The organism is Streptomyces sp. NPDC020801 (genome assembly GCF_044334385.1).
In the GTDB taxonomy this organism is placed as follows: domain Bacteria; phylum Actinomycetota; class Actinomycetes; order Streptomycetales; family Streptomycetaceae; genus Streptomyces.
The window spans coordinates 290,653-403,278 of record NZ_JBIRST010000006.1; the positions used below are offsets into that span (position 1 = coordinate 290,653).

Here is a 112,626-nt window from a genome sequence, read left to right on the forward strand (position 1 = left end):
GTGCTGCGGTGCTGGGGTCGGGCCGGTCCGTGCCGCCGGTGCCAGGGGGCCGGCCGGCGTCCGGCAGGTGGTGCGGCCGGTGGGGTTCAAGGTTTGCCGAGTGGCCCGGCGCGCAGTGTGTTCAGACGGCGCCGGTAGTCGTCCTCGTCGATCTCCCCGCGGGCCAGCCGCTCCCGGAGGATGTCCTCGGCCGAGGGTGGGGCCGGGGTGTGGGTGTGCTCCTGCGGCCGGTTGAGGGCGCGGAAGAGCAACACGGCGACGGTGATGATCAGGGCCCAGAACAGGATCATGCCGATCGACATCGTCAACCAGCCCCATCCACCGACGTTGTGGCCGTACCAGAACATCATCGCCACTCACCTGCTTCGGTTCCGATTTTGTGGCCGGGTGCGGATGGGCACCCGGGGTCTGTCGTCTCCACCTGCATCGTCCCGCGGCCCGGCGCGGGGGTCCGGGGCCGGATGGTCCAAGCCGCAGGACCATTGCGCCCGTACCGTGCAGGCGGAGTGGCGCGCAGGCTGGAGGTGCACGGGCAAGGGAGGCGAGTTGGCCATGGGTGCCCTTGAGATCGTTGTCGTCCTGGCGGCCGCCGTGCTGATCGCCGCCCTGGGGCGGTACTTCTTCGGCCCGCGCCGCGTCGGTGCCGCCCGGCTGGAGGGCGGTGTGCAGCGGGTGGAGGTGACGGTACGGGGCGGCTACACCCCCGACCTGATCAAAGTCCGCCAGGGCACGCCGGTGGAGCTGGTCTTCGACCGGCAGGAGGCCGGGGAATGCACCTCCCGTGTCGTCTTCCCCGACCTCGGGGTCGGTGCGGGGCTGCCCGCCCACACCCGCACCACCGTGCGGCTGAACCCGGACCGACCGGGTTCCTTCGGCTTCGCCTGCGGCATGAACATGATCCACGGCACGCTGCTGGTCGAACCGGCCGTCGAACCGGCCGTCGAACCGGCCGTCGAACCGGCCGAGGGGCCTGCACCACCGGCCCCGGAGGGCCATGACCTCGTGCCGGCCGCACCTGCCTCCACTGCTCCCGGGGCCGGCGGGCCGCCGGCCGGAGCGGAACGGACGGCCGCCGAGTCCGAGGCCGCGGACGCCGCCGAACGACAGGCGGAGATCAAGGACCTCACCCGCAGGGTGGTGGTGGGCGCGGTGCTCACCGCCCCGGTGCTGTCCGCCGTGATGGCGCACGAACTCTTCGGCGCCGACTGGGTGCCTGCCTGGATGCTCAACCACTGGCTGCAGCTGGCGCTGATCACCCCGGTGATGTTCTACACCGGATGGCCGATCCACGTGACGGGCTGGCTGACCCTGCGCCACCGGGCCGCGGACATGAACAGCCTCATCACCCTCGGCACGAGCGCCGCCTACGGCTACAGCCTGCTGGTCATCCTGGCCCCCGCGCTGCTGCCGGAAGACGTACGCGAGGTCTACTTCGAGGCCGTCGGCGTCATCCTGACCCTGATCCTGCTCGGACGGCTGCTGGAGGCCCGCGCGAAGGCCGGCACCGGCGAGGCGATCCGCGCTCTGCTGGGCCTGCAGGCCCGCACCGCCCGCGTGGTACGCGACGGAACCGAGACTCAGATCCCGGTCGAGGACGTGCGCGTGGGCGACGAAATCGTCATCCGGCCCGGAGAGAAGATCCCGGTCGACGCCGAGGTGCTCTCCGGCTCCTCCGCGGTGGACGAGTCCATGGTCACCGGCGAGCCGATGCCCGCCACCAAGCACACCGGCGACACGGTCGTCGGCGCCACCGTCAACGGCACCGGGTCCCTGCGCGTGCGGGCGGCCAAGGTGGGCGCCGACACGATGCTCGCCCAGATCATCCGCCTGGTGCAGCAGGCCCAGGCGTCCAAGGCCCCCATCCAGCGGCTCGCGGACACCGTGTCGGCGTACTTCGTGCCCGCGGTCATCGCCATCGCGATCGGCACCTTCGCCGTCTGGTTCGCCCTCGGGCCGCCCCCGGCACTGACCCTGGCCCTGGTCTCCGCGGTTGCCGTGCTGATCATCGCCTGCCCGTGCGCCCTCGGGCTGGCGACCCCGCTGTCGGTGATGGTCGGCACGGGCAAGGGTGCCCAGGCGGGCATCCTCATCCGCTCCGCCGAAGCCCTGGAGACGGCCCACAAGCTGGACACCGTGGTCCTGGACAAGACCGGCACCGTGACCGCCGGCAAACCCGTCCTGACCGACGTCCGTCCCGTCGGCGGGTTCGACGGGACCGGGCTGTTGCGTCTGGTGGCTGCGGCCGAGGCCGACAGCGAACACCCCCTCGCCCAGGCCATCGTGACGGGTGCCCGCGGGCGCGGCCTGGAGTGGCCGGCCGCGACCCGCTTCGACTCGGTCACCGGCAAGGGCGTCCGGGCCACCGTGGACGGCCGCGCCGTGCTGGTCGGCACCGACCGTCTCCTCGCCGACGTCGGCATGGACACGGCAGCGCTCACCTCCGTCGCGGCGCACTTCTCGGCCGAGGGCAGGACCCCGGTCCTCGCCGCGGTCGACGGACGGCCCGCCGGGGTGCTCGCCGTCGCCGACACCGTCAAGGACGATTCGGCCGCCGCCATCGCCGCCCTGCAGCGTCTCGGCGTCGACGTCGTCATGCTCACCGGGGACAACGCCCGCACCGCCGCTGCCATCGCCGCTTCTGTCGGCGTCACACGGGTGCTCGCCGAAGTGCTGCCCGAGCACAAGGCGGACGAGATCCGCCGCCTGCAGGGCGAGGGCCGCACCGTCGGCATGGTCGGCGACGGCATCAACGACGCCCCCGCCCTGGCCGCCGCCGACGTCGGCCTGGCCATCGGCACCGGGACCGACGTCGCCATCGAGGCCGCCGACATCACCCTGATCTCCGGCTCCCTCAGTGGCGTCGTCACCGCGATCCGGCTGTCGCGGGCCACGATGCGCAACATCCGGCAGAACCTGTTCTTCGCGCTCGTCTACAACGCCGTCGGCATCCCCCTCGCCGCCGGCGCCCTGTACCCGCTGTGGGGCATCCGGCTCAGCCCGATCATCGCCGCCGGCGCCATGGCCCTCAGCTCCCTGTCGGTCGTGACCAACGCCTCCCGGCTCCGCCGCTGGCGGCCCCAGCCGCTTCCCGGCGCCCGGCCCGCCCGCGTACAGCCTCGTGTGGAGTCTGCGGCCGACCGGGCCATGACCAGTGACGACCGGGCCATGACCAGTGACGACCGGGCCATGGCCAGTGACATGACAGCCGGAAACAGGGTGGTGGACCCCGTCTGCGGCATGAGCATCGACAAGGCTTCCGCTCCCGGGACGCGGCACACCGCCGCAGGCGCCTACCACTTCTGCTCCGCCCGGTGCGCCGCCGCATTCGACGCCGACCCGCTCCGCTACACCGCGACCGCGTCCGGCGGCACCCGCGAGGGAGGCGAACCACGGTGACCGCCACCCCTGCTCCCCACCACACCCGCGGGCCGCACACCCGGAATCCCGGATACGCCGGGCGCAGGGCCGGCCACCCGGCGCGCCTGCACAAGGTCGAAGGCCAGGTCCGCGGGGTCTCCCGCATTGCCGGCGCCACGAGGAAGGCCCGGTGCTGTCGAAGCTCGTGAAGACTTCGACGTCACGGCGGGTGGCCGGTCCTCGTTGTGCTGCGGGCGACAACGGTCCGCGGCCACCGCCGTCCAGGAGCGAGTACGTTGAACATGATCGATGCCGCTTGCGTACAGTCGCAGGACAGCGATTCCTGGGCGGAGGTCCCACGGTGACCATGAGCCGGCACCAACGGACAGGAGGCGCCTTCGGGCACCTGCTGCTCGTCGTCGTGCTCGCACTCGGTGTCCTCCTCATGCACACGCTGGGCCATCCGGACTGCTCTTCGGCATCGGCCGTCGGCTCGCCGTCGCACGCGGCGCCCATGGCGATGGAGACCGCCCCTCGCGCGGACGCGGACGCCCACGCCGGGGCATCGGCGTTCATGGAGCCGGCCCACGGGGACGCCTCCGGACAGTGGGGAACGCCACACACGCCCCTTGTGCCGATGGACATTCTGTCGCTGTGCGTGGCGGTGCTGCTCAGCGCCTGGGTGCTCACCGCGCTGGTGCGCTCCGCGCTGGCCCGCTGCGCCGACCGGACGGCGACCTCGCTTCTCGGCGGACCTGTGGTGGTGCGCCCCAACCCGCCGCCCCGCCCACCTGATCTCGCTCAGCTGTCGGTTCTCCGTCTTTAGGCCGCCGCGCCTGGCGGATTCGCCCTGCGCGAGTCCGCGCGCCCGACGTGCCCCGAACAGACCGAGAACCGAACCATCACGAGGTGAGATCGAACATGACTGCCTTCACGCGCGCCCTGCGCGGGACGTCCGCCCGCCGTATCGCTGCCGCGAGCGTCGTCGCGGCGGGAGCCCTGCTGCTCGCCGCCTGCGGCGACAACAAGGACGACGGTATGAGCGGCGCGGACCACGGCAGCGGCGCCGGCTCGGCGACAGCGACCGCCCAGGCCGGCAACACCGCTTCCGCCGCGGACCACAACGACGCGGACGTCACCTTCTCGCAGATGATGATCCCGCATCACAAGCAGGCGGTGGAGATGGCCGAGCTGGCGGACGGCCGCGCTTCCGACCCCGACCTCAAGAACATCGCAGCGAAGATCAAGAAGGCCCAGGGCCCCGAGATCAACACGATGACCGGCTGGCTGCGCTCCTGGGGCAAGCCCACCGCCTTGGGTGACATGCCCGGAATGCACATGGGCAACGACGGCATGATGTCCGACAAGGACATGAAGGCACTCAAGTCCATGAAGGGCGCCGGGTTCGACAAGATGTTCGCGCAGATGATGATCCAGCACCACAAGGGTGCGATCACCATGGCCAAGGACGAGCAGAAGAAGGGCAGGAACGCCGGCGCCACGAAGATGGCCGGCGCCATCGCCACGAGCCAGTCGGCCGAGGTCAAGCAGCTCCAGAGCATCCTCGACCGGCTCTGAGCCGCGTCACCCGCTGACCGCCCGGGCGGAGAGGCTCTCGCCGCCGCGCCCGGGCGGTCCTGCGCGGGGCCCGGCCGTACTGTGTCGGGACTGGGCGGTCGTGTGCCGGGACTGGGTGGTCGTGTGCCGGGACCGGGTGGTCGTGTGCCGGGACCGGGTGGTCGTGTGCTGGGCCACGCCGGCCGCATCCGGCGTCCGCCGCGGCCGGCGTCCAGCCGGCCACCCAATCCGTGACCGGGCGGGTTCCGAACACCGGTAACAGAGGGCCGCGGCTTCTTGCGTATGATTTGCAGCTGGAGTGCAGACGCATTAAGGCATGGTCACGTCGTGGCGAGGGAAGGCTGCCCATGAGCACAAAGGCCGCTGTCACCCGGTCGAACCGCCGGTTCGACCGAGGCGAGATCCGCCGTCTTGTCGCGATGTACGGCTTCATCGCGGTACTGCACGTCGCGGGCTTCGGCCTGTTCGCGTACTACAACGCCCGCTACCAGGACCTCGCCGACAGCCAGGGCACCCTCCTGTACGCCGGGGCGGCCGGACTGGCGTACACGCTCGGCATGCGGCACGCCTTCGACGCCGACCACATCTCGGCCATCGACGACACCACCCGCTACCTGCTGCAGAAGGGCAGGCGTCCGCTCGGCCTCGGCCTGGCCTTCTCGCTCGGCCACTCCTCCGTCGTCTTCGGCCTGTCCGTCGCCATCGCCTTCGCCGCCCAGGCCGCCAACCGCTTCCAGGCGGGATTCGCCGACATCGGCGGCGTCATCGGCACCCTGGTCTCAGGGGTCTTCCTCTACGCGATCGCCGCGCTCAACCTCAAGGTCCTGGGCGGGATCTTCCGAACCTGGCGTGAGGCGAAGGAAGGCCGCCACCAGCCCGAGGAACTCGAGCAGCTCCTCTCCGACCGCGGTCTGATGAACCGCGTCTTCAGGGGCCGCTACAACAAGTTCATCGAGCACAGCTGGCAGCTGTACTTCGTGGGTCTGCTCTTCGGGCTCGGCTTCGACACGGCGACCCAGGTCGGTGCACTGGGGCTGGCGGCCGGCTCGGCGGCGGACGGTACGCTGCCGCCGCTCGCCATCATCGCGCTGCCGTTGATCTTCGCGGCCGGCATGAGCCTGATGGACACCACCGACGGGGTGTTCATGGCGAAGGCGTACGAGTGGTCCTTCTCCAACCCGGTCCGCAAGATCTACTACAACCTCACCATGACCGGCCTGTCGATCTTCGTGGCGTTCGTGGTCGGTACGGTCGAGCTGGCCACACTGCTCGCCGAACAGCTGGGCGCCGCCGACCGGGCGCCCTGGTCGTGGCTGGCCGGGATCGACCTCAACACCATCGGCGTCGTCATCGTCGTCACCTTCCTGATGACCTGGATCGGTTCCGTCGTGGTCTGGAAACTGCGCCGCTACGACGAGCGGTACCCCTCCCGCGCCGAATCGGCGCCCCTGTCCAGTACGACTTCGTAGCGCGTGATCAGCGCATTCCGCCGGTTCCCCACGGCGGGAAGCCCCGTGGGTCCCGGACCTGCGGGGCTTCGTCGTGTGTGGCGAACGTCCCGGGTGAGGACCTTCGTATGGGTTGTCCACAGGGCCTGACGCGTCTTCGCCGCCGGCTGTACGGTCGGCTCGAGTTGATGTTCGTTCATGCGCGGGGGAGGCGGTCGGGATGACCGGGGTCACGGTGGATGCGGGTGCGGCGGTGGGGGCCGGGCAGAGCGCGGGGAGCGGTGGGCGGGTACCGGTGGTGCCCGGGTTCGCGCGGTGGCCCGTGGACGGTTCGCCGAAGGCGGAGGGCAAGGCGCTGCGGCAGCGCGTCGCACGGTCCGCGCACGCGGGGTTCGAGGCGGACGCCGGCCGTCCCGGCGCGGTGGCGGCCGTCGAGGAGTCCAACCTCGGCCGGATCCCGGAGCTCACCCCGATCCGGGTGGGCCGGATGGCGGCGACGCCGTTCGCGTTCATGCGCGGTTCGGCCGGGCTCATGGCCCACGACCTGGCCCGCACGCCCATGACCGGCGTCCGGGCCCAGATATGCGGAGACGCCCACGCGGCCAACTTCGGCCTGTACGGCGATGCGCGCGGCGGCCTGGTCATCGACCTCAACGACTTCGACGAGACGGCCCCGGGCCCCTGGGAGTGGGACCTCAAGCGGCTCGCCGCCTCGCTCGTCCTCGCGGGCCGGGAGGCGGGCTGTGACGAGGACAGCTGTCGCGATGCCGCCCGGGACGCGGTGGGCGCCTACCGGCGCACCATGCGGCTGCTGGCCGGGCTCCCGGTCCTGGACGCGTGGAACGCCATCGCGGACGAGGAGCTCGTCTCCCACACCGACGCCCACGACCTGCTCGGCACGCTGGAGCGGGTCTCGGAGAAGGCCCGGGCCAACACCAGCGGGCGCTTCGCGGCCAAGTCGACCGAGCCGGGCGAGGAAGGCGGGCGCCGTTTCGTGGACGCGCCGCCGGTGCTGCGGCGGGTGCCGGACGCGGAGGCCGCGGCGGTGGCTGCGTCGCTGGAGCAGTACCTGGCCACGCTCTCGGAGGACCGCCTCCCGCTGCTGGCCCGCCACGCGGTGCACGACGTGGCGTTCCGGGTGGTCGGCACGGGCAGCGTGGGCACCCGGTCGTACGTGGTGCTGCTGCTGGACCACCGCGGCGAACCGCTGGTGCTGCAGGTGAAGGAGGCAAGACCGTCGGCGCTGGTGCCGCACCTGGTGGAGGCCGGTTTCCAGGCGCCCGAGGCGGAGCACGAGGGGCGGCGGGTGGTGCTCGGCCAAAAGCGCATGCAGGTGGTGAGCGACATCCTGCTGGGCTGGACGACGGTCGCCGGACTGCCCTTCCAGGTACGGCAGTTCCGCAACCGCAAGGGCAGCGTCGACCCGGCGGCACTCGCCGCCGACCAGATGGACGACTACGGCCGGATGACCGGCGCCCTGCTCGCCCGTGCCCACGCCCACAGCGCCGACCCCCGGCTGATCGCCGGCTACTGCGGCAAGAACGAGGAACTGGACGAGGCCGTCGCCGCGTTCGCCGTCGCCTATGCCGACCGCACGGAAGCGGACCACGCGGAGCTGGTGGCCGCGGTGCGAGCGGGGCGGATCGCGGCGGAGATGGGGGTGTAGGGAGGTGTGCCGAGCGCCTGGGCGGCTTGCCGGGTGGTGAGTGGGTCCGGCGGGAGTCCTGTGCCGGAGGTCCCGCCGCGGGGGGCGCGGGCCCTGGCGGGTGCGGCGCTAGTCTGGTCGGGTGACGACCCCGGAAGCTGAGCAGGGTGACGTCGCCGGAGCGGCTCCGGCGGCGTCCGAAGGTGCTGCGGCGCGGCCCGAGGAGCGGTTGGAGCGGGCCGTGCGGGCCGCCGAGCAGGCGCTCATCGAGTACGAGATCGCGGTGGAGACCTTCCGGGTGGAGGTCGAGAACTTCTCCCGGCTGCACCACCAGAGGCTCGGCCCGCTCTACGCCCGGCTCGAGGAGCTGGAGGCGCGGATCGCCGAGGTGAGGGCCGCGCGCACCGGCGACCCCGAGGACCTGCGCAAGGCGCAGGAGGCGAGGGCCGGGCTGCTGCCGATTCCCGGTGTCGAGGAGCTGCTGCACGGCTGGATGGACGGGGACGGGCTGTTTCCGGAGGCCGCCGCGATGCTCACGGACCAGCCGGTACGGCCCCCGCAGCGGGTGCGGCCCAGCGAGGAGGCCCGCCGCCTCTACCGCGAGCTGGTCCGCAAGGCCCACCCCGATCTGGCGCAGGAGGACGACGAGCGCAAGCGGCGTGAGGGGTTCATCACCCGGGTCAACGCCGCCTACGCCCGTGGCGACGAGGCCGAGCTGCGTGAGCTCGCCGAGGAGTGGGCCGCCGGCCCGAAGCCCGAGGAGCAGCCCCCGAGCCGCGCCGAGGAGCTCTACGCCCGCCTGGAGTGGCTCACCCGGCGCAAGGAGATGCTCACGCTCGTCGCCAGGGAGCTGGAGGACAGCGCGATCGCCGCGATGCTCCGGCTGGCCCCCGAGGACCCCGACCGCCTTCTCGGCGAGATCGCCGAGCAGCTGCGCAACGAGGTCGCGGAGCGGGAGTCGGAACTGACGGTGCTGCTGGACGAGGAGTGACCTCCTTCACCCGCGCCCACCCGTGCGGCGACTTCTCCGCGAGTTCCTTCGGGTAGCGTCGGACCATGCATTTCGGAGCTGGTGTGCCCACGGTCGAGGTGACGGACCTCAAGGACGGCGACTTCCTGCTGGACGTCCGAGAGGACGACGAGTGGCAGGCCGGTCACGCCCAGGGGGCGCTGCACATTCCCATCAGTGAGTTCGTGGCCCGGTACGGTGAGCTGACCGAGGCGGTTCCCCAGGACGGCCGGATCCATGTGATCTGCCGATCCGGCGGGCGCTCGGCGCAGGTCGCGATGTACCTGGTGCAGCAGGGCATCGACGCGGTGAACGTCGACGGCGGCATGCAGGTGTGGGCGGCCGCGGGCCGGCCCGTCGTGACCGAGGAGGGGCAGCCCGGCCACGTCCTGTGAGGCCGGGGGGCGGCCGCGCTCCCGACCGGACCCCGGGGGTGTGCCCGGGTCAGCCCAGCGGATGCGCCGCCAGCAGGTCTCCCAGTGCCTCCTCGTGCGCTGCCGCCGGGCCGAGCGACAGCTCGAGGTGCTTGGCCCAGGCGTGGTAGCGGTGCAGGGGGTAGTCGGTGTCGGCGCCGAACCCCCCGTGCAGGTGCTGCGCGGTCTGCACGACCCGGCGCACGCCCTCCGCGGCCCAGATCTTGGCCACGGCGACGTCTCCCGTGGCGGGCAGCGCGCCCTGCGCGCCCGAGGCGATCCGCCATGCTGCCTGCCAGAGCGTGGCCTCCATGGCGCGCAGGTCGATGTAACGGTCCGCGGCCTGCACGGCGACGGCCTGGAAGGTCGCGATCGGATACCCGAACTGTTCCCGCTTGCCGGTGTAGTCGCTGGTCATGCGCAGCACCCGCTCGCCGAGCCCGAGTGCCAGCGCACAGGTCCCGGTGGCCAGCAGCGCGCGCAGCCACTCCCAGGCGCCGTCGGCCTCGATCACGTGGTGGGCCGGGATCCGCGCGGATTCCAGCCGCAGCTCGCCGAGTCGTTCGCCGGTGGTGGAGAACTGCTCGGCGAGTACGGCGCCCCCGTGGTCTCGGGGGACAAGCGCGAGCACGCTGCGCTCCGCACGGTCGTCACCGGTGTGCGCGGGGACGAGGACCGCGTCGGCGCCGTGGGCCCACGGCACCGCGGTCTGCACACCGTCCAGCTCCCACATCTCACCGTCCCGCCGTGCGGTGACGGCGAGTTCGGCCGGGTCGTGGCCGGTGCGGCCGTGCGCGGCGACGGTGAGCACCGTCTCGCCCCGGCCGGCCCGGGGGAGCAGGGCGGACGCCAACTCCTCACCGCCGTAGGCCTGTACGGCCGCCGCGGCCGCGGTGTGCTCCAGGAGCGGCACCCGGGCCAGTACCTTCGCCGACTCGCGCAGCACCAGGCACAGCGCGATGGCGTCCAGGCCCGCGCCGCCGAACTCCTCGGCGAGCAGCAGACTCAGCAGGTCCGCCTCGGCGAGGCGGACCCACAGCGCACGGTCGAAGTCGTCGGCGACGGCGCCGGTGGTCAGCGCCGGACTGGGCACGCTGTCCGGTGCGACCCCGGCGAACACCCCCTTCGCCGCCTCGGCCGCTGCCTGCTGCTCCTCGGTGAAGGTGAAGTCCACGGTCCTGCCCTCCCGCGCCTCCGCTGAACTGACGGGGCGTCAAGATAGAACAGGTTCTAGAAGAAGGGAACGGCCCGGACGTCGCTCAGCGGTCGAAGTCCAGCTCCACCTTCTCCGTGGCCGGGTGCGACTGGCACGCCAGCACGTACCCCGCCTCGGTCTCCTCGGGCTCCAGCGCGAAGTTGCGCTCCATCCGCACCTCGCCCGCCACCAGGAAGGCCCGGCACGTTCCGCACACGCCGCCCTTGCAGGCGTAGGGCGCGTCGGGGCGGTTGCGCAGCACCGTCTCCAGCAGCGTCTCCCCCTCCGCGACCGGCCAGGTCCCGCCGCGGCCGTCCAGGCGGACCGTCACCGTGCTGTGCGCGGGGGCCGCGACCACCGTTCCGGAGGCCGTACCGGCGTCGACGTGGAAGATCTCCTCGTGGATCCGGGACCGGGCCACACCCAGTCCCCGCAGGGCCCGCTCGGCCTCCTGCACCAGTCCGTACGGCCCGCACAGGAACCACCCCGCCACCTCCGGCACCGGCAGCAGCGCCGGAAGCAGCCCGGTGAGCCGCTCCTGGTCGAGCCGCCCGGAGGGCAGCCCCGCCTGCTGCTCCTCCCGGGACAGCACCGTCACCAGCTGCAGCCGCTCGGGATAGCGGTCCTTCAGGTCCGCGACCTCCTCCAGGAACATCGTCGAGGCGGCCGTCCGGTCGCTGCGTATCAGACAGAAGCGGGCCGCCGGCTCGCGGGCCAGCAAGGTGGAGGCGATGGACAGCACCGGGGTGATGCCGCTGCCGCCGACGACCGCGGCGTACAGTCCGGGCGCGGGCGGCAGTGTGAAGCGGCCCGCGGGGGTCATCACCTCCAGCTCGTCGCCGACGTTGATCTCCTTCAGCGCGAACGTGGAGAAGGCGCCGCCGTCCACCAGCCGCACCCCGACCCGCAGGGTCCGCGGTCCCTCGCCGTCCGGCTCCGGCGCAGGCGAGCAGATCGAGTACGTCCGCCGGATCTCGGCCCCGTCGGTCACCCGGCGCAGCGCGAGGTGCTGGCCCGGCGCGTGCCGGTACTCCTCGCGCAGCTCGGGCGGCACCGCGAAGGTGAGCGCCACGGAGTCGTCGGTGAGCCGGTCGACCGCAGTCACGGCGAGCGGGTGGAAGCGGGCCATCACACCTCCTTGAAGTGGTCGAACGGTTCGCGGCAGGCCAGGCAGCGCCGCAGCGACTTGCACGCGGTGGAGGAGAACCGGCTGAGCAGCTCGGTGTCGGCCGATCCGCAGTGCGGGCAGTGGACGGGGTCCGGGCCGGCCGTGCCGGACCGCTGCGGCTCCTGGGCGAGTGTGCGGGTGCGGCCCAGCTCCAGCGGGACTGCTCCCGCGGCAGCCCGCGTGCGGGGCGGCGCAATGCCGAACTCCCGCAGCTTGCGCCGCCCTTCGGCCGTAATGTCGTCCGTAGACCATGCGGGGGAGAGCACCGTGCGGACGGTGACCTCCCCTACGCCGTGCTCGCGCAGCACCCGCTCGATGTCCAGGGACATCGCCTCGATCGCCGGGCAGCCGGTGTAGGTCGGGGTCATCTCCACCTCGACCGCGTCCTCGCCGAGCATCCGCACCGCGCGGACCACGCCCAGTTCGTGCAGCGTGAGCACGGGCAGCTCCGGGTCGGGCACCGAGCCCGCGAGCCGCAGCAGCTCCGTCTCCAGAGGGGTCGTGGAGGTCACCATGACGCCCCCGGGTGGCTGCGGTGCAGATGCTGCATCTCGGCGAGCAGCCGGCCGAAGGGTTCGGTGTGCAGGCCCTGCCGGCCCGCGCCCGCCGACCACGCCCCGGACCGGGGACCCTCGGGCAGGGTCAGGGTGGCCCGGCGCAGCACGTCCCCCACGGACTCCAGCCAGGCCGCCTCCATTCCCGGCCGGTCGACGTCCAGGCCGGGCACCGGCTGGAACATCTCCCCGGTGAACCGCCACAGCGCGCCGCAGGCCCGCTGCATCCGCTCGTGGCTGACGTCCGTGCCGTCGCCGAGCCGCAGCGTCCACTGCTCGGCGTGGTCGCGGTGGTAGGCGACCTCCTTGACGGCCTTCCCGGCGAGCGGGGCGAACTCGCTGTCCTGGGCGGCAAGTTCGGCGTACAGCAGGTGCTGGTAGGTGGAGAAGTACAGCTGGCGGGCGATCGTGTGCGCGAAGTCGCCGTTGGGCTGCTCCACGAGCTGGAGGTTGGTGAAGGCGCGCTCCTCGCGCAGATACGCCAGTTCGTCCTCGTCCCCGGCCATCGACAGCAGCACGCGGGCCTGGCCCAGCAGGTCTAGGGCGATGTTGGCGAGGGCGACCTCCTCCTCCAGGACGGGCGCGTGACCCGCCCACTCCCCCAGCCGGTGGGAGAGCACCAGGGCGTCGTCGCCCAGGGCGAGGGCGGCCGTCGTGGCGACAGTGGCGGTCACAGGTGCTTCACCCCCTCCGGGATCTCGTAGAAGGTCGGGTGCCGGTAGGGCTTGTCGGCGGACGGTTCGAAGAACGGGTCCTTCTCGTCCGGTGAGGAGGCCGTGATCGCCGCGGACGGGACGACCCAGATCGAGACGCCCTCGCCGCGCCGGGTGTACAAGTCACGCGCGTTGCGCAGGGCCAGCTCCGCGTCCGGGGCGTGCAGGCTGCCGGCGTGGGTGTGGGACAGGCCGCGCCGGGAGCGCACGAAGACCTCCCACAGTGGCCACTCGGTGTTGGTCATGCCTGCTTCACTCCCGTCCGACCGGTGTGCTTGCCGGTATCAGTGCCGTGGTGGCGGGCCGCGGCCGCATCCCGTACCCAGGCGCCCTCGTCGTGCGCCCGCCGGCGCTGGGCGATGCGCTGTTCGTTGCACGGGCCGTTGCCCTTGAGGACGTCCCAGAACTCCGTCCAGTCGATGGCGCCGAAGTCGTGGTGACCCCGCTCCTCGTTCCACTTCAGGTCCGGGTCGGGGAGGGTGAGGCCAAGGCTCTCGGCCTGGGGGACGCAGATGTCGACGAAGCGCTGGCGCAGCTCGTCGTTCGAATGGCGCTTGATCTTCCAGGCCATCGACTGCTCGGAGTGCTGGGAGGCGTCGTCGGGCGGGCCGAACATCATCAGCGACGGCCACCACCAGCGGTCCACCGCGTCCTGGGCCATCGCGTGCTGCTCGGGGGTGCCGCGGCTGAGCGCCAGCAGCAGCTCGTAGCCCTGCCGCTGGTGGAAGGACTCCTCCTTGCAGATGCGGACCATCGCGCGCGCGTACGGACCGTAGGAGCAGCGGCACAGAGGCACCTGGTTGGTGATCGCGGCGCCGTCCACCAGCCAGCCGATCGCGCCGACGTCCGCCCAGGTCAGCGTCGGGTAGTTGAAGATCGAGGAGTACTTCTGGCGGCCGCTGTGCAGCTTGTCGAGCAGCTCGTCCCGGCTGGTGCCGAGGGTCTCGGCCGCGCTGTAGAGGTACAGGCCGTGGCCCGCCTCGTCCTGGACCTTGGCCATGAGGATGGCCTTGCGGCGCAGGGACGGAGCGCGCGTGATCCAGTTGGCCTCCGGCTGCATGCCGATGATCTCGGAGTGGGCGTGCTGGGCGATCTGCCGGACCAGCGTCGCGCGGTAGGCGTCGGGCATCCAGTCCCGCGGCTCGATGCGCTCGTCGGCGGCCACGGCCGCGTCGAAGGCGCGCTGGTGGGCGTCGCTGCCCGTGGCGCCGTCCGAGGCGCCGTACGCCGGGGTGCCGGCCGTCCGGTGCGCGGCTGCTGTCGCCATGCGGTCCCCCTCGACCTCGACTTCTCCGATTCTCCCGACCGATCGTTCGGTCCGGGCGGATTCAATGGTGCGGTCCGCCGCCGTAGGGTGTCAACCGCTGTGGACAACTGCGGGCGCCCCTGTGGACAACCTGCGGGACGTCTGCCGAGGGCCCGCTCGCGGAGCGCGCGCCGGCTGCCCGGACGCGGCGGTGCGCCGCCGCGGTGCCGTACGGGTGACGGCCGGCCGGGTGGCGCCGCGAGCGGCGCTCGCCGGGGCTGCCGGAGGGAGCCGGAAGGGGCCGGGGGGTGTGCCCGGCGGGCGGGCCTGAGTACCGTTCCGGTGCGGCGCCGGGGAGCGGTGCGCGTGGGGCTGCGCCGCCCTGCGGCCGGGCGGCGGCCGGAAGACGGACCGGAATCGAAAGACGGGGCGGAATGGACGCGCACGACGAGGACTCGAACGCCCCGGACGGGCGGCACGGGCCGGGAGGGACCGGCGGGCCGGGCCTGCCGGGCCTGCCGGACCGGCCCCCGGCTGATCCCGACGACGCCTCGTCCGCCGGACTCGCATCCACATCCACATCCACAACCACGCCCGCATCCGCCTCCGCAGCACCGTCGGCAGTACCTGCCCCTGCCCCTGCCCCTGCCCACGGCCCTACTCCTGGCCCTGGTGCTCCCCCCTGCGCAGCCGGCGCTTCCCATCCTGTGCCCGACGCCGCTCCCGTGCCCGAGCCCGCCTTCCCGCCCGACGCCGCTCCCGGGCCGCGCACCGGGTCGCGGGGTGGGATCGCCGCGCTGTCGCCTCCCTACCAGGTCGGCGCGGCGCTGGCGCTCGCGGTGGTCGCGGTGGCCGCCTGTGTGCACCTCGGCATGGTGTTCCTGCACGTCGCGCCCCCGAACACGGTGACCAGGCAGCACGGCAAGGCCGTCGACGAGTGGGTCTATCCGGAGTTCGAGCAGAACTGGAAGCTGTTCGCGCCGAACCCGTTGCAGCAGGACATAGCGGTCCAGGTGCGCGCCGAGGTCCGTACGACGGGTGGCGAGACCCGCACCACGGGCTGGTACGACCTGTCCGCCCAGGACGGCCGGGCCATCGACGGCAATGTGCTGCCCAGCCACACCCAGCAGAACGAACTGCGCCGGGCCTTCGACTTCTACGGGGCCACGCACGACAGCGACGACCGGCCGATGGGTCTGCGCGGCGCGCTGGCGGAGCAGTATCTGCGCCGCATCGTCGTGCTGCGCCTGGACCGCGACCACGCGGCCGGTGCGGGTGGCGTCGTCGAACGCGTCCAGGTCCGCGGCCGTACCACTGACGTGCCCCCGCCCAAGTGGAGCAAGGAGAAGGTGTCGCAGACGCCCGCGTACCACCTGCTGCCCTGGTGGGTGGTCCCGGCCGCCGAGGCCCGGGGAGGTGTGCGGTGAACCGGCTCGCGCTCTCGGTCTCCCGGGGCATCGGGCGGGTCACCGAAGCGGCCCTCGGCCCGTACCAGACGGCCGTGATACGCATCGGCTTCTCCGCCACCTGGCTGCTCTTCCTGCTGCGCGAGTTCCCCCACCGCCAGGAGCTGTACGGCCCCGACGGCCCGTGGAGCTGGTCCCTCGCCCAGCAGCTGATCTCCGAGAACGGCGCCTTCTCGGCCCTGATGTGGTCCCGGGGCCAGTTCTGGTTCGAGACCGTCTACGCGCTGGCCGTGCTGTCGAGCCTGCTGCTCATGCTGGGCTGGCGCACCCGCACGATGTCCGTGCTGTTCATGCTCGGTGTGCTCTCGCTGCAGAACCGCAGCGTGTTCGTGGGCGACGGCGGCGACAACGTCCTGCATCTGATGGCGCTCTACCTGCTCTTCACCCGCTGTGGTCAGGTCTGGTCGCTGGACGCACGGCGAGCCCGGCGCACGCGGGCGGCACGCGCGCGGGGGGAGCGGACCCCCGACCGGGCCGGTCCCGCTCTGTGGAGCGTGCTCGGGCTGGTCCTGGCCGTGGTGACCGCGGCGGGAAGGACGGAGGGCGAGTGGTTCGTGCCCGCGCTCCTGTGGGCCGTGTGGCTGGGCCAGGCCCTGTGGTGGGTCGTCGGGCGCCGTGGAGGGCGGGCCGAGCCGCGGATCCTGCTCGACGTCGTCGCCGACATCGTGCACAACGGCGCCCTGTTCGTGATCATGGCTGAGGCGTGCCTGATCTACGCGACGGCCGGCTGGTACAAGATCCAGGGTTCGAGGTGGCAGGACGGCACCGCCGTGTACTACCCGCTCCACCTGGACTACTTCTCGCCCTGGCCCGCACTCGCCGACCTGCTGTCCGCCAACGGCACGCTCGTGATGCTCGTGACCTACGGGACGGTGATCGTGCAGGTCGCCTTCCCGTTCACACTGTTCAACCGGCGGGTCAAGAACGTCCTGCTGGCGGCCATGATGACCGAGCACGCCGTGATCGCGGTCGTCCTGGGGCTGCCGTTCTTCTCGCTGGCGATGATCGCGACGGACGCGGTGTTCCTGCCGACGCCGTTCCTGCTCCGGCTGGGCGACCGGGTGGCACGCGCGCGTGCGCGACTGCCGCGGCGCGCCCGTGCGCTGCCCGGTCAGTCGCGCTCGCCGCAGGACAGCGAGCCGGCCCACGTAGGCTTCCCGGTATGAACGACCCCGTACGGACCTGGCGCCGGCTCGCCGGCACCTCCGTGCTGCTCGACGGCTTCCACGCCCTCAAGCACGCGGTGCGCTTCGGGGCCGAGGTGCCGGTGGCGGTCGCCGTCGACCGGCGGGCGGCACTCGCCCTTGCCGGCGAACTGGCCCCCGACGTACGGGAGGCGCTGGACGACCTGCTGGCCGAGGTGCCGCCCGAGACGTACGCCTGCCTCGTGCCGCGGCCACATCCCACCGCAGTGGCCGCCCTGGCCGTTCGGCCCCCGCGGGAGGCGAATCTGCGGGCACTGGCGCAAACGCCCCGCAGCGCGCCGGTCGTGGTGCTGGACCAGCCGCGCAACCTGGGCAACGCGGGGGCGGTGATCCGGCTGGCCGCCGGTTTCGGGGCGACCGGAGTGGTCACCACGGGCACTTTGGACCCCTGGCATCCGACGGTGGTGCGCGGTGGGGCGGGGCTGCACTTCGCGACCGCCGTGGAGCGGCTGACCGTGGAGGAGCTGCCGCGCGGGCCGCTGTTCGCGCTCGACCCGGAGGGCGAGGACATCCGCGGGCTGAGGCTGCCCGACGACGCGGTGCTCGCCTTCGGTTCCGAACGCAGCGGGCTGTCCGACGAACTCCGTGCCCGGGCCGACCACTTGGTGGCCCTGCCGATGCGCCCCCAGGTCTCCAGTTACAACCTCGCCACCAGTGTGGCGATGACGCTGTACCACTGGAGCGCCACCGGGGGCGCACTCTGACGGGCCGTTCCCGCGGCTACGCCTCCCGGCGGATCTCCACCACCCGGAAGCGGTTCGCCACGAACGCCCCGTCGCACAGGGCCGCGTTGGCCGCCGGGTTGCCGCCCGAGCCGTGGAAGTCGGAGAAGGCGGCGGTCTGATTGACGTACACCCCGCCGGTGAGGTTCAGCGACAGCTGGGCGGCCTCCTCCAGGCACACCTCCCGCACCGACTGCTCGACCTCCTCGTCGATGGTGTAGGCACCCACCGTCATCGCGCCCTTCTCGCGGATCGTACGGCGCAGGAGCTCCACCGCGTCGGCGGCCGAGTCGACGGCGACGGCGAAGGAGACGGGGCCGAAGCACTCGCTCATGTAGGCGGCCTCGGCGTCCGGCTTGGCACCGTCCAGCTTCACGATCACCGGCGTACGGACGACCGCGCCCGGGAAGTCCGGGTTGGCCACCTCGCGGGAGGCGAGGGCGACCTCCCCGAGAGCCGACGCGGCCTCCAGGCGGGCCTTGACGTCCGGGTTGACGATCGCGCCGAGCAGAGCGTTCGCCCGGGCGTCGTCGCCGAGCAGGGCGTCCACCGACTTGGCGAGATCCGCGGCCACTTCGTCGAAGGACTTGGGGCCCTCGTCGGTGCGGATTCCGTCGCGCGGGATCAGCAGGTTCTGCGGGGTGGTGCACATCTGGCCGCTGTACAGGGACAGCGAGAAGGCCAGGTTGGACAGCATCCCCTTGTAGTTGTCGGTCGACTCCACGACGACCGAGTTGACGCCGGCCTTCTCGGTGTAGACCTGCGCCTGGCGGGCGTTGGCCTCCAGCCAGTCACCGAAGGACGTCGAGCCGGTGTAGTCGATGATGCGGATCTCGGGGCGGGTGGCCAGGGTCTTGGCGATGCCCTCGCCGAGTGGGGTCTCCCCTGCCCGAGCGGAGCCGGGAGCCTGGGGACGTTCGGCGGCCAGCGCCACCAGGTTCGGGTCGAAGCCGGTCTCGGTGAGCACCTCGCGGGCGGTCTGCACCGTGAGGGCGAGCGGCAGCACCGCGCGCGGATGGGGCTTGACCAGGACCGCGTTGCCGGTGGCGAGGGAGGCGAACAGGCCCGGGTAGCCGTTCCACGTCGGGAAGGTGTTGCAGCCGATGAGCAGCGCGACACCGCGCGGGACCGGCGTGAAGTCCTTGGTGAGGGCGAGCGGGTCGCGCTTGCCCTGCGGCTTGGTCCACTCGGCGGTGGCGGGGGTGCGGACCTGCTCCATGTACGCGTAGGCCACCGCCTCCAGACCTCGGTCCTGGGCGTGGGGGCCGCCCGCCTGGAACGCCATCATGAAGGCCTGGCCGGAGGTGTGCATGACCGCGTGCGCGAACTCGTGCGTCCGGTCGCTGATCCGCTTCAGGATCTCCAGGCACACCACGGCGCGCGCCTCCGCGCCCGCGTCCCGCCACGCGCGCTGGCCGGCCTTCATGGCGGGCAGCAGCACGTCGACGTCCGCGTGCGGGTAGGTCACGCCCAGTTCGATGCCGTACGGCGAGACCTCGCCGCCGACCCAGCCGTCCGTGCCGGGCTGGCCGAGGTCGATGCGGGTGCCCAGGAGGGCGTCGAAGGCGGCCTTGCCCGCGGCCGCGTCCAGGCTGCCGTGCTCCCCGTAGGCCTTGGGGTGCTCGGGGTGGGGCGACCAGTACGCGCGTGTGCGGATCGCCTCCAGCGCCTGGTCCAGGGTGGGCCGGTGCCTGGCGATCAGCTCGTGCGCGGTCAGTTCGGCGGGCATGCGGGACCAACTCCTCGTCTCAAGAGCTCCTCGTCGAGCTCATGACCTGGGCAGAGCCATGGTCGTGACCATGGGCAGGAACAGGCGGACAGGGTTAGAGTAACCGAACGATCGGTCGGGACAAGGGGGTCCGCCGCGTCTGTGGAAAACGCCGTGCGGGAGGATCGCGCTCATGACAGCACTGGACCTCAGCAGCCCCGTGGCCGTCGTCGGCACCGGCACCATGGGCCAGGGCATAGCCCAGGTCGCGCTGGTCGCGGGCCATCCCGTACGCCTGTACGACACCGTGCCCGGGCGGGCGCGGGAGGCGGCCGCCGCGATCGGCGCCCGGCTCGACCGGCTGGTGGCGAAGGACCGGCTCACCGGCGCCGACCGGGACGCGGCGCGCGCCCGGCTGAATCCCGCCACACGTCTCGCCGAGCTCGCGGACTGCTCCCTGGTCGTCGAGGCCGTCCTGGAGCGGCTGGACGCCAAGCAGGAGCTGCTGAGGGAGCTCGAGGGCATCGTCGGCGAGGACTGCCTGCTCGCCACCAACACCTCCTCCCTTTCGGTGACCGCCATCGGCGGTGCGCTGCGCAACCCGGGCCGCTTCGTGGGCCTGCACTTCTTCAACCCGGCCCCGCTGATGCCGCTGGTGGAGGTCGTCTCCGGCTTCGCCACCGACGTCACGTCGGCCACGCGCGCGTACGAGACGGCCCGCGCCTGGGGCAAGACGCCGGTCGCCTGCGCGGACACTCCCGGCTTCATCGTCAACCGCATCGCTCGCCCCTTCTACGCCGAGGCCTTCGCCGTCTACGAGGCCCAGGCCGCCGACCCCACCACCATCGACGCCGTCCTGCGCGAGTGCGGCGGGTTCAGGATGGGCGCCTTCGAGCTGACCGACCTGATCGGCCAGGACGTCAACGAGTCCGTCACGCACTCCGTGTGGCAGTCCTTCTTCCAGGACGTCCGCTTCACGCCCTCGCTCGCCCAGCGGCGCCTGGTCGAGTCCGGCCGGCTCGGCCGCAAGAGCGGGCACGGGTGGTACGACTACGGCGACGCCGCCGAGCGCCCCGAGCCGCACACCGCGGAGCGGTGCCAGGCGCCCGCGTACGTCGTCACCGAGGGCGACCTGGGCCCGGCGTCCGAGCTGCCGGCACTGATCCGCGAGGCGGGCATCCCCGTGCGCGAGGAGGACGAGGACCAGGGCGACCGGCTGGTGCTGCCCAGCGGCGGCCATCTGGTCCTCGCCGACGGGCAGACCTCGGTGGAGTTCCGGGACGTCGTCTACTTCGACCTGGCGCTCGACTACCGCCGCGCCACCCGGGTCGCCCTGTCCGCCTCCCAGGACACCTCCCAGCAGACCCTCGCGGAGGCCGTCGGCCTCTTCCAGGCGCTCGGCAAGGACGTCAGCGTCATCGGTGACGTCCCCGGCATGATCGTCGCCCGGACGGTCGCCCGGATCGTGGACCTGGCGCTCGACGCCGTCGCCAAGGGCGTGGCCACCGAGGAGGACATCGACACCGCGATGCGCCTGGGCGTCAACTACCCCCTCGGACCCTTCGAATGGGGCCGCCGGCTCGGCCGGACCTGGGCCTACGGCCTCCTGGACGACCTGCACCTGCGCGACCCGTCCGGACGCTACGCCCCGTCGCTCGCGCTGTACCGCCACGCGTACGCCTCCGAGAAGCGGGAGGGCACCTCATGACCACCGCCAAACGCGACACGTACACCCCCGAGACGCTGCTGTCCGTGGCCGTGCAGGTCTTCAACGAGCGCGGCTACGACGGCACTTCCATGGAGCATCTGTCCAGGGCGGCCGGCATCTCCAAGTCGTCGATCTACCACCACGTGGCCGGCAAGGAGGAGCTGCTGCGCCGGGCGGTCAGCCGGGCACTGGACGGGCTCTTCGCGATCCTCGCCGAGGAACCCGCGCGCGTGGGGCTCGCCGCCGAGCGGCTGGAGTACGTCGTGCGCCGCATGGTCGAGGTGCTCATCGACGAACTGCCCTACGTGACGCTGCTGCTGCGGGTGCGCGGCAACACCGCGACCGAGCGGTGGGCGCTGGAGCGGCGCCGTGAGTTCGACCACCGGGTGGCCGAGCTGCTCAAGGCGGCGGCCGCGGACGGGGACGTACGCGGTGACGTGGAGGTGCGCCTGGCCACCCGGCTCGTCTTCGGGATGATCAACTCGATCGTTGAGTGGTACCGGCCCGACGGGCGCGGTTCGGGCCAGCGCGAAGTGGCCGACGCGGTGGCGCGGCTGGTCTTCGGCGGGCTGCGCAAGGACGGCTGAGACCCGTGCGGGTCACCCCTGCGGCTCCAGGTCCTCCTCCTCGAAAACCAGCAGCGTACGGGTGCTGAGCACTTCGGGGATCGCCTGGAGCCGGGTCAGCACCACCTCGCGCAGCGCCCGGTTGTCCGGGGTGTGCACCAGGAGCAGCACGTCGAAGTCGCCGCCCACCAGCGCGATGTGGGATGCGCCGGGGAGCTGCCTGAGCTGTTCGCGCACCGTGCGCCATGAGTTCTGCACGATCTTCAGCGTGATGTACGCCGACGTGCCCTGCCCCGCGCGTTCGTGGTCGACCCGGGCCCCGAAGCCCCGGATGACGCCGTCCTCGATCAGACGGTTGATACGGGCGTAGGCGTTGGCGCGCGAGACGTGGACCCGTTCGGCGACCGACCGTATCGAGGCGCGGCCGTCCGTCTGGAGCATTTGCAGGATGTCCTGATCAATGGCGTCCAGCGGGCGCGGCGGCAGGACCGCGCCGTCCGGGCTCTCGGCCATTTGTTCAGGTGCCATGTCCCCCCGCCTCTCCGCCATGGACGTACTGCGTCCATCCCATGCTGTGGAGAACCGTTTGTCCACAGCCTGGGGCTGCCTGTAGCCAAAATGTGCCGGCGACCGAACAATCGGTAGGTGAGGCGGGTCACAGCCGACGCGCCTCCCGTAGCCGCTCCCACGAGGAGGTGCCGTCATGACGGTCATGGAGCAGCGGGGTGCGTACCGGCCCTCGCCGCCGCCCGCCTGGCAGCCCCGTACCGACCCCGCGCCGCTGCTGCCCGACGCGGAGCCCTACCGCGTCCTCGGGACGGAGGCGGCCGCGAAGGCCGACCCGGAGCTGCTGCGCCGTCTGCACGCGCAGCTGGTGCTCGGCCGCCGGTACAACACCCAGGCCACCGCCCTCACCAAGCAGGGCCGCCTCGCCGTCTACCCCTCCAGCACCGGTCAGGAGGCCTGCGAGGTCGCCTCCGCGCTGGCCCTCGAGGAGCGCGACTGGCTCTTCCCCAGCTACCGCGACACGCTCGCCGCCGTGGCCCGCGGCGTGGACCCCGTCGAGGCCCTCACGCTGCTGCGCGGCGACTGGCACACCGGCTACGACCCCTACGAGCACCGGGTCGCCCCGCTGTCCACTCCGCTCGCCACCCAGCTGCCGCACGCCGTCGGCCTCGCGCACGCCGCCCGTCTCAAGGGCGACGACGTGGTCGCGCTGGCCATGGTCGGCGACGGCGGCACCAGCGAGGGCGACTTCCACGAGGCGCTGAACTTCGCCGCCGTCTGGCAGGCTCCGGTCGTCTTCCTGGTACAGAACAACGGCTTCGCCATCTCCGTCCCGCTGGCCAAGCAGACCGCCGCACCCTCCCTGGCCCACAAGGCCGTCGGGTACGGCATACCGGGCCGCCTGGTCGACGGCAACGACGCCGTCGCCGTGCACGAGGTGCTCACCGACGCCGTACGGCACGCACGCGCGGGAGGCGGTCCGACCCTCGTCGAGGCCGTGACCTACCGCATCGACGCGCATACCAACGCCGACGACGCCACCCGCTACCGCGGCGACGCCGAGGTCGAGGCCTGGCGCGGACACGACCCGATCGCCCTGCTGGAGCGGGAGATGACCGGGCGCGGTCTGCTCGACGAGGACGGCATCGCGGCCGCCCGCGAGGAGGCCGAGACGATGGCCGCGCGGCTGCGCGAGCGCATGAACCAGGACCCGGCGCTCGACCCCGCGGACCTGTTCGCCCACGTCTACGCCGAGCCCACCCCGCAACTGCGTGAGCAGCAGGCCCTGTTGCGCGCCGAACTCGCGGCCGAGGCCGAGTCCGAGGAGGGTACGGCCCGATGACCACCGTCGCGCTCAAGCCGGCCACCATGGCCCAGGCCCTCACGCGCGCGATGCGCGACGCGATGGCCGCCGACCCCACCGTGCACGTCATGGGGGAGGACGTCGGCACCCTCGGCGGTGTCTTCCGGGTCACCGACGGACTCGCCAGGGAGTTCGGCGAGGACCGCTGCACGGACACACCGCTGGCCGAGGCCGGCATCCTCGGCACCGCCGTCGGCATGGCCATGTACGGCCTGCGCCCGGTCGTCGAGATGCAGTTCGACGCCTTCGCCTACCCCGCGTTCGAACAGCTCCTCAGCCATGTGGCGAAGATGCGCAACCGCACCCGCGGGAGGATGCCCCTGCCGATCACGATCCGCGTGCCCTACGGCGGCGGCATCGGCGGCGTCGAGCACCACAGCGACTCCTCCGAGGCGTACTACATGGCGACTCCGGGGCTCCATGTCGTCACGCCCGCGACCGTGGCCGACGCCTACGGGCTGCTGCGCGCCGCCATCGCCTCCGACGACCCGGTCGTCCTCCTCGAACCCAAGCGGCTGTACTGGTCGAAGGACTCCTGGAACCCCGACGACCCGCAGACCGTTGAACCGATAGGCCGGGCGGTGGTGCGGCGCACCGGCGGGAGCGCCACGCTGATCACCTACGGCCCGTCCCTGCCCGTCTGCCTCGAAGCCGCCGAGGCGGCCCGGGCCGAGGGCTGGGACCTGGAGGTCGTCGACCTGCGCTCGCTGGTGCCGTTCGACGACGAGACGGTGTGCGCGTCGGTACGGCGCACCGGGCGCGCCGTCGTCGTGCACGAGTCCGGCTCCTTCGGCGGCCCGGGCGGGGAGATCGCCGCCCGTGTCACGGAGCGCTGCTTCCACCACCTGGAGGCACCGGTCCTGCGCGTGGCGGGGTTCGACATCCCCTACCCGCCGCCGATGCTGGAGCGGCACCATCTGCCCGGCGTCGACCGCATCCTGGACGCCGTCGCGCGTCTGCAGTGGGAGGCCGAGAGCTGATGGCACAGGTGCTGGAGTTCAAGCTCCCCGACCTCGGGGAGGGGCTCACCGAGGCGGAGATCGTCCGCTGGCTGATCGAGGTGGGCGACGTCGTCGCCGTCGACCAGCCGGTCGTCGAGGTCGAGACGGCCAAGGCGATGGTCGAGGTGCCCTGCCCCTACGGCGGTGTGGTCACCGCCCGTTTCGGCGAGGAGGGCACGGAACTTCCCGTCGGAGCGCCCCTGCTGACCGTGGCGGTCGGGGAGCCGGCCGCCGGTGGCGAGACCGAGGGCTCCGGCAACGTCCTGGTCGGCTACGGCACGGGCGCCCCGCCGGCACGACGCCGCAGGGTGCGCCCGGCACCGGCCAAGCCGGCGGCGCGGAACACAGCGACGAGGGCGAACGGGAGCCCGGCGCCCACGGTCGGCAGCGTGGGCCCGGCGCCCACGGTCGGCAACCGGGCGTCGCGCGCGGGTGCCGTCCGGGCGGCGGTGGCCGAGCGGAGCGCCGACGGCCCCGTCCCCGTGATCTCGCCGCTCGTGCGCAGGCTCGCGCGGGAGCACGGCGTGGACCTGCGGCAGCTGTCCGGCTCCGGGCCGGACGGGCTGATCCTGCGCGCGGACGTCGAGGACGCCCTCAGGGCCGGCACGGCGCTCGGCCGGACGGCCGCGGCCCCGGCCCACGCGCCCGTGGCAGAGACGTCCGCGGCGGACATGGCCGGGGCGGCCACTCGTGCGGGCCTGGCCCAGGCACCGGCCCGGGCGGCGTCCGGCACCCGCGTCCCCCTCAAGGGCGTCCGCGGTGCCGTCGCCGACAAGCTCTCCCGCAGTCGTCGTGAGATACCGGACGCGACCTGCTGGGTGGACGCCGACGCGACGGAGCTGATGCGCGCCCGGGCCGCCATGAACGCGTCCGGGGGACCGAAGATCTCCTTGCTCGCGCTCATCGCCCGGATCTGCATGGCCGCGCTCGCCCGCCATCCGGAGCTCAACTCGACCGTCGACATGGAGGCCAGGGAGGTAATCCGGCTCGACCACGTCCATCTGGGCTTCGCCGCACAGACCGAGCGCGGGCTCGTCGTCCCGGTCGTACGGGACGCGCACGCGCGGGACGCCGAGTCGCTGACCGCCGAGTTCGCCCGGCTGACCGAGGCGGCCCGCGCCGGCACCCTCACGCCCGGAGAACTCACCGGCGGGACCTTCACGCTGAACAACTACGGAGTCTTCGGAGTCGACGGCTCCACGCCGATCATCAATCACCCCGAGGCGGCCATGCTGGGCGTCGGCCGCATCGTCGACAAACCGTGGGTGCACGCGGGCGAGCTGGCGGTACGGCAGGTCGTCCAGCTCTCGCTCACCTTCGACCACCGGGTGTGCGACGGCGGTACGGCGGGCGGTTTCCTCCGGTATGTGGCGGACTGCGTTGAACAGCCGGCGGTGCTGCTGCGCACTGTGTGACGCCGAGGCCCCGCCCTCGTTTCTCCGCGATCGGGGGCGGGACGCATACTCGGGGGGTGACCGCCTACGAGCCCCCTGGCGCCCCGGGCAGCGACGACCCGCGGGCCTATGACGCCGTCGTGCTCGCCGGCGGGGGCGCCCGGCGGCTGGGCGGGGCGGACAAGCCCGGCCTGCGGGTCGGCGGGCGCGCCCTGCTCGACCGTGTGCTCGGCGCCTGCGCCGGCGCGCGCACGACCGTCGTCGTGGCCGATACCAGGCCCACCGCGCGGCCCGTGCGCTGGGCGCGCGAGGACCCGCCCGGCGGCGGGCCACTCGCCTCGCTCGATGCGGGACTGCGCCACACCACGGCCCAGGACGTCGTCGTGCTCTCCGCCGACCTGCCGTTCCTCGAACAGGCCACGGTGCGGCGGCTGCTGAGCGCCCTGCGCACGGGCGGTGCCGACGGCGCGCTGCTCACCGACGCCGACGGCCGCGACCAGCCGCTCGTGGCGGCCTACCGCGCACACGCACTGCGCCGTGGACTCGCGGCTCTCACCGCAGCCGCGCCGACCGGCGGCCGCGGCTCCACCGTGGGCGGCGCCCTCTCCGGGTTGCCGCTGCGCCGGCTGACCGCCGCCCTCGACCTCACCCGCGTCCCCGATCACGTCGCGTCCTTCGACTGCGACACCTGGGACGACATCGCCACCGCCAGGGCACGAATCAGGGAGCATGGGCACGTGCTGGATGAATGGATTTCCGCAGTCAAGGACGAGCTGGGCATCGACCTGGACGTCGACACCGGTGTGCTGCTCGACCTCGCCCGCGACGCCGCCCACGGCGTGGCCCGGCCAGCGGCGCCCCTGACCACCTTCCTGGTCGGCTACGCGGCCGCGCAGGGCAAGGGCGGCCCCGAGGCGGTCGCTCAGGCCGCCCGCAAGGCCGCCGCCCTCGCCCTGCGCTGGGCGGACGAGGACACCGCCGGGGCCCAGCCCGACGTCGCCCCCGACGCCGCACCCGAGACCCGCCCGGACGCCGGATGACCCCCCGAGCCGTGCGGACCGGCGAGGACGCCGAGGATGCCGAGGACCTCGACGTCGAGGAGGCGCTCGCCCTCGTGAAGGAAGGCAACGGCCCCACCGCGGCCAACGGCCACAGTCCGGGCGGCGGCCGCGGCGGTGGCAACGCCGGTCACCACGGCCCGGCCGATGGCAGCACCCCCGCTCCCGGACCCGCCTCGCCCGAGAGGCAGCGCGCCGGCCACGGGCCCGCCACAGCCGCCCACGGCGCCTCGCGCTCGCCGCGCCCCGCACATGCCCCGGACGCCCACCACCGGGCCACCCCCTGGCCGCAGGCCCGCGAGACCGCCGCCCGCGCCGCACGTTCCGGCACCCGCCGCGATCCCGTCCACGTCCCCCTGGACGCCGCCCTGGGCCTGGTCCTGGCCGCCCCCCTCGCCGCCCTCAGTGATCTGCCCTCCTTCGACACCTCGGCGATGGACGGCTGGGCCGTCGCGGGCCCCGGCCCCTGGGACGTACGCGACGAGGGTGTGCTGGCCGGGGACGGCCGGCCCGAGCCGCTGACCGACGGCGAGGCGGTGCGCATCGCCACCGGCGCCCGCATCCCGCAGGACACCACCGCGGTGCTGCGCAGCGAGCACGGCCGCACCGACGCCAAGGGCAAGCTGCACCCCACGCGGGAGCTCGGGCACGGCCAGGACATCCGCCCGCGCGGGCAGGAGTGCCGCAGCGGAGACCAGTTGCTGCCCGTCGGCACCCTGGTCACTCCGGCCGTGCTCGGCCTCGCCGCGGCCGCCGGCTACGACACCCTCACCGCCGTGCCCTGCCCCCGCGTCGACGTCTTCGTACTCGGCGACGAACTGCTCACCGAGGGCCTGCCGCACGACGGCCGGATCCGGGACGCCCTCGGCCCGATGCTGCCGCCGTGGCTGCGGGCGCTGGGCGCCGAGGTCACCACCGTGCGCCGCATCGGCGACGACGCCGACGCCCTGCACCAGGCGGTCACCAGGTCCGGGGCCGACCTGATCGTCACCACCGGCGGAACGGCCGCCGGGCCCGTCGACCACGTCCACCCCACCCTGCGCCGTATCGGTGCCGAACTGCTGGTGAACGGTGTCAAGGTGCGTCCCGGTCACCCCATGCTCCTGGCCCGTACCAAGGAGAACCAGCACCTCGTCGGCCTGCCCGGCAACCCGCTCGCAGCTGTCTCCGGGCTGCTCACCCTCGCCGAGCCGCTGCTGCGCACCCTGGCCGCCCGCCCGGCCCCGGAGCCGTACACGCTGCCGCTGAGGGACGCGGTGCACGGGCATCCGCACGACACCCGGCTGGTGCCGGTCGTGCTGCGCGGCGACCACGCCCTGCCGCTGCACTACAACGGGCCCGCCATGCTGCGCGGAGTCGCGGCGGCCGATGCCCTCGCCGTCGTACCACCGGGTGGCGCCCGGGCGGGTCAGGAGACCGAACTCCTGGACCTGCCCTGGGCCGCCGCCGGGATCGGGGTGTGTTTCACGTGAAACTTCCGGGCCGTGATGCGTTCGCCGCCAAGCGGGCGAACATCTCGTGACCCATCAGGTGGTCGGCGATCCAGATCCTGGAACGGCCGGTCATAAAGGCCGAGGTGGGCAGGAGCCCGCGGGAGACGGACGAGCTGGTGGTGAGCGCCGTACGAGGACATCGGGTGCTGGGATACGACGATCCGTCGGTCGGCGGGCTGCAGTTGACGGACCGGCTGATCACGATCGTCCGGGCCACTCCGGGAACGAGGCTCACCCGGGACGCACGGCCGCTGCCGCAGGAATGACCCTGCCGCGGCCCGCGGTGGGGCGGGCGGTGAGGAGTAGCGTCGGCTCCATGCATGCGATCACGATTCCCGAACCCGGTGGGCCCGAGGCGTTGGTGTGGGACGAGGTGCCGGATCCGGTGCCCGGTGAGGGCGAGGTGCTGGTCGAGGTGGTGGCCAGTGCGGTCAACCGTGCCGACGTCCTGCAGCGGCAGGGCTTCTACGACCCGCCGCCCGGCGCCTCCCGGTACCCCGGCCTGGAGTGCTCCGGACGGATCGCCGCGCTCGGCTCCGGCGTCTCCGGCCGGGCCGTCGGCGACGAGGTGTGCGCGCTCCTCGCGGGTGGTGGTTACGCCGAGAAGGTCGTCGTTCCCGCGGGCCAGCTGCTGCCCGTGCCGGAGGGCGTGGACCTGAAGCAGGCCGCGGCGCTGCCCGAGGTGACCTGCACCGTCTGGTCCAACGTCTTCATGGTCTCCCACCTCCTCCCCGGCGAGACCCTGCTCGTGCACGGCGGTTCCAGCGGCATCGGCACGATGGCGATCCAGCTCGCCAAGGCCGTCGGTGCGAAGGTCGCCGTCACGGCCGGCACCAAGGAGAAGCTCGACCACTGCGCCGAACTGGGCGCGGACGTGCTGATCAACTACCGCGAGCAGGACTTCGTCGAGGAGATCAAGCGGGCCACGGACGGGGCCGGCGCCGACGTGATCCTGGACAACATGGGCGCCAAGTACCTGGACCGCAACGTCCAGGCGCTGGCCGTCAACGGCCGGCTCGCGATCATCGGCATGCAGGGCGGGTCCAGGGGCGAGCTGAACATCGGCGCCCTGCTGGGCAAGCGGGCCGCCATCAGCGCGACCTCGCTGCGCGCCCGCCCGATCGGCGAGAAGGCGGCCATCGTGGCGGCCGTGCGCGAGCACGTCTGGCCGTTGCTCGCCGCCGGGCACGTCCGCCCGGTCGTCGACCGCGAACTGCCGATGAGTGACGCCGCGGCCGCCCACCGGGTGGTGGAGGAGAGCGGCCACATCGGCAAGGTGCTGCTGGTGGTGCCCTGACCTGCTGCCCCAGGGGCTGCGGGGCCCGTTGGACCTGCGGGACCTGCCTGCGGGCCTTGTGGGGCCTGCGGGAACTGTGGGACGGGGATCTGTGGGACGGGGATCTGTGGGACGGGGATCTGTGGAACGGGGATCTGTGGGTCAGTACACCTAGCCCCTGCGCACCCTGAGGGCGAGGAACGCGATACCCAGGCCGAGGCCGATCAGCACCAGCCCGCCGCCCAGGGGAAGGATCCGCAGCATGCGTCCGGTAGCGGGCTCGGTCTGTGCGACGGGGTCGGGGGCGGCGGAGCTGTCGGAGGGCACCGGAGCGGTCTCCTCGGCAGACTCCGGGGCGGTCGGCGTCTCCGGGGCGCCGGTCACGCCTCCGGCGTCCCCGCTCCCCTCGCCGTCCTGCTGCGGCTCCGCCGTGTCGTCGCCCGCCACCGCCGTCTCCGGCTCCTGCGGCCGTCCCGGCCGCTGCCTCCCCTCGCCCGCCAGGCTTCCGGCCCGCGACGGGTCGGCGGCGGGCGGGGACGAGGTCGCGGACGGCTGCGGATGGGACAGCGGGCGGGACGGCGGACGGGTCTGCGGGACGGGCGCCGAGAGGGGCGGGGAGGCGGAGGAGCCCGCGGCGGGCCGGGAGCTGGAGGAGTCCGCGGCGGGCCGGGAGGCGGGGACCGAGGGCGCGGTGGGGCCCCCGGACGACGGGCCCCCGGACGAAGGGACACCGGACGGCGACCCGGACCGGACGCCGTGCGACCGAGGTGATCCCTCGGCCCCGGACGCGGCGCCGTGTGACCGGGCGGAGCCCTCGGCCTCGGCGTCTGAGCCGTGCGGCGGAGCGTAGGACGGCGGCCCGGACGTGACGAGGCCGCATGCCACGGCGGGGCCGCCGGGCAGGGCGACCGTGCCCAGGGCGACGGTTCCCAGCACGACCAGCAGTTCCGTCGCGTGCCGTGCGGCGCGCTGTGTTGGAGTCACGTCGGGGACCCCCTAACGGTGCCCGGTCAGTAGATCAGTGGAACAACACTCACATCACTGGCGCAATCCGGCATTCCGGGTTCGTCCGCTGGGCCGAAACCCACTGAACAATCCGGTTATGTCGACACGTCACGGGCTGCTGACGCTCCTGGAGGACCTGGAGGACCTGGAGGACCTGGAGGACCTGGAGGACCTGGAGGACCTGGAGGACCTGGAGGACGGACCACGCCACGGTTCCCCGCTGCGCACCGAGTTCGAGGCGCGCACGTGGGCCGCGTGGCCGCTGAGCGTCGGCCAGGTCTGCACCGCGCTCGGCTGCCTGGAGCGGGACGGCAGAGTCGTCCGGGAGGGCGTGGACCGGGCCGGCCGCGCGGTGTACGCGCTGACCGCGGCGGGCCGCGCCGAACTGCGGTCCTGGTACGCGCGGCCCGTGCGGCGGACGGGCCCGCCCCGCAGCGCACTCGCCGTCGAGCTGGTGCTGGCGGTGGGGGCGCCCGGTGCCGATGTACGGGATGTCGTGGAGGTGGAGCGCCGGCGTGTGTCCGGGGCGCTGCACGACTGTGTGCGGCAACGGGCCGAGGTGCTGGCGCTTCCTCCCGAGCGCTGCGACGAGGTGGCCCGGCTGCTGGTCCTGGAGCAGCTGATCCGCCCTGCGGAGGCCGGGGTCCGCCGGCTGGAGCACTGCGGGACGCGCCTGCTGCGCCTGTACCCGGCGGACGCCGCCGACGGCACGGACGAGGCGGTGGATCACCCCTTCGCAGGGGGCACCACGGAGGTGAGACGCAGGCTGCGAGAGAATGGCGGCATGGAGATGCCGAGGAACGAACGGTCGCCGGAGAATCCGCAGATCCTGGTCGTGGGCCAGGACGGAATGGCACTCGGCGGCAGTGGGGACGACGATCCTCGCGAGACCCCCGTGACGGAGCAGGTGGAGCAGCCCGCGAAGGTCATGCGCATCGGGAGCATGATCAAGCAGCTTCTCGAGGAAGTGCGCGCGGCTCCCCTGGACGAGGCCAGCCGGGTCCGGCTCAAGGAGATCCACGCGAGCTCGGTCAAGGAGCTCGAGGACGGCCTGGCGCCGGAGCTCGTCGAGGAACTGGAACGGCTGTCCCTGCCCTTCACGGACGAGGGAACGCCCAGCGACGCCGAACTGCGCATCGCACAGGCGCAGTTGGTGGGCTGGCTGGAGGGCCTCTTCCACGGCATCCAGACGACGCTGTTCGCCCAGCAGATGGCCGCCCGCGCCCAGCTGGAGCAGATGCGCCGCGCCCTGCCCCCGGGCATCGGCCACGAGGGCGGCGACGATCCCCGCACCGGCGGCCGCTCGGGCGGTCCGTACCTCTAGACACGTCCGGGCCCGTACCTGTAGGCACGTCCGGGCCCGTACCTGTAGGCACGTCCGGGCCCGTACCTGTAGGCACGTCCGGGCCCGTACCTGTAGGCACGTCCGGGCCCGTGCCTCCGGGCACGCCCAGGCAACTCAGCTCCGGGCATGCCCAGGCACGCAGGGGCCGTACCGGCACGTCACACATGAGGGCCCGGCAGTCGGACTGCCGGGCCCTCACGGTGTGTCCGTGAAAGGTGAAGGGGGTGACGGGGTGAAGGGGGTGACGGGAGACCGGTCAGGACGACGGCGGGTTGCCGGTCGACACGTCGAGCTGGATCTCCGGGACGTTCTTCGGGTCGACGTCCGTGCCGGCCGCGGGGAACTGGCTCATGACCGTGCCCTCGCCGTAGGTGTTCTCGTCGACGTCGACCTTCTTCAGCTTCCAGCCCGCGGCCTGGAGGCATTCCTTGACCGACCCGATGTACTTGAACTGGAAGTCCGGCAGCCGGACCTTGTTCGGGTCGTTGTACGACTCCTGCGGCTCCGTGCACTCGCTCTTGTCGATCGTCTTCGAGGTGTCCGGGCCGCGGTGACCCGCGACCGCCGAGGTGGACGCACTGGCGCTGCTGCCGCCGCCCCCGGCGTTGCCGGTGCCGCCGCTGCCGTACACGGCCAGCGCGGCGATCAGGCCGACGACCGCGATGACGGCGACGGCGACCGAGCCGATGATCACCGGCTTGGTGCTCCTGCCGCCGGCGCGGCCGGCCGGCGGGGTCGGGTGCTGGGGCGAGATGGTGTAAGGCGGCGGGGTCGAGGCCTGCTGGGCGTACGGCGACGGGGTGGGCGTCTGGTAGCCCGCCTGCTGCGGATAGCCGTACGCCGGGGACGGCGGGGCGGGGGTCCCGGGCGTCGGGGTGCTGTACGGGTTCGGCGTCGGGGCCGGCTGGTACGGCGTCTGGACGTGGCCCGAGGGTGCCGGGGCCGCGTCGACCGGCGGGAACACCGCGGAGCCGACGCCCGCGCCGCTCGGCGTGTGGGCGCCGGGGACGATGCTCGGCGGGGCCGCCTGGAAGGAGGCCGCCACACGCAGGCACTCGTCGCGCATCGACTCGGCGCTCGGAAAGCGCTCGTTCGGGTTCTTCTTCAGCGCGCGGGCGACCAGCGCGTCCACCGCCGGGGGCAGTGAACGGTTGATCGAGGACGGCGCGACCGGCTCCTCCTGCACATGCGCGTACGCGATGGCCAGCGGGGAGTCCGCGTCGAACGGCAGCCGCCCGGTGACCAGCTGGAACAGCATGATGCCGACCGAGTACAGGTCGGAGCGCGCGTCCACGCCGCGGCCGAGGGCCTGTTCGGGCGACAGGTACTGCGGGGTGCCGACGACCATGCCGGTCTGGGTCATGGAGGTGACGCCGGACTGCATGGCGCGGGCGATGCCGAAGTCCATCACCTTGACGACGCCGCGCTTGGTCATCATCACGTTGCCCGGCTTGATGTCGCGGTGGACCAGCCCCATTTCGTGGCTGATCTCCAGTGCGGCGAGCACGTCGGCGGTGATCTTCAGGGCCTTGTCGGCCGGCATCGCGCCGTGCTGGCGTACGTCCTCGTCGAGCACCGAGCCCAGCGGCCGGCCCTCGATGTACTCCATGACGATGTACGGCGTCGTCATGGAGTCGAGCTCGTCCTCGCCGGTGTCGAAGACCGAGACGATGTTCGTGTGCGTGAGCTTCGCCACTGCCTGGGCCTCGCGGCGGAACCGCTCGCGGAAGGCCTGCTCCCGGCCCAGCTCGGTGTGGAGGGTCTTGATCGCGACCTGGCGGTCGAGCACGGAGTCGTAGGCGAGGTGCACCGAGGCCATGCCGCCCTCGCCGAGCAAGTCGCGCAGCTGGTATCGCCCGCCGGCCAGTGCCCGTCCCGCGAACCGGCCCTGTGCGCCGTCCTGGCTCATTGTTCTGCGTCCCCCATTAGCCGCGGTGGCAGCGGCTGTCGTGCTCCCGCGACGCTCCCGCGATCGACTGTCCGTTGGCCGGATCTGGTGACCGGATACCGATGATCGAACGTGTTATTCCCGGCCAAGTCTGCCCCAGGGCACTGACACGTCAAGCTCGGTGCCCGTTCCGTGACCGTACGCGAAAGAAGCGTCGCGGAAGAGTTACGGCGGGCGCACGGCCGGTACACAGAATTTGCACCACGGGACCCGCACGGGGTTTCATGGCCGGTCCGTCTCGGGCCGGTCCCGATGAGGATCCTGGACCGGCGGCTTGCGCCGAGCCTGTAGCGTGGCCGACGGAGACCGTAACAACACCGCGCGCACCGCGGGCAGAAACGACGGCGAGGACCGATGGCACAGACGCAGCGCGCCCAGGGCCCGTCCGACCCCGAGGCGACTGGCGGCGGGATGGCAGACGCGCCGGAGATGTGGGGCAACGGCGGCCTGGTCGGCGACGGCCGGTACCGGCTGACCCGCAGACTCGGCCGGGGCGGCATGGCCGAGGTGTTCGCGGCCGAGGACGTGCGGCTGGGCCGCACCGTCGCGGTCAAGCTGCTGCGCGCGGACCTGGCCGAGGACCCCGTCTCCAAGGCCCGTTTCACGCGCGAGGCCCAGTCCGTGGCGGGGCTCAACCACCATGCGATCGTCGCCGTGTACGACTCCGGCGAGGACTATGTCGGCGGCCAGTCGGTGCCGTACATCGTGATGGAGCTGGTCGAGGGCCGCACCATCCGCGACCTGCTGCTCAACGCGGAGGCACCGGGCCCCGAGCAGGCGCTGATCATCGTCTCGGGCGTCCTGGAGGCGCTGGCCTACTCGCACCAGCACGGCATCGTGCACCGCGACATCAAGCCCGCCAACGTCATCATCACCGACAACGGCGCGGTGAAGGTGATGGACTTCGGCATCGCCCGCGCCCTGCACGGGGCGTCCACGACGATGACGCAGACCGGCATGGTCATGGGCACCCCGCAGTACCTCTCCCCGGAGCAGGCCCTCGGCAAGGCCGTCGACCACCGCTCCGACCTGTACGCGACGGGCTGCCTGCTGTACGAACTCCTCGCGCTGCGGCCGCCGTTCACCGGCGAGACCCCGCTGTCGGTGGTCTACCAGCACGTTCAGGACATGCCGGTGCCGCCGTCCCGGACCTCCGACGGCACCTGCCCGCCGGAGTTGGACGGCCTCGTCATGCGCTCCCTCGCCAAGGATCCCGACGACCGTTTCCAGACCGCCGAGGAGATGCGCGGGCTGGTCCAGTACGGGCTGCAGATGCTCTACGAGCAGGGCGGCCACACCGGCACCTGGAACACCGGCCCGGTCGAGGTGCACGAGGGCCGGCACACCCCGGCGGCGGGCTTCGCCGGTACGACGGTGATGCCGCACCCGGGCGAATCGGGCCCCGGCACCACCCAGATCCCCGCGCCGATCCTGCCCGCCGGCTACGGCAACCGCGACGACGGCGGCTTCGAGGGGCACGGCAACCAGAGCAGCGGCCGCGGCAAGCTGTGGATCCTCGCCGTGCTCGCGGTGATCGCCATCGCGGCGGGCGTGGCGCTGGCGCTGCAGAAGACCGCCGGCAGCGGCAGCGGGGGCGGCACTCACACCACCAGGTCGCCGTCGAGCTCGCAGTCCACCAAGGACCAGCAGCCCAGCTCCACTCCGAGCGACTCGGTCCCGAGCCACCCGTCGGACACGGCGACGGACCCTGGCACGGGCTCGGGCGGCACCGGCTCGGACTACTCGCCGTCCTACAAGCCGTCGTTCACGCCGTCCCAGTCGGCGCCGGAGCAGCCGTCCACCCAGCCGTCGAACCCGCCGAGTTCCAAGCCGCAGGACACCCCGTCGAACCCGGCGACGCCGTCGGCCCCGGGCCCGTCGGACACGGCAGGGAACGGGAGCACGGACGGCACGTCCGTCGGGACGGGCCCCGGCGGCCTGTAGTCATCACCTCACGCGCGCGTGGACCCGTGACAGGGCACCACGCGCGCGTGCGTTTCGCGGCGTCCCCGCCGGTCACCCCGTGAACGCCTCGCGCACCGCGTCGTACTGCAGGGTCCACCACACCGCGAGTGCCGAGGCGGCCGGGAACTGGGGGTCCGCGCGGGTGTCGCCGCGCTCGTAGTGCCAGCGCAGCATCCAGAAGTCGTTCAGCCGCTCCCACCACACCCGGTGCACGGCCGCCGAGAGCTCGGCGGGCGAGGCACCGGCCGTGCGCCGGTACGCGCGCGCGTAGCCCCTGACCTTCGGCAGGTCGAGGGTGCCGGCGGGCCGTACGAAGAAGATCGCGGCGGCCCGTACGGCTTCCTCCGCGCGGGGCTGCACGCCGAGCCGGTCCCAGTCCACGATCGCGGCGGGCGCGTCGCCCCGGTAGAGCAGGTTGAAGGGGTGGAAGTCGCCGTGCACCCAGCCCACCGGGCCGCCGGGCGGCGGACGCCGGTCGGCGTGCTGCTCCAGCAGCGCACGGCGCTCCAGGAGCCGGCGCCGGGCCAGCTCGTCGAAGGCGTCCGAGGGGCGGTGGCGGCGGACGTGGGCGAGCAGGTCGTCGATCAGCTCGAAGGTGCCGGCGGGATCTGCGCTCTCCACGGGGTGGGGGCTCGTGGCGGGGCGGGTGCGCCCCTTGGGAGGCATCACGCGCTCCAGGCAGGCGTGCACGGCGCCGAGGAGCGCCCCCAGGCGCACGCACTGGCCCGTGGTGAGCTGGCCGCCGTGCCGGTGCCGGCCTTCGATCCAGGGGTACAGGGCGTAGGCGTGGCCGCCGACGACGGCGACCGTGCGGCCGTCCCGCCCCGCGAGCGCGGGCGCCACGGGGACGCCCAGGTCGGCCAGGCGCTGAGTGGCCCGGTGCCGCCGCGCGATCGCCGCCGGGTCGGCGGTGTCGGGGTCGAAGTGGTGCTTGAGGAAGTAGCGGCCGCGGGTCGTGCGCAGCCGGTAGCCGCGGTTGAGCAGGCCCTGGTCGACGGGTTCGCAGGTGAGGGCGGAACCGGCGGCGTACTGGCGCAGCAAGGCGCCCAGAGGGGGCGCGTGGGGTACGGGGGGTGGTACACAAGGGCGCGGCACGCGCCAGATGCTAGGGCACCTGGCAGGGGCCTTGAGCTGGGGCTTGTCACACACAGTCCCCACCGGTCGCATTCGGTCACTTCAGGTCGTGCCCCGTTCCGGCCGCCTCCGCCCGGCCGCGCCCGCCCGCCGGCCCGTCGCCGTCCCCCGTAGGGAGCAGCCGTTACAGGTCCGCCGGACTCTTCCCGTGGCTGGAATCACGGGATAACGTGCCGGTGTTCCGGCCCCCTGCAAGGCTGTGACCAGCGACTGTCCCGAATACCGTGCGAGGTACTTGGACCTCCAAGCAAAAATACTTGGAAATCCAAGGAAAAACGCAGGTCAGGAGGGGTTTCACAGAAATGTGGAGCACTGGGTAACGTGGCTGTTGCAGGGCGCTCGCCGGGGCACCTGTCACGCCTGTTCCCGGCCGAGTGGCACCCACCCCGTGCCCGGTGGTCCGGAACAGGTGAGCCGCACTGGCCTACCGGCAACCCCGGGGGCCGGACCGACGGAGGAGCACACGTGACCGTGGAGAGCACTGCCGCGCGCACACCGCGACGCAGCGCCGGGAGCAAGGCCGGTACGACCGGCACGGAGACAGCCGGAACCACCGGTACCAAGCGCACCACCCGCACGACCGCCAGGAAGGGCACCGGCGCCGCGAACAGTGCCGACCCCGAGCTCGTGCAGCTGCTGACCCCCGAGGGGAAGCGCGTCAAGAACGCCGAGTACGACAAGTACGTCGCCGGCATCACCCCCGAGGAGCTCCGCGGCCTGTACCGCGACATGGTGCTCACCCGTCGCTTCGACGCCGAGGCCACCGCCCTGCAGCGCCAGGGCGAGCTGGGTCTGTGGGCCTCGCTGCTCGGTCAGGAGGCCGCCCAGATCGGCTCCGGCCGGGCCACCCGCGAGGACGACTACGTCTTCCCGACCTACCGCGAGCACGGCGTCGCCTGGTGCCGCGGGGTCGACCCGGCCAACCTGCTCGGCATGTTCCGGGGCGTGAACAACGGCGGCTGGGACCCGAACAGCAACAACTTCCAGCTCTACACGATCGTCATCGGCTCCCAGACGCTGCACGCCACGGGGTACGCGATGGGCGTGGCCAAGGACGGCGCGGACTCCGCGGTCATCGCCTACTTCGGCGACGGCGCCTCCAGCCAGGGCGACGTGGCCGAGGCCTTCACCTTCTCCGCGGTCTACAACGCCCCCGTGGTGTTCTTCTGCCAGAACAACCAGTGGGCGATCTCCGAGCCGACCGAGAAGCAGACCCGCGTCCCGCTCTACCAGCGCGCGCAGGGCTTCGGCTTCCCCGGCGTACGCGTCGACGGCAACGACGTACTGGCCTGCCTCGCGGTCACCAAGTGGGCGCTGGAGCGTGCCCGCGTCGGTGAGGGCCCCACCCTGGTCGAGGCGTACACGTACCGCATGGGCGCCCACACCACCTCCGACGACCCCACCCGCTACCGCCACGACGACGAGCGGGTGGCCTGGGAGGCGAAGGACCCGATCCTGCGCCTTCGCCGCTACCTGGAGGCCTCGAATCACGCGGACGAGGGATTCTTCGCGGAACTCGAGACCGAGAGCGAGGCGTTGGGCAAACGAGTGCGCGAAGCGGTCCGTGCCATGCCGGACCCGGACCACTTCGCCATTTTCGAGAACGTGTACGCGGACGGGCACGCGCTCGTCGACGAGGAGCGCGCCCAGTTCGCCGCCTACCAGGCGTCGTTCGCGGACGCAGAGGGGGTCTGAGCATGGCTGCGGAGAAGATGGCCCTGGCCAAGGCGATCAACGAGTCGCTGCGCCGTGCCCTGGACGCGGACCCCAAGGTCCTGATCATGGGCGAGGACGTGGGCAAGCTCGGCGGTGTGTTCCGGGTGACGGACGGCCTGCAGAAGGACTTCGGCGAGAGCCGCGTCATCGACACCCCGCTCGCCGAGTCCGGCATCGTCGGCACCGCGATCGGCCTGGCCCTGCGCGGCTACCGCCCGGTGGTCGAGATCCAGTTCGACGGCTTCGTCTTCCCGGCGTACGACCAGATCGTCACGCAGCTCGCGAAGATGCACGCGCGCTCCCTGGGCAAGGTCAAGCTCCCGGTCGTCGTCCGCATCCCCTACGGCGGCGGCATCGGCGCGGTGGAGCACCACTCGGAGTCGCCGGAAGCCCTCTTCGCCCACGTGGCGGGCCTGAAGATCGTCAGCCCCTCCAACGCGTCGGACGCGTACTGGATGATGCAGCAGGCCATCCAGAGCGACGACCCGGTGATCTACTTCGAGCCCAAGCGGCGCTACTGGGACAAGGCCGAGGTCAACACGGAGGCCATTCCGAGCCCGCTGCACAGGGCGCAGGTCGTGCGCGAGGGCACGGACCTGACCCTGGCCGCCTACGGCCCGATGGTGAAGCTCTGCCAGGAGGTCGCCGCCGCGGCCGCCGAGGAGGGCAAGTCCCTGGAGGTCCTGGACCTGCGCTCGGTCTCTCCCCTGGACTTCGACTCGATCCAGACGTCGGTGGAGAAGACCCGCCGTCTGGTGGTGGTCCACGAGGCCCCGGTGTTCTTCGGCTCCGGCGCGGAGATCGCCGCCCGGATCACCGAGCGCTGCTTCTACCACCTGGAGGCGCCGGTCCTGCGGGTCGGCGGCTACCACGCGCCGTATCCGCCGGCGCGCCTGGAGGAGGAGTACCTGCCGGACCTGGACCGCGTGCTCGACGCCGTCGACCGCTCGCTGGCGTACTGAGGGAGAGGTTCGTGACGACGATGACCGAAGCGTCCGTGGCGTCCGTGCGTGAGTTCAAGATGCCGGATGTCGGCGAGGGTCTGACCGAGGCGGAGATCCTCAAGTGGTACGTCCAGCCCGGTGACACCGTCACCGACGGCCAGGTGGTCTGCGAGGTGGAGACGGCCAAGGCGGCCGTCGAGCTCCCCATCCCCTACGACGGAGTGGTGCGCGAGCTGCACTTCCCCGAGGGCACCACGGTCGACGTGGGCACGGCCATCATCGCGGTGGCGGTGGCGGGCGGGGCCCCGGCCGAGGTACCGGCCCAGGCCCCGGCGGCCGCGCCGCAGCAGGAGGAGGAGCCGAAGCCGCAGGGCCGCCAGCCGGTGCTCGTGGGCTACGGCGTCTCCACCTCCTCGACCAAGCGCCGCCCGCGCAAGGGCCCGGAGATCACGGTCCCCCGGGCGGCGACGGCACTGCAGCCGGAGCTGAACGGCCACGGGGCGGGAGCCGCTTCCGCTGCTGTCCCCGTGAAGGACCGCCCGCTGGCCAAGCCGCCGGTGCGCAAGCTGGCCAAGGACCTCGGCGTGGACCTGTCGACGGTGGTCCCCTCGGGCCCGGACGGCATCATCACGCGCGAGGACGTGCACGCGGCGGTGTCGACGACGCCTGCCGCCGCACCGCAGGCGCCCGAGCCGGTGACGCAGGCGGCCCCGGTGGCCGCGGCCCCGGCACCCGCCGTGACCTACGACGGGACGCGGGAGACCCGCATCCCCGTGAAGGGCGTCCGCAAGGCGACGGCGGCGGCGATGGTCGGCTCGGCGTTCACCGCCCCGCACGTCACGGAGTTCGTGACGGTGGACGTGACGCGGACGATGAGGCTGGTGGAGGAGCTCAAGCAGGACAAGGACATGCAGGGCCTGCGTGTGAACCCCCTGCTCCTGATCGCCAAGGCGCTCCTGGTGGCCATCAGGCGCAACCCGGACGTCAACGCGTCCTGGGACGAGGCCAACCAGGAGATCGTGCTCAAGCACTACGTCAACCTGGGCATCGCGGCGGCGACCCCGCGCGGCCTGATCGTGCCGAACATCAAGGACGCCCACACCAAGACGCTCCCGCAGCTCGCGGAGGCGCTCGGCGAGCTGGTGTCGACGGCGAGGGAGGGCAGGACCTCCCCGGCGGCGATGCAGGGCGGCACGGTGACGATCACCAACGTCGGCGTCTTCGGCGTCGACACGGGCACGCCGATCCTCAACTCCGGCGAGTCCGCGATCCTCGCGGTCGGTGCGATCAAGCTCCAGCCGTGGGTCCACAAGGGCAAGGTCAAGCCCCGTCAGGTCACCACCCTGGCCCTCTCCTTCGACCACCGTCTGGTCGACGGCGAACTGGGCTCGAAGGTCCTGGCGGACGTGGCGGCCATCATGGAACAGCCGAAGCGGCTGATCACATGGGCGTGACGGCTTCGATTGGGTAGCCTCAAGGGTCAGGAGGGGACGGCCGCAACTTCGTCTTGCGACCGTCCCCTCCGCTCTTCCCGCTCTGAGCACCGTGCTCAGGACCGGCTGAGGCCCCGTTCGGGACCGGGACTTGTTGAGCTCCCGTCAGGGCTGGTTGAGCACATACACGGGAGCGCGGTCCTCCGCCCCGCCCCTTGAGCGGATACAGGCGTGCTTGCGCAGCATGCGCAGGCATTCGTTGACGCGGCGTACCGACAGACCCGTACGGGCCGCGATCGATTCGAGCGGCTCCCGGAGCTCCCCCCTCTCGACGAGAACAGGGGCGATCACCACGGCCACCGTCCACACGTCCTCCGTGACGGACAACCGCTGCCGCCAGTCGGCCAGTACGGACTCGGTGGTGGGCGCAGCGGTGAGGGCGCCGCGGGGCACGGGGCGGTCGAGAGCCAGTACGTCGAGCCGGTCCGCGATGCGCCCCATGGCCTGGGCGATGGACTCCTGCGCGGCTAGCGTGGCGCGCTGCGCGGCCAGCATCTCCCTTTGCAACGCGAGCGATTCACGCTGTGCGACCGCAAGTTCCTGATCGATCTGCAGGTTGTGCGCCTCGAGCCTGACGATGGCCTCCGCGACCTGCTCGGGCATGGCGTACGCGATGGGGGCGCCAGGGCCGGCGGGCTGCACCTCGGCCTCCTCCAAGGTGTACGAACCCTCTCGCTGGACCGTCTCGATCACCTCGGCCACCCACTGCTTGAAGGGGGCGCAGGCCGGTTTCGTGCAGGCGTTGACGAGGAGGATCAGGCCCTGGAGATCGATGAGTTGCAGGTCTCGGCGCCAGCTCCTGCCTGCGGGAACGCTGAGACCGTAACTTCCAGTTACGGTCTCGAGCATTTCTCGATGCTCCTCAGGCACGTGGTCGGTCAGTGCCTTGCGCGAGTTGCTGTGCCCCAGCCGCTTGCAGACGTCCACCGCCGGAAACCAGTGGCCTCCGTCCGGCACGGTCAGCCTTCGGATCCTGTCTCCGGTCGCCGCGTAGACGAAGTCGCTGATGTCGATCGCCTCGTGCCGTTCGGCAGAGTTGGGCCGCTTGCTCGGTTCGTTCATGTGAACCACCTCCGCCGCGGAAGGTAGAGCGGAGGAAATCGAATATGCCAGCTGCTTCAGGGATGTTCACGATTGCGAGGGAAGATCACCGATACCGCAGCACTGGATGACCGTGGTGTGTATCAAGGCGATGTCCCGCAGTCCGGGCGCGGGCCACTGAGCCGGCCGACGGCGAGTGCGAGCCAGGCGCGGCGCATCGGGGCCCGCTGACCGCGCGTCGGCCGCGTCCGCCGCCCGGGGGTCGCGCCCGTGCGGAAGTACCGGGCCGTCGCGTGCGGGGCGGATCCGCTGTACGGCTGAAGGGCGCGGGAACCTTTCGCCCGGGCTCCGGCTCCCGGCGTGATGAGCGGAACCGACGGGGGTCCGCACCGACCCGGGAGGGGCCACGCATGGCATCGCACACGGTGGGGTCCGACAGACCGATACCGTCGGACGAAAGGGCCGGGCACCACTGGCTGGAGGGGCGGGGGACCCGGTTGCACGTCGCCACCTACGGCACGGATGGGCCGGTGCTGATGGTGCACGGCTTTCCGCAGCACTGGTTCGCCTGGCACAACCAGGTGCATGACCGCCTCGGCCGTTCCCTCCCGGACCCCGCCGCCGGCCGGCCGCCCGCGCGCGTATGCGAGCTGCACCGGGTTGACGTCGACGGCCGTCACCTCGTAGCCCGCCGAGTCCAGGGCCGCCGCCGTGTCCCCGGCCGAGGCGATGCACAGCACCCGCGCGCCCGGCGGCGGGAGGACCGCCAGCTCGACGCCCCAGTCCTTCGCCGAGCAGGCGTCCGTACGGCAGTTCGGCGACGCTGCGTTCGTCCAGGCCCTCCAGCTCGCGCAGCACCAGATCGCACGACGACGGACCGGCAACCGGGAGAGCAGCCAGGGCGTCCCCGCCCTGCGCGCCCTGCGCGCCCTGCGCGCCCTGCGCGGCCTGCGCGGCCTGCGCCGCCGTGACGAAGGGGCCCGCCGACGGTGTGCGGCGGGCCCCTTCGTCACGGCGGGAGCGGGCGTCAGCCCAGCTTGGCGAAGCCGTAGTTCAGGATCCTCGTCGCGTCCGTCGCACGCTGCGAGATGGACGAGGAGGCGAGGACCGTGCCGATGACGGTCTTGCCGTTGCGCGTGGCGGCGAAGACCAGGCAGTACCCGGCCTCCGGGCCCGAGCCGGTCTTCACGCCGATGGCGCCCGAGTAGCTGCCGAGCAGCGTGTTGGTGTTGGTCCAGGTCGCCATCGTGCGGGTGCTGCCCGTCTTGGTGATGGTCTTGGCCGTGTACGCCTTGGTCTTCACGACCGTGCGGAACGTGGAGTTCTTCATCGCGCTGCTCGCGATCTTCGTCAGGTCGCGCGGCGTCGAGTAGTTGTTGCCGTTGCCGATGCCGTCGAACGAGTCGAAGTGCGTGTGGGCCAGGTTCAGGCTCTTCGCGGCGCTGTTCATCTTGCCGATGAAGGACTTCACGCGCGCGTCCCGGGTCGTGCCGCTGCCGAACTTGTCGGCCAGCGCGTACGCCGCGTCGCAGCCCGAGGGCAGCATCAGGCCGTACAGCAGCTGGCGGACGGTCACCTTGTCGCCGACGATCAGGTGGGCCTGGGAGGCGTTGTTCTTCACGACGTAGTCGCTGTACGCCTTCTGGATGGTGACCTGGGCGTCGAGGTTCAGGTTCGACTGCGCGAGCACGACCTTCGCGGTCATGATCTTCGTCGTGGAGCCGGTGGAGAGCGGAGTGTCCGCGGCCTTCGTGTACAGCGTCGAGCCGGTGGTGTTGCTCATCGCGTAGCCGCCCTTGGCCACGATGGACGGCGCGGTGACGGCCTGCGCGGGTGCCGCGGTGAGAGCTCCGGTGGCCAGCACGGCGCCCGTGGTGACGGCGACGGCGGCGGCTCTGCGGAAGCGGCGGGTGGCCTGGATGCCGGTTTTCAAGTGAGGTACCCCGATTACGTCGAATGCCCCTGCGGTGCGGCCTGGTTGAGTGCCCGAATGGGTGTCCACAAAGTGGGGCCGCACATGTCTGACTCGTAACTAGCACAGATGGTTGTGCGGTTGCTGGGGTGGGGTGGTCTTCCTGTTGGGCCCGGTGGTCCGCATGCTGGACGGGACGCGTCATGCGTACGTCTTGTATCTATGCTGTGGGCATGAGCCTGGCCGTGAAGCAGCCCCCCGCCGCCGACCGTGTGTACACGCACGTCAAGCAAGCCGTTCTGGACCGTCGCTACGAGGGCGGCACGCTCCTGACCGAGGGCGAACTCGCCGAGGCCGTGGGCGTCTCCCGCACGCCGGTGCGCGAGGCGCTGCTGCGGCTGGAGGTCGAGGGGCTCATCAAGCTCTACCCGAAAAAGGGAGCCCTCGTCCTGCCGGTCTCCGCGCAGGAGATCGCGGACGTCGTCGAGACCCGGCAACTGGTCGAGGAGCACGCGGCGCGCAAGGCCGTGCCCGCCCCGGCCGGTCTCGTCGAGCGACTCGAGGAACTGCTGGCGAAGCAGAAGGCGCAGGCCGCCGCAGGCGACTTCGCCGCGGCCGCCGTCACCGACCGCTGCTTCCACGCCGAGATCGTCCGCAGCGGGGGGAACGAGATCCTTTCGCGGCTGTACGACCAGCTCCGTGACCGGCAGTTGCGCATGGGCGTCGCCGTCATGCACTCCCATCCCGACCGGATCGCCAAGACGCTCGCCGAGCACGAGGAGATCCTCCAGGCGCTGCGCGCGGGGGACGCCGAGGCGGCGGTCGACGTCGTCCACCGGCATGTCAGCTGGTTCTCCCACCTGGCCCGGGGTGAGGTCCGGTGAGCGCCCCGTCCGGTTCTTCCGGTTCCTCGTCCGGTTCGCCGTCCGGTTCTTCCGCGGCCTCCGTCTCGCTGCCCGGTGACCCGCCCGGCGGGCGGCGCGCCGTCGCCGTGTGGAGCATCGGCGTCGCCGTCTACTTCGTCGCCGTCATCTTCCGTACGTCGCTGGGTGTCGCCGGTCTCGACGCCGCCGCCCGCTTCCACGTCAACGCCTCGGCGCTGTCGACGTTCTCGATCCTCCAGCTCCTGGTGTACGCCGGCATGCAGATACCGGTCGGCCTGCTGGTCGACCGGCTGGGCACGAAGAGGGTGCTGGGCCTCGGCGTCGTCCTCTTCACGGCCGGGCAACTCGGCTTCGCCCTGTCGCCGTCGTACGGCACCGCGCTCGCCTCGCGCGCGCTGCTGGGCTGCGGCGACGCCATGACGTTCATCAGCGTGCTGCGGCTGGGCACCCGCTGGTTCCCCGTGCGGCGCGGGCCGCTGGTCGCCCAGCTCGCCGGACTGGTCGGCATGGCGGGCAACCTGGTCTCCACGCTGGTGCTGGCCCGGCTGCTGCACGCGCTGGGCTGGACGACGGCCTTCGCGGGCAGCGCGCTGGCCGGTGTGGTGGTGCTCGTGCTGCTCGTCCTCTTCCTGAAGGACCACCCCGAGGGGTTCGAACCGGAGCCGCTGCCCCACCAGGGCGCCGCCTACGTCCGCCGGCAGATCGCCGCGTCCTGGCGGGAGCCGGGGACCCGGCTCGGGCTGTGGGTGCACTTCACCACCCAGTTCCCGGCGATGGTGTTCCTGCTGCTGTGGGGGCTGCCGTTCCTGGTGCAGGCGCAGGGACTGTCGCGGGCGACGGCAGGTGGACTGCTCACGCTCGTCGTGCTGTCCAACATGGTCGTCGGGCTCGTCTACGGGCAGATCATCGCCCGGCACCACGCGGCACGGCTGCCGCTGGCGCTCGGGACGGTGGCGGCGACCGCGGTCATGTGGGCGGTGACGCTGGCGTATCCCGGTGGGCGGGCGCCGATGTGGTTGCTGGTGCTGCTGTGCGCGGTGCTGGGCGCGTGCGGGCCGGCGTCGATGATCGGGTTCGACTTCGCGCGGCCCGCGAATCCGCCCGAACGGCAGGGAACGGCGTCAGGTATCACCAACATGGGGGGATTTGTCGCCTCGATGACGACGCTGTTCGCGATCGGGGCGCTGCTGGACGCGACCGGGGACGACTACGGCGTCGCCTTCTCCGCGGTGTTCGTGCTGCAGGCGCTGGGGGTGAGCCAGATTCTGCGGTTGCGGAGGCGGGCGGCTCGCAGGGAGCGGGAGCGGCTTGTCGCGAGCCGGGTGGAGACGGTGCACGTTCCCGCGTAGGCACCCGGCCCGGACGGAGCCCCCTTACTGCGTCACCGTGAAGTTCCTGAGGATCGCCGCCGTCAGGTCCGGGTCGCCCTCCGCCTTCACCCTGTCCGCCACCGCCTCCGGGGTCACCCGGCCGCAGGCGAGGCGGACGTAGGTCTCCCAGTCGAGGGTGAGGGTCGCGGCGGGACCCAGGGCCGGGGCCGTTTCGAGGGTGCCGCGGCCCTGGATGTCGACGCGGATGGTGCGGAGGAACTCCACGGGGCCGTGGACGTCGAAGACGATCGCCGAGCTGCGCGGGGCGCCGGCCTTCTCCGCGACCACACCGGGCAGCTCGGCCAGCAGGCGGTCCCGGGCGATGTGGGCGCCGGGCGAGTCGAGGTTGCCGGGACGGCCGAGGGCGGCGCGCAGGTCCTGCTCGTGCACCCAGATGTCGAACGCGCGGTAACGCATCGCCTCTTCGAGGGTGATCTCCGTACCGAGCGGGCCGCGCACCTTGGTGCCGGGGTCACGGGTCTCGCTGCGCAGCTGGCGGTTGCGGCGGATGATCGTGTACTCCAGCTCGGAGGTCATCTCCGGCGCCGTGTGGTGGCGGCGGACGTCGACCTGCATCTCCATGTAGCGCTGGTGTTCGTTGGTGACGTGGAACAGGTCGCGCGGCAGGGAGTGGATGGGACGCGGGTCGCCCAGCATCTCGCAGTCCATGCCGATGACATGCGAGACCAGGTCGCGGACCGACCAGCCGGGGCAGGGGGTGCGCCGGTTCCACTCGCCCTCCACGAGCGGCTGCACCAGCTCGGATATCGCTTCGACGGAGTGGGTCCAGGCATCGGCGTAGGGCTGGAGGGTGGGATGCAGACTCACGGAACGGGACCCCTCGGCGGTCGGTACACGGGCAGGTTGTGGCGGCATTGCCAGCGGGAGGTGGCTGAGCTGCGGTCGGCGGACGTCTGGAACTCCCCCAAGCTCTCGCTCCGCTTCGAGCAGGGGGGACCCCCAAGCTACGCTGCTGTGAGGCACCCCGGCAGTGCTTTCGTGTGACGATCGTAGGCCCGTGTGGACAACTCGAATGCCAGGACGGTGGTAGTGTGCGCGCCTCGCTGATCCAGATTGCCGTGGATGAGGGTGAATCGGTCGAATCGCGTCGGCGGCGGATGGCCGCTCTGGTACGCGACCAGGCCGGGGCGGATCTCGTCGTGCTCCCGGAGCTGTGGACCACGGGGGCCTTCGCCTTCGAGGAGTTCGGGCGCGAGGCCGAGCCGCTGGAGGGGCACACGTACGAGGCCATGGCCAAGGCGGCCAGTGACGCGGGCGTGTGGCTGCACGCCGGCTCCATCCCCGAACGCGACCCTGAGGGCCCGCTCTACAACACCTCCCTCGTCTTCAACCCGTCCGGCGACCTGGCCGCCGCGTACCGCAAGATCCACCGCTTCGGCTTCGACAAGGGCGAGGCCGTGCTGATGGGCGCGGGGCAGGAGCTGGTGACGGTCCGTCTGCCGGAGACCGTCCTCGGCCTCGCGACCTGCTACGACCTCCGCTTCCCCGAACTCTTCCGCGGGCTCGTCGACGCCGGGGCCCAGACCCTGCTGGTCCCGGCGGGCTGGCCCGAGCGGCGGCGCGCGCACTGGACGCTGCTGGCCCGGGCGCGGGCGGTGGAGAACCAGGCGTTCGTGCTCGCCTGCGGAACGGCCGGGACCCACGCGGGGGTTCCCCAGGCGGGTCACTCGATCGTGGTCGATCCCTGGGGCGAGGTGCTGGCCGAGGCGGGCGCGGGCGAGGAGGTCCTCACGGTCGAGTTCGACCCGGGGAAGGTGGCCACCACCCGGGAGCAGTTCCCGGCCCTGAAGGACCGGGTCCTGGGCCTGCAGCCACCGCGCCGCTGAAGAGCGAACAGAACAGGCATGACAGGCAGGCGAGATGGACCGGCCATAACAGGCAGACCAGGCAGACCAGACAGGCCGGTCAGGGCGGACAGAGCAGGCGGGCGGACAGGGGCGACTGGCGGACAGGGTCAGTCCTGGTCCCGTTCCTCCCGCTCCTTCTCCGCCAGGTGGATCACGCACACCGCCACCGCGATCAGCAGCGCCGGGTCCGCGTCCTCGCGTACGACGTCGACGCCGTACGTCTCCACGACGCTCAGCCAGCGGCGGGAGATCACCGCCAGCAGCTCACCCTCGTACTCGACGGCGAACTCACGGTCGAGGATCTTGCCGCTGACGTCGAGCTCGGTGCCGTCCACGAGAGACACCCGGTAGTGGTTGCGCAGCAGCGAAAGCCGTTTGCGCCGGATCTTCGCCAGGGCCTGACCGCCCCGCTCGATCACCATCGTGTCCCGCAGGGCGAGCATCTTCTGGTGGATGTCGATCAGGACCCGGCCCTGGGCGTCCTTCAGCTCGAAGGTGTCCCGCAGCCGCATGGCCTTGCCGTCGACGAGGAAGACCTTGTTGCCCTGCTCGTCCTCGATCCAGTAGTCGTCACCGATGCCGAGGATCCGGTCGCGCACGAGAAGTCTCATGCCCTCACCGCTTCCCCGGCCGCCGCCCGGCGACGCGGCCGGTAGGCCGACGGGCTGAGCGGGCAGGCGGGGGGGGGGGGCGGGTGCCGGTGGCCGGTGGCACCCTTGATCCATGAGCGAATCGTCCCCGGCCCCCACACCCCGGCGCGTCCGTGTCCGCGCACCCGAGCTGATCGGCAAGGGAGGCTGGCTGAACACGGGCGGCAAGCAGTACCACCTCGCCGACCTGCGGGGGCGTATCGTTCTGCTCGATTTCTGGACCTTTTGTTGCGTGAACTGCCTGCACGTCCTGGACGAGCTCCGTGAGCTGGAGGAGAAGCACCGGGACACGGTGGTGATCATCGGTGTGCACTCGCCGAAGTTCGTGCACGAGGCGGAGCACCAGGCTGTCGTCGACGCCGTGGAGCGGTACGGGGTCGAGCATCCGGTGCTCGACGATCCCGAGCTCGCCACCTGGAAGCAGTACGCGGTGCGGGCCTGGCCGACGCTCGTCGTGATCGACCCGGAGGGGTACGTCGTCGCGCAGCACGCCGGTGAGGGGCACGCGCACGCGATCGAGCGGCTGGTGCAGGAGCTGGAGGCGGAGCACGCGGCCAAGGGCACGCTGCGGCGCGGCGACGGACCGTACGTGCCGCCGGAGCCGGAGCCGACGACGCTCCGCTTCCCGGGCCGGGCGCTGCTGCTGCCGAGTGGGAACTTCCTGGTCAGTGACACCACCCGGCACCAGTTGGTGGAACTGGAGGCGGACGGGGAGACGGTGGTACGGCGGATCGGCCAGGGCGGCCGTGGGCTGACCGACGGTCTCCCGGACCGGGCGCGGTTCCAGGAGCCGCAGGGGCTCGCGCTGCTGCCCGACGGCACCGTGGTGGTCGCCGACACGGTCAACCACGCGCTGCGGTGCTTCGACCCGGCGACGGGCCGGACCACGACCCTGGCCGGTACCGGTCACCAGTGGATGCAGGGCGAGGCCACGTCCGGTCCCGCCCGCGAGGTGAAGCTGTCCTCGCCCTGGGACGTCGCCTGGTGGAACGGCAGGGTGTGGATCGCCATGGCCGGTGTGCACCAGTTGTGGGCGTACGACCCGGCGGACGACACCGTCTTCGTCACCGCCGGGACCACCAACGAAGGACTCGTCGACGGGCCCGGGGGCGAGGCCTGGTTCGCGCAGCCGTCCGGGCTCGCGGCCACCCCCGAGCGGCTGTGGCTCGCCGACTCCGAGACCTCCGCCTTGCGTTGGGTGGACCTCGGCGGACACGTCCACACCGCCGTCGGGACCGGGCTGTTCGACTTCGGGCACCGGGACGGGGACGCCGGGCAGGCCCTGTTCCAGCATCCGTTGGGCGTGACCGCCCTGCCGGACGGCTCGGTCGCCGTCAGCGACACCTACAACCAGGCCCTGCGTCGCTACGACCCGGCGACCGGCCAGGTCACGACCCTCGCCACCGATCTGCGCGAGCCCAGCGGCGCCGTGCTCGCGGGCGAGGACATCGTGGTCGTGGAGTCGGCCCGGCACCGGCTGACCCGGCTGCGCCTGCCCGAGGAGACCGTACGGGTGGAGGCCGTCGCGCACCGCACCCGGCGGGCGGCGACCGAGGTGGCGCCGGGTGCGCTCCGGCTGGACGTGATCTTCCAGGCCCCGGCGGGGCAGAAGCTCGACACGCGGTACGGGCCTTCGACCCGGCTGCTGGTCTCGGCCACACCGCCCGAGCTCCTGCTGAACGGCGAGGGCGCGGGAACCGATCTGTCCCGCGCCCTGGAGCTCAACCCCGCCGTTCCGGAAGGTGTCCTGCACATCTCCGCGATGGCGGCCTCGTGCGACGAACCGGCATCCGGCAGCGGCTCCGCCGCGGGCGCCGACGAGTACCCGGCCTGCCACGTGCACCAGCAGGACTGGGGAGTCCCGGTCCTGCTGGCCGAGGACGGCACGGACCGGTTGCCGTTGGTCCTGGCCGGCATGGATGCCTGACCGGGCGGAGCCCGGCAGGGAGTGTGCTCACGCGCCGTACCCGTCGCTGTAGCCGTCACGCGTGTGGTGGTGCCGGTCCTCCTCCACGACCGTCGTCGAGGGGGGCACCATCACTCGGCGGCGCCGGGCGATGCTGCTGAACGTCGTGACGCCGATCAGCCCGACGATCATGAGGATGATGCCGACCAGGTCGAGGTTGACCCCCTGCATGTGCCAGTCGGTCGCAAACGTGAGGATGGCTCCCACGGCGATGAGGATGATGCACCCGCCGAGGCCCATGAGTGTCGCCTCCCAGTCCGGTGTCAGGTCCGGTGGTTCCGGCCTGTTCCGGTCCCTTCCGGTCAACTCCGGGTACCCCCACATCGAGTGAGCATGCGGAGGCGGTCACTCATGGCCCCGGTCCGGGCCGCGCGTTCGGCCCGCTCAGCCCTTGAGGAACTCCACCAGGGCGCGAGCCAGCAGGAACGGGTCGTCGGCGGCGCACAGTTCGCGTGCACTGTGCATCGACAGGATCGCCACGCCGATGTCGACGGTGCGGATGCCGTGCCGGGCCGCGGTGATCGGGCCGATCGTCGTGCCGCACGGCATGGAGTTGTTGGAGACGAAGGACTGGAAGGGGACGCCGGCCTTCTCGCAGGCCGCCGCCCACACGGCGCGGCCCGAACCGTCCGTCGCGTAGCGGTTGTTGACGTTGACCTTGAGGATGGGGCCGCCGCCGGCGCGCGGGTGGTGCGTGGGGTCGTGCCGCTCGGCGTAGTTGGGGTGGACGGCGTGGCCGGTGTCGGAGGAGAGGCAGACGGTGCCGGCGAAGGCGCGCGCCCGGTCCTCGTACGATCCGCCGCGCGCGAACACCGAGCGCTCCAGCACACCGCCGAGCAGCGGGCCGTCGGCGCCGGTGTCCGACTGGGAGCCGGTCTCCTCGTGATCGAAGGCGGCCAGCACCGGGATGTACGGCAGGTCGCCCGCGTCCGCCCCGGTCGCCACGGCCGCCAGCGCCGCCGTGCCGGCGTGCACCGACAGCAGGTTGTCCATGCGCGGGCCGGCCAGCAGCTCGCGGTCGCGGCCCAGGTAGGCGGGCGGCTCCACGGAGTGCGTCATCAGGTCCCAGCCGGTCACCTCGCCCGCCGGCAGGCCCGCCTCCTGCTCCAGGAACGCGATCAGGTCGCCGTCGCGGACGTCGTCGCCCAGGCCCCACACCGGCTGCAGATGTCTCTGCTGGTCGAGCTTGAGGCCCTCCGCCGAGACGGTGCGGTCCAGGTGGATCGCCAGCTGGGGGACGCGCAGGAGCGGGCGGTCGACGTTCACCAGGCGGCTGGAGCCGTCCCTGAGCGTGAGCCGGCCGGCCAGGCCCAGGTCGCGGTCCAGCCAGGAGTTCATCAGCGGGCCGCCGTAGATCTCCACGGCGACCTGGCGCCAGCCGTGCGCCCCGGTGTCGGGCCGCGGCTTGACGCGCAGGTTGGGCGAGTCGGTGTGCGCGCCGACGATGCGGAAGGGGGTGTGCGGCGCGGCGCCCTCGGGGACGTACCAGGCCACGATCGCGCCGCCGCGCACCACGTACTTGCCGCCACTCCGTGCGACGGCGGCCGCCGGTGTCTCCGTGTCCCACGCGTCCGTCTCGGCGACCTGGCGGAAGCCGGCCTTCTCCAGCCGCTGCGCGGCGTTCGCCACGGCGTGGTACGGCGACGGGCTTGCCGCCAGGAAGGTCATCAGGTCGTCGGTGTGGCCGCGGTCGAAGCGCTGGCTTGTACTCATGGATTCACCTTAACGACGCCACGAGGGTCCGCTCCCGGTGCGGGAGCGGACCCTCGTGCGGGTCGGTGGGAGGTCGGGACTAGAAGGCGGCCTCGTCCAGCTCCATCAGGTCCAGGTCGACGTTCTCCGACAGCTTGCGGGCCAGGGTGACGCCCGGCAGGACGTTGGCCGCGAAGAACTTCGCCGCCGCGATCTTGCCGGTGTAGAACGCCCGGTCCTTGGCGGAGGCGGTCTGGAGCTTCTCGGCGGCGATCGCGGCGCCCTTGAGCAGCAGGTAGCCGACGACCACGTCACCGGAGGTCAGGAGCAGGCGGGTGGTGTTGAGGCCCACCTTGTAGATGTTCTTGACGTCCTCCTGGGTGGCGGCCAGGTCGGTCAGCAGCAGGCCGACGATGGCCTCCAGCTCGACGGCGGCCTTGGCGAGGTGCTCGCGGGCGCCGGCCAGCTCCTCGCCGCCGGTGCCGAGCGCCAGGAACTTCTTGATGTCCTCGGCGAGAGAGTTCAGCGCGGCGCCCTGGTTGCGGACGATCTTCCGGAAGAAGTAGTCCTGGCCCTGGATCGCCGTGGTGCCCTCGTACAGGGTGTCGATCTTGGCGTCGCGGATGTACTGCTCGATCGGGTACTCCTGCAGGAAGCCGGAGCCGCCGAAGGTCTGCAGCGACTGGGCGAGCTGCTCGTAGCCCTTCTCGGAGCCATAGCCCTTGACGATGGGCAGGAGGAGGTCGTTGAGCGCGTGCTCGGTCGAGGCGTCCTCGCCGCCGGCCTCCTTGACCGCGATCGCGTCCTGGACGGAGGCGGTGTAGAGGACGAGGGCGCGCATGCCCTCGGCGTACGCCTTCTGCGTCATCAGCGAGCGGCGCACGTCGGGGTGGTGGGTGATGGTGACCTTGGGCGCGGTCTTGTCCATGAAGTTCGCCAGATCGGGGCCCTGGACGCGCTCCTTGGCGTACTCCAGGGCGTTGAGGTAGCCCGTGGAGAGGGTGGAGATCGCCTTCGTGCCGACCATCATGCGGGCGAACTCGATGATGCGGAACATCTGGCGGATGCCGTCGTGCTTGTCGCCGATCAGCCAGCCCTTGGCCGGGTGGCGGTCGCCGAAGGTCATCTCGCAGGTGTTGGAGGCCTTCAGGCCCATCTTGTGCTCGACATTGGTGGCGTAGACGCCGTTGCGCTCGCCCAGCTCGCCGGTCTCCCAGTCGAAGAGGTACTTGGGGACGAGGAAGAGGGACAGGCCCTTGGTGCCGGGGCCGGCGCCCTCGGGGCGGGCGAGGACGTAGTGGAGGATGTTCTCCTCCATGTCGTGCTCACCGGAGGTGATGAAGCGCTTCACGCCCTCGATGTGCCAGGAGCCGTCCTCCTGCTGGACCGCCTTGGTGCGGCCGGCGCCCACGTCGGAGCCCGCGTCGGGCTCGGTGAGGACCATGGTGGAGCCCCAGGTCTTCTCGACCGCGATGGAGGCCAGCTTCTTCTGCTCCTCGGTGCCCTCCTCGAAGAGGATGCGGGCGAACGCCGGGCCGGAGGAGTACATCCACACGGCAGGGTTGGCGCCGAGGATCAGCTCCGCGTAGGCCCAGATCAGGGACGGGGGAGCGGTGGTGCCGCCGATCTCCTCGGGCAGGCCAAGACGCCAGTACTCGGAGTCCATGAAGGCCTTGTAGCTCTTCTTGAAGCTCTCCGGTATCGGCGCGGTGTTGGTCTCGGGGTCGAACACCGGCGGGTTGCGGTCGGCGTCCGCGAAGGACTCCGCCAGCTCGTTCTCCGCGAGGCGGGTCAGCTCCTCGAGGATGCTCTTGGCGGTCTCGGCGTCCATCTCCTCGAACGGGCCGGTGCCGTACAGCTTGTCGCGCCCGAGTACTTCGAAGAGGTTGAACTCGATGTCGCGGAGATTCGACTTGTAGTGCCCCATGGCGACGGCTCCCGTTAAGGACTCGGCGAGGCACTGACTCCTCGCATCTGGTTCACGTACCAACTAGTAGCACGATGATGCTACCCGTCGGTAATAAGAAGCAACCCCGAGCCGTCATCTGTGACGAGGCTCTACTCGAAGCCGGACCTTTGACTACTCTTGCGGTCATGTACGGCTACGACCAGAGCGCGGGCGCACAGCAGGGATACGTCCCCCCGCAGCAGCAGATGCCCGGCGGCGTCGGCGGGTACGGCCAGCAGGCGCCGCTCTACCCCGAGCCGTCGCCGCCCTCGCTCGCGGACGCGGTGCGGGCCTTCACCACCGGGCAGATGGCCGGCGAGGACTTCCAGCAGACCTTCGCCACCTCCAAGGTGTACTGCCCGCGCGGTGACACCCCCGGCTTCCTCGCGCTGCACAACACCCAGCAGCCGGTGATCCCGATGTTCACCTCGCTGAAGGAGCTGCGCCGGTACGCCGGCAAGGAGTCCAAGTACTTCGTGATCACCGGTGCCGAGGTGATCGACCTGCTGCCGACCGGCTACGGCTTCGTGCTCGACATGGAGGGCGAGCACCGGATCGTCTTCGACGCGAAAGCCGTCGAACAGATGGTCGATTTCGCGATGCGCCGGATGTACGGCTAGACGTCCCGGATGTGCGGTGCGACGCCGCTGCTTCGCGGACGGTCGCCCAGTGCCGCTCGACACGAGCCCGGAGGGAATGTCCTCCGGGCTCTTTCTGTTGGGGCTGGCAGAAAGTTCAACGCTCAACTAATATTGGCGCACAAGGAGGTACCGACATGCCTGCAGTGACCGTCGAGAACCCGCTGGCGCTGCCCCGTGTGGCCGCTTCGGCGGATGCCGTGGCCCGTCCCGTGCTGGCCGTGACGACCGCCCCGAGCGGCTTCGAAGGTGAGGGTTTCCCTGTTCGTCGGGCGTTCGCGGGGATCAACTACCGGCACCTGGACCCGTTCATCATGATGGATCAGATGGGCGAGGTGGAGTACGCGCCGGGCGAGCCCAAGGGCACCCCCTGGCACCCCCACCGGGGCTTCGAGACCGTCACGTACATCATCGACGGGATCTTCGACCACCAGGACTCCAACGGCGGTGGCGGCACCATCACCAACGGCGACACCCAGTGGATGACGGCCGGTGCCGGCCTCCTTCACATCGAGGCGCCGCCGGAGCACCTCGTCATGTCGGGCGGTCTCTTCCACGGCCTCCAGCTGTGGGTGAACCTGCCAGCCAAGGACAAGATGATGGCCCCGCGCTACCAGGACATCCGCGGTGGCAACGTCCAGTTGCTGACCACGCCCGATGGCGGCGCGCTGCTCCGGGTCATCGCCGGTGAGCTGGACGGCCACGCCGGTCCCGGCATCACGCACACGCCGATCACGATGATCCACGCGACGCTGGCGCCGGGCGCGGAGCTCACGCTGCCGTGGCGGGAGGACTTCAACGGCCTTGCGTACGTCCTCGCGGGCCGCGGTGCGGTGGGCGCCGAGCGGCGTCCGATCCACCTGGGCCAGACCGCCGTCTTCGGCGCCGGGTCCTCGCTGACCGTCCGTGCGGACGAGCAGCAGGACTCGCACACGCCGGACCTGGAGGTCGTGCTCCTGGGCGGGCAGCCGATCCGTGAGCCGATGGCGCACTACGGCCCGTTCGTCATGAACACCCGCGATGAGCTCCAGCAGGCGTTCGAGGACTTCCAGAAGGGGCGGCTGGGCACGGTCCCGGCCGTGCACGGGATGTCTGAGGGCGGACTGTAGGGCTCGCTGAAGCTACATGCGAACGAGCCCAGCCCGGACAGGGAAGGGCTCGTTCCGCGCTTGCTGCCGCCTTCTTGGTCTCCTAGTAGTGGGCCGGGTCGGTGACCTGCGGGGATGTTTCCTGTGGGGCGCTGACCTGGCCTTTTGGTGATTGGTGGCGATGGGTGGCGACGGTCTTGAGCGGGTGTCTTGCGGACTGTGTGCGGACTGCTGGTCCACGTGTGCGAGGGGATGGCACGGCGCGAAGGCTGTCGTGGTCCTGAGATGTCAGGTTGTGATCGCTTGCCCGGCCGCAACTGAAGCACGGGCACAGGAGCGGCTGGCCCCTTCTGAGGAGCCGTGGAGTCGCAGATCGCAGAGACTGCAACGTTTCAATCCAGCCAGGTCGAATGGGTAGCTGATCACGACGTGTCCCGTTTGCGGCGACCGGTGTTTGTCCACGTCGGACGCAATTTTCCGTCGGCCGAAAGTAAGGGGAGTCCAAAAATACCTGATCATGGCTTTCTGCTGAGCGGAATATTCCACTTCGGCCGTGTCTGATGCAGGTCGATACTGGACAGCTGAAACGCGCGAGGCGGTAATTCTCTGCTGTGACTAGTGTTCGATATCGCACGTCTCTGCACGACGACCTGAAACGAGGGGAAATGAAAAAGCGGAGATCATTACGTAGAGGGGTGGCGGCAGGCGCTCTCGCCGCCATGGTCGCCCTAGGGGCATCGGCTGGTGTTTCATGGGCCTCCTCATCGACCGGAAAAGAAAAGGCGAAGTACTCGACGGCGGAGATCATTCTGGGGGTTATGGGTAAGGGACCTGTCGCCCACGACCACCCGGAAGTCGCCCTCGTGCCGGCCGGTCAGGCCAAGGGTGCCGACAGTAAATCTGTGGCCGCTTTCCTGCAGTTGGCGGCAGCAAAGGACTCCGGGTTCGCGGAGAAGTTCCGCAGCGAAGTGACGTCGGGCGATCCCTATCAGGTCCAGAACGGGCTCAAGCGGCTGGAGAGCATGTCCCTGGGACGTCGCCAGGGATGTGGCCGAGAAGCGCACCTCGGTGAACCCGGCATCCTCCGCTGGTTGGTTCTTCACCAATGACACAGTCGCGGTCGACGCGGTGGCTGTGCAGCACTGGAGCTTCGCGACCACCGGTTCCGTCGCAGCTGAAGCCGTAGGTGTCGTGGTCGTCGTACTGACCGTCTCGCCGGAGCATCAGAACCTGACCACCGACAAGGCCGTAGCGGCGCTGTCGACGGGGTTGGCTGGCTGACCATTGTCTGAAGGGGGCGGCTCCGCCAGAAGCGGACGCCTACGGGGAGTATGGAAAATAATGTCTCGCATAGGCTTCTTTGGCGGCGTCGCCCTCTGGGGTGTGCTCGGCGTAATCTCTGTTATGGCGGCACTTCCTGATGCTGCGGCCTCTCCACCCGGAATGGCAACGTCGCGTCGGACGATCAGTAGGGTTTGGCCGCAGGGGTGGGGGTTCTTCACCAAGAGTCCCAGGACACCGGCGAACGTGGCCTACAAGATTGCCGGAGATGGAATGCCGAAGAATGCTCTCATCGGCCCCAACGCCACTCCGTCGAATCTTTTTGGCGCCAGCAGGAGAGCAAGGGCTCAAGGGCCTGAGATGGCCAGCCTGCTCCACTCGATCCCAGAAAGGGCGTGGAAAGAATGCGGCGCGTACATCGTTGCCGACTGCCGGGTTAGCGATTTTAAGGCTGCGCCCCAGGTGGTGAATGGGTCTCCGATTCCGACGCTGTGCGGAGAGATCATCCTGACTTCGGAGGAGCCCGTCCCCTGGGCGTGGCGGAGCATTGCAAAGCATCAGTACCGGATCGCGAAGGCAGCGGCGGTGAACGTCCAGTGCTGAAAATGACCAGATGGCAGCCACCCGTCGATGCGCAACGATTCGACCCTCGTACCAACGTCTACGGCCTCGCGCGCACGTTGTTGGCGACTGGTATGTTCGCCACCCTCGTGTTCACGTCGGCTGGGGCTCTCTTTCACCCGGTTATCGGCATGGGGAGAGCGCCGTACTGTGACGGGGTGTCGGCCGTTTCAGGGTTCTGCGTCGGTGGGCACGGATTAAGTCCCGACGTCCGTAGATACCTTCTGGCCCTGCTCTTGGTGCCGTCCATCATCGGCTGGCGGCCTAGAATCTTTGTCATTCCGCAGTGGTGGGTTGCCTTCAGTATCGCCAACTCGCTCAGCCTGCCGGACGGCGGCGACAACGTTGCTCTTATTCTGACTCTGACCATGATCCCCTTCGGGCTGGCGGACGATCGGGTATGGCATTGGACTGTTAAAGACACGAAGAAACCCTTGGCGAACTCGGCAGCCGCGTTCTGCTATGTCACCCATTGGGTGATACGCATTCAAGTAGCGGGGATCTATTTTCAGTCGGCCGTGGCAAAATTTGGCGTGAAAGAGTGGGCCAACGGTACGGCCCTCTACTACTGGCTGAATGATCCGACCTTCGGGCTTCTTGGGTTCTGGAAGCCGGTTGCGCAGCCCATCCTGGAAAACAGATACACAGTCTCCGCTTTCACTTGGGGTACCATTATCGCCGAGCTCACTTTATCATTCGCGTTGTTCTGGAAGCTCTCGATGCGGAGACGTGTGTTCTGGCTGGGCATCATGCTTCACGCTGGCATAGCGATCTTCATGGGGCTCTTCAGTTTCGCGGTCATCATGTTCGGTGCGCTGGTCCTGGCGCTGCAGGATCCGAACGTAAATCTCGACTTCCGCCGTATGGTGCGAAAAGGTGCAGCAAGGAAGGATGGGGCTAATGGCGCGAGTAGTGGTGCAGTGCGCGATGGGTCACTTGTTCTCGACTGAGTGGGTCAGTTTTGTCTCGTTCAAAGCTGTAAGGCTTGGACGGAAGCGCTATCAGAAGTGTCCTGAGTGCGGTCGATTCCGGATGGTGCAGAAGGTGTCCCGTCAAAGCGTCGGAGACGCACGGTATCGTGAGGCTATGCACCGTTTTGACGGTAAAGGCGTGTGACCGCCGAAACGAGGAGTGTTCCCTGTCTGCGTCCGCCGGAGTGTGTTCCTGCAACAACTCTGCAGTTGGCGCCCCTATTGCCAGCCGTCGAGGGAGACCTCCGGGCCTGCCGAAAGGTACCGGTGGAGGGCGCTTGAGGTGGTGTCCACGAAGTTCTCCGGGATTGAGCCGGCGTCGACCCACCGGACCTGGGCGTGCTTGCGTGGCTCGCGGTTTTCGGGTTCTCCGGTCCACTGGTGGGCGGCGAAGACGACGGTGAGGAAGCCGTTGGGGGCCTCCACGCCCCAGGCGCCATGGATGATGTGGGCGACCTTCAGGGACTCTGGCTTCACCGTCAGGCCAGTCTCCTCGTACAGCTCGCGCACGGCGGTTTCGGTGATGGGTTCGCCGGGTTCGCTCTTGCCGACGGGGAGGTCCCACATGCCTTGGGCGAACTTGGCGTTCTGGCTGCGCTGGAGGAGGACGACGCGGTTGGTGGCCTTGTCGTGGACGATGACGGCGGCGACCAGCAGGGTCATGGATTCGAGGGCGGGCGGCAGGGCTTTGGGCTGGTCGTCGGTGGTCCGCTGAGCCACGGCTTGTGTCCCTTCGTCGGCCGGATGGTGGCAGCTTAGGCCAGTGCTTCGCGTGCGCGGTGGGCGAGTTCGGCGGCTCCGGGCACTTTGCGGCGCTGGTAGATGGAGAGTGTGGAGCGGAGTGAGGTGATCGCTTTGCGGGTGCGGTCGGAGGTCATGCCCTCCATGAGGGTCAGGGCTTGTGACCACGCGGCTACGGCCTCGTCGGCTCGGGCCTGGGCTGCGAGGCTGTCGCCGAGGTCGGCATAGGTAAGGGCGTGGACGCGCTTGTACTTCTCGGGGTCCCAGCGCACCAGGGCGTCGCGGTGCTGTTGCTCAGTGCCGACATGGTCGGCCAGGTCAGTCAAGGTGCGGGCGGTGTGGCTGGCGACGGTGCCGGCTGCCGGGCCGCTGACGCGAGAGTAGCTGGGCTGCGGGCCGTCGTCGCGCAGGAGGGCGTCCTCGGCGGCGAGCAGGGCGCGGGCCGCTGCGGGCTTTGCGCCGACCGCGGCGTAGGCGCGGGCGTGGGTGATGTGTAGTAGCGCCTCGGTCTGGCCGTCGATGTGCCCCAGGCCGCGGGTGAGGGCGCCTTCGACGAGGTCGACGCAGTGGTGGGGCTGCTTGAGACTGAGGGCTTGATGGGCGAGGGCGCGCATCATCCAGGCGGCGTGACCGCGGGGTCGGCTTCGCAGGCGAGTTGGTAGCCGACCTGGTAGTAGCGCTGGGCGGCGCCTTCTTGGCCGAGGTCGTGGTGCTTCCACCCGGCGAGGTAGGCGAGTTCGGCAACGGCTCCGAAGGCGGCTTGCCGTAGGGCTTCGTTCGGGAAGCGTCCGCGGAGCATGGGCGCGGCGGTGTCGGCCAGGTAGGCGGTGACGGTGGTCAGGCCGTGGCCGCCGCCGAGGCGTTCGTCAGCCGCGCTGAAGGCTGCGGTGATCTGCCGCACGACATCCACATCCTCCATCCCGACCACCGAGCTGCCGGTGCGGGCCCGCAGCATGCGTGCCGTGGCCTCATGGTCGTAGAAGAGCGGCATGGCCACGCCGGCCGTGGTGAAGGCAGCCACGGCCAGGAAACGACGACGCTCAACGTCGGCTCGGCCCAGGTCCGTGGCAGCCAGAACCGGATCGGGCTCTCCTGACGCCGCCGCTTCGGGTGCACGAAGGCCGATCTCGACCAAGGTGATGGTGCGGCCTGTTCGTCGGGACAGCGCCTCAGCGAGGTGCTGGCCGGTCCGTCCGGTCGGCAGGCGTGTGCCATTCACCCAGTGGGAGACGGCCGACTTGTTGGTCTGGAGGATCTCGCCGTTCTCGGCCGCGATACGCCGGATGTCCTTCGCCAGAGCCTCGAAGGTGCAGCCGATCCCCTGGATCACCTCACGCAGGCGGGAGTTGGGACCTCTCGGCGCTGCCACGATCGCCTCCGCTCCGGAGCTGTAAACCGCGTATACCGCTTCAACTGCCTCTCACCGTACCCACTGTGCGTGACGGAGGGTTCACTAAACATCAGCCGCCCGGCCCCGGTCCGACACCGTGACCAGGCTCCCCCCTTCGGCCGGGAGGTCCCCGAAGTTCCGTACGCCTAGACCGGGTTCGGGCATTCCTGTGCCCCAACCCGGCCGATCAGAGACGGAGACACGGTGACCACCATCGACACCGCGGCCATCACGGTCGTACTGCCTGAGGCGTTCGACGAGCGTTGGAGCCGTTTGCCCGGCATCCAGGTCGACGGCCGGCGCATCACCATCGACCCGGCCGAGTACTTCTTCCGCTTCGAGTCCAACACCTGGCTCGTCGCCGATTGGGAGCTGGTCAAGTCCCAGCTCCTGGAGCTGCAGGAGACCACCGAGAGTGCGGTCGAGCAGCTCGCGCTGGACTTCATCAAGGCCCACGCCGCCTCAACCTCGGACGCCGCCCGAGTCCTGTCCACCGCGTACGAGGTGTACGCCTACCTGTTCCGCGACGAGCACCTCGCCAACCTCGGCCTGCCGCAGATCACCGCCGAGCACCTGCGGATGCTGCGCGAGGCGGCCACGCTGATGGCACTGAACAAGGTGGAGCTGGACGGGCACATCTCCAACGTCGGCCCGTGCTGGTTCTTCCCCGCCGCCACCTCCGTCGTCTTCGACCTGGACGACGAGATGGGCGGGACGCTCGACGAGGTCTACCACGGCGGCTGGTTCAACGAGCACCGCCGCATCGAGTCCATCAAGGCCCACGCCGCCCTCGGCGGCCGCCTCGTGCACGGCTGCCAGTCCGTGCCGGACCAGTCCGGCGGAGTCGTCGCGCCCTACGGTGCGTCGATGACCGCCTTCCGCGACGACCTCGCGGCCTTCAAGTCCGGCTGGATCGAGCAGGTCTACGCCCGTCGCGTGAGCCCTGCCGCCTAGCACCACCCCGCACACCAGGCTCCGGGGCGGGCCGGCACCTCTCGCCCGCCCCGGACGCCCCCAACCTCCCTGGAGCCCCCACGTGACCGCGAACCCCAGCGCCGAACTCCTCGACAACCTGCTCACCATGGCCGGACGGACCACCGCCGTGCGCGAGGAGGTGCGCGTGTGGTCCATGTCCGGTGTCGAGCGCCTGACCTTCCCCGACGCCAGCACCGCGATCTTCAAGTACGCGAAGCGGCCCTTCGACAACGAGGATCAGTCCCTCCGTCTGGCACATACGCTCGGCGTCCCCGTCCCGCAGGTCCACGCCTCCGCCGTCCTGGACGGTTGGCTCGGCATGCTCATGGAAGACCTCGGCCCCGCCGTCCGCGACGCCGACGACCTCGACGGCACCGCCGCAGCCGTGGTCCTGCACGGCACCCGTACGGCTGCCGCCCTGCCCGTCCTCGACCAGGCCCGCCTCCGCTCACTGCCGAACCGGGCCCTGGAACACCTCGCCCAGCTCCGCAAGGCCGAGCGCTGGCAAGACACGGACGACATCGAGGACGCGCTCGACCGGATCGCTCAGGCCGCCAAGGCCCGGTCGGCCGGTACGACGGTGGCGCCGTTCGGCTGGGTGCACTCCGAGTTCCACCCCACCAGCCTCCACATCGGCCAACACGGCTGGCGGCTGCTGGACTTCGCCCGCGCCTTCACCGGCCCTGGCCTGCTCGACCTCGCCAGCTGGCACGGCACCCTCGACACCCCCGACCCCGTACGTCTGCGTGTCTTCCTGGAGCAGTACGTCACCGCTGGCGGCACCCCGGACGCTCTCACTCAGCGCGGCGGGCTCACCGCCGAGAACTGGGCGCTGGGTTGGCACCGCATGTGGGCCGTCGAGTGGTTCATGGAACAGTCCATCCGCTGGATCAACGACCCGGCCACCGACCCCGCCTACATCACGGCCGTGCGCCGCCATCTCACCGACATCCTCCACTTCCTGGAGGTCTGACGTGCTCGCCCAGGCTTCCCCGTGGTACGTCCACGCCCTCCAGCGCACTACGGCCAGCCCCGCCGAGCCGCTGTCGGTACCCGCCCGGATGGAATGGACAACGCGCCCGGGCAGCGGGCCCGGAGCCGAGATTCTCGGCTCGGACCTGCGCCGCAAACGGCTGCTGGAACTCGGCTGCGGCCCCGGTCACAACGCCGCCCACCTCGCCACCCGCTACGGCGCCCAGGTCACCGGTGTCGATCTGGTCGGCCTGCAGGTCCGCCGGGCCCGGTCGCACTACGGGCGGCTGAACAATCTGACCTTCGTCGCCGGCCATGCCCTGCACTACCTGCAAGCCTCCGACGAGCAGTTCGACGCCATCTACTCCGTCTTCGGGGCCATCGGCTTGGTAGCCCCCGAGCTGCTGCTCCCGGCCATCGCTCAGCACCTTAAACCCGGGCGCACCCTCGCCTTCTCCGTCCCCCACCCCAAGCGCGGCGGCTTGCGACCCACAGCCGACGACCGACCCCGCCGGGACTACGTCACTCTCCCCGACCGCACCCGCCTACCCATCGCCCGCTGGGACTTCGATGCCGACCGCTGGGAGAAACACCTCGACCGCGCCGGCCTCTGGCTCACCTCGGCCCAGGAGTTCCACGACGCCCGCCGCGGCCTCTGGCCCACCACGTTGCTGATCACCGCGCGCAAGCTCTGACCCCCACTCCGCCGCCTCTTGGGAGAAACCGATGCGCCCGCCCTATCTGCTCCTCGACGTCGACGGCGTCCTCATACCCTTCCCGGACGCCGATGGGACCAGTCCGGCCACCCACGACCGCCACGACGTCGTTCCCACCGGCTGTAGCGCCGACGATCCGGTCACCGTCTGGCTCAGCCCGAGCCATGGCCCCTTGCTCATGGACGTGATACGGACCGGCCTGGTCACCCCGGTCTGGTGCACCAGCTGGCGCCAGGACGCCAGCACCCTGATTGGGCCGCTCCTCGGCCTCCCGTCCCTGCCATACGTCGACCTCCCGCGTCTACAGATCACCACCAGCCACCCCAACGGCTATCTCTGGAAACGAGACCATGTCGATGTCTGGCTGGGCGACAAGCCTGTTGCTTGGGTCGACGATGACTTCACCGCCCTGGACCATGCCTGGGCAGCAGAGCGCACGGCGCGGGGCATGGCGACTCTCTTGGTCCAGCCTGATCCCCACATCGGGTTGTTGGCCGAGCACCTGGCTGAAGTCATGGAATGGGTTACCCGCTTGTCCGTCGTGCCAGCCAGCGAATCCGCTTCTGCTCCTGGAGCCGAAGCAGCCTGAAGTGATCACAGAGCAGGACGTCAACACCGTCCGAGAGCCAACTGCTTGATCTATCGATGTCGTCCATGTTCCTCGGGCCTGGAAGCCGGCGTCGTCGCCGAGGGCTGGAGCGCCAGGGACCGAGAGGACGCTCCCGGTGTGCTGCTTCGCTTGCGTGCTGCCTGTGCTCGCCTATTCGGCTGGACGGTGATGCGCCAGTTGAGGACCTCGGCGGGGCGTTCGGCGGTGTCGAGTTCTCGCAGGGCGGCGACTTCGGCCAAGAGACGCCGGGGGTAGTGGCCGGCGGTCTCGGCGCGGGCGAGGGTTGTGGTCAGGGCTGGCCAAGCGGGATCGGCGAGGACGCGTTCGGCCTGGTCGGGGAGGGCTGCGCGCAGATCCTGCTCGAAGCGGCTGATGGTGGCGGCGTGTGGCGCGCGTCGGGTGAGATCCGCCAAGACCGGCGCGGCAGCTTCCTGGTAACCGGCCTGTAGGTGACGGAAGGCTTGCTCAGCTGCGACGGCCTGCTGCTCGTGGCCGCGTTGTTCGTGCCACTTGGCGGCTGCCCGCGCCAACTGGAGTGCGGCAAAGATCAGGGCGATGGTGAGTCCGCCCGGATCGTGTGTGGCGTAGACGAGTTCCTTGGCGGCTTCCCGTAGGGCGGTGGCGGCTTGATGGTCGGCCCGGATCGCCGAGCGGCGGGCGCGGTTGAACACCTGTGCCGCTGCTTGCAGTTCGGTCCGGTGCGAGCCGTGGGTGGCGAGGGCCAGGTTGTGGAGGGTGTCGCCGAAGGCATCCAGGTGGCCCTGGGCCACGGCCTCGCCACCTGAGTCGAGGACGGTGTGCGCGTGGCGGATGGCGGCTTCGGCGCGGTGCCACGGCTCGGCCGGGTCCGCCACCGGTTGAGGGCGGTCGGCCAGCTCCTGGGTCGGGAGGCGTTCGCGCAGACGGTTGCAGGACAGGTCGGGGGCGAGCTTTGAGCCGCCGTACCAGACCGGCTCGCCGTTGGCCGTGTCGCCGGGCGCGGCCAGGCTGTAGCCGGTCGCTTCGCCGGTCTCGGGGCCGATGCGCGGCCTGACCTGGATGCCGAGGGAGCGCAGCACGGTGAAGTACTCGTCGATGCTGCGTACGGCCGCGGCGACCGCGTACGCCTTTTCGCGCAGCCACTCCCGCGCGGTCTCCTCCCGGCCCTGGCGTTCCGCCTTCGCCCGCTCGGCGCCGGTCGGGGTACGCGGGGCGGTGAGGTCACCGGACTTCAGGCGGCGCAGCCCGGACTCGGCCTCGATCTTGCGGCATTCCAGCTGTGCCCGCCAGCCGTCCCGGTTCGTACGAGGGCGGCGGCCGTCGGCTCGGACGGTGGTGGCCATGATGTGGATGTGGTCGTCGGCGTGCCGGACCGCGATCCAGCGGCACGCCTTGTCGTCTCCCTCGGGGGCGATGCCCGTGGCGGCTACGACGCGGCGGGCAACCTCTCGGCCCACTCGGCGTCGGTGAGGTAGCGGTCGCCAGGCGCGGTGCGCACCGGGCAGTGCCACACATGCTGCGGTGGCTGCTTTCCGCCGAGCTCCCGGGTGCGCAGGTCGGCGTGGTGGTCCAGACGCCGGGCGAGCTGGGTGTAGGTGGCCTCGGGGTCGCGGCCGGGGTCAGGGGCGCCGGCCATGTCCCAGGCGGCCACGATGTGGGGGTCGGTGTGCTCGTCGCGCCGCCCCTTGCCGAAGAGGTAGTTGATCAGGCCGAGCGTGCTGGAGCCGGTGGAGACGTCAGGCACCATGACCGGCCCCTTCCGCCAGGAGCCGGTCCATGAGTGCGTAACTGGCCTCGGCGGCCTGCTCAATGCGGTCAAGGACGACCTCGGCGCGCTCGGGTATCGCGCCGGAGTGGATGGCTGCCGTGACCTGGTTCAGGTTGGTGCCGATCCGGTTCAACGCCTTGGCGTGCGCTTCGATGGCCTCCACCAGAGGGCGGATGGGGTCGTCCTCTGGGCTGCCGACCATGTCCGCCTTGCCGAGCGCGACGGCGAGGGCGGCGTCGCCGACGAAGCCGGCGAATTTCTGGTGGCGCCGCCTGGCCTCGGCATCGATGAGGCGGACTGCGGTCGGGGTAAAGCGGATCTTCTTCTCCTGGTCGCGTTTCTCGATGGTGCGCTTGCGGTTCATCCGCGCGGGCAGTGCGGGGGCGTCGGGCTCACGCCACGAGGGCTGCTCAACGGCGGCGGGCGGTTGACGGGCGGTCGGCTCGGCGTGTGGGGTGACGGAGTCGGCGACGGGCTGCTCGGCGTTGTCGGCGGTAGACGCGGTGCGGGGCTCGTTCACCCCCTCATCAGGCTCGTGCGCCCGCTGGCGCCCGGCCCCCTCTCCCTCCGCCACTCCAGGGGCGGGGGCAAGCGCGGACGAAGCCTCTTTAGGGGCTCGTTCGCTCCAGCTTGCTGCTGTTCGTCGGTCCCGGCTGAACCAACCCCAGCGTCGGGAAGAAGAGGGGTTCATGTCGTTTGCAGTGTCCATGGTGGTGCTCCGGTGTAGCGGGGGATGGGGCTGTGTCACGTCCGTCGCATCCGTCGCATGCCTGGTCAGCACAGGTACGGAAACCTGGGCAGGTACGGAGAACTCCGTCCCGGCGAGTGAGTCCGTCCCCGCGCTGACCTGCGCGGGGACGGATGCGACGAAGTGATACGGACCCCGGTGGGATCAGAGAGCGCGCTTCGGCCCGGCGGGGCCACCGGGCGGGCCGACAGGCAGCGTCCCCGCCGGGGCGGCGGGCGGCCTGCCCTGCGGCATGCGGGCAGGGGCAGCGCCGTGTTCGGGCTCGGGTGCCGCCTCGACGAGGTCCGGGCAGTTGCGGGCCCAGGCGTCCAGGAACCGGTTGCGCATGTACGCCTTGGCCTGCCTGCCCTTGTCGAACCGGTAGTTGGCCGGGCTGATGTTGAAGTCCCGCAGCAGGTTGCTCAGGTGGTAGGCGTTCAGCCCCTTGGTGCCGTGTTCCGCCCACGGGCCTTCGGCGTCCTGGATCAGAGCGGCGACCAGATCCTGGGTGGCCAGGGCCTCGGGGTTGTCCGCCTGCGCGAAGATGCGATGGATGTCGCGCAGCAGCCGCGTCTTCAGGCTGCTCTGCTCGTCCTGGACCGCCTCATGGCGGGTCATGGCCAGGCAGGCGGCACGGGCCTGGGCGGGCCAGTGGCCGCCGGCCAGGTCGGCGATGATGACCAGCGGCTCCCAGGTGTCCGCCGCCCGGTCCTCCACCGGCATGTGCGGCACCATGCGGGCAGCCTGCCCGCGCAGCGGGCCCAACCAGGCAGCCAGCTGATCACGCAGCGCGTTGAGTTCGGGCACCGAATACCGAGAGCGGAAAGGGGTGACCTTTTCGCCCGGCTTACGCTTCTGCATCCGCAGAACGACCGCACGGTCCATGACCGTGTCCGGCAGGTCGCCGATCCCCGCGATGGCGGCCATGGCGAAGGTGGGGAACGGAGTCGGTTTGTGCTCCGGACCGGAGATTCGCCAGGCGGGCCGATTGCGCTGGTGCCCGGCATTCAGCAGGCCGCGCAGTATCTCACTGTCACCGCTCGCCTTCGGGCCGAAGATGGTGTCCGCCTCATCCACCAGCAGGGTGGGCGGGTTCTTGCCGATGACCCGGAAGATGACCGCCGGGGAGGTGTTCACCGTCATCATCGGCTGGTGCACGGTCTCGTGGAGCACGTCCAGAACCCGGGACTTGCCGCACCCCTTCGTCGGGCTCACCACCGCCAGACGTGGCGCGTGCTGCAACGCCGTCTGGATGTGCGTGGCCGCCACCCACAGGGTGACCGCGGTCAGCGCCTCCTCGCTGGGCAGCACCACGTACTTGCCGATCACTGCCCGCAACTCGTCCAGCAGGGCGACCCCGTCAGCGGCCACCTGAACACCGGCGGCTTCATGGCCTCCAGCATGTGTCCCGCCATCCATGGCCGCGATCTCATGTTGCTCGGCCCGCTCCACGGGGATGTCGGTCCCCGGCGACAGGTGAGGGCCGTTGTCCCGGTCCCCAGTGCGGTCCCCTGGTGCAACTCCAGGGTCTTGGGGACCGGTCCCCGTTGGCACGCCGATGCCGCTGACCTGCACGTCTCCAACGGATGCGGGTATGGGGACCGCGGCTCGCGCCGACAGGCGACCGGATGTATCGAGGGGATGGTCCCCTGATACCCCGGCAGCAGAATGCTCGTCCCCGCGGCGTCCGGGGACGCCTTGGCCGGGGACCGCGACCTCGGGCCAGCTGACCTTGGGGACCGTGTTCGGGTTGGTGGGGGACGTAGAGTCCTCCATAGACGTTCCTCTCAGACGAGGGGCAGGACGGGCAAGGTCCAGCCCCTCGTCGGCTTGTTCGTTCAGGGATGGGCGGTGTGCGGGGGACTCTCCGGCCTTCGGCGTTGGCGTGCCGAGGGCCGTTTCCGTGTCCCGGGCTTCCGGCGGCTCAGGAAGCCAGACCCCACTCGTCTCGGCCCTCGATCAGCGCCCGCTCGTAGCGCAGCAGCTCGGCCTCGGGGTACAGCACCCGCTTGCCGATCTTGATGCCACGCGGGCCCTTCTCGATCTGGCGCCAGTAGCGGACGGTGCTCTCCGCTGTGCGGTAGCGCTCGGCGACCTCGGCGGTGGTCGGATATCGCATGCATTCCCAATCGACTAGGCGACACTTCGTTCTGCATAGGTTGTACTCGATGATCGCCGTTTAGCCAAATCGGGAAGGTCATGTTTCAATTGGGAAAACAACGGTCAGGATGGAGGTTCGATGGCAGGCGACAAGGCCGACGGTGGTGAGGTGCCGCTGCTCTACAGCGAGGGCAACATCGCCGCGCGGGTGGCGCTGGAGCGCGAGGTCAGGGGATGGAGCACGATCGAGCTGGCGGACCGGGTGTCCAAGGCCGGCGTCAAGATGAACCAGACCGCCGTCTGGCGTATCGAGAACGGCACCCCACGCCGCCGTATCAACGTCGACGAAGCCCTCGCCTTCGCCCGCGTCTTCGAGCTGCCCCTCGAAGAGCTGATGTCCCCGCCGTTGGAAGGGCTGGACCTCGACAGCAGACGGCTCGTCCAGGAAGCCGTCGAGGCGTACTACGAGACACGCGACGCCGAGGACAGGCTGCACCACGCCGTCGTCGGCATCGCCGAGTACATCCAGACCCACCCCGACAGCTCACGGGCCATCCATGAGCAGTGCCTTCGCCTCATGGGCGACGAGCGCGACGCCCGCACCCTCACCGAGCACATCGAGGGCGGCGGCTACCACCGATAACCAACGCAAGGGAGAAGCCACTTGGCGAACATCCAGAAGCGTCCCAATGGCAAATGGCGGGCCCGCTACCGCGACCTCGACGGCAAGGAGCACGCCCGCCACTTCGACCGCAAGATCGACGCCCAGCGCTGGCTCGACGAGGTCACGGCCAGCATCGTTACGGGCCAGTACGTCGATCCGCAGGCCGGACGGATCACGTTCGAGAAGTACGCGAAGAAGTGGGAGGAGTCGCTCATAGCAAGCGAGGCTGGTGAGCGGATCACCGACAACGCGCTCCGGCTCCACCTCGTCCCGGCGCTCGGCTCCCGCGCCATGGCGGCGATACGTCGCAACGACCTCCAGGTCCTGTTCAAGAACCTGTCCGAGCAACTCGGCCCCGGCAGTGTGCGCAACGTCTACGACGTCCTCGTGCGCCTCATGACCGCGGCCGTCGAGGACAAGGTCATCGCGTCCAGCCCGTGCCGCCGCATCACCCTCCCGCCCATGCCAGATGAGGAGGTCACCCCGCCCACGGTCGCGCAAGTCGAAGCCATGGCCCGGGTGATGCCGCCGTACATCCGCGCGGCCATCGTCACCCTTGCCGGATCAGGCTTGCGAATAGGCGAGTTGCTCGGCCTCAAGGTGTCGGACGTTGACTTCAAGGCCGGCACCATCCGCGTCGAGCGCCAGCGCCTCCAGTCCGGGAAGATCGGTCCGCCGAAGACCGCCAAGTCCCGGCGTACGGTCCCGGTCGGCGAGGTCGTCACCGACGCACTCCTCACGCACCTCGCCGCACGACCCTCCAAGGAGCGGCTGTTCACGATGGAGGAGGGGGAACCGCTCAACTACCGCCGTTGGAAGACCGAATGGAACTGCGCTCGTAAGGAGCTGCAGAAGGCGGAGAACGAGGCGGCCGAGCGCGAGGGCCGCAAGCCCGTCGAGCTGCCGCACATGGTGACCCACGACCTGCGCCACTTCTACGCCTCCGCCCTCATCGCCGGCGGAGCGAGCGTCAAGCAGGTCCAGCTGGTCCTCGGCCACGCATCCGCCGTCATCACACTGCGGATCTACGCGCACCTCTGGCCGGGCGAAGAAGACCGCACCCGGACCGTCATGGACGCCGTTCTCGGCGGCCTGCGGACCGGGTGCGGACTCGGAGACACTGCAACCAAGGAAATCGCAGGTCAGAGGGCATGATCGAAGATCAAGCCTTCTTGGTCTCCTAGTAATGGGGCGGGACCATAGATCGTGCGGATGCTGGCGAGCTGCGTGTCGCGAGTGGCGGTGGGGTTGACGTTTGCCGGGCCTTCGCCATCGAGAAGGGTGCCTCGAAGTTGGGGTACTCGGTGACGCGGAGAACCTTTACGTTGCAGGTCTCCTCGGTGCCTTTGACGCGGAAGCGGATGGTGACGCCGACGGCGAGGTGCCGGTATTTCACCCGCACCTCGATAGTTTCGGTGCCTGCGGTGACTCTCTGTTGCTCAATTCGTCTGGGCTCGGGGACCGCTGAGGTGCGAGGGCGACTTGCCCGGTTCCTGACGTTCTGGTGGTGAGGCTACGGGCACGGGAGGTGCTGAAAAAGCAGATCCTCAGGAATAAAGGAGTCGCGGGCGCGGCCTGGCTGGCCGAGGCGCTTGGAGACCCGCAGGCCGTTAGCCTGTCGGTATGTCAGAGCGTGTCATGCCCGGTCGCGCGGACGGCCTGATCACCTTGGGTGCCGCGGACGCCCTTTGGGTCGATCTGACGGCCGACAGTGCCATGCCGACGGCTGCTGGGGCATTCACCTGCTCTCCTGTCCATGCCCGGGTGGGGTACGTCCTGCTCGGCGGCCATGTGGTGGCGACGGTGAGGGCGAGCGGCGGGCAGTGGAGTGTCTTGGAGAATGAGGTGCGCCGGGCGGCCGCGGAACTGAACGCGGTCGGGATGGATCGGCAGGACCTGGTCCGCATCGGTCCGTTTCGTGGGGCGCCGAGGCGGGAGCGCGACGAGGAAACGCCGCTGCGTTGGCGCCGGCGCATCACGGGGGAACTGCAGGAGATGGGCGGCCCCGAGAGGGCGGCACGACGTGAAGCCGGCCTGCCGTACCCCCTGGCGGGGATCGACTGGCGACAGATACTCGTGGAGCGGAACCGCGACGGGACGCGGCGGACGTGGTGGCTGCCGCGCGCTGTGGTCAGGCTGCTCGACGCGGCCGAGCACGCCGAGACGCAGTGGGTGCAGGCCGCGCGGACCCGCCAGGCGAGCGCGGCCGCCACCGTGCCGCCCTCCCACCCCCGGCAGGACCGGGACGCCGACGGTCGGCAGACGACGAGCCCCGAGGGCCCCACCGCCTCACTGCGCCCGTACAACAAGGAGCTGGAAGGTCAGCTGTACTCGGTGCTCAGCAGGAAGCCCGGTACCTCCCGCAGGGTGGCCGGGTGGGTGTGCGCCGTCTGTCGCACCGTGCCCGCCGCCGTCCTCGACCACTGCCACGAACACGGCTACGTCCGCGCCCCCGTCTGCCAGTCCTGCAACACACAGGAACGCCCCGATCACCTGTACAGCAACGACATCCGGGTGGCGAACCGCTACACACGCCTCTTCCACACCGACACCGACGACTGGCTCCGCCACTGGCACCGCTGCCCCGGCTGCCGCGCACGCACCACCCTGCCCCTGCCGCACCTCGCCGCGTGGACCGCCCACATAGCCTGCCGATCGCTGCGCCCGACCCACCGAGCCCCCCGCGGGCGCACGCCCTGCGGTGTCCTGCGCGTGTCCTGGACGGGCAGTCAGAACGCGCCCCGTTCCTGCCTGCTCACGGTCGCCGTCGACTGCTGCCCCTCCGGCGAGCACTGTGTCCTGGCGCGAGTCCCCTACCGCGAAGCCGCCGAGCGGTTTCGTGTCTGGTTGGCCGAGACGGCCCCTGCCGTGGCCGCCGCGGCCGGTCCTGACCGCCTGGACGGCCTCCCTGCCCAGCCCCGGCCAGTCATCGTGGACGCCAGCGGCGAGGACCTGGAACTGTTTTGAGCGGGCACCGGGAGACGATCGAGCTGCCCGGCACCATCTCGGTCCAGGATCCCGAGCCGGTGATTGCGCACATGGCGTCGTACCGGGCGTGGGCGGACCAGCACGATGTGCCGTTCGAGGCGACGATCGAGCGGGCTCGGGCACTCCTTGTCGATCACATCGCCCAGTACGGGGCCTTCGAGATCACGTGCCTGGGCGGCATCCTCGTCTGCCGCCGCTGAGGGCCGCCTCCTCTATCGGTGTCGGCTGCGTTCCGTTGGCCGTTCGCTCAGCGTCATAGGGGTGGGCTGTGGTGCGGGTGTGACTGGCGTGGCTGTCCGGGTGCTTTGACCGCGTGCTGCCTGAGTTCGCTTGTTCGGCTGGACGGTGATGCGCCAGTTGAGGACTTCGGCGGGCTGTTCGGCGGTGTCGAGTTCTCGTTGGGCGGCGACTTCGGCCAAGAGGCGCCGGGGGTTGTGGCCGGCGGACTCGGCGCGGGCGAGAGTTGTGGTCAGGGCCGGCCAGGCCGGGTCGCCGAGGATGCGGTCGGCGTGGTCGGGGAGGGCTGCGAGCAGGTCTTGCTCGAAGCGGCGGACGGTGGCGGTGCGTGGGGTGCAGCGGCTGAGGTCCGCCAGTACTGGCTCGCCGGCCTGCTGGTAACCCGCCTGCAGATGGCGGAAGGCTTTCCCGGCCGCTGCCGCCTGCCGCTCGTGGCCGCGTTGCTCGTGCCACCTGGCGGCGGCGCGCGCCAGGTGGATGGCGGCAAAGATCAGGGCGATGGCGAGTCCGCCCGGATCGTGTGTGGCGTAGGCGAGTTCCTTGGTGGCTTCCCGCAGGGTGGTGGCGGCCTGGTGGTCGGCCCGGATCGCCGAGCGGCGGGCGCGGTGAATGCCCCTGCCGCCGTCTGCAGTTCGGCCTGCTGCGGGCCGTGGCTGGCGAGGGCCAGGTTGCGTTCGAGGACTTCCAGAAGGGGCGGCTGGGTACGGTCCCGGCCGTGCACGGCATGACCGAGGGCGGACCGCAGGCCTGAGATCGCGCGGGCCGGCATGAGATCCAGCGGGGCCGACGGCAGGTCCCGCGGGGCCGAGGGCGGGTCCCGCGGGGCTGACTGGTTACCTTCGTCACCCGCCCGGACCGTCCGTGCAGGACGGTCCGGGCGGTGCGTGTTCCACTGGTGGGGTGCGTCTGCTGCCCGAGCCCGTTCGGCGTCTCGCCGCCTGGTGTGCCGTCGTGCTGCTGGTGTCCGGGGTGGTCTGGGTCGGGGTCCGGCTGTGCGTGGCGTTCCGGACCGCCGTGACGCCGGTGCTGCTGGCCCTGCTCGGGACCGCGCTGCTGCGGCCCTTCTTCCGGCGGCTGGTCAGGGCCGGGGTCAACCGCTCGCTCGCCGCCGGGATCACCTGCGCCGCCGTCGTGGTGGTCGTCGGTGGGGCGGTGTACATCGTGGTCGCGGCACTGATCGACAGCGGGGACCAGATCGTCGCCTCGCTCAGGACCGCCGCGAAGTCGCTCGCCGCCCACTTCGGGGCGGCCGGCACCTCGCTCGACGACCTCGTCTCCAACGGCAGGAAGCTGCTGGAGAAGTTCGGCGGGACGGCCGCCTCCAACGTCATCAGCGGGGTCAGCGTGGTCGGTGAGAGCATCGCCATGGCCGTACTGGCCCTGCTGCTCGTCTTCTTCTTCCTGCGCGACTCCCACCGCGCCGCCGGCACCCTGCGGTCCCTCGCCCCGGGCGGTACCGCCGACACCGCGGAGGCCATGGCCCGGCGGGCCTTCGCGGCCGTGGAGGGGTTCATGCGCGGGACCACTCTCATCGCGCTCATCGACGCCGTCTGCATCACCGTCGGCCTGCTCGTCCTCGACGTGCCGGGCGCCGTCGGCCTCGGGGCGCTGGTCTTCGTCGGCGCCTACATCCCCTACCTGGGCGCGTTCATCTCCGGCGCGGTGGCCGTGCTGGTCGCCCTCGCCGACCGCGGGTTCGTCATCGCGCTGTGGGCCTTCGGGGTGGTGCTCGCCGTGCAGGTGCTGGAGGGGCACGTGCTGCAGCCGGCGATCCAGAGCCGGACCGTGCAGATGCACCCGGCGGTGGTGATGCTGGCGATCACCGCGGGGGCGTCGGTCGCCGGGATCCTCGGAATGCTGCTGGCCGTGCCGCTGACGGCGGCCGCGTTCGGGATCGCGCACGAGCTGCGGGAGCGATACCCGTCCACCTCCGCGTCCACGTCGGCCCGGTGAGGCCCGGGGGAGCTCCCGCGCCCTCTCACCGGTCCTTCGGTGGCTCGTACAGCTCGAACCAGATGCTCTTGCCCTGCCCCCGCGGGTCGACGCCCCACGCGTCCGCGAGGAGCTCGATCAGCAGCAGCCCGCGCCCGGAGGAGGCCAGCTCGCCCGGCCGGCGCTTGTGCGGCAGGTCGTCGCCGGCGTCGGCGACGTCCACCCGCAGCCGCCGCTCGCCCTTCTCGCCGCCGATCTCGGCGATCAGCAGTGCGTCGGTGTCGGTGTGCAGGAGCACGTTGGTGAGCATCTCCGACAGCAGCAGTACCGCCACGTCCACCTGTTCCTCGGACGGCCAGTCGTGCAGCAGCTCCCGCAGCTGCTGCCGGGCCACCGCGACCCGCTCCGGCTCGGCCTGCGCGACCGTCAGCAGGGTACGCCGGCTCTCCGCCCGTACGGCCGCCGCACCACCGTGGCCGTCGACCTGCCGGCTCAGCAGCAGGACGGCTATGTCGTCCTCGCGGCGGTCGGCCAGCGGGCCGGTGGTGTGGTGGGAGGACGGCCCGTGCACGGCCTGGACGAGCGCGTCGGCGAGCGCCTCGGTGTCCCCCTCGTGCTGCTCAAGGATCGTGCGGATCCGCTGCCATCCGGTGTCCAGGTCGTGGCCGCCGGTCTCGATCAGGCCGTCGGTGCAGATCATCATGGTCTCGCCGGGTTCCAGGGAGAACCGCGTGGTCGGGTAGTCGGCGTCCGGGTCGATGCCGAGCGGCAGCCCGCCGGCCGTCGGCCGCAGGATCACCGTGCCGTCCGCCATGCGGATCACCGGGTCGGGGTGACCAGCCCGGGCCACCTCCAGCACCCCGTTGCGCGGGTCGACCTCGGCGTACAGACAGGTCGCGAAGCGCAGGTCGGCGCCGTCGTCGGCGTCGGCGCCGTCGTTGATGATGCCGTGCAGGAAGCGGGAGACGCGGGAGAGCACCGCGTCCGGGCGGTGGCCCTCCGAGGCGTAGGCGCGCAGGGCGATGCGCAGCTGGCCCATCAGTCCCGCCGCGCGCACGTCATGGCCCTGGACGTCGCCCATGACCAGCGCGAAACGTCCCGCCCTGCCCTTCCTCCCGGCCCGGGAGATGCCGCCGGGCAGCGGGATCATGTCGTACCAGTCGCCGCCGACCTGGAGGCCGCCGCCGGTGGGCACGTAGCGGGCGGCCACGTCCATGCCGGGGACCTCGGGGCCCAGCGTGGGCATCATCGAGCGCTGCAGGCCCTCGCTCAGCTCCCGCTCGGTCTCCGCCGTCCCGGCGCGGGAGAGGGCCTGGGCCAGCATGCGGGCCACCGTGGTCAGCACGGAGCGCTCGTCCGGAGTGAAGGCGACCGGGTAGGAGAAGGCGGCCATCCAGGCACCCATGGTGCGGCCGGAGGCGGTCAGCGGCAGAAACGCCCAGGAGTGGCGGTGGAAGCGCTCGGCGAGCGGCCAGGTGAGCGGATAGCGGGCCCGGTACTGCCCGGGGGAGGACAGATAGACGGCCCGTCCGGTGCGGACCACCTCGGCGGCCGGGTAGTCCGTCTCCAGCGCCATGTGCACGAAGGGGCCCTCGTCGCCCGGCCGCTGCCCGTGGTGGCCGATGATCGTAAGCCGGTCCCCCTCCACGCCGAAGACGGCCAGTCCGTCCGGCGAGAACCCGGGCATCGACAGGCCCGCCGCGACCCGCAGCACCTCCGCCGTGGACCGCGCCTCGGCCAGCGCCCGGCCGGCGTCCAGCAGGAACGCCTCCCTGGAGCGCCGCCAGTCGCCGGTGACCGCGCTGCGCCCGGCCGGGGAGCCCGGGGTCGGCTCGGTGACCTCCTGGAGGGTGCCGATCAGCTCGTAGGCCTTCCTGTGATGGTCGTAGGAGGGCCGGGAGCGGCTGCGCACGACCCGGATGATCCGGCCCCGCTCGTCCATGATCCGGACGCGCACCTCGGCGAGGGTGCCCTCGGCGGCGGCGAGCTGTACCACGCCGGTGATCTCGTTCCAGTCGACCGGGTGGAGGCGGGCGCGCACCTGGGCCTCGGTGAGGGTGGCCCGATCGGTCGGCAGCCCGAGCAGCCGGGCCGCCTCGGCGTCGACCGAGACCAGCCCGGTGGCGGTGTCCCAGTGCCACAGCCCGGTGGCCAGGGAGGCGAGGACGTCCCCCACCGCGGGCAGGGGCTCACCAGTGCGCATTGCCCCACTGTAAGAAGAGGCCGTCGAACACTGCCACCGATGACGTGCGGGCGTACGAGCCCGCACGGCGAACAATGGCGGAGAGCCGATCTTGGGGCGGCCGGTACGCTTGGTAGGTCCGGGCCGTGCCCGCCCGGCGATTCCCCGATCCGCGAAGACTGGATGAACGACGATGCATCGGTACAGGTCCCACACCTGCGGCGAGCTCCGCGCCTCTGACGTCGGCACCGACGTCCGGCTGAGTGGCTGGCTGCACAATCGGCGCGACCTGGGCGGCATCCTGTTCATCGATCTGCGCGACCACTACGGCATCACGCAGCTCGTCGCCCGCCCCGGCACGGCCGCCTACGAGGCCCTGGACAGGCTGTCCAAGGAGACGGTGGTCCGCGTGGACGGCAAGGTCGTCTCCCGCGGCACGGAGAACGTGAACCCGGACCTGCCCACCGGCGAGGTCGAGATCGAGGTCGGCGAGGTCGAGGTGCTCGGTGCCGCGGCCCCGCTGCCCTTCACCATCAACGCCGAGGACGGGGTCAACGAGGAGCGGCGCCTGGAGTACCGCTTCCTCGACCTGCGCCGCGAGCGCATGCACCGCAACATCATGCTGCGTACGGCGGTCATCTCGGCGATGCGCCAGAAGATGGCGGCGATGGGCTTCAACGAGATGGCGACGCCCATCCTGTCGGCCACCTCTCCGGAGGGCGCCCGCGACTACGTGGTCCCCTCCCGTGTGCACCCGGGCAGGTTCTACGCCCTCCCCCAGGCGCCGCAGCAGTTCAAGCAGCTGCTGATGATCTCCGGCTTCGACCGCTACTTCCAGATCGCGCCCTGCTTCCGGGACGAGGACGCCCGCGCGGACCGTTCGCCGGGCGAGTTCTACCAGCTCGACGTCGAGATGAGCTTCGTCGAGCAGGAGGACGTCTTCCAGCCGATCGAGAAGCTCATGACGGAGCTGTTCGAGGAGTTCGGCGGCGGCCGCCACGTCACCTCCCCCTTCCCGCGGGTCCCGTTCCGCGAGGCGATGCTGAAGTACGGCTCCGACAAGCCGGACCTGCGCGCCCAGCTGGAGCTCGTCGACATCACCGACATCTTCGCGGGCTCGGAGTTCAAGGCGTTCGCGGGCAAGCACGTGCGCGCGCTGCCGGTGCCGGACACCGCCTCCCAGCCGCGCAGGTTCTTCGACCAGCTCGGCGAGTACGCGGTGGAGCAGGGCGCGAAGGGCCTGGCCTGGGTCCGGGTCGCCGAGGACGGCTCGCTGACCGGCCCGATCGCGAAGTTCCTGACCGAGGAGAACGTCGCGGAACTGACCAAGCGGCTGTCCCTGGCCGCCGGTCACGCGGTGTTCTTCGGCGCGGGCGAGTTCGACGAGGTCTCGAAGATCATGGGTGCGGTGCGGGTGGAGGCCGCCAGGCGCGCCGGCCACTTCGAGGAGGGCGTCTTCCGCTTCTGCTGGATCGTCGACTTCCCGATGTACGAGAAGGACGAGGACACGGGGCGGATCGACTTCTCCCACAACCCCTTCTCCATGCCGCAGGGCGGCCTCGAGGCCTTGGAGAGCCAGGACCCGCTGGACATCCTGGGCTGGCAGTACGACATCGTCTGCAACGGAGTCGAGCTGTCCTCCGGCGCCATCCGCAACCACGAGCCGGAGATCATGCTCAAGGCCTTCGAGATCGCGGGCTACGACCGTGAGACGGTCGAGGAGAAGTTCGCGGGCATGCTCCGCGCGTTCCGCTTCGGCGCCCCTCCGCACGGCGGCATCGCGCCGGGCGTCGACCGCATCGTCATGCTGCTGGCCGACGAGCCCAACATCCGCGAGACCATCTCCTTCCCGCTCAACGGCAACGCGCAGGACCTGATGATGGGCGCGCCGACGGAGCTGGAGGAGGCGCGGCTGCGCGAGTTGCACCTGTCGGTGCGGAGGCCGCAGCCGAAGTAGGCCCGAAGTAGGCCCGAGGGCCCGAAGTAGGCCCGAAGCAGGGCCGCCGGCGCAGAAGTGGCTCGGAAGTGGCTCGGAACCGAGGCGGGTTCCGGGCCACTTCTTTCGTCTGGGGCGCCGGGGCGTTGGGGCGCCTGACGTCGGGCCGCCGGGGCGCTGCGGCGCCTGCCGGGCACGTGCCTGCTCTGCCCTCTTCCTCAGGCCCGGGACGCGGCGAGGCCCGGGAACCCTGCGGTTCCCGGGCCCTGTGGGGCGGGGCGCGGCCGTCCTGCGCCGGCTCGCGGCCGCGTCCTACGCCGGTTCGCCGCCGAAGCGCTCCTTGTACGTCTCCAGGTCCTCGTCCGTCAGCTTGGCGAAGAGGACCGGCGGGACCGTGAAGGGGGTGCCGGCGGGGACGGAGGCCAGGGACCTCGCCTCGCCCGGCGTCACCCACGTCGCCGTGTCGCCGGTGAGGGAGAACGCGGAGCGCATCGCCTTCGCCGTGGCCGGGATGAAGGGCTCGGAGACCACCGCGTACAGGTGGATGAGGTTCATCGCCGTACGCAGGGTCAGGGCCGCGCCCTCCTGGTCGGTCTTGATCTCCAGCCAGGGGGCCTTCTCCTCGAGGTAGGAGTTGCCCGCCGACCACAGCGCGCGCAGGGCCGCCGCCGCCTTGCGGAACTGGAGCGACTCCATGTGCTCCTCGTACTCGGCGAGCAGGCGCGCGATCTCCTCGCCCAGCCGTGCCTCCGCCTCGCCCGGCTCGCGGCCCGCGGGGACCTCCTCGCCGAAGCGCTTGCGGGAGAAGGACAGGACGCGGTTGACGAAGTTGCCCAGGGTGTCGGCCAGGTCCTTGTTCACCGTGGCCGTGAAGTGCTCCCAGGTGAAGGAGGAGTCGTCCGACTCCGGCGCGTTGGCGATCAGGAAGTAGCGCCAGTAGTCCGCCGGGAGGATGTCCAGGGCCTGGTCGGTGAAGACGCCCCGCTTCTGCGAGGTGGAGAACTTCCCGCCGTAGTACGTCAGCCAGTTGAAGGCCTTGACGTAGTCGACCTTCTTCCACGGCTCGCGCACGCCGAGCTCGGTGGCCGGGAACATCACCGTGTGGAAGGGGACGTTGTCCTTGGCCATGAACTCCGTGTAGCGGACGCTGTCGTCCACGTCGTACCACCACGACTTCCAGTCGCGGCCCGCCGGGTCCTGGTCCGACCACTCCTTCGTGGCGCCGATGTACTCGATCGGCGCGTCGAACCAGACGTAGAACACCTTGCCCTCGGCCGCCAGTTCCGGCCAGGTGTCCGCCGGGACCGGGACACCCCAGTCCAGGTCACGCGTGATCGCGCGGTCGTGCAGGCCCTCGTTCAGCCACTTGCGGGCGATGGAGGAGGCCAGCTGCGGCCAGGCCTCCTCGTGGCGCGCCACCCATTCCTCGACCTCGTGCTGGAGCTTGGACTGGAGGAGGAAGAGGTGCTTGGTCTCACGGACCTCCAGGTCCGTGGAGCCGGAGATGGCGCTGCGCGGGTTGATCAGGTCCGTCGGGTCCAGCACGCGGGTGCAGTTCTCGCACTGGTCGCCGCGCGCCTTGTCGTAGCCGCAGTGCGGGCAGGTTCCCTCGACGTAGCGGTCCGGGAGGAAGCGGCCGTCGGCCGGGCTGTACACCTGGCGGATCGCGCGCTCCTCGATGAAGCCGTTGTCGTTGAGCCTGCGGGCGAAGTGCTGGGTGATCTCCACGTTCTCGGGGGACGAGCTGCGGCCGAAGTAGTCGAAGGCCAGCGCGAAGCCGTCGTAGACCGCCTTCTGCGCGTCGTGCGCCTGGGCGCAGAACTCGTCGACCGGGAGGCCCTGCTCCTTGGCCGCGAGTTCCGCCGGGGTGCCGTGCTCGTCCGTCGCGCAGATGTACAGCACGTCGTGGCCGCGCTGGCGCAGATAGCGCGAGTACACGTCCGCCGGGAGCATGGACCCCACCATGTTGCCCAGGTGCTTGATCCCGTTGATGTACGGAAGGGCGCTGGTGATGAGGTGTCGAGCCATCGCGGGCTGCTCCCAAGTCGCTACGTGGGGTGACGGCCGGCGGCTTCCGGGCCGTCCGATTCGTCTACGAACCTTGAAATCGTAGCCGACACGGGTGCGCCGCCCGCTTCCCGTTTTACGGGGTGGGAAGCGGGCGGCGCCGAGTCGTCCGGCGGTTCCGGGGGGTTACGGGCGCCAGGTGGCCAGTACGCCCTCGTAGAGCTCCTTGTCGGTGAGCTCGCGCGGGGCCGGGCCCGCGTGGAAGAAGGACGTGTTGTCCGTCTTCAGCTTGCGGAGGTAGTCGAAGGCCTTGTTGTCGTGCTCGCCGAAGGCGACGAAGGAGAAGAAGACCGTGGGGTGGTTCTCCGCCGCGTCGGTGAGGGCCTGGGTGGCGGGGGTCTTGGCGTCGGGGGCGCCGTCCGTCTGGAAGACCACCAGGGCCGGGGCGGCCGCGCCGTCCTTGCCGTCCGCCGACTTCGCGTGGTGGGCGAGGACTGCTTCCACGGCCGCGTGGTAGCTCGTACGGCCCATGCGGCCGAGGGCGGCGTGGACGTCGTCGATCTTGTTCTCGTGGTCGGAGAGGGTGAGGTCGGCGGTGCCGTCCACCTCCGTGGAGAAGAACGTGACGTGGACCGTCGCCTCGGGGTCGAGGTGGGCGGCGAGGGCGAGGGTCTGCTCGGCGAGTGCCTGGGCGGAGCCGTCCTTGTAGTACCCGCGCATGGACGCGGAACGGTCGAGGACGAGGTAGACCTTGGCACGGGTGCCGGTGAGGTCGTTCTTCTTGAGGGCGGCCGCGGCGGCCCGGTAGGCGGTGGTGAGGCCGGGGGCGCGCGTCTTGACCCGGGTGAGGGGAAGGGCCGGCTTGTCGGCGGCTTCGGCCTCGGGGGTGGCTTCGGGCTTGTCGGCGGCTTCGGCTTCGGCTTCGGGGGTGGCTTCGGGCTTGTCGGCGGGTTCGGCTTCGGGGGTGGCTTCGGGGGTGGCTTCGGGCTTGTCGGCGGCTTCGGCTTCGGCTTCGGGGGTGGCTTCGGGCTTGTCGGCGGCTTCGGCTTCGGGCTCGGGGGTGGCTTCGGCTTCCGGGGTGGCCTCGGGCTCGGGCTCCTCGCCGTCGGCGGATCGCGCGTCCTCGGTCGCGGCGACCGGCTGCGGTTCCGGGTCAGGGTCCGGCTGGTCGGTCGCCGTCGCCGTCGCAGGCTGCGGTTCCGGCTCGGGGGCCGGCTCCTCCGCCTCGGGCTCCTCGAGCGCGGCGGGCGTCTCCTGGGCCGGGTCCTCCTCCGCCTTGGGCTCCTCGGTCACCGGCTCTTCGGCGGGCGTGGGCTCTTCGGCCTCCGCCGGTTCCTCGGCCGCCACCGGTTCCTCGGCGGGCGTCGGCTCCTCGGGCGCCGGCGGTTCCTCCGCGGCCGCCGGTTCCTCGGCCGCCACCGGTTCATCCGCGGGCGTCGGCTTCTCAGGTGCCGAGGGTTCCCCGGACGCCTGGGGTGCCGTGGCCGGGGGCTCGGCCGCCGTCGGGTCCACCGGCTTCGCGGGCTTGGGGACGGCGAGGTTGTCGAAGGCCGCCGCGACAAGATCGTGTTCGCCGCGGGGGTCCGGGACCTGGACGGTGGCGGTGGCGGCGGGTTCGGATGCCGGAGACGGGACCTTGGGCTCCGGCTGCCGCGCGGCGGGGGCCGGGGTCGGCTCCTGGGTCGGAGCCTGCTCCGCACCCTCTGCTTCGGCCGTACGCCCCTTGCGTGATCGGCCGAACGCGTTCCGCAGGAGAGTGAGAATGCCCATGTGCGCAACCCTTCGCATGAGGTGATGCCCGTCAATCCCTGGCCAGGACGGACACGTAAGGTTAGCGGCCCCGAGTGATGATCTTGGGCAGGGTCGAGCACCGGGCAGCGGCCCGTGTCAACGGCACCCCCTGCCGTCCGTCCGCGCGCATCGGGCCGTCACGCCAACTCCTCACCGGGTTCAACCCGTTGACCGTCCGGTCAGGTGCCGGACGCCTCCCTCAGCGGGGCTCGTGGAGCGTGAGGTCGACCAGGAGCGCGCGGTGGTCGGTGCCCGCCAGGGCCAGGAAGCGGGCGCCGGCCGCGGAGAAGTCCCGGGAGACCAGTACGTGGTCGATCTGGACGCCCAGGGTGGGCGTGGTGCGGGCCGGCCAGCTGGGGGTGCGCTCGGCTCCGGCGAGGCGGGCGGCGTCGTACAGGCCGGTGTCGAGGATGCGGCGGAAGGCCGCGTGGTCCTGGGATGCGTTGAAGTCGCCGGCCAGGACGGTGGGGGTCCGTACGTCGGCGGCGGCGAAGGCGCGCAGGCGGGCGAGCTCCCGGTGCCAGAGTGCGGTCTGGCCGGGCAGCGGGGGCATGGGGTGCGCCAGTTGGAGCCGTACGGTGCGGCCGCGCACGTCGGCGAGCGCCCCCGGCATGCCCATCGTGCCGCGGACGCCGTCCGTGGCCCGCAGCGGATACCGGCTGAGCAGGACCGATCCCTTGGAACCGGCCGCCACCACCGCCCGCCGGTACGGATAGTCACCGCCGACCCCCTTCAGCAGGGCCGCCCGGCAGGTGTTCTCGCACTCCTCCACGAACACGAGGTCCGGCCGCTCCCGGCGGATCACCGGGACCAGAGCCGACGTGCCGCGGCCGAACTCCACGTTCGACGTCAGGACGCGCACCCCGGCCACAGGAGCGCCGGCCGGTTCCTCGGTCCTGCCGTACGGCTGGATGTACCAGGCCAGCAGCCCGAGCACTGCCACGCTCCACACCGCCCCGGCCCACCAGCGGCCGAGCAGCGCGAGGGCCAGGCCCAGCCCGGTGGGCGCGAGCAGCCACGGCAGGAAGGCGAGCAACTGCGGTACGGGGGTGATGCCGTCGCTGTCGGCGAGCCGGCATCCGACGACGACGCTCACCCCGGCCAGCAGCAGCCCGGCGCACCACGCCCCGAGCCGCCGTCCGCGCCGATCGCTCCCCGCCACGAGCCCCGAGCCTACGAGTGGCGGTCCACCCGCGCCAGGAATTCACCCCCGCCCCTTGCCGAACCGGGCGCCCACCTCCCTGGCGGTCAGACTTCGACGCGTGTGGGCCGTTGAGGCTGGGCCGGAGGGGGTGTTGCGGACGCCCGGCGGCGTCGGGCGGGGCGGGAGCGCCCGGTGAGCCAGGCCAGGGCGGCGACGGTCAGGCCGAGGGCCACCAGTGTCCAGGAGGCGGTGCGCAGGGTGGCGGTGAGCGCGTCGTAGACGGCGCCCACGGCCGGGTGGGACACCTCGTCGGGCAGGTCGGCGAGGGTCAGGCTGCGGCCGACGGCGAGGGCGAGGGCGAGCAGCGCGCCGCCGAGGGCGGTGCCGAGCGCGGTGGCGGTGAGCGCGCGGCGGCGGCAGGCGGCCAGCGTGATGCCGGCGACGGCGAAGGCGACGGCCGCCACCGGGAGCCAGAATCCGGCGACTTCGAGCACGTTGAACCCCTTCCGCAGACGGCTCAGATCCTGGGCCGGGACCAGGGCGACCTCGGTGTGTTCGACGGGGATGCGGCCGGCGAGCGGCACGTGCTCCTGGGCGAGCTGGGCCTTGACCTGGGCGGTGACGGGGGCGAGATCGACGGTGACCGGACGGTCGGGCTCGTCGCGCTCGTCGCGCAGCGCGCGCAGCACGGCGTCGTGGGCGGCCCGGTTGCCCTCGTTCCACGCCGTGCGGAAGGCCGTGGTCTGAGTGAACGAGCGCACCGCGTCGTGCACGAAGGGCGCGACGGTCCCGCGCGTCGCACGGGCGTCCATCCGCTGGCCGATCTCGTGGCCGATCTCGTGCATGATCCCGTCCCCGACGGTGTCCGCGATCGCGTCGCGCACGTCCGGGTCGTGGGCGAGCGGCTCCATCGTGGTGACGTAGCGGCCGGTGTCGGCGAGGCCGTAGGCCGCCCAGGCCGACAGCGCGCCGAACGGCACGAGCAGGCACGAGAGGGCGATCAGCACGGCCGACAGGCCGCTTCGCAGGCGTCGGGACACGTTCCCAGGCAATGCCCGAGGGGGCGGGCGCGCGAGCGGGGGGACGGCAATCGGGTGACCACGGAAAGTCACCGTGAGGGGGTGCGGCATCTGCGGGGCCTGCGGGGCCCACGGGTCTGCGGGGGCTGCGGGTCTACGGGGCCTACGGGTCGGCGGGGCCTGCGGGCCTGCCGGGGGTGCGGGTCTGCGGGGTCTGCGGCCCACGGGCCCACGGGCTCACGGGCCCGTGGGGGCCGCTGCAGGTGTGCGCGCGACGGCGGGCCGTGGGGCCCGGCGCGCTGCCGGAGTCCACGGCCCGCTCGGTCCGCCCGGGTCAGATGTGGTGGCCCTCCGCGTCCTCGTGCGTGTAGCACCAGTAGAAGCAGATGAGGCCCGCGATCACCCCGACTGCCAGCGAAAGACCGCTCGACAGCAGCACCGACTCGCCGCTCTGGCTGTACAGGAAGCCGAACGCGATACCGACGTAGGCGAACCACAGCGTGGCGTGCAGCTCGCGCCGCAGGCGCGGGCCCAGGTACAGGACGCCCACCGTGACCAGGGTGAACACGATCGTGGTCACGAACCCGAACGCGAGGTTCCAGCCGGTGACCGGCCCGCCGCTGCGCCGGATGGCCGCGGCCCAGTAGCCGTAGATCAGCCCGATCGCGAGGGGCACCGCCCACCGTCCGACGGCGTGGGCCCGTTCGGTGAAGAGGTCGGTCGGGTGGGCGCGCGTGTCGCGGGTGGTGCCGATGGGCAGGGGTGCCGCGTGAGCCATGAGAGCGCTCCTCTCTCCTCGTCCCCGCCTACCAGAGCACACCTGCCGGGGGGCCCTGGCAAGTCGGTGGGAGGCCCGGATGCGGGCCGTGGCCGCCTGTGCTGTGCTGAGCGTCGTGAGCGACGGCGGCACGGACCCGGACGGCCTGCCCGACGGGTATCGGCGGACCGGCCGCCGGGACGGCGTCGCGCCGCGGCAGCAGCTGCTGCGGGTACGCGGCCGCAGCGTCGCCTGGGTTCCGCCGCTGCTGCTGCTTCTCGCCATCGCGGCGATCGACCGGAGCACCGGCGGCGAGTTCCGGACCATCTCCTGGATCGTGCTGGTGCCCGGCATCTGCGCCGCGATCTGCGGGGTGTGGACGACGGCCGCCTTCGCCGCGCTGTCGCTCGTCACGTACGTCGTGGTCGACAGCGCCTGGCCGCATCAGTACCGGACCGGGATACCCGACTTCATCCTCGTCGCCGCGGGCGGCGCGCTCGCGGTGCTGGCCTGCGCGGTCCGGCTGCGCGGCGAGCGGCTGATGCTGCACATGCAGGACGTGGCGGCCACCACCCGCCGCGCCGTACTGCGCCCGCTGCCGCCGGGCTGGGGCGGCCTGGACCACGCGGGCGTCTATCTGGCGGCGGACTCCGACGCCCGTATCGGCGGCGACTTCTACGACATCCAGCCCGGCCCGGCCGGCACCCGCGTCCTCCTGGGCGACGTACAGGGCAAGGGTCTCGGCGCGGTGGCGACGGCGGCCGCGCTGCTCGGCACCTTCCGGGAGGCCGGCTACCACGAGCGGGACCTGGTGACGGTCGCCGACCGCCTGGAGACGCGGATGGTGCGGCACCGCCGTCACGCCGCGGCGCTCGGGCGGGACGAGGAGGACCGCTTCGCCACCGCCGTCCTGCTCGGGTTCCCCGAGGACGACCCGGACGTGGTGAAGGTCGTCAACTTCGGCCACGAGCCGCCCCTGGTCGTCGGCCCGGCGGGGGTCCGGCGGCTGCCGCCCGGCGACGGACTCCCGCTCGGTCTCGGCGAGTTGGCCCCGAACGGGCCGCCGCCGGTGCGCCGGGCACGGCTCGCCCCCGGCGAGACCCTGCTGCTGTTCACGGACGGTGTGACGGAGGCCCGCGACGGCACCGGGGCGTTCTACCCGCTCGCCGCCGAACTGGCCCGCGCCGTCGCCGCCGATCCGCGCACCGCCGAGCCGCAGCGCCTGGTCGCCCATGTCCGGGACGGTACGCTGCGCCACTGCGGCGGGCACCTCGGCGACGACACGACGATCTTCGCGGTACGGCGCACCGCCGCCCGCGATGCGGTCGCCGGGCGTTCACGGGTCTGACGCCCGCCTTCCCGGCCGCAGCGGTTACGGTGCTGCGTACACGACCGGACGCCACCGACCGGACGCGGCCGTACCAGACGCGACCGACCGGATGCGGCCGTACCGACCGGATGCGGCCGTACCGACCGGATGCGGCCGACCGATCACCGACGCGGGGGGACGATGCCCGGAACCGTGCTGCTGCTCGCGGCCTCACCCGTGGGCCGGGGGCGTCTGGTGGACGCCGCCTCCGTGCTCCCGGTGCTCGCCGCCGTCGAACCCGCCGTGCTGTCGGGTACGGACACCGCGACCGTCGTCGAACTCGCCGACCCGCTGGAGCCGCAGGCCGTGCTCACCCGGCTGCGTGCCGCCGCCGCGTCCCCCGGCCCGCTGACCGTCTTCGTCACCGGCCAGCTCCAGCTCGACCGCCGCCAGCATCTGCCCCACCTGGCGCTGGCCCGCACCACCGCGGCGACCGTCCGCTACACGGCCCTGCCCTGGCACTGGCTGCGCGAGGAGCTGCGGCTGCGCCCGGACGGCACGACCACGCTCGTGGCCGATCTGCACGCGGACCCGCAGTGCTGGCAGCGGCTGCGCGAGCGGCCGCTGGAGTGCGGCCGCAACATCGCCGTGTACGGCAGGGTCGCGCCGCCCCCGGCCCGGCGCACGGTGGCGGTGCCGTCGTACATGAAGGCGGTGGCGACGATCCTGCGCAGCGGACACCGGCCGCCGCCGGAGCAGCTGCACGAGCAGGCGCTGGCGCGGCTGGCCGGCGAGGACGGCGGCCCGGGCCTGGTGCTCAGCGCGCGGCGGCCGGCGGCGGCCGACCCGCACGCCGCCATCACCGCCTGTGTGAAGTCGGGGCGGCACGGCGACGCCGACGCGCTCGCCGCGCGCTGGGAGCGGGCGGCCGTGCAGGCGCACGGAGCCGCCTCCGAGGACGCGCTGCACTGGGCCGAGGTCCGCGCGGACCTGGCGATGTTCGCGGGCGACGCGGCCCGCAGCTGTCGGGCGTGGCTGACCGTCGCCGCCACCCGGCTGGCCATGGGGCAGACCTTTGACGCCCCGGAGGTCGAGGCCGCCGTCGACCGGGCGCACCACCAGTGGGGGCAGATCCACGACCCCGCACGCGCCCGCGAACTCGGTCCCGTCCTCGCGGAGTTGCGCGGACGGGTGCCCGGCCGGCGGCAGGGCGCACTGGACCATGTACGGCGGCAGCTGCGACAGCTGGAGGGGGCCCGGCTCTGACCGGGCGGTCCGGTCGTGTCCGGCGGTCCGGCTCTGCCCGGCGGTCCGGTCGCAGCACTAGCGACCCTGGACGGTGTGCTGGGCCGGGGGTGCCGGGTCCGCCGCTCTCGCCGGGCCCGCGTTGGCCGCGGTGATCAGGGCGGCCACGGCGATGACGGCTGCGCCGAATCCTCTGAGGTAACGCGCGGAGATGCGTTCATGGCGCGCGACAGGGCGTCCGAGCACGGCAACCGACCTCGCAACGACAGTGATGGATTAAGCACGTTTAACGCGCTCTCCAACCTAGGGGGTGAGGGCCCCGAACGGGAAGGCTTTCAAGGGGAGTTGGGGCCATCCGGGGTGGTTTTGCGGTATTGGCGGCAGGCGGGCGAAGCGGCTCGCCGTAAGTCGGCTTACTGGCATGATTAACCGCATGGCGAAGCGGGACGACCCGGCGACCATCGGGCGCCGGGTGCAGCGATTACGGCACGAACGAGGGATGACACAAAGACAGTTGGCCGAACCGGCGTACACCCCCGCCTATATCTCCACCCTCGAGGCCGGCCGGGTCCGCCCCTCCGACGAGGCGCTGAAGCACGTGGCGGAGCGGCTCGGGGTCGCCTTCGACGAACTGGCCACCGGGCGCCCCGCCCAGCTCGCCACCGACCTGCGCCTGCGGATGACCGAGGCACAGCGCACCCTCGCCACCGGGGAGACGGAGCGGGCGGCCGAGCAGTACGCCCGGCTGCTCGCGGAGGCCGAGCGGCACGAGCTGACCGATGTGCAGGCCGCGGCCCTGCTCGGGCTCGGCGAGTGCGCCCTGGAGACCGGTGAGCTGGCGAGTGGACGGCAGTACTTCGAACGGTCCGAACGGGCCCTCGCCGACGCGCCGCTGCCCGCCCGCGTCCCCGCCCTGCGCGGCCGCGCCGTTTCCCACTACCTGGCCGGGGAGCTGCGGTACGCCGTCTATCTCCTCGAGTCCACCCTCGACGAGCTCAACCGCAGCGGTCTGCACGACCCGGACGCCCTGCTCCTCCTCTACGCCGGCGTCATCGGGCCGTACATGGACATGGGCGCGCACGCGCGGGCGGCCCAGGCGGCCGAGTTCGCGCTCGCCCTCGCCCCGCAGGCGGGCGATCCCGCGCTGGTCGCCCGGATGCACCGCTCGGTCGCCCGCACCCTGCTCGCCGAGGGCCGGATCGCCGAGGCCGACGCCTCGCTCGCCAGGGCCGCCGAGCTCTACCGCACCCTTCGGCTCCGTACCGAACTCGCCAACTGCCACTGGATGCGCGGCTACGTGTACGCCCAGAACGGCGAGCTGGAGCGCGCCGAGGACGAGCTGCGCGCCGCGCGCACCATGCTGTCCGCCCGCCGCGCCGCCCTCTACACCAGTCAGGTCGCGGTGGAGCTGGCCGACGTCCTGCACCGGCGCGGCAAGTCGGAGGAGGCCGCCGACCTGTTGCGGCACGTGCTCGGGGAGCTCTCCCCCGAGCGGGGCGCCGTGCACGCGGCCGCCGCACACCGCCTGCTGGGCATCATCGCCGAGGACGCCCGCGACACGGAGGCCGCCGAGGAGCACTACGTCCGCGCGCTGAGCCTGCTGGAACGGGCCGGCGCGGCCGGCGACCTCGCCGACCTGTGCCGTCTCCTGGGCGACCTGCTCCGTCGCACCGGCCGGGTGGAGGCGGCCCTGGACGCCTACCGGACGGGCCTGGGCCACCGCACGGCCCCCGGCACCACGACACTGGGGCCCGCGCCCGCCCAGCCTCCCCTGTGACCCGGTCGTCGAGCCTCTCCTCCGGCCCGGTTGCCCGGCCTCCCCCGTGACCCGGTTACGCGGCCGCGCCCCGGGTACCCGGGCGCCCGTCGGGGCAGGCTCGGTACGCGTGCGCCAGGTACGGGCACGTGCCCGTGTCCATGTCCGAGCCTGTGTTCCGTGCCCGTGCCCGTGCCCGGACGGTGCCGGCCGCGCCGATGTCGTGAGGAGGCGGTGGCCGTGCGGCCCAGGGACGACGACTGCGGCGCCCCGGGCGAGGAACCGCGCCGACGCGGCCGCCGGGACGGTACCCCCGAGCGGGACAACGCGGGTGAGCCGGTGTGCGATCCGGCGGAGGGCGGGCCCGGGACCGTCGCCGATCTGATCGCCGAGGGGGCCGGCGGCGTGACGCCGGGTGAGGTTCCGCACCGGCTGTGTGCCGTCGCGCTGACGCTGCTGCCGGTGACCGGGGCCAGCGTCTCGCTGCGCGGCGACGGAATGCCCGTGCAGATGGGCGCCAGCGACGAGGCGGCCGCGCACATGGCCGAGATCCAGGCCACCCTCGGAGACGGGCCCTCCCTGTACGCCGCCGAGATCGGCGCCCCGGTACTGGCCGGCGACCTGACGGGCGGACGGGACGCCCGGCGCTGGCCGGTGTTCGCCCAGCAGGCGGCCGAGGCCGGTGTGCAGGCCGTGTACTCCATCCCGCTCGGCAGCGACGCGGTCTGCGTGGGCACGCTCGACCTGTACGGCGCCACCCCGCACGAGCTCAGCAGGCGGGAACTGCACACCGTGCAACTCGTGGCCGCCGCGATGACGCTGGCGCTGATGTCCCTGCCCCGCGACGAGGACGACGAGGGGGCGGGAGAGGGCGCAGAGAGCTCCTGGCTGAGCGGTCTCCTCACCGACCAGGACGAGGTGTACCAGGCCATCGGCATGATCATGGTTCAGCTCGGGGCCGGGGCGGACGAGGCGGTGGCGCGGCTGCGGGCCCGCGCCTTCACCCAGGGCCGTACGGCACTGGAGGTGGCCCACGAGGTGACCACGCACCGGACGAGGTTCGACCGCGACTAGGGGGCGGCGCGGCGACCGCCGAACTGCGCCGGGGCTCAAGGAAGTTGTGGGCGTGTCTGCGCCGTGGTCCGCGCGCGGCCGATCATAGGGTCGTGGTCATGGACATAGTCGCCCTGCTCGCCGTCACCCTGGTGGTGCTCGTCGGCCTCGTCAGTGATGCGAGCCGGTTCTCCCGGGCCGACCGCCGCATTGCACGCGTGGAACGCAAACTCGACCTGATCATCGACCACTTGGGCCTGCGCGAGGAGGACCCGGCGCTGGACGAGGTGACCGGGCTGGTCCGCGCCGGAAAGCGGATCGAGGCGATCAAGGTCTACCGGGAGGCCACCGGCGCCGGTCTGAAGGAGGCCAAGGAGGCCGTCGACCGCATCGCGGCCTGAACGGCCGAGTCGGCGCGGCCCGCCGCCGTTCGGGTGAGCGGATCGGCGCGGCCGGGGCCCGGCGGCGCTTCACGGGTCACCGGCCGGCGGCGGGTCCGGCCTGTGCGCGGGCCTGGCGGTGGATGTCCGTCAGACGCTGCGCGCCCAGCTGGGCCGCCTGGCCGGCCAGGTCTTCCGGCACCGGGCCCGGCGCGCCGTCAGTGAGGGTGATCGCGTCGTCGCCGACCCGGACCACGGCGACGTCGAGGGTGAGGGTGGTCGTCCCCCCCTCGTCCGAGGCCCCGAAGAAGGCGATCCGCAGCCCCTGGCGGGCGTCCCCCGCCTCCGGCAGGGCGAGGTCGAGGACCTGTACGTCCTGCACGCCGGCCCGCGTGGTCGTCGCCGTGAACCGGGCGCACTTCTGCGGCAGCGTCCTGAGCCAGGCCAGGGTGCGGTCCACGTCCGCCGCGCGGAGGGCGAGTACCTGGTAGTGCAGCTGGGCGGCGTCGTCGGCGTCGTCGAAGCCGGCCACCGCCTGGGTGGCGGTGGGGACGCCGAGCAGCTCGTCGGCGTAGAGGGCGTCGAGGAGGCGCTGGCAGTCGGGGGCGTCGGTCCGTGCCTTGAGCACCCCGTCCCGCCAGGTCGCGGCGCCCTGCGTGGGGGCCCACGGGCCGCCCAGGTCCGCCTCGGTGAGCAGCGCGGATTGCGCCTGGGCCGTGGTGAGCGCGCCGACGGGGCTCGCGGAGCCGGGCGCGGACGGGCGCGATGCCGCAGCGGCGGCCGAGGGCGCCCCGGCGGCCCGGTCCGTCCCCCCGGACCCGCAGGCGGTCGTGGCCAGCAGGACGGCTGCGCCGAGCACACCGGCGTGCAGGACACGGGCGGCCGGGGGACGGGTCATGGGGTGCCTCCAGACGTACGGACTGCTCACTGCGGGCGGCTCACTGCTCACTGCGGACTGCGGGGTCTCGAGTCGCGTCGGTCCTCTCACGGCACCACCGAGTCGCCGCGCCCACCAGCGAGCCGGGCCGTCCGGGTGAGGTGCCGGGGGAAACCGGTCGCGCCCGCGCCCGGCCCGTCGCTTCCGTCCGGCCGCTGAGGCGCGCCCTTCGCCGTCCCCGGGTCCCCCGCCCCCTCCGGCGAGGAGGACCCCGGTGCACGCCCGCCCGGGTGGTGATCGGGGAGCCCGGCGGAGGGCGGCGGGGCGCGGCATCGCGCGCCGCCGCGCTGTGGCCCCGACGCTTAGGGTCGCTGTGACGGAAGGAGTCCCGCGTGACCGGTCAGCCCATTCCCGTGATCATCGACTGCGACACCGGCGTCGACGACGCTCTGGCCCTGCTCTTCGCCGTGCGCCACCCGGATCTGGACCTGCGCGCGGTCAGCTGTGTCGCCGGGAACACGGACGTGGACCAGGTGGTGCGCAACACCCTGACCGTCCTGGAACAGGCGGGCGCCGGCGACGTCCCCGTCGCGCGGGGCGCCGAGCGCCCGCTGATCGAGCCCGCCCGCAACGCCCACCACGTGCACGGCCACGACGGCATGGGCGATCTCGGCCTGCCCGCGCCGGCCCGCCGGCCCCTCGACGTGCATGCGGTGGCGTTGCTGCGCCGGGAGATCCTCGCCTCCCCCCGTCCGGTCACCCTGATCCCGACGGCTCCCCTGACGAACATCGCGCTGCTGTTGCGCACGCATCCCGAAGTGACCGGCAACATCGAGCGGATCGTCTTCATGGGCGGCGCGGTGGCCACCGGGAACGCCACGGCGGTGGCCGAGTTCAACGTCTGGCACGACCCGGAGGCGGCGGCGGTCCTGCTCACCGCGGGGGTACCGATCACCATGTACGGACTCGACGTGTTCGAGCGGGTGGTCGTCCCGGCCGCGGATGTGCGGCGGTTGCGGGAGAGCGCGGAGCCCGGCGCGCGCCTCGCCGGGCGCCTGCTGTCCCACCGCGACCCGGCGACCTACAACGCCCCGTCCGACGAACTCGGCGACGCCTCCGGCGGCCTCGGCGACGCGGGCGCGGTCTGCTCGGTCGCCGACCCCGTGGGGCTGACCACGCACCGGTTGCCGGTGGAGGTGAACCTCGCGCCGGGCCCGGCACGGGGTCAGACGGTGGTCGACCGCCGCCCCCGCCCCGGCGAGGCGGAGCTGCACGGCGAGGCGCGCGAACAGCCGCTGCTCGACGTGGCGTTGGACATCGACGCCGAGCGGTACGTGAGGCTGTACCTGGCCACCGTCGAGGGTGTCCGGAAGGGGTGGTCCCGGGAGGGGCGCTCCCGGGGGTCCCAGGAGGGGCGCTCCTAGGTGGTGTCGGCGGACCGGACCGCCCACCGCTGTTCCACCTTCGCCACCTTCCAGTACGTCAGTGCCGCCGCCCACACCGCGACGAACAGGCCGACGATGACGTAGCCCACGTTGTCGAGGTCCAGGCCCGCGATCCAGCCGGTCAGGTCGTCACGCAGGTCGAGCTTGTCGCGCACCACGCCGACCAGCTCGATGGTGCCGATGAAGAAGGCGACGGCGATGGACAGGCCGGTGATGGTCAGGTTGTAGAAGACCTTGCGGACCGGGTTGGAGAACGCCCACTGGTAGGCGAAGTTCATGAAGGTGCCGTCGAGGGTGTCGAACAGGCACATGCCCGCGGTGAACAGCAGCGGCAGGCACAGGATCGCGTACCAGGGCAGTCCGGCCGCCGCGCCCGAGCCCGCCATCACCATCAGCGTGACCTCGGTGGCCGTCTCGAAGCCGAGCCCGAACAGGAAGCCCAGCGGGTACATCTGACCGGGCCGGGAGATCGACCTGGTGAGACGGCCGAGGAAGCGGTTCATGAAGCCCCGCGAGTCCAGGTGCTGTTCGAGTTCCGTCTCGTCGTACGTACCGGCCCGCATGGACCGGAAGACCTTCAGGATGCCGAGCAGGGCGACCAGGTTGAGGGCGGCGATGAGGTAGAGGAAGGTACCGGCGATCGTCGTCCCCATGAAGCCGAGCACCTGGTGGGTGCGCGAGCCCTCGTTCATGACCTTGCCGGCCAGCGAGGTGCCGCCAGCGATCAGCAGGGCGAGCACCACGACCACGCTGGAGTGGCCGAGGGCGAACCAGAAGCCGACCGACACCGGGCGCTTGCCGTCCGCCATCAGCTTGCGGGTGGTGTTGTCGATGGCGGCGATGTGGTCGGCGTCGAAGGCGTGCCGTACGCCGAGGGTGTAGGCGGTGACGCCGAGGCCGATGCCGAAGGCCTTCGTCCCCACCTGGTAGTGCTCGGGGACGACGAGCAGGAACAGGATGCCGAAGGCGACGACGTGCAGTGCGGTGATCACCGCCATCAGGCCCGCGGTCTTCAGGGTGTCCTCGCGCCGCCAGCGGAAGGACGTCTTGTGGGCAGGGTCGGGCAGGGCCATCCGGTCTTCACGCTCCAGCACCTCGTGGATCACTTCGTGAGCTGCCGTGGCCGGTCTCCTGGCTTACGGGTCGTGCGTTCCCGGTCCGCCTTCCCGGCCGTCGCACGACGGCCAGTGGCTGCCCCTTGCGGGACGTGGGCCCGGAACTCCCCGATCACAGTGGCGAGGGCCGCTCCGGCATGGACCCCCTGAGGGGCCGTCACCGGCTTCCCGAACACCACGGCCCGCCAACCGTAGAGGTGCGAGCGCTTCCCTGCATAGCTGCATACCTGCGCAGGTATGGAAGATCACAGAAGTGGCCTGCGAGGATGGCGGCATGCATCTCGTCCCGGCCGACCGCGCAGGCCGCCGTACGATCGACGGCCACCGGGTCTGCGACGCCATCGCCGCGATCGGCGAACCCGGTCACGTACGCACCTGGGCCGACCGCTTCTCCCTGCTCGCCGACCCCCGGCGGCTGGCACTCCTGCTGGCTCTGCACCGCACCGGGCCCCTCGCCGTCTCCGACCTCGCGATCGCCACCGGCATGAACGACCCCGCCGTCTCGCAGGCCCTGCGGCTGCTGCGGGCGGCGGGGGTCGTGACGGGGGAGAAGGAGGGCCGCGTGGTGCGGTACCGGGTGGTGGACGCGGAGGTCGCCGCGCTGCTCAAGCACTGCGGCTGACCGGCGGCAAGCCGGCCCCCTGGCTGGAGGACACCCCCGAGGGTGTGCCGGCCTTCGCCCGCTGTGCGGGCCGGCGGTGCGTCACCAACCTCTCCGGCAGCGCGGTTCCGCTCCCGGGGGAGGCGCTGCTGAGCAGTGCGCCACTGGCGGCGAGCCGGCTGGAGGCGGACACCACCGTGTGACTGACCTGGCCACGAGTCCTTCCTCTCCCGGCCCTTTGTCTCCCGGCCCTTCCTCCCTGGCCCTTGCCCCCTCGCCCTTCCTCCCTGCTGCTCACCCCACCTGCTCACCCCACCTGCTCACCCCACCGTCGGGCTCGGGCTCGGATTCGGGTTCGATCCGCCGTCGATCACCAGCGGGCTCGACGTGGCGTTCGGCGGCGGGGTGAGCACCACCTCCGGCTGGCCGGCGGGCGGGGGCGGCGGGGTCAGGTCGGTGTCGGGCAGCTTCGGCGGGGTCGTCTCCTGGAAGTTCACCTGGTCGAAGTTGACCAGTCCGGTCTGCTCCATCACCGTGATGTGGTCGAGCACGGTGGCGTTGGCCTGGTTGGCGAGCTGGCGTACCAGGGTGTTCTTGGTGGTGGAGCGGATCTTCGCGATCGTGTTGAAGATCGAACCGTGCGTCACACGCAGGATGTTGGCCATGTCGTTGTCGAACTGCTTGCCGCTGTCCGAGTTGAGGGTGTTGACGAAGCCCTGCTGCTGAGGGCTGGCCAAGTTGGGCAGCGTGATGTTCAGCATCGGCGCGATCTTGCGGCAGCTGGCGTCCAGCGCCGCGTGCCCGTCGATCAGGTGCTGTCCGGCGGTCACGACCGCCTTGGTGGTGCCCTTCTTCACGGCCATCTGACCGACGGGGTACTCCCACAGCCCGGCCGCGCGCACCTTCACCACGAAGTCCCGGTCACCCTCCGTCAGGGGCCCCCACTGCGTCTGCGCGATGACGCGCGAGGGGTCGCTGGAGACCTTGGTGACTCCGAGCATGCTGGGATAGGCGAGCGCGACCAGGGTCAGGCTGAGAGCTCCGCCCACGAAGAGAGTTCCCGTCGCGTTCCGCGAAAAGCGCACCGTGCCTCCTGCCCGGTCATGTGTCCCGCCCATGGGCGGTTCGGACGCACAGGAGTACGGATCGGATAGCGGGAACAACCTTTTGATTGGGTAAAAAGTCGCGGCGGCCGGGGTGTTGGCAGGTGCGGGGAAGGTTGACGCAACGTTGACCGCGCCGTGGGAGAGCTCTGGCAGGGGCCCGCCCTAGATTCGGCCGTATGCCCCCACAACCCCGCGGTGTGCCCACCGCGCTCCCCGTCCTGCCCTACCGCAAGCCCACCAAGGGCCGTGACTACTGGGTCATCGACGACGTCCTGCCCGACGCGGACGCCGTACGGGAGCGGTGTCTGGCCAAGGACGACTGGGTCAAGGGGTATCCGTACACCTCGGAGACCTGGCCCGGGCTGCGGACCATGCCGGGCCTGGAGCCGTCCGAACTGGCCCGGGTCGAACGGCTGGTGAGGAAGGCGACAGGAGCGAAGGAACTCCGGGTGCAGCAGGCCCCCGGCGGCGGCACCCTCAACCACAACTGCGTCCAGGTGGTCGGCGAGGGCGAGAGCGAGCCGAGGCCGCACACCGACTCACGGGCGCTGTGCCGGTACGCGGCCGTGCTGTACCTCAACCCCTCGGTGCCCAAGGACTGCGGGACCAGCTTCTACCGTCAGTCCCTGCCGGGTGGCCGGCTCGGCGGCAACGTCGTGCAGGCCCCGCACAACAACCTTGTCGAGGCCCTCGGTACGCGGTTCGTGGCGCCGGACGCCTTCGAGGAGGACGTCCGCGTGCCGCACAAGGCCAACCGGTTGCTGCTCTACCACGCCAACCTCGTGCACAGCGCGACCGGTTACTCCGGACGCACACTGGAGGAGAAGCGGATGACGGCGGTCTTCTTCTGGATGGCGTGACCGCCGGGGCGGCGCCCGGTGCCCCTTCCCGCGCCGTCCTCAGCCGCGGCGGCGGCACCACAGCCACAGGGCGCCCATGCCCAGCGACGCCGCGGTCAGGGCGATGACCACGACCGGCCAGTGGCTGCCGTCCAGGCTCACGTCGGTGACCAGCACGCCCACGACCACGGCGACCGGCACCAGGAGGGAACCCAGGACGCGGACCCGGGCGGCCACGCCGGGGGGGCCGGGCCGCGGTCGCCGGCGCGGCGGCGCAGTGGGCGCGTCGAAGTAGAAGCGGGTGGCGCGGTCCGCGAACCGGGCGGTCCCGGCGTCGTAGGCCCGCGCCATGTACGGCAGCCACACGAGTGGTGCCACCATGCCCACGGCGAAGGTCACCGCCAGCAGCGACCAGTGCGCGGCCTGCTGCCACCGGGACGCCCGGACGGCGGATCCGGGCGGAGCGAGCAGCCCGAGCAGGCGGGCCATGCGGACGGTGACGGTCCACAGGGCGGCGATACGCCGGATGGTGCGGCGGGCGGGGTGCCGGTGGGGATGTGGCTCGGGGCGCTGATCGGAACGCCTCTCGCAGCCTTGGCGGCAAGCCCGCCCCGAACGCCGCCGGGACCGCCCTGCGGAGCGTCGTCCCGAACCCTGTCCGGGACCCTGTCCGGGACCCTGTCCGGAACGCCGGGCGGCCAGGCGGGCGGTCTGGGCGTTCAGGGCCTGCCGGGCCGGCCCGACGTCGCCGTAGACGCCCTGGAGGACGAGGAGTTCGGCGGCCCGCTCGGAGCCGGTCGGGTCGCGGCCGTCCAGCGCGGCCAGGTCCAGGGCCAGGCGCGCCTGGCTGAGCAGGGCGGCGCAGAAGGCGACCGGCACGAGCACGAGGAACGGCCCCCCGACGAAGGCACCCTGGCTGACCGTGTTCCGCCGGCCCCGGGCGACCAGCCGGGCGCGCAGTTCGACCGGTTCGCCCCGGGGGAGGCTTTCCGCCGCCCGCTTGGCGCGCGGGCCCATCCGGCGCACCGCGAACAGGGCCAGGGTCTCGGGCAGGTGCGGCGGGTCGGCGAGCACCTCCCGCAGCAGCGACCGGGAGAGGTCGGAGTCGTCGGGCACGGCGGTCAGTACCGCAGGGCGGTGCCCACCTCCGCCTTCACCGAACCGGAGAGCTGGTGGGTGCTGCGGGCGGTGCCCTTGGCCGTCTTCCCGGCCGGGACGTCACCGATGGTGACCACGACCGTGTCGAGCAGATTGCCGCCGGAGTCCTTGAAGTTGACCTGGACGGCGAAGGACTTCGTCGAGTCGGCCTTGTTGGCGACCGTGACGTCCACCGTGGTGCGTCCGTCCGAGGCGGTGGCCGGGGCGCCCAGCGTGACGGCGCTGCGGGCGTCGATGCCGTTCTTCACCTCGTCCAGCCGGTGGCCCGCCTCCGCGGTCGCCGAGGCCAGTACGTCGTTGGCCTGCGAGGCCAGTGAGGAGGCGGCCGAGGCGGCCTTGCTCACCGAGCCCGAGGGGCTGTTGCCGCTGTTGTTGCCGGAGCAGGCGGTCAGGCCGGTGGCCAGTACCGCCGCCAGCGTCGCGCCCGTCGTCCATCGTGCCCGGTGACCGGTCATCGCGCCTCCCAGTGGTCGTGCGTCCGGCCCCGCCGGGGGAAAGGGGCGGGGTCTTCGTGGTCTCCCTTCAGTGAAGGGCCGGGGACGGACGGACGCACGTGGACATCAGCCGTATGGGCACCCGTGAGCGACATACTCGCCTCATGGACCAAGGAGTGGACGACATGAGCGACAGCCGTACCGTGGGCGTCCTGGGCACCGGGATCATGGGCGCCGCGATGGCCCGTAACCTCGTGAGGGCCGGACACACCGTCCGGGTCTGGAACCGCACCCGCGCCAAGGCGGAGCCGCTGGCCGCCGACGGCGCCCGGGTCGCCGGCACCCCGGCCGAGGCGGTGCGGGACGCCGATGTGGTGCTGACGATGCTGTACGACGGCGGCACGGTGCTGGAGGTCATGCGCGAGGCCGCTCCGGCGGTGCGCCCCGGGGCCGCGTGGGTGCAGTCGACCACGGCCGGCCCGGAGTCGGTCGGCGAACTGGCCGCGCTCGCCCGCGAGCACGGCCTGGCCTTCTACGACGCGCCGGTGCTGGGCACCAGGCAGCCGGCGGAGGCCGGTCGGCTGACGGTGCTGGCGGCGGGACCGGCAATGGGCCGGGCGGCGGTGACGCCGGTGTTCGAGGCGGTCGGCGTGCGCACGGTGTGGACCGGCGAGGACGGGGCGGCGGCCAGCGCGACCCGTCTGAAGCTGGTGGCCAACAGCTGGGTCATCGCGGCGACGGCGGCGACCGGCGAGGCGCTGGCCCTGGCCAAGGGGCTCGGCGTGGACCCGCGGGACTTCTTCGGCCTCATCGCCGGCGGCCCGCTCGACATGGGCTATCTGCACGCCAAGGCCGCCCTCATCCTCGACGACGAGCTCCTGCCGCCGAGTTTCGCGGTGGCGACCGCGGAGAAGGACGCCCGCCTGATCGTCCAGGCCGGGGAGCAGCACGGCGTCCGCCTGGACGTGGCCGCCGCGGCCGCCGAACGCTTCGCCCGCGCCGCCGCCCAGGGCCACGCCGGCGAGGACATGGCCGCGGCCTACTTCGCCAGCTTCGACACCGGGCCGCGCGACTAGTTGCTCGCCGGTCGATCACCCAGGGGTGATCGACGATCTGCGGCCGCCGGTCGCCGCAGCCGCCGTGCCGGTGCGCTCAGCCCAGGCAGACCACGAGCAGGCACAGCTGCGGGGGAGACGACGGCGAGGACGGCGACGACGGGGTGGCCGTGGCGCCCGTGCCCGAGGGCTGGGAGGTTCCCGTGCCGGTGCTGCCGGTGCTGCCGGTGCTGCCGGAGGCGGTGGATCCGGAGGATCCGCTCGTGCCGGAGGATCCGGTCGTCCCGGAGGAGTGCTGCGTCGTGGCGGAGGACTGGGCGGGGGCCGATCCACCGGAGGCGGTGTCGGTGGAACTGCCCGAGCGCGCGGCGGACGACGTCGTGTCGGAGGCCGTGTCGTGCGCTGCCGCCCGGCCCGTACGAGGGGGCGCGGCGGCGTCCGGGTGGGCGTCCGGCGCGGGGGAGCCGTGGGGCGCCGGGGCCGGGGCCGCGGGGTGCCGGTCCGGGGAGGCGGGCGACGCGTGCCGGCCGTCGGCGTCGCCCGAGGCCGGACGGGTGCGCGGGGCCGGCTGCCTCCCCAGGGTGTCCGTGTGCGCGGCCTGCGGCGCCGGGGCGGCCTGGGCGCGGTCGGCGGGGTGCCGGTCCAGCGAGGCGACGGTCAGGCCACCGCCGACCAGGGCCACGGCCGTGGCGACCAGGGCCCGGCGCTGGGTCTTCTTCCAGCGGGCCCGCTGACGGCGCCGGGCCGCCCGCCCCGCCCGCTGCCGCGCTGCCGCCGGGTCCGTGACACCGGTGGGAGTCTCGGCGGGGGCGTGCGCGGGCGGGTCGGCCCGCGGGATCACGTCCGGTCCGCCCGTGGGCTCCCACGTGGAGGACGCCGCGGCCCCGGTCGCCGCGAGGCCCGCGGCGGCGCCCGGGGCGAAGGGCACGGCGGAGTCCGTGGTGGCGTCCGGGGCTATGTCCGGCGCGTACGCGCCGCAACCCGGGCACACCAGGGCGCCGTTGAGGTGCCGTCGGCACGTGGAGCAGTAGTCCATCCGGTCTTCCGGTCTTCCTGTTTTCGGCCAGCCGAGCGGCCAGTCACGCTAACAAGGCTTTCCAGGCACTGTGTGCAGCCCGTGTGACGCTCCTGCGGGGATTCGAGGACTGTGGGCCGCCCGGACGCCGGTCAGGGCGCCGCGCTGAACCGCACCGGGTCGATCCGCATCTGACTGGGCGGGCGTGTGGAGGAAGGACGGAATGTGCACAACGGCGAGAGGGCGGCGGCCATGCCCAGCAACGGCGCGCGGCTCGGCCGCATCGGCCGTTATCCGGTGCGGTGGCACACCGCCCTGCTGACCGTGTGGACGGTGGTCTGGTTCGTCGTGGCCGAACGACACGGCGCCGTGTCCTGGCACTACCTCAGAACCGGTGAGGAACTGCTGTTCAGCCAGGTGCCGGGCGGCGGCCTCGCGCTCTACGCCAACCACCCCGAGCTGCAGATCGGCCCGGTCAGTTTCGTCGTCGCCGCGCTGTTCGAACCGTTCCCCGCCGCCGTGAGCGAGAACTTCGCCGAGGCGTTCATGTCCGGCCTGGGCCTGTACATGCTGGTCCTCATCGGGCGTACGGCCGCCGAGCACAACCTCGGCACGGGCCTGAACCACCGGCGCCTGCAGCAGCGCGTCCTGGTCGCCGGGGCCGCCTTCATCCCCATGTGGGTGGAGGTCTCGGTGCGGTTCGCGCACCTGGACGACGTGCTCGCGCTGTTCTTCACCACCCTCGCCGTGCGCGCGCTGGTACGCGGCAACGCCACCGCCCTCGGCGTGCTGCTGGCCCTGGCCGTGGACTCCAAGCCCTGGGCGGTGGGCTTCCTGCCGCTGCTGCTCGCACTGCCCCGGCCCGTACGGCCCCGCGCCGTCGCCTGGGCCGTGGGGCTGGTGGCCGCCGCCTGGCTGCCCTTCTACCTCACCCACCTGGAGACCTTCGCCGCGGCCCGTTTCACCATCCCCAACCAGCCGGCCTCGTCCCTGCGGTGGTTCGGCGTGAACGACCCCGCCACCCCCTGGTGGGACCGCCCCGCGCAGATGACCCTGGGCATGGCCCTGGGCGCGCTGGCGGTCCGCAGGCACCGCTGGGCGGCCGTGGTGCTGCTGGCCGCCGACGCGCGCATCGTGCTGGACCCGAGCGTGTACACGTACTACAACGCCTCGGTGCTGCTCGGCACCTTGATCTGGGACTCCATCGGCCAGCGGCGGCTGGTGCCCTGGGTGAGCTGGATAGCGCTGATCTCCCTCTACGGCAGCGTCCTGGTGATTCCCTCCGACTCCGCCCGGGGCCTGATCCGGCTGGCCTTCGCCGTCGGCTCCGCCGTGTACGTGCTGTGGTGGCCCCAGCGCACGCCCCGCAACAAGCGGGGCGCGGCGGGGGGTTCGGGCCCGCCATGGCTGCCGGGGCAGCGCACCTCGCCCAACGGTCAGGCGAGGTCGGTCAGTTCGTCGGCGTAGACCTGCGAGAGCGGCTGCGGGCCCACGTACTGCTGGCAGTTGCACTGGCCGGTCTCAAAACGCAGCGGCTTCTTGTTCTCGTCCCAGGCGGTCGGCACCTCCACCCGCTCGTGGCACCGGCCGCCCTTGTCGTGCTTGGCCAGATGATGGGTGCAGCCGCACACCGGCTCCGGCGGCCGGTGCGCCGCCTCCACGGCCAGACGCTCGGACTGCGCCGCCTCCATCAGCTCCAGCTTCCGCTGGTGCCGGTTGCGCAGTGCGGTGCGGACGGTGTCGGCGAGCCATGCGAAGCCGCCCGTCCAGAACAGGATCAGTACCCACCAGATCCAGCTCATCGGTCACTCACCTTTCCCCCTGATCAGTTCAGGACAAGCATCCGTGGTTCGCGCCCCGCGCGCCAGCACTTGACCGGCCCGACCGGCCTGAGAGGCGTGATCGGTCCCACCGGTCCCACCGGGCGCCCCGGCCGGCCACGGGACGACGGCCCCCGGCCCTGAGCCTCCGCCGCCACGACCCCCGCCACGACCGTCAACCCGGCCCCCACCGCGACCGCCGCCCCCACTCGCCGGCACCGGCGGCTCCTCCCGCACGGTCAGTCCGGCCAGCGCCGCCCGGCCGGGCAGCCACCGCGTGTTTCGGCCGTGCAGGACGCCCAGCGCGATCGCGGCGGCCACCGCGATCAGATGCTCGCGGCCGGCCAGGTTCGGCTTGACCACCGACTCCACCACCATCGACCCGCCGGTGAGGAAGAACACGACCGGGGCGCGCCGGACCACCGACAGATAGGTGAACAGGCCCACCACGGCGGCGGACGGCCCGGTGTCGAGCACCTGCCCGGCCTGCGGCGGCAGCCCCAGCCCGCACCAGCCGGGCCCCAGCGCGATCATCACCCGCACGGTGAGTGTCCCGGCCAGCGTGGTGGCGTACGAGATGAACAGGGTCCGGCCCCGGCCCAGGGTGAGCTCGGCCAGCGCAAAGGCGAGGAACAGCTGGGTGATGCCGGCCCACACCGGCAGGTCGAGCGCGGGGACGTACAGCGACACCGGGGTGCGCAGCAGGGCCAGCCACAGCGGCAGGTCCGCCTGCACGCCGCCGAGGACCCTTACCGCCACCGCACCGGTCGGGTGCTGTGCGACCGCGTGGAAGAAGATCACGCCGAAGGCGGCCACGAACGCCAGCACCAGCCCGGACAGTCCACGGCGCAGCAACTCCCGCACCGGGTCCACCACGATGCCGTACCACTCGCCGCGCAGGGTCCGCGCCGCGAAGCGGGCGGCCCGCACCAGGGCCGCGCGCACGTTTAAGCGCCGAACCCCGTCCCCCACCTCACCCGGTCTCACCCGATCCCCCCGGACGGTCCCACCAGTCCCCTGTGTCGCTGCACCACCGCTCGGCTCCTCGGAAAGCAGTTCCCCGGCTCACTGTGCGCACAACCGTATGGACCGTAATCCGGCCCGGCGCGTTCCCATCCGCCGGGCGACCTTCGTCTCAGGGCACGGGCGCCCTGCACGCGGTACGCCCGGACGCTGGGGGCGAACGGCGACCGGGCGTACCCGCCGATGAGACGGGTGGGCTTGACGAGGACCCGGGTGGGTTAGCTCGTGCCGGGTGGGTTCGCTCGTGCCGGGTGGGTTCGCCTGTGGTCGAGCGAGTGCGGTTGGTGGCGGCGACCGAGTCGCCGACCAGGTGGCCAATGGCGCCCGTGGGCCTGATTTGCCCGCCGCCCGGCGGCGGAGCGCACCCGTCACACCCCACGTCACTGCGAGGGCGGGCGGAGGGGGGATCGCAGCGCAGCGGCGTGCTCATGGCGGCTCACCGGCATGAAGGCCCGGCGAACACTGCCGGGAACCGGCAATGCGCCCGCCCGTCGCGGCCGGGCATCATGACGCCCGGGGGGCACTGCGGCCGGCTCCGGTGCCGGACAGGGCAGATGTCCGGCACCGGAGCCCACAGGGGGCAGTGCGCCGCCCGGTGCGCCGCGGGCGGGAGAGGGGAACCGGCAGTGCGCGGCGCACGACCGCACCGCAGGCGCCCGACGTCGATGCCGCGCCCCCGGCTCACCTTCCTTGCCGTCAAGGAACCGGGCGGCCCGCTGGACCGCCGTGAAAACCGCGCACACCCGCGCCCGCTCCCTGGGCGCCCCCACCGAGGACCCGCTCACCCCCCGGGCGACCACCACGGCCCCGGCGTTGCTGTCCGACCGCCTGGCGGCCCTGGAACGCGCCCTCACGACCGGGACCTCCCCCGGCCACCGAAAGGACCGCGACCGCCGATGACCCCCTTCCTGCTCCCGCTCACCGCCGCCGCCCTGATCGTGGCCGTCCTCACCGGCGCCCTGGTCCGCCGCGACCGCCGCCGGACCCGGACCGGCGGCAGCGCCTCCCTGCCCGACCTGCCCTCTTTGCCCTCCCTGCCCTCTCGGCCCTGCCCGTCCGGGCACGACTGACGGGGCCGGCGGCTGCCCGCAGTGGGCGCCGCCGTGACGCGCCCGACCCGCTGCACCGCCGCCCGGACGGCGCTCCGGCCCCCGCCACCCCAAGAAATGGCGGGAAGGGGCGTGAAGGCCGGCCTTTGCGGGCAAACGGCGTTAGTACGCGGGGGCGAAGGGCAGAGGGGTGCGCGATGCATGCCGAGGGCGATGCGAGGCGCTCGCCGCCGGGCGACGAGCCGGTGTTCGCGTCCCTGGCCCTGGAGGGCACCCCGTCCGGCATCGCGTCCGGCCGCGACTTCGCCCGTGACTTCCTGACCCGCCTGCAGGCGGTGCACGGACTGCCCGTCTCGGCGCGCGCGATGGGCATGGTCCAGCTCGTGGTGAGCGAACTGGTCACCAACGCGCTGAAGTACGCCCCCGGACCGGCGCTGCTGGACCTGGTGGCCGAGGACGGCGCGGTGCACGTGACCGTCTGGGACAGCGATCCGCAGCTGCCGGTGGCGAAGGCGGCCGACCCCGACCGGGTGGGGCAGCACGGTCTGGAGATCGTGATGGCGGTGTGCCAGCGCTTCGAGGTGAAGCGGGAGCCGGTGGGCAAGCGCACCACGGCGTCCGTGGTGCTCGCGGACGACCCGGGCGGCGACGTCGCGGGCCGGGCGCCGCTGCCCGGCTGACCTCACGCCCCGCCGACCTCACGCCCGCCGACGTCGCTCGCCGAACTCACGCCCGCCGACCGCACTGGCCGACGTGACGCCCCGCCGACGTCACGCCCGGGCGACCAGCAGCGGCCCCAGCGCCCCTCCGCTCAGCCGCTCCACGAGGTGTACGGCGACACGTCGGGCCGCCAGGACGGCCACGAGCGCGACGACGGTCCCCACCAGGGCGCCGACCGCGACGTCGTGCGGGTAGTGCGCGCCCACGTACACCCGCGACGCCCCCATCGCCACGGCCGCGAGCAGGGCGACCGCCCCCAGCCACCGGCTGACGAGGAGGAGAGCCACGGCGAACGCGAAGGCGACCGTGGTGTGGTTGCTGGGGAAGGCGTAGTCGTCCATCGGAGGACACGCCTCGATCAGGAAGTCGTGCGGGAGCGCCCGGCAGGGGCGGGGTTCCTCGAAGTAGGACTTGATCCCGCTGTTGACCGCGTACGCGACGACGACGGCGAACGGAGTGGACACCACGGTGGCCATGACCGCACTCCCCTGGTGCCGGGCCCGCCACCAGGCGACCACCAGGAGGACCGCGAACACACCGATGCCGTAACTGGTGTAGGCCGACACCGGCCCGTTGAGCCAGTGGGTGTGCCGGGCGAAGTCGGTGACCTCGGTGTAGAGGCCGCCGTCCACGGCCGCGCCGTCGAGGGCCTGGACGGCCGGGGAGGAAGTCGTCATCGAGTGGATCTCCGAGCCATGGTTCAGGTGCGGGCGCGCGCGTGTGTGAACGCGTGGCGGCACAGGGCGGAAACCTGGGTGTACACAAGACGTCCAGTACATGAACGTCTACAGATGCGTAGACATTACCAGGTGGAGATCGAGGAGCGGGGCGCGGATCTTACGAGAACCTGACCTCGTGGCCGGCTCCCGCCCACTCCGGCCGCATCGCATGTCACTCTCGTACCACCCGCGCCGAACGCGCGGGCAGCTCCGCGGTGTTGGGGAAGCGGTCACCGCGGAAAGGGGCGCCCCGGACGTCTCACGTCTCCGGGGCGCCCCGTGGCCGACCGCGCAGACTCGGCCTTCCGACCGCGCCGAGCCCGGCCTCGGTGTGTGCCTCGTGCTCAGTCGGCCGCCGTGCCGGGCGCCGGAGAGGCGGTGCTGATGTTCAGGTCGGGGCGGGCGGTGAGGGCGACCACCGGAGCGCCGGGTTGCGGCGGGGGCGGGGTGAGCTGCTCCTTGGGCAGTTTCGGCGGGGTGGTCTGCTGGAAGTCGACCTGGCCGAAGTTGATCACTCCGGTCTTCTCCGGCACGGTGATGTGGTCGAGGACGGTGCCGTTGGCGAGGTCGGCCGGACGGCGCACGAGGGTGTTCTGGGTGCCGGCGCGGATCTTGGCGATGGCCGGGAATTCACAGGAATGCGGACGACCCGAAGGAAAGGTGAGGGACGAAAGGTGAGGGTGAAAAGGCGGCGATGGTCAAATAAATGGGCTGGGGCCCGCACTCAAGGAGTGCGGGCCCCAGCCACGTGGTACGCGTCAGCGTCAGGCGGGAACGATGTTCTCGGCCTGCGGGCCCTTCTGGCCCTGCGTAACGTCGAAGGTCACCTTCTGGCCCTCCTGAAGCTCGCGGAAGCCGGAGGTGGCGATGTTCGAGTAGTGGGCGAACACGTCAGCGCCGCCGCCGTCCTGCTCGATGAAGCCGAAGCCCTTTTCCGCGTTGAACCACTTCACGGTGCCAGATGCCATATTCAATCTCCCTTGGGGCACTGCCGGGATCCGCACTGTGCAGATCCCGAGTCGCCGCGATGATCACCCCTCCGGAAGAACTCCGGAAAGATCCGGAAAAATTCACGAGGAATCGCCGGCAATCAAAACTGCAACGCTTGTCACGGTAACACAGGCCGACCGGAACGCCCATGTCTTCCTGAATTCTCATCCCGATGGAGCGCCGAACCTCGCGGCGCCCTGTGCGCAATTCTGCGACGGCGGCAATAGGTATTCGCCCGGCCGGGCCGCCCGGCTCAGGGGGTGGCGTCCGCGCCGGATTCATCCATCTTCCGGCGCATGTGCTCGTTCAGGCGGAGGGCCTCTTCGAGCTGGTCCTCGAGGATGATGATGCGGCAGGCGGCCTCGATGGGGGTGCCCTGGTCGACGAGTTCGCGGGCGCGGCCGGCGATGCGCAACTGGTACCGGGAGAAGCGGCGGTGTCCGCCTTCCGAGCGCAGGGGGGTGATCAGCTTCGCCTCGCCGACGGCCCGCAGGAAGGCAGGGGTGGTGCCGAGGATGTCAGCGGCCCGCCCCATGGTGTAGGCGGGGTAGTCGTCGTCATCGAGGTTGCCGGAGGGGGATTTCTCGGCGGGCATGGCACCTTCGTTTCGGGGGCGCGGCAAGGGGGCCCGGGCGGGCCCGGTGCCGTCCTGTGAAGGATTCGGCACCGAGAACACCAACAGCCTGTGGTCCCGTCCCTGTGGTGCCCTGGTGGACACAACCCTAACGTCGGCACACTCGAATATGTGCCGCTGCCCCGATGGACTTTCACCTTTGGCCGGTCGTCACCGCACGGGTGTGAGGGGCGAAGGGCGACGTGCGCGCGGCGAGGTGCGCCGGGCGGGAGGCCGGCCGGCCCCGTCCGGCGGCCCGGTCGGCCGGCGGCCCACTCGTGCATGTCTCGCACCCGGGCCGGCCGTGTGGCACCGAGATGGAGGTCCGGTCGCCCCTATGGCGCCCTGAATCGGTAGATTTGTAGTGCTCATGGACCTCGCAGGCGAGGACAATATGATCGATTTGAGTGCGCCGATCGTGACCACGTTCCTTGTGTACGTGGTCATCATGGTCGCAACGGGTGTCTGGGCGTACACCCGCACTCACACCTTCGCCGACTTCGCCCTCGGGGGACGCAGGCTGAGCGCGTTCGTCGCCGCCCTGTCCGCAGGGGCCAGCGACATGTCCGGATGGCTGTTCCTCGCGCTTCCCGGAGCGGTGTACGCGGCCGGCCTCGGCGCCAGCTGGATCGCGGTCGGCCTGGCGGTCGGCACGTACCTCAACTGGCTGCTCGTCGCGCCGAGGCTGCGCACCTACACCGAGCGTGCCGGGAACGCCGTCAGCCTTTCGGCCTATCTGGAGGAGCGGTTCGAGGACCGCACCCGGATGCTCAGGATGGTCTCGGCGGCGGTCACCCTCGTGTTCTTCACCGTCTACGTCGCCAGTGGCCTGGTGGCCGGCGGGTTGCTGTTCGAGCGTGTCTTCGACGTCCGTTTCGGGCTCGGGGTGACCCTGACCGCCGTGGTGATCGTCGTCTACTCGGGCCTGGGCGGCTTCCTCGCCGTGAGCACGACGCACGTGATGCAGGCCACGCTGATGTTTCTCGCCCTGCTCGTGCTCCCCCTGGTCGGCATCGGCGCGCTCGGAGGCTTCGGGGCACTGGGCGACGCCCTCGACGCCAAGACACCGGGACTGCTGGACATGGGGGCCAGGGTCGGCTACGCGAACGGCCAGTGGTCCGCGGGCGGGTCGCTCGGCGCCGTCGCGATCATTTCGCTGCTCGCCTGGGGCCTGGGCTACTTCGGCCAGCCGCACATCCTGGCCCGCTTCATGGGCATCCGCAGCACCGACGCCATCCCCACGGCCCGCCGTATCGAAACGGGCTGGGTCGTCGTCGTACTCGCCGGCGCCACGCTCGTCGGCCTCGTGGGAATCGGGCGGTCCGCGACACCGCTGCGCGACCCCGAGACGGTGTACATCGTCCTGAGCCGGACACTGCTCAATCCCTGGCTCGCCGGGGTGATGCTGATCGCCGTACTGGCCGCGATCATGTCGACGGCGGACAGTCAGCTCTGTGTGTCGTCCGTCGCTCTGACGGAGGACTTCTACCACGCGTTCCTCAACCGGCGTGCCTCGGACAGGGCGCTGATCTGGATCGGCCGCGGCGCCGTCGTCGTGGTGATCCTGGTGGCCTTCGTGATCGCGCTCCGGGGCGGCGAGGTCCTGGGCATCGTCGCCTACGCCTGGGCGGGCTTCGGAGCCGCCTTCGGGCCGGTCGTCCTGCTGTCGCTGTACTGGCCGCGCATGACCTGGGCGGGGGCGATGGCGGGCATCGTGTCGGGCGCGGCCACGGTGCTTGCCTGGAAGAGGATCAATCCGCTGCTCGGGCCGCTTCAGTCGGGCATCTACGAGATCGTGCCGGGGGTGCTGGTCGCCACGGTCGCCGCACTGGTCTTCGGCAGGTTCGTCGGCCGGCCACCGAAACGGGCCTTCTGGCGGATGCCGGGGGGCGGGGTGAGCCAGCTGACGCTCGCGCCGTTCTTCACCCACGCACCGGTCGGCATGGCCGTCCTGGACGCGGATCTGCGCTACGTCTGGGTGAACGAGCCGCTCAACCGCCTGATCCCTCTGGAACAACGGCTGGGCCGGCAGGTGAGCGAAGTGCTCCCGAGGCTGGAGGCACAGGCCTTCGAGGAGAAGATGCGCAGCGTTCTGGATACCGGCACTCCGGTGATGGACTACGAGTTCCGCGGCCCCAGCTACACGGACCCCGAGCGCAAGCGGGCGTTCTCGGCCTCCTTCTTCGGGATGAAGGACCGCCAGGGCCGGCAGGTGGGCGTCTGGTACATGATCATCGACGTCACCGAGCGCTGGTGGGCCCAGGAACGCCTGGCCCTGCTCAACGACGCCGGCGCCCGTATCGGCAGCACGCTGGATGTGACCCGGACCGCGCAGGAACTGGCCGACGAGGCCGTGCCGGCCCTCGCCGACTTCGTCGCCGTGGACCTGCTGGACTCGGTCATCAAGGGCGAGGAACCGGCCCCCGGGCCGGTCGGCATCACACCCGTCATCCGCCGCGCGGGGCAGCGGTCGGTGCGCGAGGGCTGTCCGGAGGCGAGTCTGGCCGTGGGAGAGACGGTCCGGCGCGCCCGTTCCTCGCCCGTGACCCGTTGCCTGCTGGAAAGCAGGACCCTCGTGGAACGGGTCCTGGACTCCACCAGCGCCTGGCTCACCGAGGACGAGTCACTGGGCGCCTCCATCCGCAAGTTCGACTTCCGCTCGCTGATGGTGATCCCGGTGCGGGCGCGCGGCGTCACCCTCGGCGTGGCCACGTTCGCCCGGTCCCTGCGTCCGGGCTTCGCGGAGGACGACGTACGTCTCGCCGAGGAGCTCGTCTCGCGTGCGGCGGTGTGCGTCGACAACGCGCGCCGTTTCACCCGCGAGCGCACCGCGGCCCGCTCCATGCAGCGTTACCTGCTGCCGCAGGAGCTGTCGGGAGGATCCGCTCTGGAGGTGGCGTCGTGGTACCTCCCGGCGGACGCCCCCAGTGGTGTCGGCGGCGACTGGTTCGACGTGATCCCGCTCTCCGGAGCCCGGGTCGCGCTGGTCGTCGGCGACGTGGTCGGCCACGGCATGACCGCGGCGGCGACCATGGGACGCCTGCGCACCGCGGTACGCACGCTCGCCGACCTCGACCTCCCGCCGGACGAACTGCTGGCCCATCTCGACGACCTGGTCATCGGGCTCATGGGAGCCTCCGACGGCAAGGACTCGCCGGCGGCCGAGGACGGGACCACGGGCGACGCGTTCCTGGGGGCCACCTGCCTGTACGCCGTGTACGACCCCGTCAGCAGACGGTGCACGCTGGCCCGGGCCGGTCATCTCCCGCCGCTGGTCATCGGCCCCGACGGGCGCGCCGAGGTCCTGGACCTGCCCGCCGGACCGCCGCTCGGCCTCGGGTACCTGCCGTTCGAGTCCGCCGAGGTCGAGCTGGCCGAGGGCAGTCTCATCGCCCTCTACACCGACGGTCTCATCGAGACCCTGGACCGGGACATCGACGTCGGGCTCTCCCGGCTGGGCGAGGCCCTCCTGGTGCGCCGGCCGACGCTGGAGGAGACCGGCCGCAACGTGGTCGACGCCCTGCTGACGGGCCCGCCGTCCGACGACGCGGCGCTGCTCCTGGCCAGGACCCATGTCCTGGCCAGGGACCAGGTCGTCTCCTGGGAGCTGCCCAGCGACCCGGCCGCCGTCGCGCACGCCCGCACCCTCGCCGGCCGGCAGCTGGCCGAGTGGGGCATGCCCGACCTGACGTTCACCACGGAGCTGATCGTCAGCGAGCTGGTCACCAACGCCATCCGCCACGCGACCGGACCGGTCTGTCTTCGCCTGATCCGGGACCGCCACCTGATCTGCGAGGTCTCCGACGGCAGCAGCACCTCACCGCGCCTGCGTCACGCGCGGACCACCGACGAGGGAGGGCGCGGCCTGCTGATCGTCGCCCAGCTGGCCCGGCGATGGGGCACCCGCTACACGACGACCGGCAAGATCATCTGGTCGGAGCAGACCGTACTGGACGACCTGCGCTAGTGCTGCAGCCGGGCCCCGTTCCTCCGTGGGCGTCGACCGGGTGGCGGCAGGTTCCGCCACGGTGACCGGGTTATCGGCGCGGGCGCTCGAAGGTCAGCAGCAGTCCCTCGACGGCTCCGGGACCTATGCGTCCCTTGACGTCGGCGGAGGTGATGGCCTTGAGGCCCCAGCCGTCCTCGGCGTGCTTGTTCAGGACCTTCTCCAGCTTGTCGCTGTCCAGGGCGTCTCCGATCAGTGACTCCCGGAAGCTCACGACCTTGTACTCGTACGCGTAGGGGCTGCTCATGGTTGCGGTCCTCCAGTCGGCCCGGCCGGAGCCGGGGCGTGGTGTGGTGGCAGGGCCAGCCAATCATCCTCGGGGGCCGCTGAACACCGACGGCCCCGGTTCGGAGCAGGGCGCGCGCGGCCCCGCCCGGTCGGCGCGCCGGT

Annotated in this window: 98 protein-coding genes, 8 pseudogenes and 1 riboswitch; of the genes and pseudogenes, 59 read left to right on the plus strand and 47 right to left on the minus strand. The window is 71.7% G+C overall.

The window, feature by feature from the left end; all coding sequences use genetic code 11:
• Window positions 1-86: 86 nt before the first annotated feature.
• The gene (locus tag ACH4UM_RS15405; protein ID WP_398178308.1) at window positions 87-350 is read right to left on the minus strand and encodes an SHOCT domain-containing protein; all 264 of its coding nucleotides are present in this window, start codon (window positions 348-350) and stop codon (window positions 87-89) included.
• Between the two features lie 202 nt (window positions 351-552).
• Here ACH4UM_RS15405 and ACH4UM_RS15410 point away from each other — a divergent pair, with 202 nt between their 5' ends.
• The 7 genes from ACH4UM_RS15410 to ACH4UM_RS15440 all read left to right on the plus strand — a co-directional run bounded on the left by ACH4UM_RS15410 (window position 553) and on the right by ACH4UM_RS15440 (window position 9,432).
• Window positions 553-3,396, plus strand: coding sequence for a heavy metal translocating P-type ATPase (locus tag ACH4UM_RS15410; RefSeq protein ID WP_398178311.1), 2,844 nt, complete (start codon window positions 553-555; stop codon window positions 3,394-3,396).
• 328 nt (window positions 3,397-3,724) lie between these two features.
• Window positions 3,725-4,183 carry a DUF6153 family protein gene (locus tag ACH4UM_RS15415; protein WP_398178314.1) on the plus strand — a complete coding sequence of 153 codons (459 nt, stop codon included), beginning with the start codon at window positions 3,725-3,727 and terminating at the stop codon, window positions 4,181-4,183.
• A 95-nt stretch (window positions 4,184-4,278) separates the two neighbouring features.
• Window positions 4,279-4,935, plus strand: coding sequence for a DUF305 domain-containing protein (locus ACH4UM_RS15420; RefSeq protein WP_398178317.1), 657 nt, complete (start codon window positions 4,279-4,281; stop codon window positions 4,933-4,935).
• A gap of 347 nt (window positions 4,936-5,282) precedes the next feature.
• Entirely contained in the window at window positions 5,283-6,404 is a 1,122-nt protein-coding gene (locus tag ACH4UM_RS15425; RefSeq protein WP_398178319.1) for a HoxN/HupN/NixA family nickel/cobalt transporter, read from the plus strand.
• 199 nt (window positions 6,405-6,603) lie between these two features.
• Window positions 6,604-8,049, plus strand: a complete 1,446-nt coding sequence (locus tag ACH4UM_RS15430; RefSeq protein WP_398178322.1) for a DUF2252 domain-containing protein — start codon at window positions 6,604-6,606, stop codon at window positions 8,047-8,049.
• Window positions 8,050-8,170: 121 nt separating this feature from the next.
• On the plus strand, window positions 8,171-9,019 hold the full coding sequence (locus ACH4UM_RS15435) for a hypothetical protein (protein ID WP_398178324.1): 849 nt from the start codon (window positions 8,171-8,173) through the stop codon (window positions 9,017-9,019).
• 83 nt (window positions 9,020-9,102) lie between these two features.
• Window positions 9,103-9,432, plus strand: a complete 330-nt coding sequence (locus ACH4UM_RS15440; protein WP_398178664.1) for a rhodanese-like domain-containing protein — start codon at window positions 9,103-9,105, stop codon at window positions 9,430-9,432.
• Between the two features lie 49 nt (window positions 9,433-9,481).
• On the opposite strand, the gene ACH4UM_RS15445 is transcribed toward ACH4UM_RS15440, so the two are convergent.
• From ACH4UM_RS15445 to paaA, 6 genes are all read right to left on the minus strand, one after another.
• On the minus strand, window positions 9,482-10,624 hold the full coding sequence (locus ACH4UM_RS15445) for an acyl-CoA dehydrogenase family protein (protein WP_398178327.1): 1,143 nt from the start codon (window positions 10,622-10,624) through the stop codon (window positions 9,482-9,484).
• A gap of 85 nt (window positions 10,625-10,709) precedes the next feature.
• Window positions 10,710-11,774, minus strand: coding sequence for a 2Fe-2S iron-sulfur cluster-binding protein (locus tag ACH4UM_RS15450; RefSeq protein WP_398178330.1), 1,065 nt, complete (start codon window positions 11,772-11,774; stop codon window positions 10,710-10,712).
• Entirely contained in the window at window positions 11,774-12,328 is a 555-nt protein-coding gene (gene paaD, locus ACH4UM_RS15455; protein WP_398178332.1) for a 1,2-phenylacetyl-CoA epoxidase subunit PaaD, read from the minus strand. The genes ACH4UM_RS15450 and paaD overlap by 1 nt, the downstream gene beginning before the upstream one ends.
• Window positions 12,322-13,041 carry a 1,2-phenylacetyl-CoA epoxidase subunit PaaC gene (gene paaC, locus ACH4UM_RS15460; RefSeq protein ID WP_398178335.1) on the minus strand — a complete coding sequence of 240 codons (720 nt, stop codon included), beginning with the start codon at window positions 13,039-13,041 and terminating at the stop codon, window positions 12,322-12,324. Before paaC ends, paaD begins: the two co-directional genes overlap by 7 nt.
• Complete coding sequence (gene paaB, locus ACH4UM_RS15465; protein ID WP_398178338.1) at window positions 13,038-13,325, minus strand: 1,2-phenylacetyl-CoA epoxidase subunit PaaB; 288 nt, start codon at window positions 13,323-13,325, stop codon at window positions 13,038-13,040. The genes paaC and paaB overlap by 4 nt, the downstream gene beginning before the upstream one ends.
• Complete coding sequence (gene paaA, locus ACH4UM_RS15470; RefSeq protein ID WP_398178341.1) at window positions 13,322-14,347, minus strand: 1,2-phenylacetyl-CoA epoxidase subunit PaaA; 1,026 nt, start codon at window positions 14,345-14,347, stop codon at window positions 13,322-13,324. Before paaA ends, paaB begins: the two co-directional genes overlap by 4 nt.
• Window positions 14,348-14,760: 413 nt before the next feature.
• Here paaA and ACH4UM_RS15475 point away from each other — a divergent pair, with 413 nt between their 5' ends.
• The 3 genes from ACH4UM_RS15475 to ACH4UM_RS15485 are packed head-to-tail and all read left to right on the plus strand — an operon-like array spanning window position 14,761 to window position 17,701.
• A complete protein-coding gene (locus ACH4UM_RS15475) occupies window positions 14,761-15,753 on the plus strand; it encodes a DUF5819 family protein (RefSeq protein WP_398178344.1) in 993 nt (330 codons plus the stop codon).
• The gene (locus ACH4UM_RS15480) at window positions 15,750-16,958 is read left to right on the plus strand and encodes an HTTM domain-containing protein (RefSeq protein ID WP_398178347.1); all 1,209 of its coding nucleotides are present in this window, start codon (window positions 15,750-15,752) and stop codon (window positions 16,956-16,958) included. The genes ACH4UM_RS15475 and ACH4UM_RS15480 overlap by 4 nt, the downstream gene beginning before the upstream one ends.
• Window positions 16,955-17,701, plus strand: coding sequence for a TrmH family RNA methyltransferase (locus tag ACH4UM_RS15485; RefSeq protein WP_398178350.1), 747 nt, complete (start codon window positions 16,955-16,957; stop codon window positions 17,699-17,701). The genes ACH4UM_RS15480 and ACH4UM_RS15485 overlap by 4 nt, the downstream gene beginning before the upstream one ends.
• A gap of 16 nt (window positions 17,702-17,717) precedes the next feature.
• Here ACH4UM_RS15485 and paaN read toward each other — a convergent pair whose 3' ends face one another.
• On the minus strand, window positions 17,718-19,448 hold the full coding sequence (gene paaN / locus ACH4UM_RS15490; RefSeq protein ID WP_398178353.1) for a phenylacetic acid degradation protein PaaN: 1,731 nt from the start codon (window positions 19,446-19,448) through the stop codon (window positions 17,718-17,720).
• A 172-nt stretch (window positions 19,449-19,620) separates the two neighbouring features.
• On the opposite strand from paaN, the gene ACH4UM_RS15495 reads away from it, so the two are divergent.
• Both ACH4UM_RS15495 and ACH4UM_RS15500 read left to right on the plus strand, forming a co-directional pair.
• The gene (locus tag ACH4UM_RS15495; protein WP_398178356.1) at window positions 19,621-21,135 is read left to right on the plus strand and encodes a 3-hydroxyacyl-CoA dehydrogenase; all 1,515 of its coding nucleotides are present in this window, start codon (window positions 19,621-19,623) and stop codon (window positions 21,133-21,135) included.
• Window positions 21,132-21,722: a TetR/AcrR family transcriptional regulator gene (locus ACH4UM_RS15500; protein WP_398178359.1), complete on the plus strand. Its 591-nt coding sequence runs from the start codon at window positions 21,132-21,134 to the stop codon at window positions 21,720-21,722. The genes ACH4UM_RS15495 and ACH4UM_RS15500 overlap by 4 nt, the downstream gene beginning before the upstream one ends.
• Window positions 21,723-21,734: 12 nt before the next feature.
• Here ACH4UM_RS15500 and ACH4UM_RS15505 read toward each other — a convergent pair whose 3' ends face one another.
• Window positions 21,735-22,214 (minus strand): Lrp/AsnC family transcriptional regulator, encoded by a 480-nt coding sequence (locus tag ACH4UM_RS15505; RefSeq protein ID WP_398178667.1) that lies wholly within the window; start codon window positions 22,212-22,214, stop codon window positions 21,735-21,737.
• A gap of 190 nt (window positions 22,215-22,404) precedes the next feature.
• On the opposite strand from ACH4UM_RS15505, the gene pdhA (ACH4UM_RS15510) reads away from it, so the two are divergent.
• The 7 genes and pseudogenes from pdhA (ACH4UM_RS15510) (at window position 22,405) to ACH4UM_RS15540 (ending at window position 29,814) form a co-directional block, all read left to right on the plus strand.
• A complete protein-coding gene (gene pdhA, locus ACH4UM_RS15510; RefSeq protein WP_398178362.1) occupies window positions 22,405-23,550 on the plus strand; it encodes a pyruvate dehydrogenase (acetyl-transferring) E1 component subunit alpha in 1,146 nt (381 codons plus the stop codon).
• Window positions 23,547-24,551, plus strand: a complete 1,005-nt coding sequence (locus ACH4UM_RS15515) for an alpha-ketoacid dehydrogenase subunit beta (RefSeq protein WP_398178365.1) — start codon at window positions 23,547-23,549, stop codon at window positions 24,549-24,551. Before pdhA (ACH4UM_RS15510) ends, ACH4UM_RS15515 begins: the two co-directional genes overlap by 4 nt.
• Entirely contained in the window at window positions 24,551-25,987 is a 1,437-nt protein-coding gene (locus tag ACH4UM_RS15520; protein ID WP_398178368.1) for a dihydrolipoamide acetyltransferase family protein, read from the plus strand. The genes ACH4UM_RS15515 and ACH4UM_RS15520 overlap by 1 nt, the downstream gene beginning before the upstream one ends.
• A gap of 56 nt (window positions 25,988-26,043) precedes the next feature.
• Window positions 26,044-27,006 carry an NTP transferase domain-containing protein gene (locus ACH4UM_RS15525; RefSeq protein WP_398178371.1) on the plus strand — a complete coding sequence of 321 codons (963 nt, stop codon included), beginning with the start codon at window positions 26,044-26,046 and terminating at the stop codon, window positions 27,004-27,006.
• Complete coding sequence (locus ACH4UM_RS15530; protein ID WP_398178374.1) at window positions 27,003-28,496, plus strand: molybdopterin molybdotransferase MoeA; 1,494 nt, start codon at window positions 27,003-27,005, stop codon at window positions 28,494-28,496. The genes ACH4UM_RS15525 and ACH4UM_RS15530 overlap by 4 nt, the downstream gene beginning before the upstream one ends.
• A 77-nt stretch (window positions 28,497-28,573) precedes the next feature.
• A pseudogene (locus ACH4UM_RS15535) lies at window positions 28,574-28,783 on the plus strand (Ion channel protein); the annotation flags it as partial.
• A gap of 50 nt (window positions 28,784-28,833) precedes the next feature.
• Window positions 28,834-29,814, plus strand: a complete 981-nt coding sequence (locus ACH4UM_RS15540) for an NAD(P)H-quinone oxidoreductase (protein WP_398178377.1) — start codon at window positions 28,834-28,836, stop codon at window positions 29,812-29,814.
• A gap of 150 nt (window positions 29,815-29,964) precedes the next feature.
• On the opposite strand, the gene ACH4UM_RS15545 is transcribed toward ACH4UM_RS15540, so the two are convergent.
• Window positions 29,965-30,777, minus strand: coding sequence for a hypothetical protein (locus ACH4UM_RS15545; RefSeq protein WP_398178379.1), 813 nt, complete (start codon window positions 30,775-30,777; stop codon window positions 29,965-29,967).
• Window positions 30,778-30,895: 118 nt separating this feature from the next.
• Between ACH4UM_RS15545 and ACH4UM_RS15550 the strand changes: the two are divergent.
• A pseudogene (locus ACH4UM_RS15550) lies at window positions 30,896-31,129 on the plus strand (hypothetical protein); the annotation flags it as partial.
• Window positions 31,130-31,582: 453 nt separating this feature from the next.
• Window positions 31,583-32,122, plus strand: coding sequence for a bacterial proteasome activator family protein (locus tag ACH4UM_RS15555; RefSeq protein WP_398178670.1), 540 nt, complete (start codon window positions 31,583-31,585; stop codon window positions 32,120-32,122).
• A 277-nt stretch (window positions 32,123-32,399) separates the two neighbouring features.
• Here ACH4UM_RS15555 and ACH4UM_RS15560 read toward each other — a convergent pair whose 3' ends face one another.
• Window positions 32,400-34,052 carry a protein kinase gene (locus ACH4UM_RS15560; RefSeq protein ID WP_398178382.1) on the minus strand — a complete coding sequence of 551 codons (1,653 nt, stop codon included), beginning with the start codon at window positions 34,050-34,052 and terminating at the stop codon, window positions 32,400-32,402.
• Window positions 34,053-34,445: 393 nt separating this feature from the next.
• On the opposite strand from ACH4UM_RS15560, the gene ACH4UM_RS15565 reads away from it, so the two are divergent.
• The gene (locus ACH4UM_RS15565) at window positions 34,446-36,035 is read left to right on the plus strand and encodes a protein kinase (protein WP_398178385.1); all 1,590 of its coding nucleotides are present in this window, start codon (window positions 34,446-34,448) and stop codon (window positions 36,033-36,035) included.
• Window positions 36,036-36,107: 72 nt separating this feature from the next.
• Here ACH4UM_RS15565 and ACH4UM_RS15570 read toward each other — a convergent pair whose 3' ends face one another.
• Entirely contained in the window at window positions 36,108-37,106 is a 999-nt protein-coding gene (locus ACH4UM_RS15570; RefSeq protein ID WP_398178672.1) for a phosphotransferase, read from the minus strand.
• 549 nt (window positions 37,107-37,655) lie between these two features.
• Here ACH4UM_RS15570 and pdhA (ACH4UM_RS15575) point away from each other — a divergent pair.
• From pdhA (ACH4UM_RS15575) to ACH4UM_RS15585, 3 genes are read left to right on the plus strand one after another with little or no spacing between them, the layout of a single operon-like run.
• Window positions 37,656-38,885 carry a pyruvate dehydrogenase (acetyl-transferring) E1 component subunit alpha gene (pdhA, locus tag ACH4UM_RS15575; protein ID WP_398178388.1) on the plus strand — a complete coding sequence of 410 codons (1,230 nt, stop codon included), beginning with the start codon at window positions 37,656-37,658 and terminating at the stop codon, window positions 38,883-38,885.
• A gap of 2 nt (window positions 38,886-38,887) precedes the next feature.
• Window positions 38,888-39,868, plus strand: a complete 981-nt coding sequence (locus ACH4UM_RS15580) for an alpha-ketoacid dehydrogenase subunit beta (protein ID WP_398178391.1) — start codon at window positions 38,888-38,890, stop codon at window positions 39,866-39,868.
• An 11-nt stretch (window positions 39,869-39,879) separates the two neighbouring features.
• The gene (locus ACH4UM_RS15585; RefSeq protein WP_398178394.1) at window positions 39,880-41,304 is read left to right on the plus strand and encodes a dihydrolipoamide acetyltransferase family protein; all 1,425 of its coding nucleotides are present in this window, start codon (window positions 39,880-39,882) and stop codon (window positions 41,302-41,304) included.
• Between the two features lie 144 nt (window positions 41,305-41,448).
• Here ACH4UM_RS15585 and ACH4UM_RS15590 read toward each other — a convergent pair whose 3' ends face one another.
• Entirely contained in the window at window positions 41,449-42,405 is a 957-nt protein-coding gene (locus tag ACH4UM_RS15590; RefSeq protein ID WP_398178397.1) for a Bro-N domain-containing protein, read from the minus strand.
• A gap of 1,006 nt (window positions 42,406-43,411) precedes the next feature.
• On the minus strand, window positions 43,412-44,317 hold the full coding sequence (locus tag ACH4UM_RS15595) for a D-alanyl-D-alanine carboxypeptidase family protein (protein ID WP_398178400.1): 906 nt from the start codon (window positions 44,315-44,317) through the stop codon (window positions 43,412-43,414).
• A gap of 212 nt (window positions 44,318-44,529) precedes the next feature.
• On the opposite strand from ACH4UM_RS15595, the gene ACH4UM_RS15600 reads away from it, so the two are divergent.
• Both ACH4UM_RS15600 and ACH4UM_RS15605 read left to right on the plus strand, forming a co-directional pair.
• Window positions 44,530-45,180, plus strand: coding sequence for a GntR family transcriptional regulator (locus tag ACH4UM_RS15600; RefSeq protein WP_398178403.1), 651 nt, complete (start codon window positions 44,530-44,532; stop codon window positions 45,178-45,180).
• A gap of 68 nt (window positions 45,181-45,248) precedes the next feature.
• Window positions 45,249-46,529, plus strand: coding sequence for a nitrate/nitrite transporter (locus ACH4UM_RS15605; protein WP_398178675.1), 1,281 nt, complete (start codon window positions 45,249-45,251; stop codon window positions 46,527-46,529).
• Between the two features lie 24 nt (window positions 46,530-46,553).
• Here ACH4UM_RS15605 and ACH4UM_RS15610 read toward each other — a convergent pair whose 3' ends face one another.
• Window positions 46,554-47,378 (minus strand): maleylpyruvate isomerase family mycothiol-dependent enzyme, encoded by an 825-nt coding sequence (locus ACH4UM_RS15610; protein WP_398178405.1) that lies wholly within the window; start codon window positions 47,376-47,378, stop codon window positions 46,554-46,556.
• A gap of 224 nt (window positions 47,379-47,602) precedes the next feature.
• Here ACH4UM_RS15610 and ACH4UM_RS15615 point away from each other — a divergent pair, with 224 nt between their 5' ends.
• Entirely contained in the window at window positions 47,603-48,397 is a 795-nt protein-coding gene (locus ACH4UM_RS15615) for a carbon-nitrogen family hydrolase (RefSeq protein WP_398178408.1), read from the plus strand.
• Window positions 48,398-48,525: 128 nt separating this feature from the next.
• On the opposite strand, the gene ACH4UM_RS15620 is transcribed toward ACH4UM_RS15615, so the two are convergent.
• Entirely contained in the window at window positions 48,526-49,029 is a 504-nt protein-coding gene (locus ACH4UM_RS15620; protein ID WP_398178410.1) for an LURP-one-related/scramblase family protein, read from the minus strand.
• A 112-nt stretch (window positions 49,030-49,141) separates the two neighbouring features.
• Here ACH4UM_RS15620 and ACH4UM_RS15625 point away from each other — a divergent pair, with 112 nt between their 5' ends.
• Window positions 49,142-50,995: an NHL domain-containing thioredoxin family protein gene (locus ACH4UM_RS15625; protein WP_398178413.1), complete on the plus strand. Its 1,854-nt coding sequence runs from the start codon at window positions 49,142-49,144 to the stop codon at window positions 50,993-50,995.
• Window positions 50,996-51,022: 27 nt separating this feature from the next.
• Here the strand turns inward: ACH4UM_RS15625 and ACH4UM_RS15630 are convergent, their stop codons facing one another.
• The 3 genes from ACH4UM_RS15630 to ACH4UM_RS15640 all read right to left on the minus strand — a co-directional run bounded on the left by ACH4UM_RS15630 (window position 51,023) and on the right by ACH4UM_RS15640 (window position 54,653).
• A complete protein-coding gene (locus ACH4UM_RS15630; protein WP_398178678.1) occupies window positions 51,023-51,274 on the minus strand; it encodes a DUF6458 family protein in 252 nt (83 codons plus the stop codon).
• 144 nt (window positions 51,275-51,418) lie between these two features.
• A complete protein-coding gene (locus tag ACH4UM_RS15635) occupies window positions 51,419-52,747 on the minus strand; it encodes a M18 family aminopeptidase (protein ID WP_398178416.1) in 1,329 nt (442 codons plus the stop codon).
• Between the two features lie 79 nt (window positions 52,748-52,826).
• A complete protein-coding gene (locus ACH4UM_RS15640) occupies window positions 52,827-54,653 on the minus strand; it encodes an acyl-CoA dehydrogenase (RefSeq protein ID WP_398178419.1) in 1,827 nt (608 codons plus the stop codon).
• A 167-nt stretch (window positions 54,654-54,820) separates the two neighbouring features.
• Between ACH4UM_RS15640 and ACH4UM_RS15645 the strand changes: the two genes are divergently transcribed.
• From ACH4UM_RS15645 to ACH4UM_RS15665, 5 genes are all read left to right on the plus strand, one after another.
• Entirely contained in the window at window positions 54,821-55,294 is a 474-nt protein-coding gene (locus ACH4UM_RS15645; protein WP_398178422.1) for an SseB family protein, read from the plus strand.
• Between the two features lie 155 nt (window positions 55,295-55,449).
• Window positions 55,450-56,421 (plus strand): pirin family protein, encoded by a 972-nt coding sequence (locus ACH4UM_RS15650; protein ID WP_398178425.1) that lies wholly within the window; start codon window positions 55,450-55,452, stop codon window positions 56,419-56,421.
• Window positions 56,422-57,447: 1,026 nt separating this feature from the next.
• The gene (locus ACH4UM_RS15655; protein WP_398178428.1) at window positions 57,448-57,681 is read left to right on the plus strand and encodes a hypothetical protein; all 234 of its coding nucleotides are present in this window, start codon (window positions 57,448-57,450) and stop codon (window positions 57,679-57,681) included.
• Between the two features lie 162 nt (window positions 57,682-57,843).
• Window positions 57,844-58,284, plus strand: coding sequence for an SdpA family antimicrobial peptide system protein (locus tag ACH4UM_RS15660; RefSeq protein ID WP_398178681.1), 441 nt, complete (start codon window positions 57,844-57,846; stop codon window positions 58,282-58,284).
• Between the two features lie 2 nt (window positions 58,285-58,286).
• Window positions 58,287-59,252, plus strand: coding sequence for a sporulation-delaying protein SdpB family protein (locus ACH4UM_RS15665; protein ID WP_398178431.1), 966 nt, complete (start codon window positions 58,287-58,289; stop codon window positions 59,250-59,252).
• A gap of 240 nt (window positions 59,253-59,492) precedes the next feature.
• Here ACH4UM_RS15665 and ACH4UM_RS15670 read toward each other — a convergent pair whose 3' ends face one another.
• Together ACH4UM_RS15670 and ACH4UM_RS15675 are read right to left on the minus strand one after the other, a co-directional pair.
• The gene (locus tag ACH4UM_RS15670) at window positions 59,493-59,993 is read right to left on the minus strand and encodes an NUDIX domain-containing protein (protein WP_398178434.1); all 501 of its coding nucleotides are present in this window, start codon (window positions 59,991-59,993) and stop codon (window positions 59,493-59,495) included.
• Between the two features lie 35 nt (window positions 59,994-60,028).
• A pseudogene (locus ACH4UM_RS15675) lies at window positions 60,029-61,383 on the minus strand (tetratricopeptide repeat protein).
• 225 nt (window positions 61,384-61,608) lie between these two features.
• Between ACH4UM_RS15675 and ACH4UM_RS15680 the strand changes: the two are divergent.
• The 4 genes from ACH4UM_RS15680 (at window position 61,609) to ACH4UM_RS15695 (ending at window position 64,656) form a co-directional block, all read left to right on the plus strand.
• Window positions 61,609-62,358, plus strand: a complete 750-nt coding sequence (locus ACH4UM_RS15680) for a hypothetical protein (RefSeq protein WP_398178437.1) — start codon at window positions 61,609-61,611, stop codon at window positions 62,356-62,358.
• Between the two features lie 82 nt (window positions 62,359-62,440).
• Complete coding sequence (locus ACH4UM_RS15685; RefSeq protein WP_398178439.1) at window positions 62,441-63,352, plus strand: phosphotransferase family protein; 912 nt, start codon at window positions 62,441-62,443, stop codon at window positions 63,350-63,352.
• 1 nt (window position 63,353) lies between these two features.
• Complete coding sequence (locus ACH4UM_RS15690; protein ID WP_114041478.1) at window positions 63,354-64,046, plus strand: class I SAM-dependent methyltransferase; 693 nt, start codon at window positions 63,354-63,356, stop codon at window positions 64,044-64,046.
• A 31-nt stretch (window positions 64,047-64,077) separates the two neighbouring features.
• A complete protein-coding gene (locus ACH4UM_RS15695; RefSeq protein ID WP_398178441.1) occupies window positions 64,078-64,656 on the plus strand; it encodes an HAD domain-containing protein in 579 nt (192 codons plus the stop codon).
• Window positions 64,657-64,706: 50 nt separating this feature from the next.
• On the opposite strand, the pseudogene ACH4UM_RS15700 reads toward ACH4UM_RS15695, so the two are convergent.
• From ACH4UM_RS15700 to ACH4UM_RS15715, 4 genes and pseudogenes are all read right to left on the minus strand, one after another.
• A pseudogene (locus ACH4UM_RS15700) lies at window positions 64,707-66,403 on the minus strand (relaxase/mobilization nuclease domain-containing protein).
• Entirely contained in the window at window positions 66,393-66,998 is a 606-nt protein-coding gene (locus ACH4UM_RS15705) for a hypothetical protein (RefSeq protein WP_398178684.1), read from the minus strand. Before ACH4UM_RS15705 ends, ACH4UM_RS15700 begins: the two are co-directional and overlap by 11 nt.
• Window positions 66,999-67,316: 318 nt before the next feature.
• A complete protein-coding gene (locus ACH4UM_RS15710) occupies window positions 67,317-68,489 on the minus strand; it encodes a DUF3631 domain-containing protein (RefSeq protein WP_398178687.1) in 1,173 nt (390 codons plus the stop codon).
• 586 nt (window positions 68,490-69,075) lie between these two features.
• The gene (locus tag ACH4UM_RS15715; protein WP_398178444.1) at window positions 69,076-69,270 is read right to left on the minus strand and encodes a helix-turn-helix transcriptional regulator; all 195 of its coding nucleotides are present in this window, start codon (window positions 69,268-69,270) and stop codon (window positions 69,076-69,078) included.
• Window positions 69,271-69,390: 120 nt separating this feature from the next.
• On the opposite strand from ACH4UM_RS15715, the gene ACH4UM_RS15720 reads away from it, so the two are divergent.
• Together ACH4UM_RS15720 and ACH4UM_RS15725 are read left to right on the plus strand one after the other, a co-directional pair.
• Window positions 69,391-69,894: a helix-turn-helix domain-containing protein gene (locus ACH4UM_RS15720; RefSeq protein ID WP_153813191.1), complete on the plus strand. Its 504-nt coding sequence runs from the start codon at window positions 69,391-69,393 to the stop codon at window positions 69,892-69,894.
• Window positions 69,895-69,915: 21 nt separating this feature from the next.
• Window positions 69,916-71,070: a tyrosine-type recombinase/integrase gene (locus tag ACH4UM_RS15725; protein ID WP_398178447.1), complete on the plus strand. Its 1,155-nt coding sequence runs from the start codon at window positions 69,916-69,918 to the stop codon at window positions 71,068-71,070.
• On the opposite strand, the pseudogene ACH4UM_RS15730 reads toward ACH4UM_RS15725, so the two are convergent.
• Window positions 71,058-71,359: pseudogene (locus ACH4UM_RS15730) on the minus strand (hypothetical protein). The gene ACH4UM_RS15725 and the pseudogene ACH4UM_RS15730 overlap by 13 nt on opposite strands.
• 179 nt (window positions 71,360-71,538) lie before the next feature.
• Between ACH4UM_RS15730 and ACH4UM_RS15735 the strand changes: the two are divergent.
• Both ACH4UM_RS15735 and ACH4UM_RS15740 read left to right on the plus strand, forming a co-directional pair.
• Complete coding sequence (locus ACH4UM_RS15735) at window positions 71,539-72,882, plus strand: endonuclease domain-containing protein (protein WP_398178450.1); 1,344 nt, start codon at window positions 71,539-71,541, stop codon at window positions 72,880-72,882.
• Window positions 72,883-72,884: 2 nt separating this feature from the next.
• Window positions 72,885-73,103: pseudogene (locus tag ACH4UM_RS15740) on the plus strand (SAM-dependent methyltransferase); the annotation flags it as partial.
• Window positions 73,104-73,115: 12 nt separating this feature from the next.
• Here the strand turns inward: ACH4UM_RS15740 and ACH4UM_RS15745 are convergent.
• Window positions 73,116-73,810 (minus strand): annotated as a pseudogene (locus ACH4UM_RS15745) (mobilization protein); the annotation flags it as partial.
• A 230-nt stretch (window positions 73,811-74,040) separates the two neighbouring features.
• Between ACH4UM_RS15745 and ACH4UM_RS15750 the strand changes: the two are divergent.
• Window positions 74,041-75,093, plus strand: a complete 1,053-nt coding sequence (locus ACH4UM_RS15750; RefSeq protein ID WP_398178453.1) for an AI-2E family transporter — start codon at window positions 74,041-74,043, stop codon at window positions 75,091-75,093.
• A gap of 25 nt (window positions 75,094-75,118) precedes the next feature.
• Here the strand turns inward: ACH4UM_RS15750 and ACH4UM_RS15755 are convergent, their stop codons facing one another.
• Window positions 75,119-77,275: a SpoIIE family protein phosphatase gene (locus ACH4UM_RS15755; protein ID WP_398178456.1), complete on the minus strand. Its 2,157-nt coding sequence runs from the start codon at window positions 77,273-77,275 to the stop codon at window positions 75,119-75,121.
• Window positions 77,276-77,447: 172 nt separating this feature from the next.
• Here ACH4UM_RS15755 and aspS point away from each other — a divergent pair, with 172 nt between their 5' ends.
• Window positions 77,448-79,211 (plus strand): aspartate--tRNA ligase, encoded by a 1,764-nt coding sequence (gene aspS, locus ACH4UM_RS15760; protein WP_398178459.1) that lies wholly within the window; start codon window positions 77,448-77,450, stop codon window positions 79,209-79,211.
• A 291-nt stretch (window positions 79,212-79,502) separates the two neighbouring features.
• Here the strand turns inward: aspS and metG are convergent, their stop codons facing one another.
• The 5 genes from metG to ACH4UM_RS15785 all read right to left on the minus strand — a co-directional run bounded on the left by metG (window position 79,503) and on the right by ACH4UM_RS15785 (window position 85,929).
• The gene (gene metG / locus ACH4UM_RS15765) at window positions 79,503-81,218 is read right to left on the minus strand and encodes a methionine--tRNA ligase (RefSeq protein WP_398178462.1); all 1,716 of its coding nucleotides are present in this window, start codon (window positions 81,216-81,218) and stop codon (window positions 79,503-79,505) included.
• Between the two features lie 165 nt (window positions 81,219-81,383).
• A complete protein-coding gene (locus ACH4UM_RS15770) occupies window positions 81,384-82,967 on the minus strand; it encodes a VWA domain-containing protein (RefSeq protein WP_398178465.1) in 1,584 nt (527 codons plus the stop codon).
• 220 nt (window positions 82,968-83,187) lie between these two features.
• Window positions 83,188-84,150 (minus strand): endonuclease/exonuclease/phosphatase family protein, encoded by a 963-nt coding sequence (locus tag ACH4UM_RS15775; protein WP_398178467.1) that lies wholly within the window; start codon window positions 84,148-84,150, stop codon window positions 83,188-83,190.
• 86 nt (window positions 84,151-84,236) lie between these two features.
• On the minus strand, window positions 84,237-85,172 hold the full coding sequence (locus ACH4UM_RS15780) for a hypothetical protein (RefSeq protein ID WP_398178470.1): 936 nt from the start codon (window positions 85,170-85,172) through the stop codon (window positions 84,237-84,239).
• A gap of 313 nt (window positions 85,173-85,485) precedes the next feature.
• Entirely contained in the window at window positions 85,486-85,929 is a 444-nt protein-coding gene (locus ACH4UM_RS15785) for a hypothetical protein (RefSeq protein WP_398178473.1), read from the minus strand.
• Between the two features lie 79 nt (window positions 85,930-86,008).
• On the opposite strand from ACH4UM_RS15785, the gene ACH4UM_RS15790 reads away from it, so the two are divergent.
• Together ACH4UM_RS15790 and ACH4UM_RS15795 are read left to right on the plus strand one after the other, a co-directional pair.
• Window positions 86,009-87,256: a PP2C family protein-serine/threonine phosphatase gene (locus ACH4UM_RS15790; protein WP_398178475.1), complete on the plus strand. Its 1,248-nt coding sequence runs from the start codon at window positions 86,009-86,011 to the stop codon at window positions 87,254-87,256.
• 162 nt (window positions 87,257-87,418) lie between these two features.
• Window positions 87,419-88,483, plus strand: coding sequence for a hypothetical protein (locus ACH4UM_RS15795; protein WP_398178478.1), 1,065 nt, complete (start codon window positions 87,419-87,421; stop codon window positions 88,481-88,483).
• 57 nt (window positions 88,484-88,540) lie between these two features.
• On the opposite strand, the gene ACH4UM_RS15800 is transcribed toward ACH4UM_RS15795, so the two are convergent.
• The gene (locus tag ACH4UM_RS15800) at window positions 88,541-88,708 is read right to left on the minus strand and encodes a hypothetical protein (RefSeq protein ID WP_398178481.1); all 168 of its coding nucleotides are present in this window, start codon (window positions 88,706-88,708) and stop codon (window positions 88,541-88,543) included.
• A 187-nt stretch (window positions 88,709-88,895) separates the two neighbouring features.
• Between ACH4UM_RS15800 and ACH4UM_RS15805 the strand changes: the two genes are divergently transcribed.
• The 3 genes from ACH4UM_RS15805 (at window position 88,896) to ACH4UM_RS15815 (ending at window position 91,672) form a co-directional block, all read left to right on the plus strand.
• Window positions 88,896-90,239: a tetratricopeptide repeat protein gene (locus tag ACH4UM_RS15805; RefSeq protein ID WP_398178484.1), complete on the plus strand. Its 1,344-nt coding sequence runs from the start codon at window positions 88,896-88,898 to the stop codon at window positions 90,237-90,239.
• 219 nt (window positions 90,240-90,458) lie between these two features.
• Window positions 90,459-91,292 carry a GAF and ANTAR domain-containing protein gene (locus ACH4UM_RS15810; RefSeq protein WP_398178487.1) on the plus strand — a complete coding sequence of 278 codons (834 nt, stop codon included), beginning with the start codon at window positions 90,459-90,461 and terminating at the stop codon, window positions 91,290-91,292.
• Between the two features lie 98 nt (window positions 91,293-91,390).
• Window positions 91,391-91,672 carry a ribosomal protein L7/L12 gene (locus tag ACH4UM_RS15815; RefSeq protein WP_398178490.1) on the plus strand — a complete coding sequence of 94 codons (282 nt, stop codon included), beginning with the start codon at window positions 91,391-91,393 and terminating at the stop codon, window positions 91,670-91,672.
• 76 nt (window positions 91,673-91,748) lie between these two features.
• On the opposite strand, the gene ACH4UM_RS15820 is transcribed toward ACH4UM_RS15815, so the two are convergent.
• Window positions 91,749-92,549: a hypothetical protein gene (locus ACH4UM_RS15820; protein WP_398178493.1), complete on the minus strand. Its 801-nt coding sequence runs from the start codon at window positions 92,547-92,549 to the stop codon at window positions 91,749-91,751.
• A 371-nt stretch (window positions 92,550-92,920) separates the two neighbouring features.
• Between ACH4UM_RS15820 and ACH4UM_RS15825 the strand changes: the two genes are divergently transcribed.
• Window positions 92,921-93,952: a nucleoside hydrolase gene (locus ACH4UM_RS15825; RefSeq protein WP_398178496.1), complete on the plus strand. Its 1,032-nt coding sequence runs from the start codon at window positions 92,921-92,923 to the stop codon at window positions 93,950-93,952.
• On the opposite strand, the gene ACH4UM_RS15830 is transcribed toward ACH4UM_RS15825, so the two are convergent.
• Window positions 93,949-95,046 carry a HoxN/HupN/NixA family nickel/cobalt transporter gene (locus tag ACH4UM_RS15830; RefSeq protein ID WP_398178689.1) on the minus strand — a complete coding sequence of 366 codons (1,098 nt, stop codon included), beginning with the start codon at window positions 95,044-95,046 and terminating at the stop codon, window positions 93,949-93,951. The two genes, ACH4UM_RS15825 and ACH4UM_RS15830, sit on opposite strands and share 4 nt — an antisense overlap.
• A 30-nt stretch (window positions 95,047-95,076) precedes the next feature.
• A riboswitch (cobalamin riboswitch) is annotated at window positions 95,077-95,283 on the minus strand.
• 79 nt (window positions 95,284-95,362) lie between these two features.
• On the opposite strand from ACH4UM_RS15830, the gene ACH4UM_RS15835 reads away from it, so the two are divergent.
• Window positions 95,363-95,710, plus strand: a complete 348-nt coding sequence (locus ACH4UM_RS15835; RefSeq protein WP_398178498.1) for an ArsR/SmtB family transcription factor — start codon at window positions 95,363-95,365, stop codon at window positions 95,708-95,710.
• A gap of 44 nt (window positions 95,711-95,754) precedes the next feature.
• Window positions 95,755-95,892 carry a hypothetical protein gene (locus ACH4UM_RS15840; RefSeq protein ID WP_398178501.1) on the plus strand — a complete coding sequence of 46 codons (138 nt, stop codon included), beginning with the start codon at window positions 95,755-95,757 and terminating at the stop codon, window positions 95,890-95,892.
• Between the two features lie 117 nt (window positions 95,893-96,009).
• Here the strand turns inward: ACH4UM_RS15840 and ACH4UM_RS15845 are convergent, their stop codons facing one another.
• Entirely contained in the window at window positions 96,010-96,738 is a 729-nt protein-coding gene (locus ACH4UM_RS15845; RefSeq protein ID WP_398178504.1) for a DUF4142 domain-containing protein, read from the minus strand.
• 233 nt (window positions 96,739-96,971) lie between these two features.
• On the opposite strand from ACH4UM_RS15845, the gene ACH4UM_RS15850 reads away from it, so the two are divergent.
• The gene (locus tag ACH4UM_RS15850) at window positions 96,972-97,655 is read left to right on the plus strand and encodes a DUF6445 family protein (RefSeq protein ID WP_398178506.1); all 684 of its coding nucleotides are present in this window, start codon (window positions 96,972-96,974) and stop codon (window positions 97,653-97,655) included.
• Between the two features lie 39 nt (window positions 97,656-97,694).
• Here the strand turns inward: ACH4UM_RS15850 and ACH4UM_RS15855 are convergent, their stop codons facing one another.
• Both ACH4UM_RS15855 and ACH4UM_RS15860 read right to left on the minus strand, forming a co-directional pair.
• Window positions 97,695-98,750 (minus strand): hypothetical protein, encoded by a 1,056-nt coding sequence (locus tag ACH4UM_RS15855; RefSeq protein WP_398178509.1) that lies wholly within the window; start codon window positions 98,748-98,750, stop codon window positions 97,695-97,697.
• A gap of 5 nt (window positions 98,751-98,755) precedes the next feature.
• On the minus strand, window positions 98,756-99,247 hold the full coding sequence (locus tag ACH4UM_RS15860; protein WP_398178511.1) for a hypothetical protein: 492 nt from the start codon (window positions 99,245-99,247) through the stop codon (window positions 98,756-98,758).
• 164 nt (window positions 99,248-99,411) lie between these two features.
• Here ACH4UM_RS15860 and ACH4UM_RS15865 point away from each other — a divergent pair, with 164 nt between their 5' ends.
• Entirely contained in the window at window positions 99,412-100,302 is an 891-nt protein-coding gene (locus ACH4UM_RS15865; RefSeq protein ID WP_398178513.1) for an NAD(P)-dependent oxidoreductase, read from the plus strand.
• Between the two features lie 76 nt (window positions 100,303-100,378).
• Here ACH4UM_RS15865 and ACH4UM_RS15870 read toward each other — a convergent pair whose 3' ends face one another.
• Window positions 100,379-101,317, minus strand: coding sequence for a hypothetical protein (locus tag ACH4UM_RS15870; RefSeq protein ID WP_398178516.1), 939 nt, complete (start codon window positions 101,315-101,317; stop codon window positions 100,379-100,381).
• A 231-nt stretch (window positions 101,318-101,548) separates the two neighbouring features.
• On the opposite strand from ACH4UM_RS15870, the gene ACH4UM_RS15875 reads away from it, so the two are divergent.
• Window positions 101,549-102,763: a hypothetical protein gene (locus ACH4UM_RS15875; RefSeq protein WP_398178692.1), complete on the plus strand. Its 1,215-nt coding sequence runs from the start codon at window positions 101,549-101,551 to the stop codon at window positions 102,761-102,763.
• On the opposite strand, the gene ACH4UM_RS15880 is transcribed toward ACH4UM_RS15875, so the two are convergent.
• Window positions 102,733-103,098, minus strand: coding sequence for a hypothetical protein (locus ACH4UM_RS15880; protein WP_398178519.1), 366 nt, complete (start codon window positions 103,096-103,098; stop codon window positions 102,733-102,735). The genes ACH4UM_RS15875 and ACH4UM_RS15880 overlap by 31 nt on opposite strands.
• A 3-nt stretch (window positions 103,099-103,101) precedes the next feature.
• Window positions 103,102-104,061 (minus strand): hypothetical protein, encoded by a 960-nt coding sequence (locus ACH4UM_RS15885; RefSeq protein ID WP_398178522.1) that lies wholly within the window; start codon window positions 104,059-104,061, stop codon window positions 103,102-103,104.
• Between the two features lie 804 nt (window positions 104,062-104,865).
• Between ACH4UM_RS15885 and ACH4UM_RS15890 the strand changes: the two genes are divergently transcribed.
• The 3 genes from ACH4UM_RS15890 to ACH4UM_RS15900 all read left to right on the plus strand — a co-directional run bounded on the left by ACH4UM_RS15890 (window position 104,866) and on the right by ACH4UM_RS15900 (window position 105,868).
• Complete coding sequence (locus tag ACH4UM_RS15890; protein WP_398178524.1) at window positions 104,866-105,039, plus strand: hypothetical protein; 174 nt, start codon at window positions 104,866-104,868, stop codon at window positions 105,037-105,039.
• Entirely contained in the window at window positions 105,036-105,209 is a 174-nt protein-coding gene (locus ACH4UM_RS15895) for a hypothetical protein (protein ID WP_398178527.1), read from the plus strand. The genes ACH4UM_RS15890 and ACH4UM_RS15895 overlap by 4 nt, the downstream gene beginning before the upstream one ends.
• 176 nt (window positions 105,210-105,385) lie before the next feature.
• Window positions 105,386-105,868 carry an ATP-binding protein gene (locus ACH4UM_RS15900; RefSeq protein ID WP_398178529.1) on the plus strand — a complete coding sequence of 161 codons (483 nt, stop codon included), beginning with the start codon at window positions 105,386-105,388 and terminating at the stop codon, window positions 105,866-105,868.
• A 90-nt stretch (window positions 105,869-105,958) separates the two neighbouring features.
• On the opposite strand, the gene ACH4UM_RS15905 is transcribed toward ACH4UM_RS15900, so the two are convergent.
• The 4 genes and pseudogenes from ACH4UM_RS15905 to ACH4UM_RS15920 all read right to left on the minus strand — a co-directional run bounded on the left by ACH4UM_RS15905 (window position 105,959) and on the right by ACH4UM_RS15920 (window position 108,212).
• Window positions 105,959-106,585 carry a phosphatase PAP2 family protein gene (locus ACH4UM_RS15905; RefSeq protein ID WP_398178531.1) on the minus strand — a complete coding sequence of 209 codons (627 nt, stop codon included), beginning with the start codon at window positions 106,583-106,585 and terminating at the stop codon, window positions 105,959-105,961.
• 386 nt (window positions 106,586-106,971) lie between these two features.
• Window positions 106,972-107,268, minus strand: a pseudogene (locus tag ACH4UM_RS15910) (hypothetical protein); the annotation flags it as partial.
• Window positions 107,269-107,391: 123 nt separating this feature from the next.
• Entirely contained in the window at window positions 107,392-107,595 is a 204-nt protein-coding gene (locus ACH4UM_RS15915) for a cold-shock protein (protein ID WP_007383480.1), read from the minus strand.
• 275 nt (window positions 107,596-107,870) lie between these two features.
• A complete protein-coding gene (locus ACH4UM_RS15920; RefSeq protein ID WP_398178534.1) occupies window positions 107,871-108,212 on the minus strand; it encodes a MerR family transcriptional regulator in 342 nt (113 codons plus the stop codon).
• A 412-nt stretch (window positions 108,213-108,624) separates the two neighbouring features.
• Between ACH4UM_RS15920 and putP the strand changes: the two genes are divergently transcribed.
• On the plus strand, window positions 108,625-112,197 hold the full coding sequence (gene putP / locus ACH4UM_RS15925; RefSeq protein ID WP_398178537.1) for a sodium/proline symporter PutP: 3,573 nt from the start codon (window positions 108,625-108,627) through the stop codon (window positions 112,195-112,197).
• 70 nt (window positions 112,198-112,267) lie between these two features.
• Here putP and ACH4UM_RS15930 read toward each other — a convergent pair whose 3' ends face one another.
• Complete coding sequence (locus ACH4UM_RS15930) at window positions 112,268-112,483, minus strand: DUF4177 domain-containing protein (protein WP_398178540.1); 216 nt, start codon at window positions 112,481-112,483, stop codon at window positions 112,268-112,270.
• Window positions 112,484-112,626 lie beyond the last annotated feature (143 nt).

Bases quoted from the DNA above. Each gene is read 5' to 3' on its own strand.
- ACH4UM_RS15405 (WP_398178308.1), bottom strand. From the start codon at position 350: ATGATGTTCTGGTACGGCCACAACGTCGGTGGATGGGGCTGGTTGACG.
- ACH4UM_RS15410 (WP_398178311.1), top strand. From the start codon at position 553: ATGGGTGCCCTTGAGATCGTTGTCGTCCTGGCGGCCGCCGTGCTGATC.
- ACH4UM_RS15415 (WP_398178314.1), top strand. From the start codon at position 3,725: ATGAGCCGGCACCAACGGACAGGAGGCGCCTTCGGGCACCTGCTGCTC.
- ACH4UM_RS15420 (WP_398178317.1), top strand. From the start codon at position 4,279: ATGACTGCCTTCACGCGCGCCCTGCGCGGGACGTCCGCCCGCCGTATC.
- ACH4UM_RS15425 (WP_398178319.1), top strand. From the start codon at position 5,283: ATGAGCACAAAGGCCGCTGTCACCCGGTCGAACCGCCGGTTCGACCGA.
- ACH4UM_RS15430 (WP_398178322.1), top strand. From the start codon at position 6,604: ATGACCGGGGTCACGGTGGATGCGGGTGCGGCGGTGGGGGCCGGGCAG.
- ACH4UM_RS15450 (WP_398178330.1), bottom strand. From the start codon at position 11,774: ATGGCCCGCTTCCACCCGCTCGCCGTGACTGCGGTCGACCGGCTCACC.
- paaD (WP_398178332.1), bottom strand. From the start codon at position 12,328: ATGGTGACCTCCACGACCCCTCTGGAGACGGAGCTGCTGCGGCTCGCG.
- paaB (WP_398178338.1), bottom strand. From the start codon at position 13,325: ATGACCAACACCGAGTGGCCACTGTGGGAGGTCTTCGTGCGCTCCCGG.
- paaA (WP_398178341.1), bottom strand. From the start codon at position 14,347: ATGGCGACAGCAGCCGCGCACCGGACGGCCGGCACCCCGGCGTACGGC.
- ACH4UM_RS15475 (WP_398178344.1), top strand. From the start codon at position 14,761: ATGGACGCGCACGACGAGGACTCGAACGCCCCGGACGGGCGGCACGGG.
- ACH4UM_RS15485 (WP_398178350.1), top strand. From the start codon at position 16,955: ATGAACGACCCCGTACGGACCTGGCGCCGGCTCGCCGGCACCTCCGTG.
- paaN (WP_398178353.1), bottom strand. From the start codon at position 19,448: ATGCCCGCCGAACTGACCGCGCACGAGCTGATCGCCAGGCACCGGCCC.
- ACH4UM_RS15495 (WP_398178356.1), top strand. From the start codon at position 19,621: ATGACAGCACTGGACCTCAGCAGCCCCGTGGCCGTCGTCGGCACCGGC.
- ACH4UM_RS15500 (WP_398178359.1), top strand. From the start codon at position 21,132: ATGACCACCGCCAAACGCGACACGTACACCCCCGAGACGCTGCTGTCC.
- ACH4UM_RS15505 (WP_398178667.1), bottom strand. From the start codon at position 22,214: ATGGCCGAGAGCCCGGACGGCGCGGTCCTGCCGCCGCGCCCGCTGGAC.
- pdhA (WP_398178362.1), top strand. From the start codon at position 22,405: ATGACGGTCATGGAGCAGCGGGGTGCGTACCGGCCCTCGCCGCCGCCC.
- ACH4UM_RS15515 (WP_398178365.1), top strand. From the start codon at position 23,547: ATGACCACCGTCGCGCTCAAGCCGGCCACCATGGCCCAGGCCCTCACG.
- ACH4UM_RS15520 (WP_398178368.1), top strand. From the start codon at position 24,551: ATGGCACAGGTGCTGGAGTTCAAGCTCCCCGACCTCGGGGAGGGGCTC.
- ACH4UM_RS15530 (WP_398178374.1), top strand. From the start codon at position 27,003: ATGACCCCCCGAGCCGTGCGGACCGGCGAGGACGCCGAGGATGCCGAG.
- ACH4UM_RS15540 (WP_398178377.1), top strand. From the start codon at position 28,834: ATGCATGCGATCACGATTCCCGAACCCGGTGGGCCCGAGGCGTTGGTG.
- ACH4UM_RS15555 (WP_398178670.1), top strand. From the start codon at position 31,583: ATGGAGATGCCGAGGAACGAACGGTCGCCGGAGAATCCGCAGATCCTG.
- ACH4UM_RS15560 (WP_398178382.1), bottom strand. From the start codon at position 34,052: ATGAGCCAGGACGGCGCACAGGGCCGGTTCGCGGGACGGGCACTGGCC.
- ACH4UM_RS15565 (WP_398178385.1), top strand. From the start codon at position 34,446: ATGGCACAGACGCAGCGCGCCCAGGGCCCGTCCGACCCCGAGGCGACT.
- ACH4UM_RS15580 (WP_398178391.1), top strand. From the start codon at position 38,888: ATGGCTGCGGAGAAGATGGCCCTGGCCAAGGCGATCAACGAGTCGCTG.
- ACH4UM_RS15590 (WP_398178397.1), bottom strand. From the start codon at position 42,405: ATGAACGAACCGAGCAAGCGGCCCAACTCTGCCGAACGGCACGAGGCG.
- ACH4UM_RS15600 (WP_398178403.1), top strand. From the start codon at position 44,530: ATGAGCCTGGCCGTGAAGCAGCCCCCCGCCGCCGACCGTGTGTACACG.
- ACH4UM_RS15620 (WP_398178410.1), bottom strand. From the start codon at position 49,029: ATGAGACTTCTCGTGCGCGACCGGATCCTCGGCATCGGTGACGACTAC.
- ACH4UM_RS15625 (WP_398178413.1), top strand. From the start codon at position 49,142: ATGAGCGAATCGTCCCCGGCCCCCACACCCCGGCGCGTCCGTGTCCGC.
- ACH4UM_RS15630 (WP_398178678.1), bottom strand. From the start codon at position 51,274: ATGGGCCTCGGCGGGTGCATCATCCTCATCGCCGTGGGAGCCATCCTC.
- ACH4UM_RS15635 (WP_398178416.1), bottom strand. From the start codon at position 52,747: ATGAGTACAAGCCAGCGCTTCGACCGCGGCCACACCGACGACCTGATG.
- ACH4UM_RS15640 (WP_398178419.1), bottom strand. From the start codon at position 54,653: ATGGGGCACTACAAGTCGAATCTCCGCGACATCGAGTTCAACCTCTTC.
- ACH4UM_RS15645 (WP_398178422.1), top strand. From the start codon at position 54,821: ATGTACGGCTACGACCAGAGCGCGGGCGCACAGCAGGGATACGTCCCC.
- ACH4UM_RS15650 (WP_398178425.1), top strand. From the start codon at position 55,450: ATGCCTGCAGTGACCGTCGAGAACCCGCTGGCGCTGCCCCGTGTGGCC.
- ACH4UM_RS15660 (WP_398178681.1), top strand. From the start codon at position 57,844: ATGGCAACGTCGCGTCGGACGATCAGTAGGGTTTGGCCGCAGGGGTGG.
- ACH4UM_RS15665 (WP_398178431.1), top strand. From the start codon at position 58,287: ATGACCAGATGGCAGCCACCCGTCGATGCGCAACGATTCGACCCTCGT.
- ACH4UM_RS15695 (WP_398178441.1), top strand. From the start codon at position 64,078: ATGCGCCCGCCCTATCTGCTCCTCGACGTCGACGGCGTCCTCATACCC.
- ACH4UM_RS15715 (WP_398178444.1), bottom strand. From the start codon at position 69,270: ATGCGATATCCGACCACCGCCGAGGTCGCCGAGCGCTACCGCACAGCG.
- ACH4UM_RS15720 (WP_153813191.1), top strand. From the start codon at position 69,391: ATGGCAGGCGACAAGGCCGACGGTGGTGAGGTGCCGCTGCTCTACAGC.
- ACH4UM_RS15735 (WP_398178450.1), top strand. From the start codon at position 71,539: ATGTCAGAGCGTGTCATGCCCGGTCGCGCGGACGGCCTGATCACCTTG.
- ACH4UM_RS15755 (WP_398178456.1), bottom strand. From the start codon at position 77,275: ATGCGCACTGGTGAGCCCCTGCCCGCGGTGGGGGACGTCCTCGCCTCC.
- aspS (WP_398178459.1), top strand. From the start codon at position 77,448: ATGCATCGGTACAGGTCCCACACCTGCGGCGAGCTCCGCGCCTCTGAC.
- metG (WP_398178462.1), bottom strand. From the start codon at position 81,218: ATGGCTCGACACCTCATCACCAGCGCCCTTCCGTACATCAACGGGATC.
- ACH4UM_RS15770 (WP_398178465.1), bottom strand. From the start codon at position 82,967: ATGGGCATTCTCACTCTCCTGCGGAACGCGTTCGGCCGATCACGCAAG.
- ACH4UM_RS15785 (WP_398178473.1), bottom strand. From the start codon at position 85,929: ATGGCTCACGCGGCACCCCTGCCCATCGGCACCACCCGCGACACGCGC.
- ACH4UM_RS15790 (WP_398178475.1), top strand. From the start codon at position 86,009: ATGCGGGCCGTGGCCGCCTGTGCTGTGCTGAGCGTCGTGAGCGACGGC.
- ACH4UM_RS15795 (WP_398178478.1), top strand. From the start codon at position 87,419: ATGCCCGGAACCGTGCTGCTGCTCGCGGCCTCACCCGTGGGCCGGGGG.
- ACH4UM_RS15805 (WP_398178484.1), top strand. From the start codon at position 88,896: ATGGCGAAGCGGGACGACCCGGCGACCATCGGGCGCCGGGTGCAGCGA.
- ACH4UM_RS15815 (WP_398178490.1), top strand. From the start codon at position 91,391: ATGGACATAGTCGCCCTGCTCGCCGTCACCCTGGTGGTGCTCGTCGGC.
- ACH4UM_RS15820 (WP_398178493.1), bottom strand. From the start codon at position 92,549: ATGACCCGTCCCCCGGCCGCCCGTGTCCTGCACGCCGGTGTGCTCGGC.
- ACH4UM_RS15830 (WP_398178689.1), bottom strand. From the start codon at position 95,046: ATGGCCCTGCCCGACCCTGCCCACAAGACGTCCTTCCGCTGGCGGCGC.
- ACH4UM_RS15835 (WP_398178498.1), top strand. From the start codon at position 95,363: ATGCATCTCGTCCCGGCCGACCGCGCAGGCCGCCGTACGATCGACGGC.
- ACH4UM_RS15850 (WP_398178506.1), top strand. From the start codon at position 96,972: ATGCCCCCACAACCCCGCGGTGTGCCCACCGCGCTCCCCGTCCTGCCC.
- ACH4UM_RS15860 (WP_398178511.1), bottom strand. From the start codon at position 99,247: ATGACCGGTCACCGGGCACGATGGACGACGGGCGCGACGCTGGCGGCG.
- ACH4UM_RS15865 (WP_398178513.1), top strand. From the start codon at position 99,412: ATGAGCGACAGCCGTACCGTGGGCGTCCTGGGCACCGGGATCATGGGC.
- ACH4UM_RS15870 (WP_398178516.1), bottom strand. From the start codon at position 101,317: ATGGACTACTGCTCCACGTGCCGACGGCACCTCAACGGCGCCCTGGTG.
- ACH4UM_RS15875 (WP_398178692.1), top strand. From the start codon at position 101,549: ATGCCCAGCAACGGCGCGCGGCTCGGCCGCATCGGCCGTTATCCGGTG.
- ACH4UM_RS15880 (WP_398178519.1), bottom strand. From the start codon at position 103,098: ATGAGCTGGATCTGGTGGGTACTGATCCTGTTCTGGACGGGCGGCTTC.
- ACH4UM_RS15895 (WP_398178527.1), top strand. From the start codon at position 105,036: ATGACCCCCTTCCTGCTCCCGCTCACCGCCGCCGCCCTGATCGTGGCC.
- ACH4UM_RS15900 (WP_398178529.1), top strand. From the start codon at position 105,386: ATGCATGCCGAGGGCGATGCGAGGCGCTCGCCGCCGGGCGACGAGCCG.
- ACH4UM_RS15905 (WP_398178531.1), bottom strand. From the start codon at position 106,585: ATGACGACTTCCTCCCCGGCCGTCCAGGCCCTCGACGGCGCGGCCGTG.
- ACH4UM_RS15915 (WP_007383480.1), bottom strand. From the start codon at position 107,595: ATGGCATCTGGCACCGTGAAGTGGTTCAACGCGGAAAAGGGCTTCGGC.
- ACH4UM_RS15920 (WP_398178534.1), bottom strand. From the start codon at position 108,212: ATGCCCGCCGAGAAATCCCCCTCCGGCAACCTCGATGACGACGACTAC.
- putP (WP_398178537.1), top strand. From the start codon at position 108,625: ATGATCGATTTGAGTGCGCCGATCGTGACCACGTTCCTTGTGTACGTG.
- ACH4UM_RS15930 (WP_398178540.1), bottom strand. From the start codon at position 112,483: ATGAGCAGCCCCTACGCGTACGAGTACAAGGTCGTGAGCTTCCGGGAG.